Annotated in this window: 82 protein-coding genes; 75 read left to right on the top strand and 7 right to left on the bottom strand. The window is 52.1% G+C overall.

Features of this window, described 5'->3' with window-relative positions:
* The first annotated feature begins 85 nt into the window (after positions 1 to 85).
* From I2G61_RS01665 to I2G61_RS01520, 30 genes are all read left to right on the top strand, one after another.
* Positions 86 to 1,603: a recombinase family protein gene (locus I2G61_RS01665; protein ID WP_195547802.1), complete on the top strand. Its 1,518-nt coding sequence runs from the start codon at positions 86 to 88 to the stop codon at positions 1,601 to 1,603.
* A gap of 2 nt (positions 1,604 to 1,605) precedes the next feature.
* Positions 1,606 to 1,950 (top strand): single-stranded DNA-binding protein, encoded by a 345-nt coding sequence (locus I2G61_RS01660; RefSeq protein ID WP_370544665.1) that lies wholly within the window; start codon positions 1,606 to 1,608, stop codon positions 1,948 to 1,950.
* An 80-nt stretch (positions 1,951 to 2,030) separates the two neighbouring features.
* Complete coding sequence (gene vanR / locus I2G61_RS01655) at positions 2,031 to 2,720, top strand: VanR-ABDEGLN family response regulator transcription factor (RefSeq protein WP_006060879.1); 690 nt, start codon at positions 2,031 to 2,033, stop codon at positions 2,718 to 2,720.
* Complete coding sequence (locus tag I2G61_RS01650) at positions 2,710 to 3,834, top strand: cell wall metabolism sensor histidine kinase WalK (protein ID WP_072683534.1); 1,125 nt, start codon at positions 2,710 to 2,712, stop codon at positions 3,832 to 3,834. Before vanR ends, I2G61_RS01650 begins: the two co-directional genes overlap by 11 nt.
* Positions 3,835 to 3,970: 136 nt before the next feature.
* Entirely contained in the window at positions 3,971 to 5,359 is a 1,389-nt protein-coding gene (ffh, locus tag I2G61_RS01645) for a signal recognition particle protein (RefSeq protein ID WP_072683533.1), read from the top strand.
* Positions 5,360 to 5,460: 101 nt separating this feature from the next.
* The gene (gene rpsP / locus I2G61_RS01640; RefSeq protein ID WP_006060882.1) at positions 5,461 to 5,733 is read left to right on the top strand and encodes a 30S ribosomal protein S16; all 273 of its coding nucleotides are present in this window, start codon (positions 5,461 to 5,463) and stop codon (positions 5,731 to 5,733) included.
* A 3-nt stretch (positions 5,734 to 5,736) separates the two neighbouring features.
* Positions 5,737 to 5,991 (top strand): KH domain-containing protein, encoded by a 255-nt coding sequence (locus tag I2G61_RS01635; RefSeq protein ID WP_006060883.1) that lies wholly within the window; start codon positions 5,737 to 5,739, stop codon positions 5,989 to 5,991.
* A 48-nt stretch (positions 5,992 to 6,039) separates the two neighbouring features.
* Positions 6,040 to 6,546 carry a ribosome maturation factor RimM gene (gene rimM, locus I2G61_RS01630; RefSeq protein ID WP_072683532.1) on the top strand — a complete coding sequence of 169 codons (507 nt, stop codon included), beginning with the start codon at positions 6,040 to 6,042 and terminating at the stop codon, positions 6,544 to 6,546.
* Complete coding sequence (trmD, locus tag I2G61_RS01625; protein ID WP_072683531.1) at positions 6,543 to 7,322, top strand: tRNA (guanosine(37)-N1)-methyltransferase TrmD; 780 nt, start codon at positions 6,543 to 6,545, stop codon at positions 7,320 to 7,322. The genes rimM and trmD overlap by 4 nt, the downstream gene beginning before the upstream one ends.
* Before the next feature lie 122 nt (positions 7,323 to 7,444).
* Positions 7,445 to 7,792 carry a 50S ribosomal protein L19 gene (gene rplS / locus I2G61_RS01620; protein ID WP_006060887.1) on the top strand — a complete coding sequence of 116 codons (348 nt, stop codon included), beginning with the start codon at positions 7,445 to 7,447 and terminating at the stop codon, positions 7,790 to 7,792.
* A gap of 65 nt (positions 7,793 to 7,857) precedes the next feature.
* Entirely contained in the window at positions 7,858 to 8,418 is a 561-nt protein-coding gene (gene lepB, locus I2G61_RS01615) for a signal peptidase I (RefSeq protein WP_072683530.1), read from the top strand.
* A 1-nt stretch (position 8,419) separates the two neighbouring features.
* Complete coding sequence (gene ylqF, locus I2G61_RS01610; protein WP_072683529.1) at positions 8,420 to 9,265, top strand: ribosome biogenesis GTPase YlqF; 846 nt, start codon at positions 8,420 to 8,422, stop codon at positions 9,263 to 9,265.
* The gene (locus I2G61_RS01605) at positions 9,262 to 9,885 is read left to right on the top strand and encodes a ribonuclease HII (RefSeq protein WP_072683528.1); all 624 of its coding nucleotides are present in this window, start codon (positions 9,262 to 9,264) and stop codon (positions 9,883 to 9,885) included. The genes ylqF and I2G61_RS01605 overlap by 4 nt, the downstream gene beginning before the upstream one ends.
* Positions 9,886 to 10,148: 263 nt before the next feature.
* A complete protein-coding gene (dprA, locus tag I2G61_RS01600; RefSeq protein ID WP_072683527.1) occupies positions 10,149 to 10,931 on the top strand; it encodes a DNA-processing protein DprA in 783 nt (260 codons plus the stop codon).
* An 81-nt stretch (positions 10,932 to 11,012) separates the two neighbouring features.
* Entirely contained in the window at positions 11,013 to 13,040 is a 2,028-nt protein-coding gene (gene topA, locus I2G61_RS01595) for a type I DNA topoisomerase (RefSeq protein WP_039865010.1), read from the top strand.
* A complete protein-coding gene (gene trmFO / locus I2G61_RS01590) occupies positions 13,030 to 14,340 on the top strand; it encodes a methylenetetrahydrofolate--tRNA-(uracil(54)-C(5))-methyltransferase (FADH(2)-oxidizing) TrmFO (protein ID WP_072683526.1) in 1,311 nt (436 codons plus the stop codon). Before topA ends, trmFO begins: the two co-directional genes overlap by 11 nt.
* On the top strand, positions 14,325 to 15,305 hold the full coding sequence (gene xerA / locus I2G61_RS01585) for a site-specific tyrosine recombinase/integron integrase (protein ID WP_083538424.1): 981 nt from the start codon (positions 14,325 to 14,327) through the stop codon (positions 15,303 to 15,305). The genes trmFO and xerA overlap by 16 nt, the downstream gene beginning before the upstream one ends.
* Before the next feature lie 182 nt (positions 15,306 to 15,487).
* Positions 15,488 to 16,429 carry a 30S ribosomal protein S2 gene (gene rpsB, locus I2G61_RS01580; protein WP_039865011.1) on the top strand — a complete coding sequence of 314 codons (942 nt, stop codon included), beginning with the start codon at positions 15,488 to 15,490 and terminating at the stop codon, positions 16,427 to 16,429.
* A 2-nt stretch (positions 16,430 to 16,431) separates the two neighbouring features.
* Positions 16,432 to 17,322: a translation elongation factor Ts gene (gene tsf / locus I2G61_RS01575; protein ID WP_072683525.1), complete on the top strand. Its 891-nt coding sequence runs from the start codon at positions 16,432 to 16,434 to the stop codon at positions 17,320 to 17,322.
* A gap of 172 nt (positions 17,323 to 17,494) precedes the next feature.
* Positions 17,495 to 19,105, top strand: a complete 1,611-nt coding sequence (locus I2G61_RS01570) for a carbohydrate-binding domain-containing protein (RefSeq protein WP_072683524.1) — start codon at positions 17,495 to 17,497, stop codon at positions 19,103 to 19,105.
* Between the two features lie 362 nt (positions 19,106 to 19,467).
* On the top strand, positions 19,468 to 20,169 hold the full coding sequence (gene pyrH / locus I2G61_RS01565; protein ID WP_006060154.1) for a UMP kinase: 702 nt from the start codon (positions 19,468 to 19,470) through the stop codon (positions 20,167 to 20,169).
* 18 nt (positions 20,170 to 20,187) lie between these two features.
* Positions 20,188 to 20,736 carry a ribosome recycling factor gene (frr, locus tag I2G61_RS01560; RefSeq protein WP_072683522.1) on the top strand — a complete coding sequence of 183 codons (549 nt, stop codon included), beginning with the start codon at positions 20,188 to 20,190 and terminating at the stop codon, positions 20,734 to 20,736.
* Between the two features lie 47 nt (positions 20,737 to 20,783).
* Positions 20,784 to 21,485 (top strand): isoprenyl transferase, encoded by a 702-nt coding sequence (locus tag I2G61_RS01555; protein WP_072683521.1) that lies wholly within the window; start codon positions 20,784 to 20,786, stop codon positions 21,483 to 21,485.
* A complete protein-coding gene (locus I2G61_RS01550; protein ID WP_072683520.1) occupies positions 21,482 to 22,246 on the top strand; it encodes a phosphatidate cytidylyltransferase in 765 nt (254 codons plus the stop codon). Before I2G61_RS01555 ends, I2G61_RS01550 begins: the two co-directional genes overlap by 4 nt.
* 1 nt (position 22,247) lies before the next feature.
* Positions 22,248 to 23,402, top strand: a complete 1,155-nt coding sequence (locus I2G61_RS01545; RefSeq protein ID WP_072683519.1) for a 1-deoxy-D-xylulose-5-phosphate reductoisomerase — start codon at positions 22,248 to 22,250, stop codon at positions 23,400 to 23,402.
* A 3-nt stretch (positions 23,403 to 23,405) separates the two neighbouring features.
* On the top strand, positions 23,406 to 24,452 hold the full coding sequence (gene rseP, locus I2G61_RS01540) for an RIP metalloprotease RseP (RefSeq protein WP_072683518.1): 1,047 nt from the start codon (positions 23,406 to 23,408) through the stop codon (positions 24,450 to 24,452).
* 55 nt (positions 24,453 to 24,507) lie between these two features.
* Positions 24,508 to 25,521, top strand: a complete 1,014-nt coding sequence (gene galE, locus I2G61_RS01535) for a UDP-glucose 4-epimerase GalE (RefSeq protein ID WP_072683517.1) — start codon at positions 24,508 to 24,510, stop codon at positions 25,519 to 25,521.
* A 220-nt stretch (positions 25,522 to 25,741) separates the two neighbouring features.
* Positions 25,742 to 27,769 (top strand): FAD-dependent oxidoreductase, encoded by a 2,028-nt coding sequence (locus I2G61_RS01530; protein WP_159432751.1) that lies wholly within the window; start codon positions 25,742 to 25,744, stop codon positions 27,767 to 27,769.
* Between the two features lie 49 nt (positions 27,770 to 27,818).
* Complete coding sequence (locus tag I2G61_RS01525; protein WP_072683515.1) at positions 27,819 to 28,721, top strand: LysR family transcriptional regulator; 903 nt, start codon at positions 27,819 to 27,821, stop codon at positions 28,719 to 28,721.
* A 369-nt stretch (positions 28,722 to 29,090) separates the two neighbouring features.
* The gene (locus I2G61_RS01520) at positions 29,091 to 30,356 is read left to right on the top strand and encodes a S41 family peptidase (protein WP_072683514.1); all 1,266 of its coding nucleotides are present in this window, start codon (positions 29,091 to 29,093) and stop codon (positions 30,354 to 30,356) included.
* Here the strand turns inward: I2G61_RS01520 and I2G61_RS01515 are convergent.
* Both I2G61_RS01515 and I2G61_RS01510 read right to left on the bottom strand, forming a co-directional pair.
* Positions 30,353 to 30,565 (bottom strand): hypothetical protein, encoded by a 213-nt coding sequence (locus I2G61_RS01515; protein ID WP_139248552.1) that lies wholly within the window; start codon positions 30,563 to 30,565, stop codon positions 30,353 to 30,355. The two genes, I2G61_RS01520 and I2G61_RS01515, sit on opposite strands and share 4 nt — an antisense overlap.
* A complete protein-coding gene (locus I2G61_RS01510; protein WP_195547801.1) occupies positions 30,528 to 32,405 on the bottom strand; it encodes an FAD-binding protein in 1,878 nt (625 codons plus the stop codon). The genes I2G61_RS01515 and I2G61_RS01510 overlap by 38 nt, the downstream gene beginning before the upstream one ends.
* 185 nt (positions 32,406 to 32,590) lie before the next feature.
* Here I2G61_RS01510 and I2G61_RS01505 point away from each other — a divergent pair, with 185 nt between their 5' ends.
* The 3 genes from I2G61_RS01505 to I2G61_RS01495 all read left to right on the top strand — a co-directional run bounded on the left by I2G61_RS01505 (position 32,591) and on the right by I2G61_RS01495 (position 38,296).
* Positions 32,591 to 33,949: an MATE family efflux transporter gene (locus I2G61_RS01505; RefSeq protein ID WP_072683512.1), complete on the top strand. Its 1,359-nt coding sequence runs from the start codon at positions 32,591 to 32,593 to the stop codon at positions 33,947 to 33,949.
* Positions 33,950 to 34,024: 75 nt separating this feature from the next.
* Positions 34,025 to 35,029, top strand: a complete 1,005-nt coding sequence (locus I2G61_RS01500) for a hypothetical protein (RefSeq protein ID WP_072683511.1) — start codon at positions 34,025 to 34,027, stop codon at positions 35,027 to 35,029.
* Positions 35,030 to 35,044: 15 nt separating this feature from the next.
* Positions 35,045 to 38,296, top strand: coding sequence for a glucosaminidase domain-containing protein (locus tag I2G61_RS01495; protein WP_072683510.1), 3,252 nt, complete (start codon positions 35,045 to 35,047; stop codon positions 38,294 to 38,296).
* A gap of 123 nt (positions 38,297 to 38,419) precedes the next feature.
* Here the strand turns inward: I2G61_RS01495 and I2G61_RS01490 are convergent, their stop codons facing one another.
* From I2G61_RS01490 to I2G61_RS01480, 3 genes are all read right to left on the bottom strand, one after another.
* Complete coding sequence (locus I2G61_RS01490; RefSeq protein WP_072683509.1) at positions 38,420 to 38,758, bottom strand: hypothetical protein; 339 nt, start codon at positions 38,756 to 38,758, stop codon at positions 38,420 to 38,422.
* Positions 38,759 to 38,933: 175 nt separating this feature from the next.
* Positions 38,934 to 39,566 carry a TetR/AcrR family transcriptional regulator gene (locus tag I2G61_RS01485; protein ID WP_072683508.1) on the bottom strand — a complete coding sequence of 211 codons (633 nt, stop codon included), beginning with the start codon at positions 39,564 to 39,566 and terminating at the stop codon, positions 38,934 to 38,936.
* Positions 39,567 to 39,747: 181 nt separating this feature from the next.
* Positions 39,748 to 41,904 carry a Tex family protein gene (locus tag I2G61_RS01480; protein WP_370544663.1) on the bottom strand — a complete coding sequence of 719 codons (2,157 nt, stop codon included), beginning with the start codon at positions 41,902 to 41,904 and terminating at the stop codon, positions 39,748 to 39,750.
* A gap of 155 nt (positions 41,905 to 42,059) precedes the next feature.
* Between I2G61_RS01480 and I2G61_RS01475 the strand changes: the two genes are divergently transcribed.
* The 12 genes from I2G61_RS01475 (at position 42,060) to deoC (ending at position 56,593) form a co-directional block, all read left to right on the top strand.
* On the top strand, positions 42,060 to 44,045 hold the full coding sequence (locus I2G61_RS01475; RefSeq protein WP_195547799.1) for a PASTA domain-containing protein: 1,986 nt from the start codon (positions 42,060 to 42,062) through the stop codon (positions 44,043 to 44,045).
* A gap of 282 nt (positions 44,046 to 44,327) precedes the next feature.
* The gene (locus I2G61_RS16710; protein ID WP_195547798.1) at positions 44,328 to 45,227 is read left to right on the top strand and encodes a GGDEF domain-containing protein; all 900 of its coding nucleotides are present in this window, start codon (positions 44,328 to 44,330) and stop codon (positions 45,225 to 45,227) included.
* A 46-nt stretch (positions 45,228 to 45,273) separates the two neighbouring features.
* Entirely contained in the window at positions 45,274 to 45,951 is a 678-nt protein-coding gene (locus tag I2G61_RS01465) for an N-acetyltransferase (protein ID WP_195547797.1), read from the top strand.
* A 76-nt stretch (positions 45,952 to 46,027) separates the two neighbouring features.
* Positions 46,028 to 46,576, top strand: coding sequence for a hypothetical protein (locus I2G61_RS01460; RefSeq protein WP_195547796.1), 549 nt, complete (start codon positions 46,028 to 46,030; stop codon positions 46,574 to 46,576).
* A 239-nt stretch (positions 46,577 to 46,815) separates the two neighbouring features.
* On the top strand, positions 46,816 to 47,196 hold the full coding sequence (locus I2G61_RS01455) for a BlaI/MecI/CopY family transcriptional regulator (RefSeq protein WP_072683502.1): 381 nt from the start codon (positions 46,816 to 46,818) through the stop codon (positions 47,194 to 47,196).
* Complete coding sequence (locus tag I2G61_RS01450; protein WP_072683501.1) at positions 47,193 to 49,778, top strand: M56 family metallopeptidase; 2,586 nt, start codon at positions 47,193 to 47,195, stop codon at positions 49,776 to 49,778. Before I2G61_RS01455 ends, I2G61_RS01450 begins: the two co-directional genes overlap by 4 nt.
* Before the next feature lie 313 nt (positions 49,779 to 50,091).
* Entirely contained in the window at positions 50,092 to 51,396 is a 1,305-nt protein-coding gene (locus I2G61_RS01445; protein ID WP_072683500.1) for a uracil-xanthine permease family protein, read from the top strand.
* 200 nt (positions 51,397 to 51,596) lie between these two features.
* Positions 51,597 to 52,310, top strand: coding sequence for a 16S rRNA (uracil(1498)-N(3))-methyltransferase (locus I2G61_RS01440; protein ID WP_072683499.1), 714 nt, complete (start codon positions 51,597 to 51,599; stop codon positions 52,308 to 52,310).
* Positions 52,311 to 53,078, top strand: coding sequence for a hypothetical protein (locus I2G61_RS01435; RefSeq protein WP_072683498.1), 768 nt, complete (start codon positions 52,311 to 52,313; stop codon positions 53,076 to 53,078).
* A gap of 95 nt (positions 53,079 to 53,173) precedes the next feature.
* Positions 53,174 to 54,475 carry a tRNA (N(6)-L-threonylcarbamoyladenosine(37)-C(2))-methylthiotransferase MtaB gene (gene mtaB, locus I2G61_RS01430; RefSeq protein ID WP_229100638.1) on the top strand — a complete coding sequence of 434 codons (1,302 nt, stop codon included), beginning with the start codon at positions 53,174 to 53,176 and terminating at the stop codon, positions 54,473 to 54,475.
* A complete protein-coding gene (locus tag I2G61_RS01425; RefSeq protein WP_072683496.1) occupies positions 54,472 to 55,947 on the top strand; it encodes a UDP-N-acetylmuramoyl-L-alanyl-D-glutamate--2,6-diaminopimelate ligase in 1,476 nt (491 codons plus the stop codon). The genes mtaB and I2G61_RS01425 overlap by 4 nt, the downstream gene beginning before the upstream one ends.
* Positions 55,925 to 56,593 carry a deoxyribose-phosphate aldolase gene (deoC, locus tag I2G61_RS01420; protein ID WP_139248550.1) on the top strand — a complete coding sequence of 223 codons (669 nt, stop codon included), beginning with the start codon at positions 55,925 to 55,927 and terminating at the stop codon, positions 56,591 to 56,593. The genes I2G61_RS01425 and deoC overlap by 23 nt, the downstream gene beginning before the upstream one ends.
* 206 nt (positions 56,594 to 56,799) lie before the next feature.
* Here the strand turns inward: deoC and I2G61_RS01415 are convergent, their stop codons facing one another.
* The gene (locus tag I2G61_RS01415; RefSeq protein WP_072683494.1) at positions 56,800 to 57,717 is read right to left on the bottom strand and encodes a DMT family transporter; all 918 of its coding nucleotides are present in this window, start codon (positions 57,715 to 57,717) and stop codon (positions 56,800 to 56,802) included.
* A 111-nt stretch (positions 57,718 to 57,828) separates the two neighbouring features.
* Between I2G61_RS01415 and I2G61_RS01410 the strand changes: the two genes are divergently transcribed.
* The 14 genes from I2G61_RS01410 to I2G61_RS01345 all read left to right on the top strand — a co-directional run bounded on the left by I2G61_RS01410 (position 57,829) and on the right by I2G61_RS01345 (position 70,439).
* Positions 57,829 to 58,482, top strand: coding sequence for a cyclic nucleotide-binding domain-containing protein (locus I2G61_RS01410; RefSeq protein ID WP_072683493.1), 654 nt, complete (start codon positions 57,829 to 57,831; stop codon positions 58,480 to 58,482).
* A 258-nt stretch (positions 58,483 to 58,740) separates the two neighbouring features.
* A complete protein-coding gene (gene rpsU / locus I2G61_RS01405) occupies positions 58,741 to 58,920 on the top strand; it encodes a 30S ribosomal protein S21 (RefSeq protein WP_020223152.1) in 180 nt (59 codons plus the stop codon).
* A 221-nt stretch (positions 58,921 to 59,141) separates the two neighbouring features.
* Complete coding sequence (locus I2G61_RS01400) at positions 59,142 to 60,107, top strand: hypothetical protein (RefSeq protein ID WP_139248548.1); 966 nt, start codon at positions 59,142 to 59,144, stop codon at positions 60,105 to 60,107.
* 126 nt (positions 60,108 to 60,233) lie between these two features.
* Entirely contained in the window at positions 60,234 to 60,431 is a 198-nt protein-coding gene (locus tag I2G61_RS01395) for a YabP/YqfC family sporulation protein (RefSeq protein WP_006060198.1), read from the top strand.
* Positions 60,421 to 61,371, top strand: a complete 951-nt coding sequence (locus tag I2G61_RS01390) for a sporulation protein YqfD (RefSeq protein WP_072683491.1) — start codon at positions 60,421 to 60,423, stop codon at positions 61,369 to 61,371. The genes I2G61_RS01395 and I2G61_RS01390 overlap by 11 nt, the downstream gene beginning before the upstream one ends.
* A gap of 17 nt (positions 61,372 to 61,388) precedes the next feature.
* On the top strand, positions 61,389 to 62,336 hold the full coding sequence (locus I2G61_RS01385) for a PhoH family protein (RefSeq protein ID WP_072683490.1): 948 nt from the start codon (positions 61,389 to 61,391) through the stop codon (positions 62,334 to 62,336).
* 3 nt (positions 62,337 to 62,339) lie between these two features.
* Positions 62,340 to 63,011 carry a response regulator transcription factor gene (locus I2G61_RS01380; protein WP_072683489.1) on the top strand — a complete coding sequence of 224 codons (672 nt, stop codon included), beginning with the start codon at positions 62,340 to 62,342 and terminating at the stop codon, positions 63,009 to 63,011.
* A 15-nt stretch (positions 63,012 to 63,026) separates the two neighbouring features.
* Complete coding sequence (locus I2G61_RS01375) at positions 63,027 to 64,340, top strand: ATP-binding protein (protein ID WP_195547795.1); 1,314 nt, start codon at positions 63,027 to 63,029, stop codon at positions 64,338 to 64,340.
* Between the two features lie 300 nt (positions 64,341 to 64,640).
* Positions 64,641 to 65,588, top strand: a complete 948-nt coding sequence (locus I2G61_RS01370) for a substrate-binding domain-containing protein (RefSeq protein WP_195547794.1) — start codon at positions 64,641 to 64,643, stop codon at positions 65,586 to 65,588.
* Between the two features lie 76 nt (positions 65,589 to 65,664).
* Entirely contained in the window at positions 65,665 to 66,606 is a 942-nt protein-coding gene (gene pstC / locus I2G61_RS01365; RefSeq protein WP_195547793.1) for a phosphate ABC transporter permease subunit PstC, read from the top strand.
* Positions 66,603 to 67,841, top strand: a complete 1,239-nt coding sequence (pstA, locus tag I2G61_RS01360) for a phosphate ABC transporter permease PstA (RefSeq protein WP_295770435.1) — start codon at positions 66,603 to 66,605, stop codon at positions 67,839 to 67,841. The genes pstC and pstA overlap by 4 nt, the downstream gene beginning before the upstream one ends.
* A 12-nt stretch (positions 67,842 to 67,853) precedes the next feature.
* The gene (gene pstB, locus I2G61_RS01355) at positions 67,854 to 68,609 is read left to right on the top strand and encodes a phosphate ABC transporter ATP-binding protein PstB (RefSeq protein WP_072683484.1); all 756 of its coding nucleotides are present in this window, start codon (positions 67,854 to 67,856) and stop codon (positions 68,607 to 68,609) included.
* 19 nt (positions 68,610 to 68,628) lie between these two features.
* Positions 68,629 to 69,270, top strand: a complete 642-nt coding sequence (gene phoU, locus I2G61_RS01350) for a phosphate signaling complex protein PhoU (protein ID WP_006060209.1) — start codon at positions 68,629 to 68,631, stop codon at positions 69,268 to 69,270.
* Between the two features lie 197 nt (positions 69,271 to 69,467).
* Positions 69,468 to 70,439, top strand: a complete 972-nt coding sequence (locus I2G61_RS01345; protein ID WP_195547792.1) for a hypothetical protein — start codon at positions 69,468 to 69,470, stop codon at positions 70,437 to 70,439.
* 138 nt (positions 70,440 to 70,577) lie between these two features.
* Here I2G61_RS01345 and I2G61_RS01340 read toward each other — a convergent pair whose 3' ends face one another.
* Positions 70,578 to 72,269, bottom strand: coding sequence for a Na/Pi cotransporter family protein (locus I2G61_RS01340; protein ID WP_117892616.1), 1,692 nt, complete (start codon positions 72,267 to 72,269; stop codon positions 70,578 to 70,580).
* Between the two features lie 234 nt (positions 72,270 to 72,503).
* On the opposite strand from I2G61_RS01340, the gene ybeY reads away from it, so the two are divergent.
* The 16 genes from ybeY (at position 72,504) to I2G61_RS01260 (ending at position 87,152) form a co-directional block, all read left to right on the top strand.
* Positions 72,504 to 72,965, top strand: a complete 462-nt coding sequence (gene ybeY / locus I2G61_RS01335) for an rRNA maturation RNase YbeY (protein ID WP_369802540.1) — start codon at positions 72,504 to 72,506, stop codon at positions 72,963 to 72,965.
* On the top strand, positions 72,966 to 73,313 hold the full coding sequence (locus I2G61_RS01330) for a diacylglycerol kinase (protein WP_072683479.1): 348 nt from the start codon (positions 72,966 to 72,968) through the stop codon (positions 73,311 to 73,313).
* Positions 73,314 to 73,329: 16 nt separating this feature from the next.
* Positions 73,330 to 73,725, top strand: coding sequence for a cytidine deaminase (gene cdd / locus I2G61_RS01325; RefSeq protein ID WP_006060215.1), 396 nt, complete (start codon positions 73,330 to 73,332; stop codon positions 73,723 to 73,725).
* Positions 73,722 to 74,618: a GTPase Era gene (era, locus tag I2G61_RS01320; protein WP_072683478.1), complete on the top strand. Its 897-nt coding sequence runs from the start codon at positions 73,722 to 73,724 to the stop codon at positions 74,616 to 74,618. Before cdd ends, era begins: the two co-directional genes overlap by 4 nt.
* On the top strand, positions 74,611 to 75,363 hold the full coding sequence (recO, locus tag I2G61_RS01315) for a DNA repair protein RecO (RefSeq protein ID WP_072683477.1): 753 nt from the start codon (positions 74,611 to 74,613) through the stop codon (positions 75,361 to 75,363). The genes era and recO overlap by 8 nt, the downstream gene beginning before the upstream one ends.
* A gap of 65 nt (positions 75,364 to 75,428) precedes the next feature.
* Positions 75,429 to 76,805, top strand: coding sequence for a glycine--tRNA ligase (locus tag I2G61_RS01310; RefSeq protein ID WP_072683476.1), 1,377 nt, complete (start codon positions 75,429 to 75,431; stop codon positions 76,803 to 76,805).
* Positions 76,806 to 76,841: 36 nt separating this feature from the next.
* Positions 76,842 to 78,611 carry a DNA primase gene (dnaG, locus tag I2G61_RS01305; protein WP_195547791.1) on the top strand — a complete coding sequence of 590 codons (1,770 nt, stop codon included), beginning with the start codon at positions 76,842 to 76,844 and terminating at the stop codon, positions 78,609 to 78,611.
* On the top strand, positions 78,589 to 79,815 hold the full coding sequence (gene rpoD / locus I2G61_RS01300) for an RNA polymerase sigma factor RpoD (protein ID WP_195397474.1): 1,227 nt from the start codon (positions 78,589 to 78,591) through the stop codon (positions 79,813 to 79,815). Before dnaG ends, rpoD begins: the two co-directional genes overlap by 23 nt.
* 5 nt (positions 79,816 to 79,820) lie before the next feature.
* Positions 79,821 to 80,486, top strand: coding sequence for a class I SAM-dependent methyltransferase (locus tag I2G61_RS01295; protein ID WP_195547790.1), 666 nt, complete (start codon positions 79,821 to 79,823; stop codon positions 80,484 to 80,486).
* A 297-nt stretch (positions 80,487 to 80,783) separates the two neighbouring features.
* Positions 80,784 to 81,488 (top strand): hypothetical protein, encoded by a 705-nt coding sequence (locus tag I2G61_RS01290; protein WP_195547789.1) that lies wholly within the window; start codon positions 80,784 to 80,786, stop codon positions 81,486 to 81,488.
* Positions 81,488 to 82,564, top strand: a complete 1,077-nt coding sequence (locus I2G61_RS01285; protein WP_195547788.1) for a hypothetical protein — start codon at positions 81,488 to 81,490, stop codon at positions 82,562 to 82,564. Before I2G61_RS01290 ends, I2G61_RS01285 begins: the two co-directional genes overlap by 1 nt.
* Positions 82,565 to 82,742: 178 nt before the next feature.
* Positions 82,743 to 84,023, top strand: coding sequence for a GHKL domain-containing protein (locus I2G61_RS01280; RefSeq protein WP_195547787.1), 1,281 nt, complete (start codon positions 82,743 to 82,745; stop codon positions 84,021 to 84,023).
* Between the two features lie 198 nt (positions 84,024 to 84,221).
* The gene (locus I2G61_RS01275) at positions 84,222 to 85,634 is read left to right on the top strand and encodes a hypothetical protein (RefSeq protein WP_195547786.1); all 1,413 of its coding nucleotides are present in this window, start codon (positions 84,222 to 84,224) and stop codon (positions 85,632 to 85,634) included.
* On the top strand, positions 85,631 to 86,155 hold the full coding sequence (locus tag I2G61_RS01270) for a LytTR family DNA-binding domain-containing protein (RefSeq protein ID WP_195397468.1): 525 nt from the start codon (positions 85,631 to 85,633) through the stop codon (positions 86,153 to 86,155). Before I2G61_RS01275 ends, I2G61_RS01270 begins: the two co-directional genes overlap by 4 nt.
* The gene (locus tag I2G61_RS01265; protein ID WP_195547785.1) at positions 86,152 to 86,532 is read left to right on the top strand and encodes a hypothetical protein; all 381 of its coding nucleotides are present in this window, start codon (positions 86,152 to 86,154) and stop codon (positions 86,530 to 86,532) included. The genes I2G61_RS01270 and I2G61_RS01265 overlap by 4 nt, the downstream gene beginning before the upstream one ends.
* 44 nt (positions 86,533 to 86,576) lie before the next feature.
* Positions 86,577 to 87,152 carry an ATP-binding protein gene (locus I2G61_RS01260; RefSeq protein ID WP_195547784.1) on the top strand — a complete coding sequence of 192 codons (576 nt, stop codon included), beginning with the start codon at positions 86,577 to 86,579 and terminating at the stop codon, positions 87,150 to 87,152.
* Positions 87,153 to 87,262: the final 110 nt, after the last annotated feature.

Raw genomic sequence — 87,262 nt, 5'->3', positions numbered from 1 at the left:
ACCGTGAACAATGTCAAAAAAGCCTTTCATAGAGCCTTATTTTAGTGTTCAGGGTTTGTTCACACTTGGAAAGAAGGGATAAAAAATGGAATATGCAATGTATTTGCGGAAATCAAGGGCAGACATGGAAGCGGAAGCCCTTGGAGAAATGGAAACATTGGCACGTCATGAAAAAATATTGACGGAACTTGCAAAACGACAAGGGTTGAAAATTGATAAAATTTACAAAGAAATTGTTTCGGGCGAGAGTATAGAAAACAGACCACAAATGAAACAATTATTGGAAGACGTTTATTCAAGAAAATATAAAGGTGTTTTGGTCGTTGAAGTTGAACGATTGGCGCGTGGTGATACCCGTGACCAAGGCGACGTCGCGGAAGCCTTTAAATATTCCAATACGAAAATAATCACACCAATCAAGACGTATGACCCAAACAATGAATATGACGAAGAATACTTCGAATTCGGTTTGTTTATGTCCCGACGTGAATATAAGACCATTAAACGAAGACTTGAACGGGGAAGGGAAATGTCTGTTCAGGAAGGAAATTTTGTTGGTGCAAATGCGCCTTATGGGTATGATATTTGGCGCAGAGGAAAGAAAGATATAACATTAAAACCAAATGAAGACGCAAAGATTGTCAAAATGATTTTCGAATGGTATGGAAACGATAATTTAGGAGCCGCAAAGATTGCTAACAAACTAGGGGAAATGGGAATCAAAAGCCCAAGGGGAAATAAAGAATGGGTTCACGCAACCATTATTGATTTGTTAAAAAATCAACATTATATTGGAAAAATAAGATGGAAGAACAGAGAAACGAAAAAAGAATTTGTTGACGGTAAAATGAAAAAAACCAACATCCGAAACAAAAACAATTTTAAACTGTACGATGGAAAACACGAAGCAATCATTGACGAAGAACTTTTTGAAAAAGTGCAAAACAGAATCGGGAAAAATTCAAGGGCGAAAATTTCGAAACCACTTCAAAATCCATTGGCTGGTTTATTATGTTGCAAATCTTGCGGTAAAAAAATGGTATATCAAGCATTTTCAACTAGACCGAATATGACCCCAAGATATGTTCATGGACATAGTGTTTTTTGCAAAATGAAATCTTCGCCGACAAATGAAGTTATTGACGCGCTTATCCTCGGATTGAAAGCACATATAAAAGATTTCGAAATCAAAATGACGAATGAATATGAAATTGAAAACAATAAAAAGCAACATGAAATGGTGGGAATTATAGAAAAGGAACTTGAAAAACTCAAAAAGAACCGTACAAGACTATTCGATTATCTTGAAGAAGGAATATATACCAAAGAAGAATTCGTTGAAAGAAAGTCTATTTTGACGGCTAACATCGAAGAATTAGAAAAACAGCTTGAAACGGAAAAAGCGAAAGAAGCCGAAGAAATAAACTATGAAGAAAAAATCATCACTTTGAATCAAGTGATTGAAAGTTTGAAAGATGATAGCGTTGACGCAAAACACAAGAATGACTTTCTCAAAGAAATAATCGACCACATAGATTATGAATGCGAAGATTTGGGAATAAACAAAGGCGGTAAAATTTACTTAGATATTTTTTTAAAGTAGACATCTATCATGATGGTGATTATAAAGAAATTCCCGAAATCCGGCTGACAGCGGCCGGCACAAAAATCGCGACGATGTTGCTGGAGGTCGACCGCGGATTCCGCAACAGCAATGGCGAGTATGATCAGGATGTTTTTAATGTTGTGCTGTGGCGGGGGATTGCGGAAACCTGCGCGGATTTACTGCGTCCCGGTTCGGTTGTCGCGGTGAAAGGCCGGCTGCAGGCGCACAATTACGAGCCGAAGGAGGGGCAGATGTATTACAACGCGGAGATCGTGGCGGAAAAGGTTTCGTTTATTTCAGTGAAACCGCTCAACAATCCGCCGTTAGCGGAAATGGCGGTGTGACGTTTATTTCTTTGTAAGAATTTGCAGATTGTTGGAAATCCGTTTATAAGCTATACTTGAAATCGAAATGAGGGATAATGATGAATGAGAAAATCCTGATCGTCGACGACGATGCGGAAATCGCTCAGCTGGTTTCAGTTTATCTGAAAAACGAAGGTTTTCAAACAACCGTGGAGTACAGCGGAACGGAAGCGTTGAAGTTAATTCGGGACCACAAATTTGACCTTGCGGTTCTTGACGTCATGCTTCCTGACTGCAGCGGATTTCATCTGTGTGAAGAAATCCGCAGCCATTATAATTATCCGGTCATCATGCTGACGGCCAAAGGCGAGGATATTGATAAGATTACGGGGCTGACAATCGGGGCTGACGATTACATCACCAAGCCGTTTAATCCGGTTGAAATGACAGCCCGCGTCAAAGCGCAGCTGCGCCGGTATATGCGCTATAATTCCCAGAAGCGGGACGATAATATCATTGATTTTCAGGGATTAATCTTAAATTGCAGCACGCATGAATGCACGCTGTATGGAGAAAAGCTGAATCTGACGCCGACGGAGTTTTCAATTCTTCAGATGTTGTGTGAGAATCGGGGCAAGGTCATCAGTTCGCAGGATTTGTTTGAAAGCATCTGGAAGGAAAAATACTTCGAGTCCAACAATACGGTGATGGTCCATATCCGGCGCATCCGCGAAAAGATGCACGAACAGCCGCGCAATCCGAAATTCATAAAGACGGTGTGGGGAATGGGGTATAAAATTGAAAAATAGCCTGCGACGATTTAAGATCCGGCTGTTTCTGGAGTTAAGCCTGCAGATTGTCGGCGCGATTCTGCTGCTTTTACTGGGACTGCGGCTGGTCGATGGAATTTTAAATGATTTTATTGCGAATTTTCTATTCTCACTGGACAGCGACCTGTATCGGTTCTGCGTACGCAACAAAGCGGCGCTGTTGTTTTTAATCGGTTCCGGCACGATTATGATCGTCATCTATTTTACGATCCGTAAGACTTCGAACTATCTGGAACAAATCATCACCTCGATCAACCAGGTTTTTAATAAAGATGAGAATTTGGTCGTGCTGCCGACGGATTTTAAGGAAATTGAGAATCAGCTGAATTCGATTAAATTTGAAACGCTGCGCAGCGAACAGGCGCAGCAGCAGGAACAACAGAAGCGCGATGATCTGGTCGTTTATCTGGCGCATGATTTAAAGACGCCGCTGACCTCGATTATCGGATATCTGTCGTTGTTGAACGATGAGAAAGAAATCAGCGAGGAACTGCGCGGGAAATACACGCAGATCGCTTTGGAGAAAAGCTATCGGCTGGAAAGTCTGATCAATGAATTCTTTGATATTACACGGTTTGCGCTGCAGAAACAGACGCTCAATAAAGAACCCGTGAATTTAAGCGTCATGCTGCAGCAGCTGACCGACGAGTTTTATCCGTTGTTTGAGGAGCGGCAGGTTCAGTGCAGGCTGCAGCTGAAAGAGGGCGTGATGATCGAGGCTGACGCCGACAAACTGGCGCGGGTATTTGATAACCTGCTGCGGAATGCATTGGCGTATTGCGACAGGAACAGCGATATCGAGATCACCATGCAGGAAAACGCCGGCGGGGTGGAGCTGATGTTCGCCAATATCGGACCGCAGCTGAGCGACGATCAGATCAGCCTGTTATTTGAGAAGTTCTACCGCGCGGATCCTTCGCGCAGCGCCGCTACCGGCGGCGCGGGATTGGGACTGGCGATCGCCCGGGATATCGTGGAGATGCACGGCGGCACGATCAACGCTGTCGGTCAGGGCAAGCGGATTGAATTCCATCTGCACTTTCGCGCTCTGCCTAAAAACACAGTCCGGAAAGTACCGCTGGATAAAGCTTGAAAAGGAGAAAAGGAGGCTGTGTTTGCGCCTTCTTTTTTTGATTTTGAGCAAAAACCGCTGAAACAGGTGCTTTGCCCCGGATTTCTTGGTATAATAAATCCCGGATAAGAAATTTGCAGGAAAGGAAGAAACAAGTATGGCATTTGAATCGTTGACAGAGCGGCTGAATAAAGCGTTTAAGAATATCAGCGGCCAGGGCAAACTGACTGAAAAAAACATGGACGACATGCTTCGGGAAGTCCGGCTGGCTTTGCTGGAAGCGGACGTCAATTACAAGATCGTCAAAGATTTTTTAGTAAAGGTTAAGGATAAAGCGGTAGGGCAGGAGGTCTATACCTCGCTGAATCCGTCGCAGATGGTCGTTAAGATCGTTCACGACGAACTGGTCGCACTTTTAGGTGAGAAGGAAGCGACGCTGAACTTTAAGGAATCCGGCATGACCGTCGTCATGATGGTCGGTCTGCAGGGAACCGGTAAAACCACGTCTGTCGGCAAGATTACTTCGCTGTTAAAACGAAAATATAATAAGCATCCGATGTTGATCGCGGCGGACGTCATTCGTCCGGCGGCGATTGAGCAGCTGCAGACGTTAGGCAAGGAAGTCGGGGCCGAAGTGTTCTCGCTGGGAACGGAAACCGACGCTGTGGAAACGGTCCGTCAGGGCCTGGCGCATGCGAAGGAAATCGGCGCGGATATTGTGTTGATCGATACGGCCGGCCGTCTGCACATCGACGAAGCGCTGATGGAAGAACTGGCGAAGATCAAGGAAATTGCCAAACCGGACGATATTCTGTTAACCGTCGACGCGATGACCGGTCAGGATATCATCAACGTCGCGCAGGCGTTCCATGAAAAGCTGGACGTCACCGGCTTAGTCGTCACCAAACTCGACGGCGATTCCCGCGGCGGCGGCGTCTTGTCCGTCCGTTCGATCACTCAGGTGCCGGTAAAATTTATCGGTTTGGGTGAAAAGATGGAAGATCTCGACGTCTTCTATCCAGACCGCATGGCCGACCGGATTCTCGGTATGGGCGACATCATGACCTTAGTCGAACAGGCCCAGGAAAAGATGGATCTGGAACAATCCGAAAAGAGCGCCCGCAAGATGATGGAAGGCACCTTTACGCTGGACGATATGCTTCAACAGGTCGAACAGGTTCAGAAGATGGGCTCTTTAGGCAGCATCATGAAGCTGATTCCGGGACTCAATCAGTTCGCTTCCCAGCTTGACGATGAAAAGACAACGAAGCAGATGAATCGTTCCAAAGCGATCATCCTGTCCATGACCAGGGAAGAACGTCAGGATCCGGGTATTCTGCGCGCCTCCCGCAAGAAAAGAATTGCGGCCGGCAGCGGCACGACCGTGCAGGAAGTCAACGCGCTGGTCAATCAGTTTGAGAAGACCCGCCAGATGATGAAGCAGATGGCGCAGATGCAAAAGGGCGGCAAGCTGAATATGAACGCTCTGATGGGGCAGAAGAAGGGCATGAACATCCCGCTGAACCCACGCCGCCGCAAGTGGTAAAAAGCAGAAATACAAGAAAATGAAGCCTGTAAAGGAAAAACACTTGACAGGCTTTCTTTTTATGATATGATGAGTAAGTAATTTTCAGGAGGTATAGAAAAATGGCTGTTAAACTGCGTTTAAAGAGAATGGGTGCTAAGAAGGCTCCGTTTTACAGAATAGTCGCTGCGGATTCCCGCTTCCCAAGAGACGGACGTTCCATCGAAACGATCGGATACTACAATCCGACAACGAATCCGGCTACCGTTAAGATTGATGCGGATCTGGCAATGAAGTGGCTGAGAAACGGCGCGCAGCCTTCCGATACAGTTCGCAATCTGTTGTCCGGCGAAGGTCTGATGAAGCGTTTGCACGAAGAAAAAAACGCGAAGTAAAGTATGGCAGAACTCGATCTGGAGAAAGTCTTACTGAACCTGGTCAAGCCGATGGTGGAAGACCCGGACAGTGTTTCAGTGAAGTCGCTGCCAAGTCTTAACGAAAACGAGATCCTGTTAGTGGTGTATGCCAAGAGCGAGGATATCGCCCGTTTGATCGGCCGCCAGGGAAGCATGGCTTCCGCGCTGCGGCAGCTGATGAACGTGCCGGCCCGGATCGAAAACCGCCGGATTTCGGTAAAATTTGAGTCGTATTAAGAAGGATGCCCTGCATCCTTTTTTCAAAGCAGAGAAGGGGGAAGCCGGATGAAGAAAATGATCATTGGCAAAATTGTCAACACCTTTGGTATCCGCGGAGAGTTGAAGGTGGTTCCGGATACGGATTTCATTGAAGAACGCTTTGCGCCGGGACAGACGTTGATCGTCTGCCTGCCGGAAGGTGAGGCAGAGGTCACGATCGCGTCGGTTAAGGAACATAAAGGTCTTTTGCTTGTGCTGCTGGAAGGCGTGACGAACATCAATCAGGTAGAACATTTCAAGGGCTGCGAACTGGCAGTTGATCAGGACGCCCTGCCGCCCTTAGCGGAGGGTGAATATTATTTCTTCCAGCTCAAGGGCTTAAAAGCGATTGATCCGCAGGGGAACGAATTGGGGACTGTCGTGCGGATGGAAGCCTCGGCGGCGCAGAATCTGATCCGATTGAAAAAACCGGACGGCAAGCAGGCGTTAATTCCGTACATCGACGTTTTTGTGAAGCAGGTTGATCTGCAGGCCAAAACGATCACGCTCGATCTGATCGAGGGACTGTTATGAAAATCACGATCCTGACGCTGTTCCCCGAAATGTTTGAGGGCTTTTTGACGACGTCGATCATCAAGAAAGCCCGCCTGAAGGGGCTGGCGGAAATTGAAGCGGTCGATATCCGCGAATTTACCGACGATAAGCACAACCGCGTCGACGAATATCCTTTCGGGGGCGGTCAGGGGATGATCATGAAATGCCAGCCGGTGCTCGATTGTCTGAAAAGCGTCCGGACGCCCCAAAGCCGGGTGCTGCTGATGGGACCGACCGGCCAGCAATTTAACCAGGCCAAGGCCCGCGAGTTGGTAAAACAGGATCACCTGATTCTTTTGTGCGGTCATTACGAGGGCTTCGATGCGCGGATCCGCGCGTATGTCGACGAGGAGATCAGTATCGGCGACTATGTGCTGACCGGCGGCGAACTGGCTTCCATGGTGATCACCGATGCGGTGACGCGCCTGGTGCCGGGCGTGATCACGGAAGAAAGTCATCTCGATGAATCGTTTGAGAACGGCCTGCTGGAATATCCGCAGTATACCCGGCCGGTGGATTATGAGGGTCACACCGTGCCGGAGGTGCTGCTTTCCGGCCATCATGAAAACATCCGCAAATTCCGGCTGAAGGAGTCGCTGCGGCTGACGCTCCAGGTGCGTCCGGACTTGTTGGAAAACCGGAGCTTCACCAAGGAAGAACGGAAGCTTCTGGATGAAGTGCTGGAAGAGGAAGAAGCGAAAGCGGAGGCATTTCTGCAATCAGAAAGTCCGGAAAATCAGGAGAATCTGGAATAAAAAGGATTGCTTTTTGACCTCGCGTATGTTATAATAATACAGCTTAATAGCGTCCATGTTCCGCTGATTCTGCTGAATGAATGAGCATCGGATAAAATCGAGATTTGAAAAGGAGAAAAAGTATGAATCTGAATTTAGTCAACGAAATCACAAAAGATCAGCTCCGTACCGACATTCCGGAATTCCGTCCGGGCTGCACAGTCAGAGTTGACGTCAAGATCAAAGAAGGCGACAAGTCCCGTATCCAGGCGTTCGAAGGTCTGGTCATCGCGAAGAAGGGCAGCGGCATCGCTGAAACCTTCACGGTTCGTAAAATGTCCAGCGGCGTCGGCGTTGAAAGAACATTCCCGCTGCATTCGCCAATCATCGACAAGATTACCGTCGTCCGTCGAGGCAAGGTCAGAAGAAGCAAGCTGTTCTATCTGCGCGGCCTGTCCGGCAAAGCGGCTCGTATCAAAGAAATTCGCTAGTCGAAGCCGGAGCTATCCGGCTTTTTCTTTTGTTGCGCCCCAAAGCGGCGCAGGGAGGAGTTGCCATGGAAGAAAACAAACAAGCGCCGATCAACTGGGGACGGGAGATTCTGGATTTCCTGAAGATGCTGCTGATCAGCATCGTCGTCGTGTTCCTGTGCACGCGGTTTTTAATCCGGCCGGTGCGGGTCGACGGCGATTCCATGTATCCGACGCTGCACAACAACGCGATCGGGTTTTCCAATATTCTGACTTACCGGATGCAGGGCTTAAAGCGTTTTGATATCGCGATCATCTATGTGCCGGAGAAGAAGGAATATCTTGTCAAGCGCGTGATCGGACTGCCGGGGGAAACGATCGAATACCGTCAGGATCAGCTGCTTGTCAACGGCGAAGCTGTGGCAGAAGATTTCTTCGATCAGGACTACAAGCGCAGCCAGAGCGCCAACGGCAGCTTCACCCAGGATTTTGGACCGGTGACGCTGGCGGATGACGAATACTTCATGCTCGGCGACAATCGTCCGTATTCCAGCGATTCCCGCTGGTACGGCCCGTTTAAGAAGGAACAGATCAAGGCGAAGGACGTTGTCGTGCTGTTCCCGTTTCAACAGATAGGAGTGCATTGATATGACCATTCAGTGGTTTCCCGGGCACATGACAAAAGCCAGACGGGAAATGCAGGAAAATTTAAAGCTGGTCGATTTAGTGATCGAGCTGCGCGACTGCCGGATTCCGCTGTCTTCCAAAAATCCGATGCTGGATGAAATCATCCAGATGAAACCCCGTTTGATCGTGCTGTCAAAAAAAGATAAAGGCGAAGCGGAAATCACCCAGCAGTGGATCGAGAAGCTGAAGGACGATACGACGCTGGTCATCGCCGCCGATCTGCTTCACGACTCGTTTGTGCCGAAGCTGACGCAGGCCTGCAAGGAAGTCATGAAGGAAAAAATCGAACGGATGATCCGCCGGGGAATCCGGCCGCGCGCCATCCGCGCGATGGTGGTCGGCGTGCCCAATGTCGGCAAATCCACGATGATCAACCGGCTCGCAGGCAAGAAGATCGCCCAGACCGCAGACCGGCCGGGCGTTACCCGTTCCCTGCAGTGGGTCAAGCTGAACAAGGATGTCGAGCTGCTTGATACCCCGGGTGTGCTGTGGCCGAAATTTGAAGATCCGACCGTCGGTTTTCATCTTGCGCTGACCGGCGCGATCCGCGATGAAATCTTACCGAAGGAGGAGGTCGTGGTCTATGCCCTGAAATGGCTCAGCGTCAACGAGCCTCAGCGGTTAAAGGAACGCTACGCGCTGGAGAACCTCGCCGCGGATCCCTATGCGCTTTTGACGCAGATCGCCGTTGCCCGCAAGCATTTGAATAAGCAGGGCGAGGCAGACCTCACGCGCACGATCGACATGGTGATCAACGAAATCCGCAACGATAAGCTGGGACCGATCAGCTGGGAGCGTCCGGCATGAATCATCAGGCTGGATTGGAATATGAGCGCAGCTTCTGGGATCAGGGCAAGCATGTCGTCGGCATCGACGAAGCGGGTCGGGGACCGATTGCCGGGCCGTTGGTCGTGGCGGGAGCCGTGTTCGACATCGGCTACGCGAATTCTGAAATCTACGATTCCAAAGCGCTGAGCGAGAAAAAACGGGAGAAGCTGTTTTCGCTGATCCTGCGGGAAGCCCGCTGCTACAAGATTAAAATCGTCACCCCGGAAGAAATCGACACGCTCAATATCTACCGCGCAACGCAGAAAGCGATGGAAGAAATCGCCTGTGAAATTAACGCGGAAGCCGTATTGACCGATGCGATGCCCCTGCTTCACTGCGCCAAGCCGACGCTGTCGATCATCAAAGGCGATCAGAAGAGCCTGTCAATCGCGGCCGGCAGTATTCTGGCGAAGGTTGTACGGGATCATATCATGCTGGGCTACGACCGCTTATATCCGGACTACGGCTTTGCCAGGCACAAGGGATATCCGACCAAAGCGCATCTGGAAGCGATGGAGAAATACGGCGTGCTGCCATTCTACCGCAAAAGCTACGGTCCGGTTGCCCGGATGAATCAGATGACGCTGGATTTGGATTGATCGTGATCATTTCCCGACCGTTGAGATAAGTGAGATTGAACAAGGAAAGAAAATGGTCTGCCTCTTACGGATCATTTTTTTGCTTTTGAGGATCGCGGGGATTCGAGGAGGGCGGACCGGAACTGCGGAATCCTTGGAACAGCCATTGGCCGATTTTTAACGTGATTTAGGCTTAACGGTAAAAAAAACGGGCTGTTGGTAAAAAAAACAGGATTTTTGGAAAATCCTGCGTATATCTTTTATAGAAGGGATTCGGTGAAGATATGCGGAAACAAATTTTAGGGCTGGCCCTGCGTTATCAGGGGGAATGGGAAAAGATCACGGAAGGACTGAAACGGGGAGAGAAACCACCCTGCCCAGCGATTGCCGTTCCGTATGTGACCTGGGCGGATGCGGAGTATCCGGCGCTGCTGCGGCAGCTGCGCTTTCCGCCCTGGATTCTGTTTTACCAGGGGAATCTGGCGCTAGCCGATCTGCCGGCGACGGGGATCGTCGGTTCACGGCGAGCCTGCCGCTATGGCTTAACGATGACGGAACGCTGCTGCGGGGCGTTAAAGGACGAGGTGATCGTCAGCGGGCTGGCGCTGGGGATCGACGGGGCAGCCCACCGGGCAGCCTTGCGGTTATGCCGGGGCACGATCGGAATCGCCGGCTGCGGACTGGACCGGCCCTATCCGGCGTATAACCGTGATTTATATACGGAACTGCCGAAAGCCAATCTGCTGCTGAGCGAATATCCGCCTCAGACGCCGCCGCTGAAGCATCACTTTCCTTGGCGCAACCGGCTGATCGCCGCGCTGAGCGACCGGATCGTCGTCATGCAGGCGGGATTTCACAGCGGCACGATGCTGACGGTCAACGAAGCGATCGAGCTGAACCGGGAGGTCTGGTGTTTGCCCTATCCCGCAATGAATAAGGAAGGCGAGGGCTGCAACCTGCTGATCAGTCAGGGCGCGGAAATTCTAATGGAGCCCTCCCAGCTGACGCGAACGCCGCAGGAACGGCGTCAAGCCTGTAAAAACCGTGTTAAAACCATGAAATTTTAAAAAGACATTTGTAATTTCCTTGAAGTTATGGCAATATAGGTTATTGGAACTGAGAAGGACTCAGTAGTAAGGAGGATGACGATGAAAAATTTAGTCATTGTCGAGTCGCCGTCAAAATCAAAAACAATCGAAAAATACTTGGGTAAGGATTACGAAGTAGTTTCCTCCAAGGGACATATCCGCGATCTGGCCATTAAAGGAAAGGATGGCCTGGGCGTCGACGTCAACGACAATTTCAAAGCAACTTACAGCATCAGCGATGATAAAAAAGAAACCGTCAAAGAATTGAAAGCCAAGGCGAAGAAAGCCGATCAAGTCTATCTGGCAACCGACCCCGACCGCGAAGGGGAAGCGATTTCCTGGCATTTAGCCAGCGAATTGAAGCTGGACGTCGACCAGGACAACCGCGTCGTGTTCAACGAAATCACCAAGGATGCGGTGCTGCAGGCGTTTGATCATCCGCGTAAAATTGATATGGACCTCGTCCATTCCCAGGAAACCCGTCGGATTCTCGACCGGATCATCGGCTTTAAGCTGTCCAAGCTGCTCAAATCCAAGATTCGCAGCAAGTCGGCCGGCCGCGTGCAGTCGGTCGCTTTAAAGCTGATCGTCGAGCGGGAAAAAGAAATCAAAGCGTTCGTGCCGGAAGAATACTGGACGCTGGACGCCAAGTTCAAAGAGGACGATAAGGAATTCAGCGCGGCGTTAGCCAAGATTCAGGGTAAGAAGGCGGAGATTAAAAATAAGGAACAGGCCGACGAGGCGCTGGCTGCCTGCCAGGGACCGATGACCGTGACCGCGTTAAAGAAGCAGGTCCGCAAAAAGGAAGCCAAGCCGCCGTTAATCACCTCGACGCTGCAGCAGGAAGCGTCCACCAAGCTGAGTTTTTCCGCCAAGAAGACGATGCAGGTCGCGCAGAAGCTGTACGAAGGCGTCGAACTGGAAGATCACAGCGAAGGTCTGATCACCTATATGCGTACCGATTCCACGCGGTTAAGCAACGTCTTTATTGAAGCCGCGCACGATTTTATTGTCGGTCGCTTTGGTAAGGAATACTGGGGCAAGTACAAGATTAAAAATGATGAAAATTCACAGGACGCGCATGAAGCGATCCGTCCGACAAATCTGGAAAATGAGCCGGACAAGGTGAAGAAATACTTAACGCCGGATCAGTACAAGCTCTACAAGCTGATTTATGCCCGCGCCGTGGCTTCGTTAATGGCGCCGAGCAAATCCAACACCGTCAGCGTTGTCCTGTCGATTAACGGCTACGACTTCAACGCCAGCGGCACGCAGTTGGCGTTCGACGGTTATTTAAAAATGGTTTCCGACTATGAGTCCAGCAAGGACGTGCTGCTTCCGGATCTCAGCGAGGGCCAGCAATGCACGCCGGTTTCGCTGCTGGGCAATCAGCACTTTACGGAACCGCCGCTGCGGTATTCCGAAGCCCGGCTGATCAAGGAGATGGAAGAGGAGGGCATCGGTCGTCCGTCGACCTATTCGATGATCATCGACACGATCCAGCAGCGCGGTTACGTCGAATTGAAGAAAGCCAGCGAATCAAGCAAGACGAAAGTCTTTTTCCCGACTGAACAGGGTGAGCTGACCTCGCAGAAGCTGGAAGAATTCTTCAACGAGATCATCAACGTCCGCTATACGGCGAACATGGAAACCGAGCTGGATGAAATCGCCGAGGGCGGGCGTGATCACGTGCAGTCGCTGAAGGAGTTCTACGACAAATTTGAACCGTTGGTCGACAATGCCTATCAAAATATGGAAAAGATGGAGCCGGAAAAAATCGGCGAGCTCTGTCCGGATTGCGGCGGCGAGTTAGTCATCCGCCAGGGCCGCTTCGGCAAGTTCATCAGCTGCCTGAACTATCCGCAATGCAAATACACGCGCAAAATCGAAGCGCCGGAAAAAGAAAAACCGGAGCCGACCGGCAAGATCTGTCCGGAATGCGGAGGCGAGCTGCTCAAGCGCAAAAGCCGCTATGGCAACTATTTCCTGGGCTGTTCCAATTTCCCGAAGTGCCGGCATATTGAAAATATCGAAGGCGAGAAGAAACCAACCTTCCGCCGGAAAGGGAAGAAAAAGGATGACGAGTAGGGTAACGGTCGTCGGCGCGGGGCTGGCGGGCTGCGAGGCGGCCTGGCAGCTGGCACAGCGGGGCATCGCGGTGACGTTAGTCGAAATGCGGCCGGAAAAAATGACGCCGGCGCACAAGACAGGCAAGTTTGCCGAGCTGGTCTGTTCCAACTCGCTGCGCTCCGACGCTCTGACCAACGCCGTCGGGGTGCTGAAAGCGGAAATGCGGCGGCTGGATTCCGTCATCATGAGCGTCGCAGATCAATACAAAGTGCCGGCCGGCAGCGCGCTGGCGGTCGACCGTGAAGCGTTTTCAGAAGCGGTGACGGAAAAAGTCAGCGGCCATCCGTTAATTGAAGTCGTTCATCGCGAGGTGACGGAAATTCCGGAAGGCCCGTGTATTATCGCCAGCGGCCCGCTGACCAGCGACGCGCTGAGCCGGCAGATTCAGGCGTTTTTCAATCAGGAATCCTTTTACTTTTACGATGCGGCCGCGCCGATCATCGACAAGGACAGCATCGACTTTACCCAAGCCTATTACAAATCCCGCTACGATAAGGGCGAGGCGGATTACATTAACTGTCCGATGGACAAAGCTCAGTTCGAGGCGTTTTACGACGCCTTAATCCACGCGGAAAGCGCGCCTGTCCACGAACATGAAAAAGAGATTTATTTTGAAGGCTGCATGCCGTTTGAGGAAATGGCGCGGCGCGGGGAAAAGACCTTGTTGTTCGGCCCGATGAAGCCGGTCGGTCTGGAACGTCCCGACGGCAGCCGGCCTTACGCCGTCGTGCAGCTGCGTCAGGACAACGCCGCCGCAAGCATGTATAACGTCGTCGGCTTCCAGACACATTTAAAATGGCCGGAACAGCGCCGCATCCTGCGGATGATTCCGGGCCTGGAAAACTGCGAGATCCTGCGCTATGGCGTCATGCACCGCAACAGCTATATCAATTCGCCGCTTTGCCTGCGGCCGACTTACCAGACCGTCAAGCGCGAAGATCTGTTTTTCGCGGGGCAGATGACCGGGGTGGAAGGGTATATCGAATCGGCGGCCAGCGGCTTAAATGCCGGCCTCCAATGCGCCCGGCTTGTGCTGGGGTTAACGCCGGAGCCGTTTCCGCAGACATGCATGATCGGCGCGATGGCGCATTACATCACGCATGCCGACCCGAAGCATTTCCAGCCGATGAACGCAAACTTCGGCATTCTGCCGTTAGTGCAGAAAGTGAAAAAGAGCGAACGCAAGGAAGCGTATGGCATCCAGGCGTTAAACGAGCTGGCGCAGTTTCAGCAGTCGCTGTCATGGAACACGAAGTAACGCCGGAAGAAGCCGCGAAAAAACAGCTGATGAGCGTGGCTGAGGAATTCGTTGAATTCATCGTGGCCCGCCGCAGCGGTTCCCCAGCCACCGCCGACAGCTACGGCCGTGATCTGGAACGCTTCGCAGCCTATCTGGCTGAAAAAAAGATTACGGATTTCGGTCAGGTCGACAAAGCGGTGATGTTTGATTATGTCACGCTTCTGCGCAGCGGCAAAATTACCCGCGGCAAGATCAGCGACAGCTCGTTTTCGCGGATGTTGTCGACGCTGCGGTCCTTTTATCACTATTTAATCCGGTACAAAGGCGTCAAGGTCAACCCGACGCGGGGGCTGCGTGCGCCTAAGCTTAACCGCACGATTCCGGAGTTTCTGACGTTTGATCAGATGATGACGCTGTTCGATTCGTTCGATCTGAACGATCCCGCGGCGCTGCGCAACCGCGCGATTCTGGAAACGATGTATGCCTGCGGGCTGCGCGTCAGCGAGGTGTGTTCGCTGACCCTGGCCGAGCTGGATCTCAATGAGCGGATCCTGACGGTGACCGGCAAGGGCGACAAGCAGCGGATCGTGCCGTTCTATAAACGTTTGAGAACACTGCTGATGCGGTATCTGCGGGATTCCCGGGCGCTGTATCTCAAGGAAGAGCACGGCTTTGTGTTTGTATCGCAGCGCGGGGCGCCGATCACGCCGCGGGCGGTGCAGCTGATTCTGGCCCAGGCTGGGCAGGATGCGGGACTGAACCAGCCGCTGCATCCGCACATGCTGCGGCATTCGTTCGCGACGCATCTGCTGGACAACGGCGTCGACCTGCGCACAGTCCAGGAACTGCTGGGGCACAGCTCGCTGTCAACGACGCAGATTTACACGCATGTGACCGTCGATCGGCTTAAGCAATCGGTTGACGCAGCGCATCCGCATTCACAATCCATTCTAAAAAATCGGAAAACTGTCAAAATTAGTTAAAATCAGGCTTAAACAGGGCACTTTTGGATTGCATCCAGGAGTGCCTTATGATATATTAATACATGGCATCCGCGAATAAAGGGTGCACTACACACATCATGGATTCACTGCTCCGTGCTTGAGCGATCAAGTTGCAGTGTTGGAAGTGATGGAGGATATAACGGAAAGTGAGGAAATTAAAAATGTCAGTTGTATCTATGCGTAAAATGCTCGAAAGCGGCGTTCATTTCGGACACCAGACCCGTCGTTGGGATCCGAAGATGAAACCGTATATCTACACGGCGAAAAACGGCGTCTACATCATCGACCTGGCGAAGACGCAGCAGAAGCTGGACGAAGCGTATGAAGCGATGAAGGCGATTGCGGAAAAGGGCGGCAAGGTTCTGTTTGTCGGCACAAAGAAGCAGGCTCAGAGCGTCGTTCTGGACGAAGCGCTGCGTTCTGGTTCCTTCTATGTCAACCAGCGTTGGCTGGGCGGCATCCTGACGAACTACCGCACGATTCAGAAGCGCATCAAGCGTCTGCTGGAAATTGAAGAAATGGAAGCTTCCGGTTCGATCAACGTCTATCCGAAGAAGGAAGTCGCTCAGATCCGCAAGGAAGCGGCTCGTCTGGAAAACTTCTTAGGCGGCATCAAAGAAATGAAGAAGCTGCCGGATGCGATCTTCGTTGTTGACCCGAAGGAAGAACACAACGCGGTTGCGGAAGCGAAGAAGCTGAACATTCCGGTCTTTGCGATGGTTGACACCAACTGCAATCCGGAAGAAGTCGATTTCCCGATTCCTTCCAACGACGACGCGATTCGTTCGGTAAAGCTGATCATCGGCGTACTGGCGGATGCGATCGTTGAAACCAAGGGCGGTCTGTTAAGCTATGCTTACCAGGAAGATCAGGAAGCCGAAGACATCACGATGAAGGAAGTCATCATCAACGTTGAACAGCAGGCGGAAGAAAACGAACGCCGCCGTCGTCAGAGAAACGAAGAACGCCGTCCGCGCAACAACCGCTACGGCGATAACAAGCGTTTCACACCAAGACGCGAAAACGCAGAAGCCGCCAAGGCTGCGGAAGCGGCTCCGGCTGCCGAAGCGAAACCGGCAGAGGCTGCGAAGGAGGCTGAATAATCATGGCAATTACCGCTGCATTAGTTAAAGAACTGCGCGAAAGAACCAGCGCAGGCATGATGGACTGCAAAAAAGCCCTGACCGAATGCGACGGCGACATGGAAGCGGCGATCACATGGCTGCGCGAAAAGGGAATCGCCAAAGCGGCGAAGAAGGCTGGCCGGATCGCGGCTGAAGGTCTGACCCGCGTCGTCACCGACGGCAACCGCGCGTGCCTGATCGAAGTGAACTCGGAAACGGACTTCGTCGCCAAGAACGAACAGTTCCTGGATCTGATCAATACCGCTGCCGACGTGATTCTGAAAGCGGCTCCGAAGACGTTGGAAGAAGCCTTAGCGCTGGATGTCAATGGGGCGACGCTGGAAAGCAAGTTCATCGACGCCACCGCGACGATCGGCGAAAAGATCACGCTGCGCCGCTTTGAAATCGTTGAAAAAGCAGACAACGACATTTTTGGAACGTATATGCACATGGGCGGCAAGATCAGCGCCTGCGTGGTCATGAAGAACAGCGATAATGCGGAAGTCGCCAAAGATATGGCGATGCAGGTCGCTTCGATGAGCCCGAGCTATGTTTCCCGCAACCACATGCCGGCAGACGTTGTTGAAAAGGAAAGAACCGTTCAGATGGAAATCATGAAGAACGATGAATCCCTGGCCAACAAGCCGGAAAAAGTGCTGCAGGGTATCGTTGAAGGCCGTCTGAGCAAGTCCTTGCAGGAAATGTGCCTGGTTGACCAGCCGTTCTTCAAGGATCCGAACCAGAAGGTTTCTCAGATCCTGAAGGCTGCGAACACGGAAGTCGAAAGCTTCGTTCGTTACGCTGTCGGCGAAGGTCTGGAAAAGCGCGAAGAAAACTTCGCAGAAGAAGTTGCCAAGCAGATCGGCAAATAAGTGAGTCTAAAAAGCGATTGAGCAATCAGTCGCTTTTTTTTGAAAAAGAAACTCTTCGTTCCCCGGATCCAATCAAAGCGGAATGATAAAATTCAGAGAAACACCTCCTGTTGTTCACGCAGCGTTCGTGTTCAAGGAATATACTATTTTCGTCTGAAAATGAGGTGAACCCATGAAACGAAATTATTTTGCGGCGCTGCTGGGCTTCAGTTTGATCCTAAGCGGATGCAGCGCCTTTCCCTCCGCTTCTTCAACAGAGACTCCGGTATCCCAAACAGAAGCGACGCTTATTCAGCTGAGCGACGATCAGATTCTCATCAACGCTCAGCCGGCTGATCAAACCGGTGCGGTGCAGCTTTCGCACGACATTGTCTATTATCAAGCCGGTCAGGGCGCTGATTATGGCGAAGGGGGTGCGGAAGATGAACACAGCGCGGAGGAAGCGCAGGCGCATACCGTAATCACGATCCGCGAACCGGGAACCTACCGCGTCAGCGGAAAACTCAGCGCCGGCCAGATCGCGATTGATTTAGGCGAGGACGCCAAAGACGATCCCAACGCCGTGGTCAATCTGATTCTTGATCAGGCTGAGATTACCTGTACCGTCGCCCCGGCGATCATTGTGTATAACGCCTATGAATGTGCTGGGGAAGAAGCGCTCAGCACGGTGGATACCCGAACGGCCGGCTTTAACCTGATTGTCGCGGATGGAACAGAGAACTATGTATCAGGTGCTTACGTTGCCAGAATCTATAAGGAAGGCACGACGAAAAAGCTGCATAAGTACGACGCCGCGATCGAATCCAAGGTTTCGCTGAACCTCAGCGGGGAAACCGCGGGCACCGGTATCCTGCGGGTCGAAGCAAGCAACGAAGGCATTGAGACTTCCATGCACATGACGATCAACAGCGGCAGCTGGATCATTCATTCCGCTGACGACAGTTTGAATGCCAATGAAGACGGTATTTCCGTGATCACGATCAACGGCGGAACTGTGCGGTGTGATGCCGGCGCTGGTCAGGAAGGCGACGGCATTGATTCCAACGGCTGGATTGTCATCAACGGCGGCACGGTCATCGCCGCGGCGAACCCGGTAAGCATGGACAGCGGCTTGGACTCTGACAACGGGATTTTGATTCATGGCGGCACGGTACTGGCCAGCGGGAATATGTTTGATGACGTGGATTCCGCGTCCACGCAGAATGTGATGGTATTCAGCTTCGCTCAGACGCAGAATGCCGGCGGGAAGCTTGTGCTTTCTGACAACGCGGGACAGCCGGTCGCCGGCTTGGCTGCCGCCAATGACTACACAGTGCTGGTCTATTCCAGTCCGCAGCTCAGCGAACAGGACTATACGCTGGCTCAGGCGGAAACCGTCGAAGGCGAAGACCTTGGCGGTCTGATCACTCCCGTTACCTCAGCGGTGGGGCTGACGGAGCTGAGCTATACCAAAACTGCGCTAAGCAGGGGCATGGGGATGCGCCCGCAGGGAGGTGAATTTCCGGAAGACGAAGGCCGAAAACCTGGTCAGCGTCAGGAAGGCGAAGGCCCGCAGGGCGAGATGCCGCAAGGAGAATTCCCGCAAGGAGAATCCCCGGCTGACGAAGCGGATCGGGAAGCCGGACCGCCGGCGGATCAGGAAGGTCCGATGGGCGGCAAACCGGAAGACGGCCGGGGGCCACAGAACCATGCCGACGATTCGTCCGGCGAGCTGAACGCCACGTTCACGGTTTCCTCCACGATCGCGATATTTTCCCAAATTCAGGCTTTGAAGGAAGAATAAGCCGGAGGCGGCGCATGCCGCCTTTTCGATCGTTCTATTTGAAAAAGCGCCGGTTGTTTTGCGAAAGAAACGAAAGACACAACAAATCTGAAAGATTGTCAACAAATTCTGCGTTCTGCTTTTCAAACTGCAGGAAATCGCCTACAATAAAGATAAGCAGGAAAAATAAAAATTTGCGCAGGGGTTTGAAAAAGGATGTAAAGCGCCGTTTTGCGACATACACTTTCTATGCGGGAGCGCGATTCCTTAAATTTGATGAACTTGGCGTCAGACTCTAGGAAAACACAGGCGAATATGATAAAATAACGACTGAAAAAGAAGCAATCACAGAATCAATTTCTGATGAAAAAGGAGAGATAACTATGTACAAGCGCATCCTGCTCAAACTCAGCGGAGAAGCTCTGTCCGGACAGGGAACCAATTTCGATCCCGAAATTCTGAAATCGCTGGCCAGCCAGATCAAGGAAATTCAGGATCTGGGTGTTGAAATTGCGATCGTCGTCGGCGGGGGCAACTTCATCCGCGGCAAAATGGCGGAAAAAATGGGGATTGAGCGTGTTCAGGCCGACTACATGGGCATGTTGGCAACAGTGATCAACGCGCTGGCGATTCAGAGTTCGCTGGAACAGATCGAAGTGCCGACGCGTGTGCAGACCGCGATTGAGATGAACAAGGTCGCCGAACCGTTTATTGCCCGCCGGGCGATCCGGCATCTGGAAAAGGGCCGCGTCGTGATTTTCGGCGCCGGCACTGGCAGTCCGTTCTTCTCGACCGATACGACTGCGGCGCTGCGGGCTTCCGAGATTAAAGCGGACGTTATTCTGATGGCGAAAAACGGCGTTGACGGCGTGTATTCCGCGGATCCGAAGCTGGATCCCAATGCGGTTAAATATGATCGCCTGACGTATATGGATCTGATTCAGAAGGGACTGGCGGTCATGGACACGACTGCGACCTCCATGTGCATGGACAACCACATCGACCTGATCGTCTTCAATATGAATCAGGAAGGCAACATCAAGCGCGCCGTCATGGGCGAAAGCATCGGCACAATCGTAGAATAAACAGGGAGGAATCATACGATGATGAAAGAAATACTGGATAACAGCCGTTCTAAAATGCAGAAAGCGATCGACACGTTCAGCGAACATCTGGAAACCATCCGCACCGGCCGCGCCAACGCCGGCATGCTTGCGGGGGTGGAAGCCGATTACTACGGCTGTCCGACGCCGATCAATCAGATCAGCTCGATCACCGTGGTTGAAGGCCGCCAGCTGGTCGTCAAGCCGTACGACTCGAGCTCGTTAAAAGCGATCGAACATGCGATCAACAAGTCGGATCTGGGATTAAATCCGCAGAACGATGGTTCTGTCATCCGCATTAACGTTCCAGCTCTGACGGAAGAAACCCGCAAGGAATTATGCAAGAAGGTTTCCAAGCTGTCGGAAGAAGCGAAGATCGCGGTCCGCAACCTGCGCCGGGATGCGAATGAAATCGCGAAGAAAGACGACACGCTGACGGAAGACGCAGAAAAAGAATGTCTTGAAAAGATTCAGAAGCTGACGGATGAAATGATTAAGAAAGTTGATTCCATCGCGGCTGAAAAAGAAAAAGAAATCATGACAGTGTAACGGCAAAGCTCACCTTGTAGTGAGCTTCTTTGATAAGGAGCAACGGTATGGAAGAAAAAATTAGACATGTAGCGATTATTATGGACGGCAACGGACGCTGGGCGAAAAAGCAGGGCAAGGTCCGCACGGCCGGTCATTACCAGGGCGTGGAAAATGTGCGCAACATCGCGATCGCTGCCAACGATCTGGGAGTGGAAGTGCTGACGGTGTTCGCCTTTTCGACGGAGAACTGGAAGCGCCCGGAGGAAGAAGTCAGCTATCTGATGAAGCTGCCGTCGGTCTTCTTTAAACGGTTCCTTAAGGAACTGATGGAAAAGAACATCCGGATCACGATGATCGGTGAAATGGATCAGATCCCGAAGGAGACCGCCAGGGTGCTCCAGGCGGCGATCGACGATACGAAGGCCAATACCGGCATGATCCTGAACTTCGCGATGAATTACGGCGGCCGGCGGGAAATTGTGTTAGCCGCCCAGGCGTATGCCCGCGACGTGCGCGACGGCAAGGCCAGCGATACGATCAGCGATGAGCAGTTCGGCCAGTATTTAATGGGCGCGCAGTTTCCGCCGCTGGATCTGTTGATCCGCACCAGTGGGGAATACCGGATTTCTAATTTCCTGCTTTGGGAAATTGCGTATGCCGAAATGATCTTTGTCGATGAAGCCTGGCCGGAATTCACGCCGGAGCTGCTCAAGCAATGTCTGGATCAGTTCAGGCAGCGTGACCGGCGGTTTGGAGGCGTCAAGTGAAACAGCGCATCCTGACGGCGGCGCTGATCATCGCGGTCGTTTTGCCGCCGTTAATTCTGGGCGGGGCGCTGATCGACCTGTTGATGTTGTTCTGTCTGGTCACGGGGGCGTATGAAATCACGCATTGTCTGAAGACACCGCGGAAAAATGGATTGATGATCGCAATGATCGCGGTCATGATCGGTTTGGCGTTAGTCGGCCCGGAGTGGCTGGGTGCCGGTCTGGCGCTGACGCTGGTGCTGCTGTTTGCGGCGTCCATTGCGGATCCGCAGCTGAATCTGAACGATATCACGCTGGTTTTCGCGATGCTGACGGTGTTCGTCATGGCTGTGCGCTCGATCATTTCGATTTATGACCGGAACTCGTGGCTGATGATGTATGTGATTCTGGCAACCTATCTGACCGATACCGGCGCTTACTTCTGCGGTTATTTCTTCGGCAAGCATAAGCTGATCGAACGGATTTCCCCAAAGAAGACGGTTGAAGGCGCGATCGGCGGCTGGCTGTGCGGGACGGCAGGAGCGTTTATCTTCGCCTGGGCGATGCTGCCGGAGCTGCCGTTGGGCTTGGCCCTGTTTGGAGCGGCGACGATGGCGGTTGTCGGACAGCTGGGCGATCTGGCGTTCAGCCTGATCAAGCGGCATGTCGGAATCAAGGACTTCGGTTCGTTCCTTCCCGGACACGGGGGGATTTTGGACCGGATCGACAGCTTACTGTTTAACTTATTGTATTTTACGCTGATTTTAGCGATGGTGGTGTAATATGAAACGTTGTTGTGTATTGGGCGTGACCGGCTCGATCGGTGTGCAGACGGTTGACGTCTGCACAGCGCATCCTGAAGCCTTTCAAATCACGTCGATCAGCGCGGGCCGCAACATCCCGCAGCTGAAAAAACTGATCGCGCAGCTGCCGCAGTTAAAGGCGGTCTGCGTGCAGGAGGAAGCGGATTGTCAGCGCCTGGCTCAGGAATATCCTGATCTGGAATGGGTCTGGGGAGAAACCGGGCTGCTGCGCTTAAGCGAACGCGACGATTACGACGTGCTGGTCAACGCGCTGGTCGGTTTTGTCGGCCTGAAGCCGACGCTGCAGGCGATTGAAGCCGGGCACGATATCGCGTTGGCGAATAAGGAAACGCTGGTCGTGGCCGGAGCCTTTGTCAACGCTGCCTGCCGTAAGCATCACGTGACGCTGCTGCCGATCGACAGCGAGCATTCCGCGATTTTCCAATGTCTGCAGGGCAGCCGCAGGGAACAGCTGAGCCGGCTGATCATCACGGCCTCCGGCGGCAGCTTCCGCGATAAGACGCGCGAAGAACTGCGGGGGGTGACGGTCGCTCAGGCGCTGGCGCATCCGAACTGGTCGATGGGCGCTAAAATTACGATCGACAGCGCGACGATGATGAATAAGGGGTTTGAGGTCATTGAAGCGCACTGGCTGTTCGACGTCGATTTTGATCATATCGACGTGCTGATTCATAAAGAAAGCGTGATCCATTCGCTGGTCGAATACCAGGATCACGCTGTGATCGCCCAGCTGGGCACGGCTGACATGCGGCTGCCGATTCAGTATGCCCTGAGCTACCCTGAACGGCTGGAGCTGTTCAACAGTCAGCCGCTGGATCTGGCCGCGGTCGGAACCCTGCATTTTGCCCCTGCCGATTTTGCCCGCTATCCGCTTTTGGGGTTAGCATATGAAGCAGGAAGAAAACAAGGAACGATGCCGGCGGTAATGAATGCCGCCAATGAGGAAGCCAACGCTGCATTCCGTGAGGGGAAAATTTCATTTTTAGACATTGAGGAGCTGGTGATCGACGCCTGCCGCACACTCGCTTTCACGGAAACACCATCCCTGGATGCGATTTTTGAGGCGGACCGCCAGGCCCGTGAATTTGTGAAATCACATCTGAAAGGAGCCTAAGCAATGGCAATTTTGTATTTTATCATCCTGCTTTCCGTCATTATCATCGTGCATGAATGCGGTCATCTGATCGCTGCGAAGTGTTTCCATGTTTATTGCGGAGAGTTTTCAATCGGTATGGGACCGAAGCTGTGGGCCTGGAAGGGCAAGGAAACGACTTTCACGCTGCGCGCGCTGCCAATCGGCGGTTACGTCGCGATGGCAGGCGAGGAAGGCAGCGAGTTTGAAGGCGTGCCGCACGAGCGGACGATCAAGGGCGTGTCGCATTGGAAGCAGATTGTCATCATGCTTGCGGGTGTGATCATGAACTTCGTGCTGGCCTGGCTGATCTTCGCTTCGATCATCCTGATCAACGGCAGCTACAACATCGCGCCCAAAGCGGTGGTCGGCGGCGTGGTCGAAGGATCGCCGGCGGAAGCCGCGGGCTTTGTCGAGGGCGATGTGATCACCAAGGTCGTGTTCGCTGACGGAACCGTCGTCAAGCCGTCCAACTTTTATGAGATCCTGACGTATTCGATGGACAATACCGAGCCGGTGACCTACACGCTGAAGCGCGGCGATGAAACGCTTGAAAAAACGGTGACGCCGGTGTATAACGAACAAGAACAATCGTGGCTGGTCGGAATCAAAATTCCGCCGGCGACGCAGGTCAAGACCACGCTGCTCAACAGCGGTTATTACGGCGCTCAGTATATGGGGCAGACCGTGAAAGAACTGGTCACCGCTCTGACCCGCTTAGTCAAGGGGATCGGCTTTGAAGACCTGTCCGGGCCGGTCGGAATTTATCAGGTGACTGAGCAGCAGGCCAGTCTGGGATTACAGAACTACATTCTGCTGATCGCGCTGTTGTCGCTGAACGTCGGCGTCTTCAATTTGCTGCCGCTGCCGATCTTAGACGGCGGACGGATTCTGCTGGTGATCGTTGAGATGATTATCGGCAAGCCGCTGAATCAAAAGCTGGAAGCCGGAATCACGGCGGTCGGCGTCGCGCTGGTGCTGCTTTTGATGGTCTACGTCACATGGCAGGATCTGATGCGGTTGTTTATCTGATAGCTTCATTTCCTCAAAGGCGAGGAAGGCATAGAAATAAACAGGAGGAACGAACATGAGTATTTTAGTCACAGGCGGCACCGGCTTCATCGGCAGCCACACAACGGTGGAACTGATCAACGCCGGCTACGACGTTGTCATCATCGACAACCTGGTCAATTCCTGCAAAGGCGTGATCGATCGGATTGAGAAGATCACAGGCAAGCGTCCGCGCTTTTATGAAAACGATCTGTTGGACAAAGCCGCGGTCGAAAAGGTATTTGAAGAAAATGAAATCGAAGCGGTCATTCATTTCGCCGGATTAAAAGCGGTGGGCGAATCGGTGACGATTCCGCTGACGTATTATCATAACAATCTGACCGGTACGCTGATTCTGTGCGAGGTCATGAAGGCGCATAACTGCAAGAAGATCGTATTCTCGTCCAGCGCTACGGTCTACGGCGATCCGCATAAGGTGCCGATCACAGAGGACTTCCCGCTGTCGACGACCAATCCGTACGGGTCGACGAAGCTGATGATCGAACGGATCTTAAGCGACGTGTTCGTTTCCGATACGGAATGGAGCATCATGCTGCTGCGCTACTTCAATCCGATCGGCGCGCATAAGAGCGGGCTGCTGGGAGAAACGCCAAACGGCATTCCGAACAATTTAGTGCCGTACATCGCCCAGGTCGCGACTGGCAAGCGTGAATTCCTGCGGGTCTGGGGCAATGATTACAATACGGTCGACGGAACCGGCGTGCGCGATTACATCCATGTCGTCGATCTGGCGCTGGGCCACATCAAAGCCGTGGAATACGTGCTGAAAAACAAGGGCGTGGAAGCGGTCAACCTGGGAACCGGCCACGGCTATTCCGTGCTGCAGGTCAAGGACGCCTTCGTCAAAGCGAGCGGCAAAGAAATTCCGTTCAAGATCATGCCGCGCCGGCCGGGGGATATCGCAACCTGTTACGCCGATACGACCAAGGCGAAGAAACTGCTGGGCTGGAGCGCCCAGTATGGCATTGATGAAATGTGTCAGGATTCCTGGTATTTCCAGCAGCAGAATCCGGACGGTATCACCGAATAACAAGACAGGAGCGAGGAAGCGGTCAAAACGACCGCTTTTTTTTGATAATTGGCGGTGAAGACGATCGGTAGGTCTGAAGGGAGGTCAGAAAAAATTCGGGAGGAATAAGGGGGAGCAGCGCCTGAGGATTGCCGGTTCATCAGAAAGTTTAAGAAATTGAACTTTTCGTTGATGGATAACATCATGTGAAAATGTTATCATGAAGACGGAGGGAAGGAAAATGAAAAAATTGATCATTAGTATTCTGTCTTTATTGATGGCCGTGTCGCTCACAGCGTGTTCGTCAGCCAAGGAAGAAACCTTTGAAGGCTCAGCGCAGGGATACGGCGGAACCGTGACTGCCAAGGTTACGTTCAAAGCCGACAAGATTATCGCGGTTGAAGTCAAGGCGCCGGATGAAACCGAAGGCGTCGGATCCCGGGCAGCCGAAGAACTGCCGGAGAAAATTGTTGCGGCCAACAGCGCGGACGTGGACGTTGTCGCCGGCGCGACGATGACATCCAAAGCGATCCAGTCTGCCGTGCGCCAGGCGGTAAACAAGAAAAACGGACAAACGGAAACGGCGGTTCATTTGAATGCCGGCACCTATTCCGCAGTTGTCACAGGTCACAATGGTGAAATGACAATTGAAACGACCGTTGATGAAACGTCGATCAAGGAAGTCAGGGTGATCGAGCACACAGAAACGTTTGGCATTGGCTATGGATCCGTGATGACGCCGGTTGAAGTCTTGTCGGAGCGGATCGTAAAACATCAGACAGTCAGCGTTGATAACGTCTCGGCGGCGACCGTGACGTCTTCCGCAATTAAGGCCGGCGTCCGGGACTGTCTCACTCAGGCCGGGGCTGAGGAAACGGCGTTCAGCGAACCGGCACCGATTGCGAATCCGACGGAAAGCGAATATACCGTAGATATCGCGGTCGTCGGCGGGGGAGCTGCGGGACTTACGGCAGCCAATACGGCGCTGGATGAAGGAAAATCGGTGCTCCTGGTTGAAAAAACGGGAATCACTGGAGGATCCACCGTGCAAAGCGGCGGCAATATTTTCGCTGCCGAGACAGCGGCGCAGAAGGCAAACGGCGTGGAAGACAGCGCTGAGGAGCTTTATCAGTTTTTAATGAGCTATGATGAGGACCATCTGTTGAATGAAAAGATGATTCATGACTATGCCTATGGTATCGGCAAGGACTTGGATTATCTGGCCGATAACGGCGTTGCCGTTACCTATGTGACCACCGCCCAGCCGACGCTGACGCCGAACCGCCTGCATTTGACAAGCCCGAAGAATGAAATTGCTTCCGGGATTGGCGGCGGGATTACCGTGCCGCTGACAAAGTCAATGCTGGAAAAGGGCGGAACTTTACTGCTGGAGACTCGCGCAGAAACACTTCTGACGAATGAACAGGGAGAAGTCATCGGCGTTCAGGCGGTGAATCAGGCGGGCGAAACCGTAACGGTGAAAGCCAAAGCGGTGATTCTGACAACTGGCGGCTATGGCTCAAACCCAGAGATGACAGCGCGGTTCGCGGCGTTTAATCCAATTTTCAACTCTGCCGCCAGCAGCACCGGCGATGGTCTGACGATGGCCGGCAAGGTCGGCGCACAGATCTTTGAGTCCGACGGCATGCAGCTGCAGTATGTCGACTTCAATACTGGTGAAACCGGCAGTACCGCCTCCGGACTGGTGGTCGATATGAAGGGAAACCGGCTGGCGAACGAACACAGTTATCAATCTGTTTCCGCAGAAGCCTTTAAGCGTGAAAACAATGCGGTGAATTACTATATCACAGCGACGCGGGACGGCGTCTGCGCGGAAAGCTATCCTACTGTCCAGTATGGCGTCACGCTGGAAAACGCGGTCAAAGCATCCAGCCTCGATGAGCTGGCAGCCTTGATCAAAGCCGATCCGGAAACGCTGAAAGCCACTGTCGCGCGCTATAACGAGTTATGCGAAAAAGGAACGGATGATGATTTTGGCAAGCCTTCCGACTATCTGATTCCAGTCGAAGGTGATACCTACTATGCCTTTGCCCGCTATCCGGTTGCGGCGGCGACCTTCGGAGGGTTGGTTATTGACGAAACCGGGCATGTCCTGAATCAGGAGAATCAGGCGATCTCCGGTCTGTACGCGGCAGGAGAAGTCGCGCTGACCGGCGTGTTTGCCAACGTGTATCCAAGCTGCGGTTTGGCGATCGGCAATTCAATTCACATGGCCCGCAACGCGGCAGCGGCCGCCTGCGGAGAATAACAGAAAACGGCGCTTTGCTTTCGCGCCGTTTTCTTGTTACAATGAAATCATGAATATTAATGAGCTGAAATATTTTATTAAGGTCGCGGATCAAGGAAGCTTATCCAGAGCGGCCAATGAATTGTATATCTCCTATCAAGGTCTGTCGAAGTCGATCAAGAACCTGGAAACGGAGCTGGATTGTCCCTTGTTTGAAAAGCTGGGGAGTGGTTACAAACTGACGGAATATGGCGACGAACTGTATCCTGCCGCAAAGCGGATCGTCAGCGAATGGGAGACGCTCCAGCTTTCCTTAAACCAGATCCAGCGCCGCCGCCATCAGTTTTATCACATCGGTGTGGCGATGGGCGTCGACACGCCGTTCGTCAATTTTCGCAGCCAGCTCGATCAGTTTCTGAGAAAGCATGGCAACGTCGTCATGATCGACGCCTGGGATTCCTATTGTGAGGAAAAGATTGAAAGCGGAGAACTGGATATCGCAATCACGTTCGGGCCGGTGGATGACGTGCGTTTCGACTGCACGGTGCTGCATCAGGGAACACTGGCGGCCCTGGTGCATCCGGAAAACGTTCTCTCAAATAGAAAAAGCCTGCGGATTCAGGATTTAGCGGATCAAAAGATCATCACCGTAAACCGTTACTTCCGAAATTATGATATTTTGATGCAGGCCTGTCAAAGCTGCGGCTTTAAGCCGAGAATTGTGTTGAATACCGTAAATTTAACCGCGACGCTGTTCGGTTATCAGGACAGGAAGGCGATCGGGATTTCCAACAATCTGTGTTATCCGACGGAGTCCATTGGAGAATACAAGGTGATTCCCGTGCTGGATCAGAAGACGACCTGTCAGATCAATCTTTTAATTCATCCCAGGCAGCGCAAAAATAAGGCGATTCAACAGCTGAAGCAAGAGCTGCTGCAATGCTTTTTCATCAATACCGACGTTAAGTGTTGATACCATCATTCTGGAAAAGGGCAGGGAATTGAAATGAGCTGGCCCGGCGCAATAGGGATAAGCGGAAAAAATGGTCAGATCAAGCTTGCGGTAAAGGTTGACGAGTTCAGAATTTCTCAGAACATTTTGAACTGAAAAACGGAGGTTATCGGCATTTTTTCCATAGAAGGCGGTCTTTTTGACCGTTTTCATTTTATGAAGAAACAGATTTGCAAGCTTTTTTAAATCCAAAGAGGAAAGAAACAAGGGGAGAGAAAAACAAGGGGAGAGAAAAACAAGGCGGTGTCGAGATGAATAATTTACCATAGTAAACCTTGTTGCCAAATGAGGACTATGGTACAATGATACCAGTGGCAAAGGAGGAGTTTTATGCCCCGATACGATCAGTTGTTTCAGGAAATTGTCCACACGATCAAAGAAGATTACGCCGGCTTTGCGATGTGCCGGGATCACCACGATCCACGTCCTTACGTCCATACCATCGGGACGGCGTTTATGAAAAAAGAATTGGATGCGGATTTGTTTTTCCGTCAGGTCAATCAATATCTTGCGGAAACCGGCGACCGCAACCTGCGTTTTTTGCGGCATCCCGGCCCGGATTACCAACCCTTTACCAACGGCTTTTTCACCCGACGCAAAGGCGAGGTACTAATGGTCAGCGAGGTGCATCAGGAAGATCAGCTGCAGCCAAAGGACGAGATTATCGCGATCAACGGCCAGCCGCTGTGTTTTTATACGGAAACATTGAAAAAGCGGGTGTTCTATTCTGATCAGAATGACCGTCAGATCTGGACGGGGTTTTTGAAAATGGCCGATCAGATTACGGTGCGCCGGAACGGACAGACCTGGGTTATGCCGCTGCGTCGTTTTGCCAGGACAGAAGTGCTGAAAACAAATACGATAGTCGTTGAAGAGGGGAGTGCGGTGCTTAAAATCGAGCGGATCGACGAAACCCTGGAACGACTGGTGGAAGAAAACAGAGAGCTGCTGACGAAGGCGGATTCGATCATTCTGGATCTCAGGCGCTGTGAGGAAGGGTGGGAATCGTCGATGTTCTGCCTGCTGCCGTATATTTTGGATCAACCGGTACCGGTGTGCGAGGTCATGGAAGGGCAGGGACTTCTGACCCATTATACCGGGAAAAATTGCCATCGCCGGATTGATCAGCTGAAGACGATGATGACGGACCCGGATCTGGCTCCCATCGCATCCGAAATGATCGAAGAACTGGAAGCGAAAGCGGATCTGGGCTGGGTTCTGGAAACAGAAGCTGATTGGGGCGCAGAGGAAGACGCGCTGATTCAGCCGGTTAAGCCGGAGCGCAGAACGGTGCTGATCACCGATCTGTTTACCGCCGGGGTCGCGGAAGAGCTGGCCGATCTGGCCTCCCGTTCATCACGCTGCACTCTCGTCGGAAGACAAAGCAGCGGCCGTTATCAAACCTGCAATCTGATCTCCGTCGTATTTGACGATTTGTTTCAGCTGGATTATCCGATCAGCCGCCGCCAAGCGTGGACAAGAGATCAGCCGGCGGGCGTGCCTTGCGATATTGAAATCGAATGGACGCCGCGGGAATGTGATGAAGATCTTCTGATGATCAAAGCCAAAGCGGCTGCCAAGGATACGGACAATTAAAAAAATTTTAAAACAGGAGAAAATTCAACAGGAGAAAATTGAACAGGAGAAGATAAATCAGGAGAAAATACAAAAGCCAGCGGCTGCGGCGGGATTCCCGTTTCACAGCTTCCGGCTTTTTTCTGTATAAAAAGACGCCGGAACCGTTCACGTTGTTCCGTCGTCCAGATTTTATTCCTCGCTGATGAACTGACCTGCCAGCCGGCCATGCGTCACCGCCATGCCAATCGAGTTGCCTGCGCATGGCGTGGAGTAGCCTAAGCCGTAGCGTCCGCCCAGGCAGTTGCCCGCGGCATACAGCCCTTTGATCTTCTTGCCGCTCATGTCCAGCACGTTCTGGCGTTTGTCGGTGACCAGACCGGACATCGTGACCATCATCGGCGTCGGCTTGTCGTTCTTCTCGCTCTTGACCGCGTAGAACGGGGCTTCGTCGACTGGAATCATGCAGGAGGCGTCTTTGCCGTAATCGGTGTCCTTGCCCGCGTAACAAAGCTGGTTATAGGCTTCGATCGAGGCCAGGAAGGTTTCTTTCGCCGCCCCGGCATAGCCCAAGTAGTCCGCCAGCTCCTCCAGCGTGTCCGCCTTGATGACGGTTGATTCCATACGTTCAGCGACGGTGCAGCCGCGGATGGTGCCGCCTTCCGGTCCGCTGACCAACGCATCCATATCGTTGATCAGATCAATGTAATACTGCGGCCGGCCGGCGTTCGGTCCGCCGTGCTCCAGCCCCGAAGCACAGACCGATTTCAGCCATTTCTTATCGGTAACTAAGCACAAGGTGCCCTCCGGCTGACGGGCGCAGGCGGTTTGCGCCGCGGAGAGGTTGCCTTCATTGGTAAAGCGCTCGCCCTCGCTGTTGAGCCACAGCATCGCGTTGCAGCCCCAAGGACCGCTCGGACCGCCGCCTAAAAGCATGCTTCCGCGCGGCGCCGGTTCGATCATGCCGCCGGCCCAGCAGCCCATCTTGACCGCTTCACCCTTGCGTCCGCCCATGAAGGAGAAGAAGTCCGGCTGTTCGCCGCCGGCCCGCTCAAAGCGTTCCATGTATTCGTTCAATAAGGCCCAGCACATATCCGCGTTGCCGGCATAATCGCCGCCGCACAGGATCGCGCCTTTGGTCGTATTGAATTTAATATAGCTGCCGTCGCTCGCTTTGCCCGCGACGCCGATGATGTCTTTCGCCTCGTTTTGAAGCAGGACGATGGCTTCCGTACCGTAGTACCACTCAGCCCCCAGCTGCTTTGCCTTGTCGATGCAGGCCTGGTTGATCAGCGGCAGCACCGAGTTTGCCGCGACGCCCTGGATCGGCTGGTCGTTGTACTGCCCCATAAACTGCGCTGTGGCCGCCCAGGTTTTGGTGCCCGGGGTCATCGGGTAATCGTAGCGCAGGCAGTCGTACATGTCGTTGCCGGCCTGAATTTTCTCATAATCCATGTTCGCCTGCATGATCAGCCAGCCCTCTGGCGTATTGTCATACGTGTAGGCCTTGGGATCAACGCCCATTTCCTTGGCGACTTCCAGCATGTGATCGAGGGTTGGGCCGGAATTGTGGACGTAAGACTTGACGATCGCCGGGAAGCAGCGGCCGCCGGAACGGGTGACGAATTCGTTGACGACTTCGCCCAGATCATAGGTGCCGAAGCCGATCTCCTGCTGGAGCTTGGAGTTGAACGCGCCGATATCTTCGCCATACCAGGTAAACAGGTCTTCCTCCATCCGCTCTAAGACTGCGACTTTCAATCCCGCTTCCGCAGCAGCTAAGGCCGCCTGTACGCCGGCGTGACCGCCGCCGACAACGACGACGTCGACATTGACTTCCTTAGCATAATCGCTGATGACCGGAGCTTCGCCGAGCCAGTCGCCCGGGCCTGAATAACCGGTGATCCGACCGGTTGGCGTGGACGGTGTGGCCGAGGCGTCCGGGGATGCGGTAGGGGTCGTGGATTCCGTGCTGCAGCCGGCTAACAGACCTGCGGCGGCGACGCCAAACGCACTGGCAGCGGCGCCTTTAATGAAATCACGACGGGAAATTCCTTTTTTGTAACTCATAAGTTCTCCTTCCTCATAATAATTTAATCAGATAAAATATTTACCATAGTAAAATAATTTATCTGTGAATATCTTATCACAATAGTTTATTGGAGTAAATTAGTATTCAAAAGTTTGTCCTGGAAGTTTCGACAAAGTTTGACTTTCTGAAGTGATTGCATGATAATTGATTCGGTGATGATATTATGACGATGAATAAAAATGCCGACAGGTCGCTGATTCTCGATTCCATGCCGGTAAAGCAGGCTTTAATCCGCCTGGCGGTTCCTTCCATCCTGGCCTCGATGGTCACAACAATCTATAATATCGCGGATACGTTTTTCATCGGTCAGCTGCACAACACGGCGATGATTGCGGCGACAACGGTCGCGATGCCGATCATGATGCTGACGCACGCGTTCGGCGAGTCGATCGGCGTCAGCGCCGGCAGCTATATTTCGCGGCAGCTGGGGGCGGGCCATCGGGATCAGGTCAGCCGGATTGTTCAGACGACGATGACGCTGGTCGTTTTGATCTCCATCGTGCTGCCCATTTTGTTTATTACTTTCCTAGGTCCGTTGTTGGGCATGTTCGGGGCGGAAGGTGATGTCACGATGTATGCGGCTCAGTATGTGACGATTTTACTGGTCTTTGCGTTTTCGCAGATCATCAAGCTGACGATTGTCCAGCTGTTAAGAGCGGAGGGCGACGTGAATTTTCCCATGGCCGCGATCTTTGCCGGGGTGGTGGCGAATCTGATCCTTGATCCGATTTTCATGTTCGACTGGGGCTTAAATTTAGGGATCGCCGGCGCGGCGTGGGCGACGGCTGCGGCCCAGTGTCTGTCGTTGGTCATGTTGATGGGGAGGTTGTTGTTTAAAGCGGAGGCTGTGCGCTGGAATCCGCGGGTATGGATGCTGGATAAGACGGCGGTGCAGGAGATTCTGAGCCTGGGGGTGGCAGTGTTTGCCCGGCAGGCGCTGCCGAGCGTCACTTACAGCTGTCTGGCAATGCAGGCCAGCGTGTATGGAACCGATTTTCTGGCAGGGATCGGCATCGCCAAGAAATGTCTGAATTTAGTCATGTTCGCGATCATCGGCTTTGCGCAGGGGTTCCAGCCGTTTGCGGCGTATAATTACGGCGCCGGCAACCGGCCGCGGCTGAAGCAGGCGCTGAAAAGCGCCTTGACGTGGGTAACGGTATACGGCTGTTTTGCGGCGGTCTTCTATATCACGCTGGCGCCGCAGATCGTGCAGATCTTCTCCCGCGAGGCGGCGGTCATCGAAATGGGCCGGATGATGCTTTATGGCTATGCGGTTTCGATGCCGGTGGTCGGAGCTTATAATATCGCGGCGGTGCTGCTGCAGGCGCTGGGAGAGAAGCGTTCTGCGTTCTTTCTGTCGATCGCCCGCCAGGGTTTGTTTTATATTCCGATCATTTGGATTCTGCCAACGCTGTTGGGCAAACTGGGTATTTTCATGGCTCAGCCCTGCGCCGATTATCTGACGATCCTGATGGTGATCTTCTTATGCCGGCATTTATTTGTCGATTTGATGAAAGGTTAATATTGGTAAGGAAAAACAGGTTTTAACGCGCCCCGGTTTATGGTAGAATACCTTTAGACTGGGGTAATGTTACTTATGAGAAAAACAAAGAATAAAACGACGATGCTGCTGGCCGGCGGCCTGGCTGTCGTCTTGATTCTCTTTGCCGCAGCGGCAATTTACTTCGGAATGATTGTGAAAGATCGTTCCGGATCGCAGCTGCCTGAAGAAACGGAAAAGCCGGTGATGGTCGAGCAAGGCGGTCAGGAAAAACCGCAGGAAACGCAGGGACTGGACGCCGTCGAGGTCGATCTGGTCAACGCGACGGTCTATCGCTTCGATGAACTGGACTTCCAGTTTGCGATCGCGAAGATCCGGGTGAAGGCGGAAGAACCGATTAATATTTCGCTTGAGCATTTCGCAACGTCCGAAGGCGTCAAGCTGAATGAAATCGACAGCTATCTCGATCAGCTGGATAAGAATGGTTTATATATCGGCAAGCAGAATGTCTGGTTTGAATTGGTGTCCAGGGAAAACAGCTACGTTGCCAATATCTTTGTGCCGATTAAGGATAAAACGGCGCAGTCGGCGGCGATTAACGTGGATTTCGGCGATAACGCGCCGATCCAGCTAAATCTGAAGGAAGCGACGGGCACCCGCGAGATGCTGGGGTACGTCGCGGAGGACGTGATCACCGATGGCAAGACATATCAGATGCTGGTCGGCGTCGCTTTCCAGATCGCCAGCGAGGAAATGTATCGGACCTTCGACGATGGCAGTGTGGAGACCGCGGGTCTGCCGTCAACGGCTGAAGTCTATGTGTTCCGCCTGGACGCGGTCAGCCTTTGGGGCGACGAACTGGTCGTTGAAGATGCGGTTTATCAGGTCGAGGGCAGCGGGAATACATTCCAGGCGCTTTCCTCGAATTTCCATTCAGAAAAATATGATAACATCCTGGGTAAAACGATCAAGGAAAAAGACAGCGGCGTTTTATTCTTCATTACGTATAATCCGGAGAAGGAACCGATCACTTATCAAGGCAAGCTGAAGCTGAAGATCAGGGGACAGGAAAACTGGATTGAAATTACCGTCAGTTTATAACAAAGGGGGAAGACGATGAAACAAATCTGGAAAATGGCTTTGGCTTTGGCAATGGCCGTCACGTTGGTTCAGGGTTATCCCTCGGCTAATGGAAAAATGGATGTGAAAGCAGATGAAACTTATCCGATGGGCTGCGGTAATTTCGAGGTCGCTTATGTTACGGATAACGGCGGTTTCAGCACGATTGGCTGCTATAATGACTTTACGCAGGCTAAAAATGAAATGTACGCGCACGGCAACGACGCCGTCGTTCGTCATAATTCCAGCAAATCACCGACAAAGATTATTGCGATGACCTCAGGCGTAGCGGCCAGCTATTCTTACCGGCGCGGGTATGCCGACGGCAGTTCGCGGCGGGCCTACGCCACGATGGATATTACGCAGTATCTGTCGACGACAACGAATGAAAAGACGACATACGTTACCAGCCACCGTGAAATGATCTATAAAGGAACTTATTCTTACAATACGGGCAATGGTTCCGGCCGGATCGCCGTGAATCTGACTGGCTTTGACGGGTATACCAATCTGGATCAGGTCGATCTGATTCCGACGAAATTCCTGACTAACAACATGCGGATTTTGTTAGGCGGCAACAACGACGGCAGTCCGTGGGAATCGCCGTTCTGGGTGCGGCCGCGGCAAAGCTATTATGAGGTCGTACAAAACGGGAATTATAAAGAACTGATCTATCACTGCTGGTCGTATTGGGCCAAGTCGGATACGCCGCAGGATTATTCACAGACAATCGGACCGGCTGAAAGCTGGATGAACGTCGGCGCAGTTTATTACACGAATGATATGCATGCTTTGTATACGGATCGGTATTTCCAGAATCCGGTGATGGTTGAAGGCAGTCCGGCGAAGTATTATAACTACTACGAATTTCTGCCGCTGCGCAGCCGTACGAAATTCAACGGCGATCAGCTCAACGGCTTCCTGAACAGCCGCGGTTATAACGAAGTGGCTTATGATTATGACCATCTTCAGAGCAATCAATCCAAGATGGTGAATTCCGGCTGGTTCTTTGTCAACGCGCAGGAAACCTACGGTGTCAACGCGCTTTTGGCCTTCTGTATGGGGCTTTTGGAATCCGGCTGGGGCCGTTCTTCCATTGCGATCAATAAAAACAATCTGTTCGGCTGGAATGCTGTGGATTCCAATCCAAGCGGCAGCGCTGATAAATATGACAATATCGAATCTGCGGTCACGCAGCACATGGCGGTGAATCTGCGCGGGTATCTGGATATTAACGACGCCCGATTCTTCGGTTCTCATCTGGGCAACAAGGGCAGCGGGTTTAACGTCAAATACGCGTCTGACCCATATTGGGGATTAAAAATTTCGGCACTGGCTTATCAGGTCGATAAATATGTTTCCGGCAACGATGGTTCGCTGACGGATTACGGCACCTATTCGTTAGGCGTTATCAACCAATATGACGCCGCGGTTAAGCGTTATGCCGACGCAAATTCACAGACGCTGTATACAACGCGCTATGGCGCAACCTATCAGAATGACTTCACCGTGATTCTGCAGTCGGAAAGCAATGGCTGGACGGGTTTTCCGACAACCAACGGCGTCCGCTCGGATGGAGCGTTAGTGCCGCATAAGGGCAATGGTTACGAAGCTTATAACTGGCAGAACAGCGTCGGTTATCTGCAAAGTTCAAAGATTTCCAAGCTGTCCGCCGGAATCTTTGACAACAGTCAGATCGGTAAAGTGCCGACCGGGGATGTGGTGCAAAAAGTAGCTGCGATGGCGTGGAAGGACAATCTGATTGCCTTGAACGGACAGGCCTACCGTCCGGGAATTTATGTTACAGATTCCAATAAAGTGACGCAGAAGCTGGTTGTTTATAACCAGTATTATGATACGAAAGAATTTGAATTGACAAGTACCGTCGCTGAGAAGGAACAGGTCAGCTTTAAAACGGAGGCACTGGACTTCACGACCCTGGCGGAAGGCAGTTACTTCTTTGAAATCCAAACGGAATACAGCGAGCTGAGCGATTACAACAACAGCTTCTATATCGGCGCGTTGGAGACGTTGCCGGAGACAAAGAAAGTGGGCAATAAGACTTTCAGCTTCAGCGTAAAGGACAATGTCCTGTTCATGTCAGTCATGTTGAGCGGCAGTGAAGAGGGCGGCGAGTCCGGCGATCATCTCAAGAGCACTGTACGCCAGGCACTGTCCAAATTTGAATATGCGGATGAGCATACACTGCTTATCGAAGGGACAGCGTTTATCAATGGTTATGATTTCAAGGAGGATTCCGAGGTTTCGCATCAATTACTTCTGACGAATCTGGAAACCGGTGAAGTTACAACGATTGAAGCGGTCACGTTGCTGGCGCCAAATCCGATCAACTTGTACGACGGATTTACTTACAGCAAGATTAATTTCAGCGCTTCCGTCGATCTGGCGGCGCTGACGCCGGGCAGCTATTCGGTTAAAATTCAGATCCGCAACGGCGAAGTGAAGATGTACGCGAATCTGACCAGTTTTGATTCCAATTTTCTGCCGGAAATGAAGACGTTGGGGGATTACCACGTGCAGATTGTCCAAAATCAGCTGTATAACTACCGGTATGAGATCAACATTGAAAAATCAGATCTGGATTATTCGCTGATTAACAAACCGACAAAGCGCAATTCGGCGTTTGATTACACGAAGCTTTCGCTGGAAGGCGGCCGTCTGAATCTCAACGGTATGGCCTGGATTTACAACGCACAGTTCAAAGCAGAATCACAAGCTTCTCATGCCTTGATCGCCGTCGATGAAAATGGCGTGTCTTATCCGTTGGAAGCGCAAAATCAGGCTTGCTCGGTTGACTATGCGGAGATGCTGGGATCGAAATTCAGTATGAAGAATGCCTGCTTTACCAGCGCTGCGGATTTAAGTCAGCTGCCGGAAGGAAATTACCGGCTGTATTTGGATATCAGTGCGGAAGGATATCGGGATATTTATGAAATGACGGACATTTACTCACGAGCGATTGAAACGGTTACTGTGGACGATCGCAGTTATGCTCTGTTTATTTCTCGGGTTCGCTATCGGATGGTGCTGAGCATCACACAGAATGGACCGAACACTGACGGCGGTGACGATAAAGGCGATACACCGCCAGCGAATGCCGTACAGGCGTCAGAGCTGCCGGTTGAAGATCAGCCGGTTGAAGCTCCGAGGCCAAGTTCGCTGGTTGTTCCAACCCCGAGCGCTACACCGGACGGGGAAAACAACGAAGACGAAACACCTGCTGAATAAATAAAAAAATGCAGAAACAGAGTAAAATCTGATTCTGCATTTTCATTTTATGAAGTCGGATGATAGCGATATCGCACGTCTTTCCAGGTTGATTATTGTCTTAGAGAAAAAATGACCGTCTGTTTATTCCCGTTTTTTGATTTTCTGGTAATGGTAACGGTTGGACAACAAGGCGACAGCGCCAAAGGCTGCTGTGCCGATACCCGTTAAGGTATAACCCAGAATCAGCTGGCTTGCACCGCCGAAAAGAAAAACTACGCTGGCAATACCGCCGATCATCGTTCCGATTTTATCCGCTGCCGGAGAAGGGGTGCGCAGCGCCTTTGATTTCTCGATCAAGGATTGGGTTATTACGGATGTTTTAGCCGTCGCTTTTTGTGTTCGCTCCATGGCGGTCTGAGTCAGATCGGTCGGCGAGGGGATGGAATTTCTGACTGTGTTCGGTGATTTTTCTTGATTCATAAATACCTCCTGATTTTTTGTTTTTTAAATGGACGATCGTGGTTTAGATGGAAGCGGAGAAGAGTGATTTCAAAGTATAAAACCGACCGTCGGTCTTTATTCTTGCTAAGAAACAGGCTGCCATTTTACAGCCTGTTTATAAGCTACTTGGATCGAATTTCACAGGGAAGTCAGATTACTGGACATAGGCTTGGATCAAATCAGCGATAAGCGAATCATCAATTAAATCTAAGCCTAGCTGAATCATCACCGATTGCAGATAGCGCAGCCGGATTTCAGTTTCTTCGCTGTTTCGATGAAATAAAACGGGATTGGCCCAGTAGTTCAGCAGCATTAAGAAGACTTCTGCACAAAGCTCAGGCTGCTGGACGTGCAGCGAACCATCATCGTTGCCTTCCCGGATGAGTCCGGCAACGATCGGCGCATCTTGTTGAACGCAGGTCTGAATTCCATTGACGACAAAATGCGGATCGAGCTGGGATGCTAAAGCCTGATCCAGCGCATGTGTTTCGGCATCCGCCGCCAGTTGTCCCAGGATCTTCTTCAGTTTTTCTTTGGCGTTTTTACCCGGCGTATCACGGATCAGTTCCTGAAACCGCTTGTTCACGTATTGAATTCGCCGCTGCATCACCGCGTTCAGGATCTGTTCTTTGGATTTGAAATGATGATAAAGTCCGCCCTTGGATAATCCGGTCGCGTCAAGAATGTCTTGAACGCTGGTTTGTTCATAGCCCTTTTCAACAAAAAGTCTGGCCGCGGTAACGATGATTTTTTCTAACGTTTGTTCCGGATGTTTATTTCTTGCCATAGCTTCTCCTTATAAACCGACGGTTGGTCTGTATATATCTTATCTGGGATTGTTAACCGCGTCAAGTTAAAGTCGTCGGGAATGAAAATTGTAGCTTTAATTTAATTTCATCTTTTTAAACATAAAAGAACTGTCCTGGACTTGTTTCTGAATTGGGAACCCGTCAAGACAGTTCTATTGATTAATGATGCGGATCAATCATGGTCAGCTGAACCCGGTGACGTTCTGCGTCGATCCCGTAAACCCAGACCTTGAGGATGTCGCCAATGGATACGACTTCGCTGGGGTGGGAGATCCGGCCCTGTACCATCTTGGAAACATGGACCAGACCATCCTCATGCAGACCGATATCAACGAAAGCGCCGAAATCAACGACGTTGCGGACGACGCCTTCCAACTCATCGCCCGGATGCAGATCTTCCAGCGTGAGGACGTCATGCCGCAGCATCGGTCCGTCGAATTGTTCACGGTAATCGCGCAGCGGCTGGGAGATCGCTTCAATCATGTCTTGAAGCGTATACACGTCCGTGTCCAGCTGTTCGGCGGTTTTTTCCAGATTTAACTGGCTCAGTTTTTCGCGGCATTCATCGCTGCCGAACTGGCTGATGCCTAACAGTTGGCATAAGCGGTGAGCGGCCTGGTAGCTTTCCGGATGGATCGGCGTTTGATCCAGCGGTTCCTCTCCATCGTGAATCCGCAGAAAGCCCGCCGCCTGCTGGAAAGACTTCGCGCCCAGCTTCGGCACTTCCAATAACTGCCGCCGGTTTTCAAAGCGGCCGTGTTCGTTGCGGTAGGCGACGATCGCGTTGGCGGAGGCTTTTGTCAGACCTGAAACATGACATAAAAGCTCGCTGGAAGCCGTATTGACGTCGACGCCGACGCGGTTGACGCTTTTTAAAATCGCAAAATCAAGCCGCTCATTTAAAGCCTTTGCGGGCAGATCGTGCTGATACTGACCTACACCGATACTTTTCGGATCAATTTTAATCAGTTCAGACAACGGGTCCAGAATTCGTCTTGCGATCGAAACGGCGGAGCGCTGCTCGACGTGCAGATCCGGAAATTCCTTCCGCGCTAATTCGCTGGCGGAATATACCGAAGCGCCAGCCTCGGAAACCAGTGTGTAATCGACGTTCAGGTTTTCTTTTTGAATGATCTCGGCAATGAAGCTTTCAGTTTCACGGCTGGCTGTACCGTTGCCGATCGCGATGACTTCGATTGGATATTCTTTCAGAATCGACAGAAGTTTAGCTTTGGCTTCAGCTTTTTTGTTTACCGGCGGATGTGGATAGAAAACGTCGATTTTCAGCATCTTACCCGTGGAATCAATGACAGCCAGCTTGCAGCCGGTCCTAAACGCCGGATCGACGCCGAGGATCATTTTGCCTTCCAGCGGCGGCTGCAGAAGCAGACGTTCAACGTTCATTGAGAAAATCTCAATCGACTGCGCCTGCGCTTTTTCGCTCAATTCCCCGCGGACTTCACGTTCAACGCTAGGGAATGCGAGCCGCTTTAAACCATCCTGCGCCGCTTCCTCAATCAGACTCTGACAGACGGTTGTGCGGTCATGCGTCACACCGCGGATCGCGTAATTGATCAGAAACGTCTGGTTGTAGTCCAGGGTTACCGTGATGACTTTTTCTTTCTCAGCCCGGTCGATTGCCATAACCCGATGATTTGCCAGCGTGCTGATCTTTTCTTTGTAATCGTAATACATCTTATAAACTTTGTTTTCGTCTTCGTGCTTTTTCTTTTCCTTACAGAGAATAAAGCCGTATTTTTCAATTTGTTCCTTGATCTTCCAGCGCAGCTTTGCCTGGTCGCTGATGCGCTCAGCCAGGATATCCTTCGCTCCCTGCAGCGCTTCTTCCACTGTCGGGACCTGATCGTTCAGATATTTTTCCGCCTGAAGAGTTGGATCGCCCGAACGCGGGCAGGAAGCAATCCAATCTGCCAGCGGCGTCAGCCCTTTGGCCGCGGCATCCGTCGCGCGAGTCTTGCGCTTTTGTTGATATGGCCGGTAAATATCGTCAACCTGCGAAAGCTTGGTGCAGGCTAAAACCTGCTGACGCAGTTCTTCGGTCAGCTTGCCTTGCGTTTCAATAATCCGCAGTACGTCTTCTTTCCGTTTTTCCAGATTGCTTAAATACTGGACCTGCTGCTGAATGAACAAAATTTGTTCTTCATCCAATCCTTTTGTCATTTCTTTGCGGTAACGCGCGATGAAAGGAACTGTGTTGCCTTCTTCCAAAAGCTTTAATGTATTTCGCACCTGGGCTGGCTCAATGTTGAGCGAAGCCGCCACCGGCTGAATCAGCTGTTCAGTTTCCATATTCATTCCTCCTCGTGATGATTTTTATCATAACACGAAAATCTTTTCATAGCTTCAAAAATTTGTAAGAATTCAGACCAGTAACTTCCAAAGAAAGTCTACAAACGCCGTTTTTTAGGGATTGGAAATATGATATACTTGTTAAAGTACAGGAGGGCAATATGAATATAGATTTTTCGAATAAAAAGACGATTGCGCTGCTCAGTGCCGTCGGTGTATTAGCTATCGCGACGATCGCAGCCGTAGTCGTTTTGTTGACGCTGCCTGGCAAAGCGATTCAGGTAGAAGATTTCTCAGGGAAGACCGTCGAAGAAATCAAAAAATGGGCGACTGAGAATAAGCTGGGTGACAGTCAGTTGGTAGTCGAGTACGAATACAGCGATACCATTGATAAGGACAAGCTGATTTCGCAGAGTATTGCCTCAGAACAGAAGCTGAACAAAGACAGCGTTCTGACGGTTGTCTTCTCGAAAGGTCCGGATCCGGATGTCGAAGTAACGCTGCCGGATTTTAAAGACATGACCGAAGAAGAAATTGAGAAATTCGTGGAAACGAATAAACTGTTGGATGTCACGTATGAATACGCTGTCGATGAAAAGATCGAGAAGGGAAAATTCATCAAGGTCAATGTGACCGATACCGTAATCAAGCGCAGTACGATGCTGGTGTTTACGATTTCCCAGGGAAAAGACGGAACGGGTGAACAGATCATCGTCCCGGATTTCAGCGATTATACCAAAGCGAAGATCACAAACTGGGCGAAAGCGAATAAAGTGACGATCAACTGGAAGGAAGAAGCCAGTGATAAGATTGCGAAAGACAAAGTGATTTCCCAGGATCCAAAGGCTGGGGAAACGATCAAGACCGGCGATAAGATCACGGTAACGATGTCGTTAGGGAAAACGGTAACGATGAAGTCGTTAGCGAAAATGAGCAAGGATGAAGCGAAGAAGTGGCTGAATGACAATGGTCTTGTCGGTGAGTTCAGCGAAGCGTACAGCGGCTCCATTGAATATGGCCATGTCATTTCCAACACGCCGGAAAAGGGCGACGTGAAACAGGGAAGCACGGTGAAAGTCAAGATTTCGCTGGGTAAGATCAAGCTGGAATCGTTTGTCGGCAAGAAGAAAGAAGATGCCGAAAGCTATAAAAAGAAGATCAATAACCTGGAAGGCAATCTTACCTTTACGTACAGCGAAGTAGAAAGCACAGAGCCTGTTGGAACAATCGTTTCTCAGGGGTATGACGGGGGAACTTATCTGGCTCCGGGAACAACGGTTAACTTCCAGATTTCCAAGGGAAAATCAATCACCGTTGAAAACAAAGCCGGTGTCAGTGAAGATGAATTCAAGAAATATATCAGCGGCTTGGGTTTAAGTCTGGGTACCCGTTCCACGGCGTATTCCGATAAGGCGGCCGGGACGATTCTTGAAAATGAAACCGGCAAGAAAGCCGCAGGATCTACGGTTTGGTACAAGGTATCGTTAGGTCAGTTCAGTCCGGTGGCCGGCGACTTTGAAAATAAATCGGTTGCGGAAGCCCGGAAGATTATTGAAAATGCCAATAATTCCGGGGCCGGCTGGAGTTTCTCAGAAGGTGCCAGCGAGTTTAACGACAGCGTTGCTTCCGGCAATACCTTCGGCTGTTCCATTTCGGGTAAAACGGTAACCTGTAAGGTTTCTAAAGGAAAAGGGATTACGGTTAAGAATTATGTTGGCGGTTCCGCGCCATGTTCCACAAACAGCTGTTCTGTCGACGGCGTAACGATTAAGCAGGTTTATCAGTCGGATTACAGCGATGTTCCTGCAGGACAGGTTGTCGATCAGTCGGTTGGCGCCGGTACTGTTGTTTCTTCGGGAACGGAAATTACATTGACTTTGTCGAAAGGACCGAAGCCGGTTACAACGGCGAAGGTTCCGGATGGGCCAAAAACAATTTATAATGGTGCCAGTTATGATGAAACAGTACAAAATATTAAATTTTCGTTCAATAATGCTGGTTTTTATAATTTGACCTTTATTAAAATTTCGGGCGAAATTGATAATCCAGATAAAATAAATGGTGTTCTTGAAGATGTTTCTGTAGCATTTGGTTCTGAGGTAGATATATCAACTGAAATAGTATTCAAGATTTATTCACCTAACTAAACATAGAAAATCAGGATGATGCGCGACAAAACGCTCATCCTTTTTCTTATTCCGAAGCAAAGGAAAATTAAGCGATAATTTTTAACTTTCACGATTAATTTAATGATATAATGAGAACCAAGAGGTATTATATTTTGGCCTTGTTGATAACTGAGGATTAAAAGCTGAATTTTAAGATCAGAAAAGGTTATTCGCATAAACGATGAGATTGAAATGAATAAATTGATTTACTGTGGGTGGAATGCTAAACACAGGAAGTTTCAAGGAAAGGAAGTAAATACGATGTTTGATTTGGAAAAAGCAGATCAGTTTATACAAAAACAAATTCAGACACATCCGTTATTTGAATTTTACCGGATTGTCGACGTGAATACGTATGAGGTTCATGAATGGAGAAAGTCACAGTTGGTCGCGAACGGCGAACATTGTTTTCAGGTGTGGAGTCGTAATTGTGCCTGCCGCAACTGTGTATCCCGTTTGGCTGTAGATGAAAACCGGCCGATAATCAAAATGGAGACAACGCAGGATAATCGGATTTTTCTGATTGAATCAGTGCCGCTAACTGAACTGGGTGATCATTACGCGCTGGAATTGATCCGTGAAGTTACAGATAATCTGTTGTTCACCGATCCTGATCATAAAAACAACGTCATGTTGACAGACATTATTTACAAAATGAACGAGCTCTCGACGCATGATTCCTATACGGGACTGTACAATAAGCGTTTTATGGAACATGAGCTGAACCGGGATATTTCCGAGTGGAAAGAAGAGAAGCCGCTGACGATCGCCTTGCTTGATATTGACCAGTTCAAGGCGGTCAACGATACGTACGGACATTTGACGGGCGACCGGGTTATTTTAGCTCTGTCGCAGGCATTGAAAACCTGTGCGGAGAGCCATGGCGGCTGGGCCTGCCGAGTTGGCGGCGACGAATTCCTGATTACGTTTAACGGTTTAAATCAAGAACAGGCGGCGCAGGTAATTCAGGCATTCCGTCAGGAAATGGCGCAGCTTCAATTCAGCGAAGCGGCGCGGGACTATCACATGTCGATCAGCGTAGGCATCGTAGAATACAAACCGGAAATTCAGGATTGGGAAACCTGGTTTACATTGGCTGATCAGGCAATGTATCAAAACAAGCAGAGCGCGGATCAGAATAATAAACTTGCCCATTCTTAGACTCTCCTTTACAATAAAAACATAGAGCGAGAAGGAGGGACGCAGGATGTTGACAAGGCAGGAATATCTTCAAAATCCATGCCGGGCTTCGGCGCTTCCCTATTGGAAACTTTGTGCTGGAAATCTGCCGGAAGGTGTTGAGGTCATTCACGAAAAAGAAGCTGGAAAAAGGATCGGAGACGTCAGCACTGCGATTGAACGCTATTTCCGGCTTTTTCATCATCTCGATACTTTGTCCATAGACTCTCATTCAGAAATTATGCTGCAGACGGCTTGGAAAGAAGTAAACGTATTCGCGGAAATCATCAATGCGTCATATCCGGATCTGCGGGTCAGCGAAGCGCAGCTGCTTCAATTACAGGCGCAGGCCTGTTTCAGCCCTGAGGGTTGGGTTGTAGCTCTTGATCGCCAGAGCGGCAAACCGCTGGCCTGCGGAATTGCGGCGTTGGATCGGCAGATGCAGGAAATCAGTCTGGAATGGATACAGGTTTTGCCCGGGAAGCGCGGCCGCGGGATCGGCAGAAGTTTAGTCATGCAGCTGTTGTCCAACATGAAGGACAGGGCACGCTTCGCCACAGTCAGCGGCAGGGCGGATGGCCCCTGCTCCCCAGAGCTGTTTTATCGAAAATGTGGTTTTACCGGTGATGATATTTGGATAGTCAGGCGGGAAACGCTGCAGGCGAAGCAGAAAGCGGGATCATCAGGAAGAGAATCAAAGAAGTAAATAAAAATCAACAAACAGGAATGACGAATATAGAGGTCAAAATCCGGGATGTCATAGAAAAAAGGGGGACTGAACGATGATAAAAAGAAAATGGCAGCGAAAGGGAACCGCGATAACTTTGATGTTTCTTTGCGCTCTGTCCCTCGTCAGCTGCGCTTCGATCCATTATTACTGGTATACGCAGCCGGAATCTTCCATAAAACTCAGCGTCAAAGCTGGAAAAGTCCAACGGATGCTTATTATTACCAATGTAAGTCCGTCGGAAGCTGTGAAGCTCAACGAGGAGAAGGCATGGCTGGAAGGGCTGGACGTCGGCGATTACTTTGAAATCGGAGAACATCCCGAAACGTTTTTTCTAGTCCATTATACGGATCCGGGAAAAGGCGGAGTGGTTTTCTATAACTTTAACTTTGCGGCTTCCGACTTTGATCCGAAAAAGGAAGACGTGATCGCTATTCTGGATCATTTTGGGTTAACTGAATCTCTAAATTGGAAAACCAGAACGATCAGCTTGAAAACGTTAACTTCTTCGCAGACATGCCATTTCCATGCGCTTTTTGAATCCGGCGACTTCCAACGGTTAAAAAAACCGGAATGGTTTGAGGAACGCTGGCAATCGAACTAAACTGCCATGCCCACGAATTTTGACAGGACGATCACGCTCTGTCAGAATTCGTTTTTTTTGTTGCTGCCTTGAACTGAAGCAAAAGACCAAATAAAGGGTGAAAACAAGAAAAGTTAGAAATTTTTCGAAGAATGAGAAAATAAGTTGGAAATTGAACAAAAGAGCTTGCAATTAATGACTACGAAGTGTAGTATGATAATTGACTACAAGATGTAATAAAAAGGGAGGGAGAAGAGAACATGGAACTGATGTCTGATTCTGAAAAGGAAATCATGAGATTGATCTGGGATCATGGGGGTACGATGACGATCAGTGAATTGCTGGACCAGATAGAACAAACTGACCATGATTGGAAACGCACGACAGTGCGGACCTTTATCTCCAGATTGATCGACAAAGGAATGCTGATCAGCCAGAAGGAAGGCCGGGGCGCGCTGTACGTTGCGCGCATCAGCGAGGAAGAATATTTAAAAACTCAGTCGGTTCAGTTTGTGAATCAGGTGTTTGGCGGAAATGTCAGTACGCTGCTGACGTCGCTGTTCGGGCAGCAATGCCTGGAATCCAAAGACATTGAAGAACTGGAAAAATTTTGGGAGCAGGGGAAGGAGAAATTGAAATGAACACCTTCATGATCGGTTTCCTTTCAGTTTCGGTTTCCGCGTTATGGATGGCCGGCATCGTTGTACTGCTGGAAAAGCTGCTGAAAAATCATTTGAGTTTCCGTTTTCGCTACGGACTCTGGCTGGTTGTGATTCTGCGGCTTTTAATTCCGGTATCGCCGGTAGCCGGGGTTGTCGGTACTTTGTTTTCTGAGGAAACCTGGAACCCGCAGCCGCAAGCTCAGCTTGCGGCAAGGACGCCGGAAACCATCAGGAATCCTGTTGCGGATCAACAAACAAAACATCCTGAACAGGAAGTCCAGAGTGATCCGGTTCAGGATATCCGATTCCTTCCAACACCGGAGCCTTCCCGATCAACCTGCCAGGTTGATCAGCCCGCCTGGCTGGACGATCTGATCCGATCAGCCTGGGTGCTGTGGTTAAGCGTTGCCGTGGTGCTGATGGTTCGTCGGATCACGAGCTATCAAGGATTTCTGCGGTTTATTAAAGCCGGCAGTTTTCCATCCAGCCCGAAGACCCGGCAATGTCTGGACGAGGTTCGCCAGAAAATGGGCATCCGCCGCCAGCTGCCAGTCTGGATTAACAAGCTGGCAGTATCGCCGATGCTGCCCGGTGTCTTTCATCCGATGATCATTCTGACTACGGAGGATTGCGGCCCTGAGGAAATGCAAATGATTCTGCGCCACGAACTCACGCATTATCAGCGCAAAGATATCTTTACAAAATGGCTGGTTCAGCTGGCGGTCTGCATTCACTGGTTTAATCCTGTTGTTCGCCTGATCGGCCGCCATATGGAAAGTCTGTGTGAGCTGGCCTGCGATGAACAGGTGCTGCGGTCTCTCTCGGCGCGGGAAAAACGCTGCTACGGCGACACGTTGATCCACACGTTAAAGGATAAGGGAACCTATGGCGATATCATCGTATCAATTACGTTGAATGAAAACTTGAGCTTGTTAAAAGAAAGGCTGAGTGCAATTATGGATGAACAAAAGTCAGGAACTGCACGGGCGTTGATCTCGATGGCTGCCGGGGCTGTATTGTTTGCCAGCGGTATTCTGTGCGGTTCTACGTTGAGCTGGAAAACGCCGACGCCGGCCGCGGCGCCGGTGATGACGGCCACGACCTCGACAAACCAGAGAACCTTCTATTTTTCCGGCAGCGTCTATACGCAGGGCTACATCGTGACGCTGAACTGGGCGGGAGCCGACCGGTCGGAGGAGGGCAGCGTGTATCAGGATTCGCTGATCAGCGTCGCCTTTGACGAAAGCATGAAAGCGGTCATGGACAATGAGGAACAGATGGAAGCCGTCCGTCAGGCGGTTTCCGAACAACATGCGCGGTTAGTCCGCAACAACAGCTCACTGGCTTCGCGTACGCCGCTTTTAACCTCGATCGAAGGTCCCTACACCGAATCTGCGGAGGAACTGGCTGTCCGCTTTCATAAGGAAAAGAAAATGTCGCAGTTCAGAGCCGTGGCTGCGAAGCTGAACGAGGAAGCGGCTGTAAACATGGCCCGCACCTTCTATGCATCGAAGGAAATGGATTATTTTGCGGTGCTGGCCGACGCGCTTCCGGAATCCGAAATTCTCAATTTGAGCCGGCAGGCTTATCAGAGTCGATATGAGGATGCGTTTGATCTGTTGGTACCGAAGCTGCCGCAGGATCAGATTGAGACGTTGGCGCAGCAGGCTTATGCGGATATGCGGCTTGATGATTTTGAAATCGCGCTGCTTTCCCTGCCGGCTCCGCAGCGGTCTGAATGGGCGGAGAAAGCCTATGCGGATAACCAGTTGGCGTATTTTATGGAAACGATCCGCGATTTGACAACCGATCAGCTCGGTGCGTGGGCCGACCGGGTTTATGCTGATCAGCGTCTTGAATTCTTTGAAGAGATTGCAAGTTCGCTGAATTCCAGGCAGCGGAAAGCTTTGGCAGAAAAGGCCTATGCCGATAACCGCGTCGAATATTTTAAAGAAGCTTTCTATGATTTGCCACAAGAGAGCGTCGCGGCGTATGCTCAGCGAGTGATCGACGATCAGCGTTGCCGGGATTATCTGTTTGTCTTTGACGGGGATCTGCCTGGCGAGCTGATGGATAAGCTGGCGATCCAGGCTTATGATGAAAAGCAGGATGAGCTGTTTGACCGAATTATCTGGGGCCTTTCCAAGGAAACCGCGAAGACGCTGCTTGAGCGGGCGTATGCCGACAATCGGACAGAAGTGCTTTACCGGCTCTATTCCAAAGTTGATAACGAAACCCTGAAGGCGCTGGTTGATCAAGCCTTTAACGATCATCGCACGGATGTGTTTATGAATTTGTGCAATGATTTGACCAGCGAACAAAAGGCAGAATATGCCAATCAGGCGTATGAGAATCAGAATCTGGATATTCTGTCAAACCTGATTTACGATCTTCCGCACGATCAGGTTCTTTCGCTGGCGCAGAAGGCCTACGATGATCAGCAAGTCCGTTATTTCGAGATGGTGGTCTGTGAATTGAATTCGGCGGATATCGCTAAATTCAGAACGCAGGCGAAAAAAGACGGTCGCGACGAGTTTTATTCTATGCTGGAAAATTATTGATTCAGAAGTTCGCCTTCTGACAAACTGACGATCAACTGCCGGTCAGGCTCTCTGCCGGGATTTCTGACTAGTCCGCCCTTGTTTGGCATCGCTGAATCCAGTTTGAAATTAAAGATGTTCGGGAATGTCAGAAAATTCATTTCAGGCTTTTTACCGGAAGTGGATGAAATCGCCGCTTAGTTATGTTATAATGAAAACCGCATAGGGCTTTTAAGCGGATCCAGAGAGATCGCAAGGCTGAACTACATTAAGGGGAAAGTCCTTTTGCACAAAATCAAAAGGGCTTTTTATTTAAGCCCGGAAAGGGGTATTTATGTCACAGCGAGTAGAAATGATCCTCGACGTCAACGAAAAACCAAAACCGACTCAATGGATTCTGTTAAGTTTCCAACATGTCTTTGCGATGTTTGGCGCCACCATCCTGGTCCCGGTGCTGACCGGCTTTCCGATTTCCGTCGCCTTGTTTGCTTCCGGCATCGGAACGATTATTTACAGCTGCATCACCCGGTTTCAGGTTCCGGTCTACTTAGGTTCTTCCTTTGCCTACATCAGCGCCGTCCAGATTGCGGTCGCCGCGATGAGCGGCGATGTCAGCGCAGCGCAGACCGGGTTAATCCTGATCGGTCTGGTCTATGTCGTCGTTTCGATTCTTGTCCGTTTCATCGGCAAGGACTGGATTGACAAGCTGCTTCCGCCGATTGTCATCGGCCCGATGATCGCCGTTATCGGTCTGGGCCTGGCGGCCAATGCGGTCGGCAACGCCGGCTTTGTGACCGGCGGGGATTGGAAAGTCATGCTGACAGCGGTCTTTACCTTTATTCTCACTGCTCTGATCTCCACGAAGGCAAAAGGCTTTTTCAAAATCATTCCATTCCTTTGCGGAATCTTGGGTGGGTATGTGTTTGCGCTGGCTTTAGGCATCGTGGACTTTGCGCCGCTGCAGGAAGTCCTGCAGTCGGGGCGGTTCTTATCGCTGCCGGAATTCATTCTGCCGATTGCTATTCCGGGGTTTAAGAGCTATCACCTGTATTTCGGACCGGAAACGTTCGCGATCCTGCCGGTGGCGCTGGTGACCATTTCCGAGCATATCGGCGATCATACCGTGCTGGGCAAGATCTGCGGCCGCAATTTCCTGAAGGAACCGGGCTTGGATAAGACGTTAATGGGCGATGGCATCGCGACGTCCATTTCGGCGCTGCTGGGCGGACCGGCGAATACGACCTATGGCGAAAATACGGGCGTCATCGGGATGACGAAGGTGTCCTCGGTGTACGTGACTGTCGGTGCGGCCTGCATCGCGATCGTGCTGAGCTGCGTCCCGATTGTATCGGCGTTCATCTCAACGATTCCCAACGCCGTATTAGGCGGAATGTCGATCATTCTGTACGGCGTCATTGCTTCCAACGGTCTGCGGGTTCTGATCGACAATCAGGTCGATTTTGGGCAGCAGCGCAATCTGATCATCGCTTCGGCCATGCTGGTCATCGGCTTGGGCGGCGCGGTTCTGCCGTTAGGCAAACTGGTCACCCTGTCGGGCACCGCGTTGTCGGCGACTGTGGGCATTGTGCTGAACCTGATCCTGCCGCGGGAGAAACAAACTGCGGAAAAATCAAAATAAATCTCAGATCTCACTCAGAAAGCAGCATGCCGCTGCTTTTTTTCTGACGGCGAAGAGGGATCAATTCCAAGTTTCGGATTGGTTCACAAGAGCTGGGTCGTTTCGTTGCTTTTTTAGCCCGGAACGGCTTTCCTGATTGCCAGGCGGGATTTTCATTCCCTTCCGGCCTGTTTTCTGGTAAAATAAAGCACGGTGATAACATGCAGCAGATATTTATACAACAGAAAACCCACGTCGGAAGCGTGATCGAACCGGATCCGCAGCAGCGCCATCATTTACAGCGTGTCCTGCGGATGAAGGAAGGGGAAACGCTGCGCGTGATCGACGCGGAAGGCACCGTTTTTTGCGGCGTGCTGGACGGCGCGGGTCAGATTCAGATCACAGAACTGCTGGACGAGGACCGCGAGCTTCCGGTAACGCTGACATTAGTCGCCGGTCTGATCAAAGGCGAGCGCTGGGACTGGCTGCTGCAGAAATGCACGGAGCTGGGCGTCAGCCGGATCGTTCCGTTTCAATCCAGCCGCACGGTCGTGAAGCTGGAACAGGATAAAATAGATAAAAAATTAGAGCGCTGGCAGAAGATTGTTCAGGAAGCCAGCCAACAATGCAAGCGTACGCAAAGGCCGCAGGTGTGCGCACCGATCGAATTGGCCGACGCCGGCGCGTGGCGGAGCGAGCAGAACTTCGTGGCGTATGAAGATGAAGCTTTGCACGGTGGTTTGCTGAGCGCTCAGCTGGAAAAGGGCCGCAGCGTGACGCTGGTGATCGGCCCGGAAGGCGGTTTCAGTCCGGCTGAGATTGAAAGGCTGCAGGCACAGGGCTATCGCTGCTGCTCGCTGGGCAAACGGATTCTGCGGGCGGAAACGGCGGCAGTGGCGGCGGTCTGTCTGGCTGGAGCCGTGCTGGAGGGTTAAATGATGAATCCGAAAATGATTAAAATTCTGCGCAAAGGCAACGATCGGGAATTTCTGAAACTGAATGAGGTCCGCAAGGAAACCGCGCGCATCAACGCCCGGCTGAAACCCTATCAGCTCGATCGTCCGGTAAAAACGGCGCGGGATGTGTATACGCTGAGCATTCTGGAAGAGGGCTTGAAAAACAAGCAGAAGATTGAGGAACTGTACGAACAGACGCGGACGGAAATGCTGGATATCTGGGAGATCATCGATTATCCCAAACGCAATGAATTTGTACGGCCAAAAATTCAGGCCGCGATTGCGGACATGAAGAAGTTTACGGTTGAGGACAAGCTGGTGATGATCCCATTCTTCGATCCGCTGATCAACGCGCTGTACGATCACGAAACCGCGGTGCTGGAACTGCCGCAGTTTTTCAAAATGGTCAAAAGCTTTGCGGATAAGATCGTTGATCCGTTAATCTATGGACGACTGCCCTACGACGCGGGCTTTGCCTCGCCGCAGGTGATTTTTCAGAATGAGCAGGGTTTCGCGGTTTACGAGGGCCGCGTGCACTGTCTGGAAGTTTTTGCGTTTGACGGCACGGAAACCGAGCTGCCGCTTTCGCTGGTCTGTACCGGCGAAAAGCTTGATCCCGCTCAGGGCGCGCCGCTGGCGGCCGCGGTGCTGAGTCAGGATCCGCTTCAGATCCGCGATGCGTGCTGCGCCAGCGGCTATATCCTGCCGAAACTGAAATCAAAAATCGCCCGCATTTCAAGGCCGTAAGGCCTTTTCCTTTGGCAGGGTGAGAATGACCGCTAAAAGACTACCTCCGGGGTTAAAAGTTTGGTATAATATCCATCATGGAAGGGGACGAATTCATGGCGAGTGTCGCAATTTCAACGTTGGGCTGCAAAGTCAACGCCTACGAGTCGGAAAGTACCGCTCAGGCGCTGCGGCAGCGTGGCTATCAGACGGTGGACTTCAAGGAGAAAGCCGACGTTTACATCATATTTACCTGTGCGGTGACCAATACCGCCGCCAGCAAGAGCCGGCAGAAAATCCATCAGGCCCGCAGGCAGAACCCGGACGCCCTGGTGTGCGCTGTGGGCTGTTACGTCCAGATTCAGGCGGAACAGATGTGTGAGCAGGAAAAGATCGACATTCTGGTCGGTTCCAGCGGCAAGGACAAATTGCCGCAGCTGATCGACGAAGCGCTGCGCCAGCGCCGCGAGCCGATTGTCGAGCTGCATGACGTGCGGACGTCCGCCGAGTTTGAAATGCTGCCGCTGGATGAATTTGAACATCAGACGCGCGCGTACTTAAAGGTGCAGGATGGATGCAACCAGTTCTGCGCTTACTGCATCATCCCGTATGCCCGCGGCCGGGAGCGCTCGCTGCCGTTGGACGAAGCGCTGAAGGAAGCGCGGCGGCTGGCGCAGAAGCATAAGGAAATTGTTCTGGCCGGGATACATACCGGCCGGTATGGGAAAGATAGAGACACCAGCCTGTGCGAATTGATCCGCGGGATGTGTCAGATTGAACCGCTGGAGCGAATCCGGATTTCGTCGATCGAGATTACAGAGATCACTGATGAGCTGCTGACGCTGATGGAAACGCAGCCGAAGATCGCCCGGCATCTGCATATTCCGCTGCAGGCGGGCTGCGACGCCACGCTGAAACGGATGGGCCGGCCGTATACGACGGCGCAGTTTCTGGCGCGGGTGGAAGAAATCCGCAGCCGGATTGACGGAATTTCGATCAGCACCGATCTGATCGTTGGTTTTCCGCAGGAAAGCGAGGCGGAATTTGCCGCAACGATGGCCTTTCTGAAGCAGATCCACTTCAGCTTCATCCACGTCTTCCCTTTCTCCCCGAAAACCGGAACCCCGGCGCAGCGGATGAGCGGTCAGGTTTCATCGGAGGTGAAGAAGCAGCGGGCCCATCAGGTTGGCGAATTCTCCCGCAACAGTTATTACGCGGTAAAAAGCAGCTGGATCGGTAAGGACGTCGACGTAATTATCGAAACCTGTGAAAACGGCGCTGCGTTCGGACACAGCAGCGAGTATCTGCCGGTGCAAATTGAAGGCGAGTTTGCCAGCGGACAACGGATTGTGGCCCGCTGTACACATATGATCGGGGATCAGCTGGCAGCGCAGGCACAAGGAGGTCAGGAAAAATGAAATTATCCGCATTGTTTGACAACGCTCCGGACATTGAAATTGAAAATCTGATGGTGGACAGCCGCGATGTGCTGCCCAATTCCATCTTCTTCTGTATTAAAGGGATGATCCATGATGGTCACCGCTACGTCAACGCGGCCGTGAAAAACGGCGCGGTCTGCGTCGTTCACAGCGAGGATATCAAGCGCAACAACGCGAATGTCGTTTACATCAAGGTGCGCGACGTCACCGCCGCACTCAATCAGGTCGCGGCCTGCTTCTATGGCTATCCGTCAAAGAAGATGGTGGTCTACGGCGTGACCGGTACTAATGGCAAGTCGTCAATCGCCTGCATGATCCGCAACCTGCTGGATCCGATCTATGCCTGCGGCTACATCGGTACCATTTCGATTGAGTATGGCGACACGAAGCTGCCGCCGTTACTGACGACCCCGGACATCGTGCCGCTGCAGCAGATTCTGCATGATATGGCGGAAGACGGGATGAAAGCCTGCGCGCTGGAGATCAGCAGCATCGGTCTGGAACAGCACCGCACGGACGGCGTGGACGTCGACATCGCGATTTTTACGAATCTGACGCATGATCATCTCGATTATCACGGGACGATGGAGAATTACTTTGAAGCGAAGAAACGCCTGTTCGACCAGCTGAAGCCGGATGGCACAGCGATTACCAACAAGGATGATCCTCACGGCATGGCGATCGTCGCCGATTGCCCCGCCCGTGTTGTGACCTATGGCGTGCTGGAAAAAGCGGATTATGAAGCGAAGGATATCCAGCTCAACGCGGACAAAACCATCTTTACCTTAGTTTATAATGGCCATGAATACCCGGTCCAGACCAATCTGGTTGCGATGTTCAATCTGTATAACCTGTTGGCGGTGATCGCCGCGCTGCATGAGGGCGGTTTGCCCATGGAACAGATTCTGGAACAGCTCAATACGATTCCGCAGATCGAAGGCCGGATGGAACGGATTGAAGAAGGCCAGCCGTTCAATATCATCGTTGACTTCGCGCATACTCCGGACGGCCTGGAACAGATCTTCAAGTTCGCGTCCGCGATCACGCCGAAGGAGAAACGAATCATTTCCGTGTTTGGCTCCGCGGGGAAGCGGGATACGAAGAAACGACCGGTTTTCGGTCAGCTTGCGGATAAATATTGCGACCTGATTATCTTAACCGAAGACGATCCGCGCGACGAGGATCCGATTCAGATCGCTGAAGAAATTGCTTCGGGTATTCAGAAGACCAACCGCATTATCATTGAAAGCCGCTATGACGCAATCCGTCAGGCGGTGGAAGTGGCCAATGTCGGAGATACGATCCTGATTTTAGGCAAGGGCGACGAAACCTTTATTTACCGGGAATTCGGCCGGGAACCGTGGATGAGCGATCCGGCGGCGGTCCGCGACGCCCTGCGCAAGTATTATTTTGAAACGGAGGAGGAAGATGAAGATGAAACCGTTGAATAAGTACATTGATCACACTCTGCTAAAACCTGCCAGTACCCGCAGCCAGCTGGAAAAGCTGTGTTCCGAAGCCCGCGAACATGATTTCGCGACCGTCTGCGTCAATCCCTGCTGGATTCCCTTCTGCAAGCAGCAGCTGGCAGGCAGCGACGTCAAGGTCTGCACCGTCATCGGCTTTCCGCTGGGCGCGATGACCAGCGAAGCCAAGGCGTTTGAATGCCGCGACGCGATTGAAAAAGGCGCGGATGAAATTGACATGGTCATCAACATCGGCGGCGTGAAGGACGGCGATCATGACGGCGTTGTCCGGGATATCAAAATGGTCCGGGAAGCGGCGGGCGCACATACGCTGAAAGTCATCATTGAAACCTGCCTGCTGAGCGATGAAGAAAAGGTCTTCGCCTGCAAGGCCTGCATGGAAGCCGGCGCGGATTTCGTAAAAACCTCGACAGGATTTTCTACCAGCGGCGCAACGGTGGAAGACGTGCGTCTGATGAAACAGACGGTCGGCGATGTCTGCCAGGTGAAAGCGGCCGGCGGCGTGCGCAGCTTTGATGATTTAAAGGCAATGATCGAAGCGGGAGCCGACCGGATCGGAACCTCCAGCGGCGTCGCGTTGCTGGCGGGCCAGGAAGCCGCGGGGTATTAACCGCTGCTCTTGGAATTCGTAAAAAAGAAAAATAAAAAACCGGCACTGCCGGTCAACGAAGAGGAAGCTGAAAACTTCCTCTTTTTGCATGCAAAGAAGATTTTAGAGGTGTCTGATTATATCATCCAGCATAAAATCTCGAGTTGTTCCATGAAATAAATCAATTTTTAACCTGTTTCTCTTTTAAGCCATTCTGGTATTCTTCTTCAATCCGTTTTGTTTCTGCCACACTTTCCTGACGCTTTTGTTCTTTTGCAAGGGTTAATGCGATCCGCGGCCATGTAGACAACAACGCCGAAAGCAATGACAAGCCCACCGTAAAGAGAGGCATCAGAACAGGAGAGCCCCTGCATACTGTCTAAGATAATTCCCGTAAATATCTGCGCAATAAAGACCAGTGAGGTCAGCAAAAATGAAGAGAGTTTGGGAACAATGATGTTAAATAACATCACAACCCCCACACCCAGGACTCCGCCAAAATAAATCCAGGGTTGAGACGTTCCGCTTAACGGTGCTCTTTGGACAAGATCACTCCATTTCACGGTGGCTGCGGCGAGCAGTATTGTAATAGGAAGTCCGATCAGATGGTTGATCAGCGCGCCCTGCAGCGCTCCTGTTTTTTCTGCCAGATATGCGTTGATGGTTCTGGATAAGACCACGGATATGCCTGCGGCACACGCAATTCCAATCGCAACGACTGCATTTTCATCATCCAACATCATGAAGATTCCGAGAACTGAAAGACACAGACTGATCAGTGCTGATTGTGGAAACGGTCTTTTCTTCATCCCCAACAAACCCAGTTTATCAATGAACAAGGAGGCAATTGTCTGCCCCAGCAATCCCAGTGCAACGACGCTGGTTATACTCATCGACTCTGCCGCAATACATTGAAATACAGTAGTGCAGACCCCGATCGCTCCGCCCAGATAAATCCATTTTGGATGATGCGTCCACAGTGGCTTTTTTCCTTTTTTCAAAAGGCAGAGAGATGCGGAAGCCGTGCCTGCGATATGAATCAATATGGATGCTGAGAATACGCCATATTGTTTCGATAATTCTCCGTTTATTGAAACCATAATGGCTAATAGTATACCGTTAACCAGCGCTAAAATCGGATACAATTCAGACCACCTCTTTACTTCGAGAATAACAAAATTCTGTTTATCCTGCATAGGACATAGGTCATAGTGCTTTCAAACGCATTCGTATATAATTGATTTGAGGTGATTGATATGGAGAATATACCCCTTACTAAAGCCCATGAAAATAAGCTCGCAGAATATGGCCTGGAAAATGTTCCGCTTCAATCTTGCGGCTGCCTGCGTTTTGCGCCCGGGGAAAATGTTTGTCAAGAAGGTGTTTCCATGCCATGGATCCTCATTGTGATCAGCGGCAGTGCGAAGGTTTGCCGGACAACGCCCGACGGAAAAAGCTTGATTTTGTGTTATTACATTTCTTCCGGTCTGATTGGTGATATTGAACTCATGATGAGACAGAAAAATGCCACAACGACGGTTAAAGCGATCACCGCCCTGGACTGTATCGCCGTGAATTATCCGACATGTGCTGACGAATTATCAGTAAATCTTCGATTTCTTAATTTTTTAGGCGGCGAACTGGCAGCCAAGTTGTCTAAAAGTTCAGATAATTATACATTATCAGCGCTATGTTCCGGCGAGCATCGTCTATGTACGTACATCCTGCAAAATTCGCATAAAAATGTATTTAGTGATATTCTTACTGATGTTTCTGCCTCAGTGGGGATGAGTTATCGGCATTTGTTCCGTATTTTAGGCAAGCTTTGCCGCGATGGAATTCTGGAGAAGAGAGAAAGTGGGTACTACATTCTGAATAACATTGAATTAAAGCGACGTTCCTCTTTTTAAAAGATCGAGCATGATTCATCCCGGCTTCTGTTTCATCGGGTTCTTTTGAGATTGGGCTCTTTTTTAACAGGATGAATAAAAAGTGGGATCTGTCCGAATGAAAGCGCTGTCAATTTCGCAGCTGTGCAGTGCAGTCTTCCTGTAAGAAATAACGAATGAAAATTCTTGAAAAACATTCCTCAAATCGTTCCGAAAAGGTTGCTTTTTTCGGATGGTTTGGTTATAATATATCTGCTTGCATCAGAAGGGAGGGTAAGTATGCCAAGAGTTGTCTTAAAAGAGAACGAAGTATTGGATGACGCATTACGTCGTTTCAAGCGTCAGGTTTCTCGCAACGGAACCCTTGCTGAGGCTCGCAAAAGAGAGTTTTATGTAAAACCAGGCGTCCGTCGTAAATTGAAGTCGGAGGCTGCAAGAAAGGCTAGACGTTCAAAATAAAGAAGCGCAAGCTTCTTTTTTCGTAGGATGAGCTTTTCTGGCTGAAATGAGGACAGGCGGATGATCGCTGAATCCTTGAATCCTCAGTAACGGCCAGCGAAGGATCAAAGGGAAATCCGAAAGCAGTAAATTAAAGAACAGACTGAAATCAAAGCGGATCGGAAAAAGCGATCAGCGCGATGATGCAGGAAAGCATCAGAATGAAGGAGGAGACGGTCACAATGCAAAGTTCAACACAAGCACTCCAGCAGTTTAAGCGGGCCTTAGCACAGGTTTATCAGCAGTGGCGGGATAAGCAATGGGAAATGATGAACATCAAATTGGAGCTGCCGCTGTTTGACGCGCCGGTATGCGCTTCGTTTTTACAGATGGGCGAGGAAACGGTGCTGGAAATCTGTGATGACGACTGGGATCAGCTGGTCGGCAATTCGCTGGCCCAGGAGGATTCCTACCACATGGCGGTTCAGGCGTCGCGGCGGATCATGTGGCGGCCGTTTTGCGCGGAGGAAGCGGAGGTTGCTTTATTTCAGCAGGATGGACTGCAGGTTTTTATCAACGATATTCACTGCGGTCTGCTGGAGGTGCGTCCTTCCTCCCGCTGGATTGAGGAAACCCGGCTGCTCGTTGAAGCGCTGAGCGAAATCCTGGCAGCGTACAACGGTCCGGAAACGACGGATGAACAATGGGTGGAAGCGGCACGATTAAGTGATCAGAGCTGGCGTTTAGTGCCGAAAGAGGGCGCTGTGCGGATCGAAGGTCCAGCCTGTATGATCGACGAAGCGGCAGCCGACAAGCTCAGTCAGCTCAAGCATACGCGGGAAACCGCGCAGCTGGATGTGGTCAGCCTGCTCGATCCGCTGGAAGCGGAACATGGCACTGCGGTGGCGTTTCGGATGTTGGTGCTGGTGTGCTCCAACCGGCATCAGACACATATTGAATTCAGTTTCCGCAAACGGGAAGATTTGTGCACAGCATTGGTAGAAGCCCTGCGTGAATTTATCCTGATCGCCGGGATTCCTGCCCGCCTGCAGGTCAACCACGGGCTGTATGAATTCATTCTGGCCGATCTGGCGCAGCGGCTGGGAATCCGGATCGTTCATGTGGAGAATCTGATTCTGACGGAACAGCTCAGCGAAGAACTGGCGGCCGCCCTGTCGCCGCTGACAACTCCCGAGTCAATGAATTAGCGCGCTTTCGCCTCGTTGTCATTTTGATCTGACAGGATCATAACGCCTCAGCGTCCCTTTGCGGACGCTTTTTTCATGTTTGCCTGTGCTGGCGCATAACCTACATCAGAGGAAGGAGTGTGCGCGATGATCACAGTCAGTGAAAAACAGGCCATGATCGAAGACTTCGAGCGGCTGATCCTCGTCAGCCCCGAACAAATTATCACCGAGTCCAAACAGGGCAGAATGATCGTCGAAGGCAGCGGCCTTCATATCCGGGTGTTCAGCGCCGACGAAATCATTCTTTCCGGGCAGATCAGGCGGGTGAAGTTCGATGCGGAATAGACTGCCTTTTCTGTTCGGCATGGACTGCTGGCGGCTGAAAATACCGCTGACGTTTTTTCTCAATCAATGTCTGCGCCAGGATATCGAGGTCATGGAACTCAAGCAGACCCCGGAAGGGCTGGTTTTCTGGACGCCGGTGACGAGCCGGCGGCGGATCACCGGTTTGTTTCAGGACGCGGAATGTTTGCGGACCAGCGGCGTCACCGGTTTTTTGCTGCACCAGTTCCAGCAGCCGCTGCGGTTGTTTTCTGTTGCGCTGGCGGCGGCGCTGTGGATGTTTTATTCCCATTGCATTGTTCAGGTCAGCGTAACCGGAACGGATCCAACCCTGCAGCGCCAGATCGAGCAGCAGCTGGCGGAGAACGGCTATGCCGCGCCGTTTTTCACCGCCGATCAGAATCTGGCGGAAACGATTGAATTTCTGATCAAGGAAAGCTTTGAGGACCGGTTGGGCTGGACTGAGGTCATTCGCACAGGCTCGCGGCTGCAGCTTCAGTTTACGGATAAGGAATACGTTGAAACTCCGCAGCTGACCAACGATCCGATTTATGCGCAGAAGGAAGGCATGGTTGTGCGTTTTGACGTTCAGCATGGGGAGAAAAAGGTAAAAATCAACCAGATCGTTCACCCCGGGGATCTGTTGATCGACAATGAACTGAAAGATGCCTTTGAGGTGCCTCAACCGCTCTATGTCAAGGGCAAGGTTTACGGCTACACCTGGTACACCGTGGAAAGCTCGCTGTCAGATGCACCGGATTTCCCGCTGCATGACGCGCTGGCGTTTTTTCGTCTGTTGATGGACTGCCGCAGTCAGATCGCTGAGCAGCTGCAGGAGGATGAGAAAATTATCAAAGAAAATGTTTTACTTTTTGACAGGAATGCGGGTACAATAACGATGAAGATCCACTATACGTTACTGGAGGATCTGACACGACCTTAAATTCGAGGAGGAAAACCATGACCTATGTCCTGTCGATGGAACATCTGAGCGCGTCGGAAGCGGCTGATTTGATCGGCTACCAGGACCGCAACCTGAACTGCTTATGCGAACTGTATGGGGCGGAGATTGTCTTCCGCGACAATCAGTTTACGATCCGCTGCCAGGATCCCGAAGCGGTGGCGGAGATTCTGCAGGAAATGCTGAAGATGATCCGGCGTTCCCAACAGATCAGCGAGCAGGAAATCCGATACTTAGTCCGCACGCAGCGCAAGCAGCAGGCGGTCGATCTGGGCGATCTGAAGTCCAAGGTGCTGGCCCGCACCCATAGCGGCAAGGCGATATCGCCGAAAACCGAGGGTCAACGCAGCTTTATCGAAGCGATGGAAAAGAAAACGATTGTCTTCGCGGTCGGCCCCGCCGGCACGGGCAAGACCTATTTAGCTGTGGCCTACGCCGTCAGTATGCTGAAGAAAGGTGAGATTCACCGGATCATTCTGACCCGGCCCGCAGTGGAAGCGGGGGAGAGCCTGGGATTTCTGCCCGGCGATCTGAAGGAAAAAGTCGATCCGTATTTACGCCCGCTGTATGACGCGCTGCATGATCTGATGGGTGCGGAAACGACAGAGAAGCTGATCGAAAAAGGCACGATTGAGATCGCACCGCTGGCTTATATGCGCGGGCGGACGCTGGATGATGCCGTGATTATTCTGGACGAAGCGCAGAACACGACGCCGGCCCAGATGAAAATGTTTTTAACCCGGCTGGGCTTTCAGTCGCGGATGATCATCACCGGCGATGTGACGCAGGTGGATCTGCCGAAATCCCAGCGCAGCGGTCTGATGGACGCCGTCGGCCTGTTGAAAGGAATTGAGGAAATCGGCGTACTGCAGCTGTCCAGCGACGATGTCGTACGGCATCCGCTGGTGCAGAAAATCATTGACCGCTATGGTGAAAAGGGGGAATAGAGCATGCCGCGGATTCTTTTAATTGAGGATGAGGACAGCATCCGCCACCTGATCAGCTACGATTTGAAAAACGCCGGGTTTGACGTCACCGGCTGCTCAGACGGCGCCAGCGCCCGGGAAAAGGGGCTGAACGAAAGCTTTGATATCATGATCATCGACTGGATGCTGCCGGAAATCAGCGGGATTGAGCTGGTGCGGCTGTTCCGCGGCAAAGGCATTGACAGCGTCATGATGATGCTGACGGCGAAGGATGAGGAAGAAGACATTCTGGAAGCCTTCGAGGCCGGCGTCGACGATTACATCACTAAACCATTTTCCCCGCGCGAGCTTCTGGCGCGGATTCAGGCCCATGTCAAACGGATCGTCAAGACAAGCCGGAGGGTGCTGGAAATGGGTGGTCTAACGATGGATCTGGGAAGCCGGGAAGTGTCGGTCAACGGTCAGCCGGTCAGCCTGACGAAAAAGGAATTTGAGCTGCTGGAATATCTGCTGCGCAATCCGCAGATCGTTTTATCCCGCGACAACATCCTCAACGAGATCTGGGATTTTGATTACGACGGGGATACCCGGATCGTTGACGTCCACATTTTCAAGCTGCGCAATAAACTGCAGGGCAGCGGCGTGAAGATTGCCTCCCTGCGCGGGGTCGGCTATAAACTTGAAGTTCAGGCATAAACGGCGGAGGCAGGCATGAAAACGAGTGAAGCTCTAATTCTGATCGTCACTGTCGCGGGTCTGGCGCTGTTCTGTGCCCAGGGCTTATTGGAAGCCTGGAGCGCCCTGGTCTTGCTCGGACTGGTCGCAATGGCGCTGCTGTGGCACAGTCAGGATACGCTGCGCGAAACGATGCGGACGAAAGAACAGACGTTAAAAACGCAGGTTCGCAGCTCGGCCAAGGATGCTTCGCTGAAGCAGCAGCAGATCATGACGATCCTGACGAATATTCCTTCTCCCTTAGCCATGATGGATTCCTATGGTCATCTGATTTTATACAATGAAGGATTCAGCCGGTTTCTGAGCGAAGAGGGTGAGGAAGAATTCACGTATCGCGACGAGCGGATTGCTCCTGAGGTGCAGTTGTTTCTGAAGGAAGCGTATTTGAGCGAGAATGCGATCGTGCGCAATCTGTGCTATAACCACGTCGACTTCCAATGCCTGTCCGTTCCGATTCAGGAGAACGGCCGGTTTACCGGATGTCTGTTGGTGTTTCAGGATATTACGCAGGCGATGGAAAAGGAACGGATGCAGAAACGCTTCATCGCCGATGCGTCGCATGAGCTGAAAACACCGATTGCGGCAATCAAAGGGATGATAGAAATTCTGAACCGGGATGATTTTGACGATCCCAAGACGATGAAGGATTTTCATATCCAGATTGAAAAGGAAACGAAGCGGCTGGAAATGATAGTCGCCGATCTGTTGAAGCTGTCGCGCTTATCTATGAGTACGCTGGCGCTGGAGCTGTCGCCCTGTGAGATCAGCGGGTTGTTTGACAGTCTGATTAAGGAGGCAGCGCCGCAGGCAAAAAGTCAGGGCGTGATCGTGGAGGCAGAGGATCAAACCCATGAAACGTTCTGGCTGGATGAACAGAAAATTCATCAGGCGCTGGCCAATTTATTGAACAATGCGCTGGCGCACAGCCAGCCTGAGCATATCCGCATGCAGGCGCGGCGCCAGGATCATTGGCTGGTGCTGACGGTCAGCGATGACGGCTGCGGGATTGACGCCAAACATCTGGATCGGATTTTTGAGCGCTTTTACCGGGTAGATAAATCCCGGTCCCGAGCCAGCGGGGGCAGCGGTTTGGGGCTGGCGATCGTCAAGGCGATCGTGAGCGCGCATCAGGGCGAGATTGAGGTTGACAGCGAGGTTGGCCGCGGAAGCCGCTTCGTCATCCGGCTGCCGGTTCGTTCTGACGCGGCGGATCACCCTTCGCCTGCGGAACATTCCTCACGCCCTCCAGAACCTTCGCCGCAGAATACAAACGCCGGCGCTTCAAGCTGAAAGCCAGCCAGAAAGATCGTCCTCAGTCAGGGATTCCCTGGCTTTTTTTTGTGCTTGTTTTTCGTTGGGAGCGGTGGATGGGAAAAAAAGGAATGTCCTGACAGGAAGCCTCCGTTTTTCAGCCTTGATTCATGATTTGGCAGCCAGCCTGCCGGCTGAAAGATGTTTTTCCATGTGGGGGAACAGAGAAAGGACAATGCTTTGGGTAATTTATTTTTTAACCGTTTCTTAACGCAAGCTTCATTTTCTGTTAATCGTAGCGCGGTAAACTGGGAACTGTTCAAGAAAGGGATGAATGAAATGAAGAAATTATTTGTATTCGTACTGACAGCGCTGCTTGTCGCTGGCTGCAGCACAGCACCCAAGACAGATCCAACAGAGGGAGGAACAGCTACGCCGTCAGCGTCCGCAGCCATCAACGTCTATACCCGCGACGCGACTTCCGGTACGCGGGAAGCGTTTGAAAAAGCTGGAGATTTTGCGGAACAGCTGACGTCCTCCGCGATTGAAGTTTCCAGCAACGGCGATATGGCGACCAAGGTCGGAGCGGATGAAAACGGCATCGGTTATGTGTCGCTGTCCACGGATTTTGCGGCCAACGGCGTGAAGCCGCTGAACTTTGAAGGCGTGGCGCCGAGCGAAGCGACGGTTCTGGACGGAACCTATGGGATGCAGCGTCCGTTTGCCTTCACAACCCGGGCTGCCGGCGATTATGAAAGTGCGGAGAAAGAACAGCTGATCGCGGCGTTCTTAGACTTCCTGCAGAATTCCACAGAAGGCATGCTGGTGGTGGAAAAGGCCGGCGGCGTTGTCGATAAGAGCCAGGGGAAAGCCTGGGCGGAACTGGCGGCGAATCATCCGATCGTCAACGAAGACAACTCGGCGATCACAATCGCGACCTGCGGTTCGACATCCGTGGAGAAAACGCTGAAAGCTGCGCTGGAAGCGTTCCAGCCGTTGGCGGGTAACTTCCAGTTCACGATGAACCAGACCGGTTCGGGCGACGGCTACAAGCGCGTCCTCGGTTCAGAAAAAGACGGTGCTAACCGCGCGGATATCGGCTTTGCTTCGCGGGCTTTCAAAAGCGGCGAGGAAGACACATCGGCGGCGATGGCCTCAGGCCAGTATTGCATTGATGCGGTGGTGACGATTGTCAATGAAGCGAATACGGCCGTTGCCAATCTGACGCAGGCTCAGGTTCACGATATCTTTACCGGCACGGTGACGTCCTGGGATCAGATTCAGTAATTTGTAAACGGGATGCGACCGCTTCCCCGGCTAGTTTGCCGGCGGAGCGGTTTCGTTTCGAAGGAAGGATGAGGTTATGGAAAGCAATCTGAAAGCGAGAATCCGCCCCGGCCAGGCCCGGCGTAAGCAGAGAACGGACCGGACGGTCAGAGCCGTTTTCTTTCTGGCGGCGCTGATTTCCGGCAGCTGTATCGTGCTGATCACGCTGTTTATTCTGATGAAAGGAATCCAGCCGTTTTTACCTGGCTATGCCTATGGCTCCATATCGCTGAAAGATTTCCTGTTAGGAACGTTGTGGCGGCAGGATCAGGGCGTCTACGGCGTTGGATTTATCGTGATCAATACGCTGATCTCCGCTTTTGGAGCGCTGCTGCTGGCCTTTCCCATCGCGGTGCTGACGGCGCTGTTCATCGTCAAGATCGCACCCAAGCCGGTTAAACCATTGATGAAAACGGTGGTGGAATTGCTCGCGTCGATTCCCAGCGTCGTCTACGGCGTCTTTGCGGCCGGGGTGATTACGTCGCTGGTGAAAGGGCTGGCGTCGCTGGCGGGGGTCAGTACAGCCGGGGGCAGTTCGCTGCTTGCGGTGATCCTGTTATTGGCGATCATGATCTTCCCGACGATCACCTCGCTGGCGGTGACGGCCATCGAAGCGGTCGATCCGGATCTGGAGCTGGGTTCACTGGCTTTGGGAGCGAGTGCGACGCAGACCCATTTCAAAGTTGTCCTGGCCAGCGCCAAGTCAGGGATTTTCGCCGGAGCAATTCTGGGGCTGGGCCGGGCGTTTGGCGAAGCGACAGCGGTCGCGATGGTGGCCGGCAACAAGCTGTTCGGCCCGACGTTCAACCTGTTCGACATCACCCGCACGCTGACATCGACAATGCTGGCGGGATTGAAGGAAACAACCGGACTGGATTACGATATCCGGTTCTCCGTCGGTCTGGTGCTGATGGTCGTGATCCTTTTGTCGAATCTCAGTCTGAACTGGATGAAGAAGAAAGTGGGGAATGGACAGTGAAAACCAATCGAATGCCGCGTGTGATCAGCGATCGTTTTCTGCAGCTGCTGACAGTGCTGAGCGCAGCGCTGGCCGTTGTGGTGCTGACCAGTCTGTTCGTGTATATTTTCAGTCATGGTCTGTCCTTGATCAACGCGGATCTGCTGCGCAGCGATTACTGGTCCCTCAGCAAGATCGTGGCTTTGGATGAATCACGCAATCAGCCCGGGAGCTATCCGCGACCGGAAAAGCTCGGTGCTGAGGTGGCGTGGAGCGAAAAGTGGGGTGTGGGCTTTGTCGACCATCTTTCCCATGAAAAGAAACAGCTTGTTCTGATCGAAGCCGTGGCGGAGAATTCGCCGCTGACGTCGGCTGTGGATACCAGCGCCGGGGCGAACCAGGGGAAACCGGTCGCCATGAGCGCCGGGCTGCAGGTGGAAAAAATTGATTTTACCGACGCTTCCGGAACAGCGGACTTCACCGGTATGCTCGCTTCCGCAAGCGCTGCTGAAGTAGTGGAAACATTGGATCGGTCAGCGGCGAAGCTGACGTCAATGTTTATCAAGACACCGGGCGGGGGCATCCGCGGATCGCTGGTGAGCACCGCGTACTTAATTCTGGTATCGCTGCTGATCGCGCTGCCGATCGGCATTGCCAGTGCTGTCTATTTAAGTGAAATGGCTAAAAAAAACAAAGTGAACGCCGCGATCCGCACCGGGATTGAAACGCTGACCGGCGTCCCTTCGATCGTTTATGGTTTAATGGGCGTCAGCGTGTTGTTTCCGATCACCGCGGCCATGGGGGCAAAGACGACGAATATTCTGCTGGGCGCGCTGACGATGGCGATCATCCTTTTGCCGACGATCATCCGCTCGACTGAAGAAGCGCTGCGGGTTGTACCTCAGGGTCTGCGCGACGCGTCGTTGTCGTTAGGTGCAAGCCAGACTCAGACGATATTCAAGATCACGCTGCCCTGTGCGATGCCGGGTATTCTCAGCGGGATTCTGTTAAGCATCGGCCGGGTAGTCGGCGAATCGGCGGCGCTGATCTATACGATGGGCACCTTTATTAACGATCAGCCAGGCTTGTTGAAGCAAGGCACTTCACTGGCCGTTCACATCTGGTCGGTGATGTCGGGCGAGCAGCCTAACTTTGAACTGGCCTGCGCGATCTCAATCATCATTCTGATCTTTGTGCTGATCTTGAATCTGACGGTCAAGCTGCTTTCGCGGCGGCTGCAGAAAAGCTTCCGCTAGAAAGGAATCGTTATGGAAACTTGTTTTGAAGTAAAAGATTTGAATTTATATTATGGTGAAAAACAGGCGCTGAAACAGCTGAATCTGACGATCGGCAAGAACCGGGTCACCGCGCTGATCGGTCCTTCGGGGTGTGGCAAATCGACGTTTCTGCGGTGTCTGAACCGGATGAACGATCTGATTGAAAATTGCCGGATCAGCGGTGAAATCCGCCTGTTAGGCGAGAATATTTATGATTCAAAAACCAACGTCGTCCAGCTGCGCACGGAGGTCGGAATGGTGTTTCAGAAGCCAAACCCGTTTCCGATGTCGATCTATGACAACATCGCTTACGGTCCCCGTTGTCAGGGAATCCGCGATAAGAAAGTGCTGGACGGCGTTGTGGAACACTCGCTGAAATCGGCGGCGCTGTGGGAGGAGGTCAAGGACCGTCTGCACGACTCGGCGCTGGCGCTCTCGGGCGGTCAGCAGCAGCGGTTGTGCATCGCCCGGGCGATCGCGATGGAACCGGAGGTCATTCTGATGGATGAGCCGACCTCTGCGCTGGATCCGATTGCGACAGCGAAGATCGAAGAGCTGATCGAGCAGCTGAAGACAACCTATACGATCGTCATCGTAACGCACTCGATGCAGCAGGCTTCCCGGGTTTCCGATGATACGGCGTTCTTTCTGCTCGGTGAAATCGTAGAGGCCGACACGACCCGCAAGCTCTTTTCCAAACCGGCAGATCAGCGGACTGAGGATTATATCACCGGCCGGTTCGGCTAGGAATCAGGAGGAATAAGTTATGAAAATGGATGAATCGCTCGCCGCATTCCAGGCTTTGATCCTGCAGATGTACCGCAAGGTGAAAACGATGCACGAGCTGGCGCTGGACATTCTTCGAAGCGGCGATAAGGAGAAAGCGCTGCAGTTAATCTACATGGATGACTTCGTCAATCATCTGGAGGAGGAAATCAACGATCAGGCGCAGACGGTGCTGGCGCTGCTTTCCCCGGTGGCCACGGATCTGCGCAAAGTGATCGCCGGGATTAAAATCGCTTCGGATTTGGAACGGATCGGCGACTACGCCAAGAACATCGCAGACTACGTCATCAAAAAAGGCCCGGCGGAACCTCCGTTTGTCGGCGAACAGGCGGAAGCGATCGGGCGGTTGTTTCTGGCGATGCTGGACGCGGCGATGGACGCCTATCAGAAGGAGGATGTCGCGCAGGCGTATCGGATTCCGCAGCAGGACGAACAGATCAACGATCAGTTTGCCGAGCTGTCCGGACAGATTGAAACCGCCGTTATGCAGGGAATGCAGATGGAACATGTCGTGCCGTTAGTCGCGATGCTGCGCAACTTTGAACGAGCCGGCGATCATACTAAAAATATCTGCGAGCACCTGATCTATCAGGTAAAAGGGCAGCACATTGATTTCGGATGAAGGCCCGTAAGGAATCCCGGCCGCTAAAGCGCGGGATTTTTTTGCTTTCATCAAAAGATAACCCCGCGTCAAGTGGGATTTTGAGATCGTGTCTTACGGGGAACGGGCTTCCGGGTCTTCGCGGGAATTTCTTCGCAGAACATTGACATCCGCGGGTCGGGTTCGTTATACTGAGGGTAAACTCAAGAGGTGAAGACATGAAAAAACTCTTTCTGCTGGGACTGACGTTGGCGCTGATTGCGACGATTGAAGGGTTCCAGTCCAGTGCGCAAAAGCAGATGATGGCGGAAATGCCGCGTTTAAAATGGGCGTCGGCGGGATATGCGTCGGCTTGTTACGAAGTTCAGTTTACCGCGGGACAGCAGGCGCGTCAGCGCGAGCGGATCGCGGAACTGATCGCGGTCGGTCAGGAAAGCGAAGCCAGCGAGGAAGACCGGTTGAATGCCCGCAAGCTGGCGGTGATGGAGGTCAAGCCGGACGCTGAATCCGGGCTGAGCTTTTATTACGGCGGGATGAAAAATCCGCTGCATGATTTGTTTCCGGTTTCCGGAACGCCGCAGATCAGCTTCAACCAGGCGCGGCCGGTCTATTATACGGCTGACCGAAAGGATTTATCGGCGCCGCACATGACGATGATTCAAAGCGCGGACGTTCGGGTCGAACCGTTTTACAACAGCGTGGAACAGACCGGGACTACCGCAACGCTGTGGTTCTTTGCGGAACAGCCGTCGGATTGGATCGCCTTGATTTATCAGCTGCGTCAGGAATTTCCGGACATGACATTCATCAAGCAGCCGATCGCCGTGGACAGCACGGTTTCTGATACGTTGGCGAATCAGCGGTCAGGACAGCTTTTCGGAATTGCCGCCGGAATCACCCTGGCCGCGCTGGCGTTGACGCTGCACGAAGTGCGCCGGCAGAAAAAACAGACGCCTGCGGCTTCCGCCCTGAATATCCTGGGGCGCAGCTGCGGTATGACCGGTCTGATCGCGGTGCTTGAAATCCCGGTTCTGATCATCCTGATCAACCGGCTGCAGGGGGTAGCCTGGAATTACTACACGAATTTCCTGTATACCGATTTGTTTCATCTGTACGGCTGGATCGCGGCGGGCTTTGGATTTTGCGCCGCGGCCGGATGGCTGGCGGCACGCTCTGGCCGGCATTCATAGCCGGTGCATTGCGGGAAGCGCAGGATCTGAGCGGGTCTGGCCGTTATAAAAAGAAACTGGAAAGGTATGAAAAAAAGAAGCTGATTTTCCGGAACGATCCGGTCAAGGCAGCTTCTTTTGTTTGTTTTATCGACGGGATCAGTGATGCTCGAGCACCGGTGCTTCCTTGCTGGAGGAGGCTTCGATCGAACAGCGGGCGATGTTGCAGCAATGGTCGGCCATACGTTCCAGGTTTCCCAGAATATCGCAGTAGACGCTGCCGCCGACAGCCGTTGCGCATTCGTTGCGGGCCATCCGGTCGAAATGTTTCTGCCGGGCTTTGTATTCCAGCAAATCCATGTAATTCTCATCTTCCATCAACGCGGAATACTGCGCGTAGTCTTCATCGCGGTAAATTCCGATCGACGTGTTCAGCATGTGCTTGAACAGCTCAAACATTTCCAGCACGTCTTTTTTCGCACCGTCGCTGAAGTCGTTTTTATCTTCATGCACCATGTCGAAGAATTCGACGAGGTTGACCGACAGGTCGCCGATGCGCTCCAGATTTTTGATGACCTGCAGGTGCAGGTTGAAATCCTGCATATCCCGGTCGTTCAGGTTTTCCTTGGAAACGCTCATCAGGTAATTGGTGATCTTGGTGTCGATGGAATTGATCAGATCCTCGGTCTGATTGACGAGTTCCTTCTCATCGGAACCGCCGCGCGTATTCATGAAGTCGCGGGCTTTGTCGACCGCGGCATCGACGACTGTGCTCATTTTCAGAACGGCCTGTTTGGCAATGGCCAGCGCAGCGGTCGGCATCTGATGCGCGATCCCGGCGTCCATGTCGTCGAGGTTGATTTCAATCCGCTCCGGTTCGTTGCCCGGAATCAGCTTCTTGATGAAATTGCACATGACGTTCAGCAGCGGCAGATAAACGATGACGCCGACGATCTTAAATAAGATATGCACGACGGCGATCTGCATCATTGGCGGGATCAGCAGCAGATCGGAGATCCAGGTGATGAACTGAATGTAAAACGGCAGGAAGATCATGCCGATCGTCGCCGCGATCACGTTGAACAGCGTATGCAGACCGGCGGTTCGTTTCGCCGCCAGACTGCCGCCGATCGCCGCAAACACGCCGGTGACGGTCGTACCGATGCAGGCTCCGAAGACAAACGGCATCGCCGCGTTCAGGGTCATCGCCCCGGATTCATATAATTTCTGGACGACGCCGATCGTCGCGGCCGAGCCCTGGATCAGTCCGGTCAGCACCGTGCCGGCCAGTAAGCCCAGCAGCGGTTTTTCCGACATCACCTTGGCAAATTCGATGAAGGCTGGCAGATCCTTCAGCATTTTCAGCGAGTCGCCCATGATCTTCAGACCATAGAACATCAGACCGAAGCCGAGGATGATATCGCCGATGTAGCGGGTTTTCTTTTTCTTGCCAAACGAGATGATCATGCCGCCGATGAACACGAAGTACATTGCGAACTGCTCGACCTTCAAGCCGATCAGAAACGCCGTCATCGTCGTTCCGATGTTGGCGCCCACGACGACCCCGGCCGCCTGTTCCAGCTTCATTAATCCCGCGCGGACCAGACCGATGGTGATCGCGGTCGCGGCTGAGGAAGACTGCACGACGATGGTGACGACAATGCCGACCAGCACGGCCATTAATGGATTGGACGTATATTTGTCGATGTATTCCCGGAGCTTATGACCGGCGACATTTTTTAAGCCGTCGCCCATAAACTTGATGCCAAACAAAAACAGCGCAAATCCGCCGAGGATCATGTCCCACGAGATATCTCCCAGCGTGATCATTTCCGTCGCTACGATATTCATTTGTTTTTCTCTCTTTCCTGTTTCTTCTCTTTTCTTCTCTTGATTCACGTTTATTTTAACAGAATCATTACGAAGTTTTAACACAAATTTAACATTTCCAGACAAAATCTGACAAACTTGCGATTTCAGCGCTTCCCAACTTGTGAAAGAAAACGGGAAAAGCCGTTTGTTTTCGGTCGAAAAGAGGCAGAATATGCTATAATAGCAATGCAAAATCAAGAGGTGAAGATGATGATAACCTGTACGTTTGTCAACAAGACAAGGGAAAAGCAATGGAAAGAAAACTATCCGGATTTCCAGCGGATCGCCGAGCATGCGCTGGAGGTCTTAAACAAGCAGGGCGACTATACCATTTCAGTGATTTTCGTGAAGTCCCGCAAAATCCATGAGATCAACCGCGATTACCGGCAGGTCGACCGGCCGACGGACGTGATTTCGTTTGCGGCATGTGATGATCAGGATGAATTTGAGCTGATCGAGGAAGCGGAAGTCGAACTGGGCGATATTTTTATCAACGTGGAAGCCGCGATCAGTCAGGCCGAGGAATATGGCCATTCGCTGCGGCGGGAAATTTGTTTCCTGTTTACGCACGGGCTGCTGCACTGCTTCGGCTACGACCACATGCAGCCGGATGAGGAAAAGGTCATGTTCGATCTGCAGCATGAAATTCTGGATCCGCTGGTGCCGAGGGCGTAAATGCGCGCGCTGATCAAAAAATTCAAGCCGGCGCTGAACGGACTGATTCTGGCGGCGCAGGACCGCAGCGTGGCGATTCAGCTGGGCTTTGCGGTGCTGGCCGGACTGGCCGGGATGGGACTGGGCTTCGTCTTTTGGGAATGGGCGCTTGTGATTACGCTGGCGGCCCTGGTCATCACAGCGGAGATTTTGAACACCGCGATCGAGCGGCTGTGCGACTTTGTTCAGCCCAAGCAGGATGCCCGCATTAAAACGATAAAAGATCTGGCGGCGGGCGCTGTGCTGTGCGCATCCCTGGCGGCGCTGATCGTCGGGGGGATGATCGTCATCCGCCATCTAATAAGATAGAACAGGAGAAACAACGATGTACGAAAACTTAGTCAGCGAAGCCTTTGAGGCGATGAAATCCGCGTATGCACCGTATTCCAACTATCATGTCGGCGCCTGCGTGTTATGCAAGGACGGCCGCACCTTTCGCGGCGTGAACATTGAAAACGCATCCTACGGGGCGACGAACTGTGCCGAGCGCAGCGCGGTGTTCGGCGCGTATTCCTACGGTTACCGCAAGGCGGACATCGCGGCGATTGCGATCGTCAGCGACGGCGCCCGCATCGGAACGCCGTGCGGCATCTGCCGCCAGGTGCTCAGCGAATTGCTGGAAAGCGATACGCCGATCATCCTGTCCAACGGGAAAGAAACGATGGAAACAACGATAGCCGAGCTGCTTCCGATGAGCTTCGGCATGGAGGATCTGGCGTGAAGAGCGGCTTTGTCGCTTTGATCGGCCGGCCCAATGCCGGCAAAAGCACACTGCTGAACGCTCTGGTCCAGCAGAAGGTCGCGATCATTTCCCCCAAGCCGCAGACAACCCGCAATTCCATCCGGGCGATCCGCACCGATGCCGATTCGCAGATCATTTTCGTCGATACGCCGGGAATTCATAAGCCGAAGCATGAGCTGGGCACCCAGATGAATAAGGAAGCCTACTCCGCGGCGTCGGGCGTCGATTTGATCTACTACCTTGTCGACGGCTCAGTGCCGTTTGGCAGCGGCGATGAATTCGTTTTGAATACGCTGCGGCAGATGCATCTGCCGGTGTATCTGATTCTCAATAAAATTGATCTGCTGGAAAAAGAACAGCTGATCGATCTGTTGTTAGCGTGGCAGCGGCGGATGGATTTCAAAGAGATCATTCCGATCAGCGCGAAGACGCAGAACAATCTGGATCAGCTGATCGAAGTCACCAAGAATGATTTGACAGACGGCGTCCAGTATTATCCGGCTGACCAGATCTGCGACTATCCGGAACAGTTCATCATGGCGGAAATTATCCGGGAAAAGGTGCTGCTGCTGACGGAAGAAGAAGTGCCGCATTCCGTCGCGGTCGTGATTGAAAGAATCCGCAAGAACCGCGAGCATCTGATCATCAACGCGATGATTCTGGTCGAACGGGATTCCCAAAAGGGTATCATCATCGGCAAGCAGGGTCGGATGATCAAGCAGATCGGCACGCTGGCGCGGGAAGAACTGCAGGGGCTGTTGGGCGAACCGATTTTCCTTGAATTGTTTGTCCGGGTGGAAAAAGACTGGCGCAACAAGAAGGCCAAGCTGCAGCAGCTGGGGTATATCCAGACGGAGCTGGAGGATGAGTAAAGCCCGGATTGAGGCGGTGATCCTCAAGCAGCAGGACTATCGTGAAAACGACGCGCTGATTACGGTGCTGTCAAAGGACTATGGCAAGCTGGGCTTCGTATGCCGGGGCATCCGCAAGATGGCGAGCAAGAATGCCGTTTCGTGCATGCCGTTTGTGCTGTCGGAGCTGATGTTTGACTACAAGGAACAAGCCACGCTGTTTTCACTAAAGAGCGCGCGCGTTCTGGCGGCGCACCGGCATATCCGCGAAGATTTGGAAAAAATGACAATTGCCCAGGTGATGTGCGAGATTGCCGACAAGCTCCTGGAACAGGGAGAAAGCGATCTGGAAGCGGCTGGCGAAGTTTATGAGCTGCTGAGCGTCAGTCTGGACCGGCTGGACAGCGAGACCGACAGCTATCTGATTTTAGCGCAGTTTACCGCGCTGGCCTTAAAAACCGAAGGGATCGAGCCGGTCGTCGACGAGTGCGTGCTGTGCTCCAACACTCAGGTGCAGACGATTTCTGTTGAAGACGGCGGTTTTCTGTGCGCGGAGTGTGCGGCGATGGTGCATGCCCGGCCGATGGAGGTCGGAGCGCTGAAACGTTTCCGTCTGATCAACAAGGCGCAGCTCGTTCATTTTGCCCAGCTGCGGCCGTATGGCCCGTGGACAAAAAAAGACGCGGAATTGCTGGTCGAATTTTTAATGCTACACAGCGGTGTAAAGCTGGAAAGTTGGCGCTTTCTGGACCGTTTAGCCAATTGACGAAAAGCGCTGATTTGTACTATAATAAACTTTGTCTATAAAAATAAAGAAATGGGGAATTGATCATGGCAGTGAAACAATTTGACACGATCGTCGCGCACGCAAAAAACTCCGGTTTTGTGTTCCAGGGCTCCGAAATTTACGGCGGCTTGAGCAACACCTGGGATTTTGGTCCGCTCGGCGTTGAGCTTAAAGACAATATCAAACGGGCCTGGTGGAAGAAGTTCATTCAGTCCCATCCGAATAACGTCGGCATCCAGGCCGCAATCTTAATGAATCCGAAGGTTTGGGAGGCCAGCGGCCACTTGAAGGGCTTCTCGGATCCGCTGATGGACTGCCGTCACTGCAAGACCCGCCACCGCGCCGATCATCTGATCGAGGAGGCGACGGAAGGCAAGGTTGTGCCGGAGGGCTGGAGCAACGAAAAAATGATGGATTTCATCAAGGAAAACCACATCGCCTGCCCGAACTGCGGCAGTCATGACTTTACCGATATCCGTCAGTTCAACCTGATGTTTAAAACGTTCCAGGGAATTCTGGAAGACGCAAAGAGCACGATTTACCTGCGGCCGGAAACGGCCCAGGGCATGTTCGTCAACTTCAAGAACGTCCAGCGCTCCATGCGCCGCAAGCTGCCCTTTGGCATCGGCCAGATCGGCAAGAGCTTCCGCAACGAGATCACGCCGGGCAACTTCATTTTCCGTACCCGGGAATTCGAGCAGATGGAAATGGAATTCTTCTGCAAGCCGGGCGAGGATTTGCAGTGGTACGAATACTGGAAAAACTTCTGCATGAACTGGCTGACGAACCTGGGCCTGACTGCTGAAAGTCTGCGCTTCCGCGAGCATACGCCGGAGGAGCTGGCGTTCTATTCGAAGGGCACCAGCGATATTGAATATCTGTTCCCGTTCGGCTGGGGCGAGCTGTGGGGCATTGCCGACCGCACGGATTACGACTTGAAAACGCATCAGGAGCATTCCGGCGAATCGCTGGAATACCTTGATCCGCAGACCAATGAAAAATATCTGCCGTACTGCGTAGAACCGGCCGTCGGTGTGGAACGGCTGATGCTGGCGTTCTTATGCGACGCTTACGACGAGGAAGTTCTCAATGAAAAGGACACCCGCGTCGTGCTGCACCTGCATCCGGCGCTGGCTCCGGTCAAGGCCTGCATCCTGCCGCTGTCGAAGCAGCTTTCCGCTTCGGCGAAGGAAATCTATGCTCAGCTGGCTGACAGCTTTGTATGCGAATATGACGAAGCCGGCAGTATCGGCAAGCGTTACCGCCGTCAGGACGCTATCGGCACGCCGTTCTGCGTCACGATCGACTTCGATACCGAGAAGGACGGCTGCGTCACCGTGCGCGAACGCGACAGCATGGAGCAGGTGCGGCTGCCGATCAGCGAATTGCAGGCGCATATTGAAGCGTCGCTGAAGTTCTGATCAGAATCCGTTCGGTACGAACAGGGGGGATGACGAATGCGTCTGAGCGATGAAGAAATCACCGCGGTCAGAAACAGCGCGGATATCGCGGAAGTCATCGGCCACTATGTGCCGTTAGTCAAAAAAGGCCGTTCCATGGCCTGTGTCTGTCCCTTCCACGACGATCACGACCCGTCGCTTTCGATCTCCCAGGATAAGCAGATTTATAAATGCTTCGTCTGCGGAGCCGGCGGCAACGTGTTTACCTTCGTTCAGAATTATGAAAAAGTCAGTTTCCCGGAGGCCGTAGCGAAAGTTGCGGAAATCAGCGGCTACAAGCTTTCGTTTGATCCTTCTGCCTTAAAAGCGCCGGTCGATCCGAGGAAAGACGCATTATATAAGGTGTTGGCGGAAACGATCCGCTACACGCATTATCAGCTGGGAGCGCAGGCGGGAACGCCGGTGCGCGAGTATTTGGCCAACCGCGGGATCGACGAGGCGACGATCGAAAAGTTTGAGATCGGCTGGAACGGTCCGGGCGACGAGCTGCTGCGGTTTCTGCAGGCAAAAGGCTACAACGAGCAGGACATGGTCGCGGCGAATGTCGTCCGGCTGAACGAGAGCGGTCTGCACGATGTGTTCACCAGCCGGATCACGTTTCCGATCCACGACTCGCTCGGCAATCCGATCGGCTTTACGGCCCGCAGTATGGATCCCGAAGCGCAGAGCAAATATATCAACACGACCGAGACCGACGTCTATGTCAAAGGTCATACGGTCTTCAATTATCACCGCGCCAAACAGCCCTCCCGTCAGGAAGGGCGGGTGCTTTTATGCGAGGGTGTCACGGATGTGCTGGCCTTTTCCCGGGCGGGAATGGACAACGTCGTGGCGACGCTGGGCACGGCGTGCACCAAGGAACAGCTGCGCTTACTGCGGCAATGCTCGCTGCATCTGACATTTTGTTATGATGGCGATAAGGCCGGGCAGAACGCGACCTACAAGGCGGCGAAGCTGGCCCGCGAGGCCGGCTTTGAGGTCGGCATCGTCAGCAATCCGACCGGACTGGATCCGGATGAAATTTTGCGCCAGCACGGTGCGGAAGAACTTCGAGCAATGGTCCGCAAAGAGCTGACGTGGATGGAATTTGTCTTTCAGTATCTATCGACGCGTTATGATCTGGAAAACTATTCCGAAAAAAAAGAATTTGCGCTGAAGGTGGAAGACGAAATCAAACAGCTGAGTGATGAATTCGACCGTCAGAATTTTGCCCATCAGCTGGAGCAGCTGACCGGATTTCATCTCGATCTGGGCGCAGCCCCCGCTCCGAAACCGGACAATTCCGGTGCCGGCCGGGTAAAAACAGTTCCGATTCGTTTAAATCCGTCGCGAGATGGTAAGACTAATGCAGAACACCTGATTCTTGCGCTAATGCTTACCCGCCGCGAAGCGGTAGAAATGTTCAAAGAAAAACTCGGTTTTCTGCTGAATGAAGAAAATCAGCAGCTCGCGATGATGATTCTGGATTACAGCCGGTCTCATCCGCAGCTGCAGATTGCGGATTTCATCAGTACGATCGACGAGGAAACGCTGAGACAAAAGGTTCTGGATCTTTCAGAATGGGAGTGTCCACAATTTACGCCGGAGGTCATGGACGGAGCAATCCGCCGCCTGCAGCGGTGTATGCTGGAAGAAAGAATAAATGATCTGAAACAACAGATCCTGCGCATCAGCAATCCGGAAAGCCAGGCTGCCCTTCTCAATGAACGGATGCAGCTGCAGAGAGAATTAAGGGGGTACCTTGATGAAGAAAAACACCAAGACTAAGGAGACAAAAATGCCAGTTTACAAAACGTTGGACCAATTAAAGGAAGAATTCAAAAAGACCTATCTTGCGGATAAGGTCATTTATCAGAAGGATGTCATGGATGCCCTGGAACATCTCGATCTGACGGATAACGACATGGACGACCTGTACGAGTGGTTCGCCGCGGAAGGCATCGACATCAGCGAGGACGACGATATCGAAGAACTGGAAAACATCGAGATTCCGGAAGCGGGAGCGATGACTCAGGATATCGGCGACGATCTGGAATTCCTGGCGGAAGATGCCGGGGAAGATTTTGACGAGGAAGTCGAGGACGTGGAAGTCCCGATCGATCTCAGCGAAACCTACAGCAGCTCTCCTTATGTGCGGATCAACGATCCGGTGAAGATGTATCTGAAAGAAATCGGACGGGTACCGCTGCTGAATCCGGAAGATGAACCGGAAATCGCTCGCCGGATTCAGGCCGGGGATGAGGAAGCCAAGCGGATTCTGATTTCATCCAACCTGCGTCTGGTCGTTTCGATCGCGAAGAAATACGTCGGCCGCGGCATGTTGTTTCTGGATCTGATCCAGGAAGGCAACATGGGATTGGTCAAGGCGGTTGAGAAGTTCGACTACACCAAAGGTTTTAAATTTTCAACGTATGCGACATGGTGGATCCGCCAGGCGATCACCCGTGCGATTGCCGACCAGGCCCGGACAATCCGAATCCCGGTACATATGGTAGAAACGATTAACAAATTGACTCGTGTTCAGCGGCAGCTTGTGCAGGATCTGGGCCGGGAACCGACGGCTGAGGAAATCGCGGAAAAGATGGAAAACATTACGCCGGACAAGGTTCGCGAGATCCAGAAAATCGCGCTGGAGCCGGTTTCGCTGGAAACGCCGATCGGCGAGGAAGACGATTCCCACCTGGGTGATTTCATCGAGGATAAAGACGCGATGTCGCCGGATCAGTACGCCAACAATCAGCTGCTGAAGGATGAGATCAACAATGTCCTGCAGGGGCTGACGGAACGGGAGGAAAAGGTGCTGCGGCTGCGCTTCGGGCTGTATGACGGCCGGACACGCACTTTGGAAGAAGTCGGTAAGGAATTCAACGTTACGCGTGAACGTATCCGTCAGATTGAAGCCAAGGCGCTGCGCAAGCTGAAACATCCGACCCGCTCCAAGCGGCTGCGGGATTTCGTCGATAAGAACTAAGGGTTATGCTGAGCGTCCGACTTAAAGCGATTGCCGACTGCGTTCCGGAAGGGACGATCGTCGCCGATATCGGAACGGATCACGCCTTTCTGCCGGTGGAACTGATTGCCTCCGGAAAGATTGAAAGAGCGTATGCCTGCGATATCGGAACCGGACCGTTGGAGCATGCCCGCGCGACGGTGGCGGAAGCCGGGCTGCAGGCGCAGATTTCGTTGATTCTGACGCCGGGCCTGGAGAAAGTGCCGCAGGATGCACAGGTCGCCGTGATTGCCGGGATGGGCTGGATGACAGCCAGGGAAATTCTGGAAAACGATTTTGAACGGCTGGGACAGTTTCAGCGGATTCTTGTGCAGGTCAACCGCGAGGTGGCTTCACTGCGTCGCTGGATCATGGATCACGGGTTTGAAATTGTTGCGGAGAAGCTGGTGCACGACCGGCATTACTATCAGATCGTCGGTTTCCGCAAGGCATCTCAGCCGGTTGTTTATACCGAAGCCCAGCTGCAGTACGGCCCGTTTCTATTAGCGCGCCGGGAACCGGTCTTCATCGAATATTATCATTACCGCAAGACCAAGCTGGAACGGATTGCCCGTCAGATTGAGGATCCAATCAAGCGGGGAGAAATCCTGCGTCAGATCGAGGAAATAGATGCGGTGGTTTTAAATCGCTAAATCTGAACAGAAATAAGCAGAGAGAAGGGCCGCGAGGTCCTTCCCTTTTTCTATGGCTTGGAATTGGGATAGTGTTGCTTATCTGGGGCTGAGGCAGAGCAAACATCGTTTTTTACTTAAATAGGAAGAAAATTCGTAAATTATTGACAAATCTGGTCGGGTATGCAATCTGGACTTTGATTTCAAACTGCGCTACAATGAAAAAACAAGGTCAGTTTATTCGTTGACTGACGATCAATTTGTTGGGAAGGGAGCAGCCGACGGCATTGGGGGCGGTTGGCTGTGAAGGGGATAGTCATGAACAATAAAAAAACAATGCTTTATCTGGCCGGTTTTTTTGTAAGCCAGCTCGTTTTGGTCGTCGCGGTTTTCGGCGTGCGGAAAGAAATGGAGATCGTTCAGATTTTTATCATTCTCTCGCTGGCCATTGCGATCACGCTGGTCGGCGATTTCTGCATCTTCGGGATTATTCGCGGCGTCATGCGGTATAACGAAGAAGAACTGGAGCTGCGGCAGCTGACGGAACTTAACCGGCGAAATTATCAATTCTATCAGTTTGCCGTGATGCAGCAGCAGAATATCCGTTATTTTTATCATGACCTGTCGAATCATCTGATTACCCTGGAAATCCTAAAGGAACAGGGAAAGACGGAAGAACTCAATGCGTACGCCAATAAGCTGATGACGCAGTTTGATCGCCAGCTGCCGGCCTACAAGACCGGCAACGTCATGCTCGATATCTTAATCCAATATAATCAGATTCATGAGCCGGCCTGCCCGCTGACCGTCCGCGGGCCAGTTCCGGAACAGTTTGATTTTTCGGCGCTGCTGCGCGTAATGCAGAAGCTGGCGGAAATCTGCCCGGGGACACCAGTAACCTTGCGTTTTGAGCCGACGCTGCGCGTGGAAGTGCCGACGGCGGAATTGGCGCGGAAACAAAAGGAAATCGAAACGCTGCGGCAGGAAAACAAGACGCTGGAAATCATCGGGGTGATGGAATAATGCAGAACCCGATTTTATATTACCTGAATCATATTCCACTACTGATGACCTGGACGTATTGTTACAATGAAATCCTGCCGGTCCGCAAGAGCTACTGGCGCGATTATCTTGCGCTGGATCTGGGCATCACGCTGGCGGTGTTCTTTCTGTTAAGTCTGTACGCGATTCCCGGATCAGCGCAGGATCATTCAGTTGTCCGCATGACGGTGTCCGCATCGGTGATCGGCCTTGTGATCTACCTTGTGAAGCGTCCGGGCTTGAAAGCGACGTTGTTCGCCTTGTTTGCCCAACAGCTGCTTTCGATCACTGCGGAAATGGTGACGATGCTGATCACGCTGGTCGGCGTGCAGTTCAGCCGCGACGCGTATGAAAGTGCCTTCTACATGAACGTTTTTTCCTATCTACTGCTGGATGGGATGAGCTTGTTGTTTTTCAAAGCCGCGCTGAGCTTTGGAAAAAAACACAGGCGCTCGGTGGAAGGAGAATACTATACGATCGGCACGCTGCTTTTTACCTGCCAGTTTTTGTGGCTGTATATTTTGTCCTATAAGCTGATTTACGTCAAGGAAGCCAGTTCGGGATTGTTGGCGCAGGCGCTTGGATTTCTGATTGTTACCGACATTGTCGTCTTTTTCAGCGCTGTCCGGATCGTCCGGCAGAAGCGAAAAAAACAGGAACTGGACGCCCGCCGGCAGATGAATGCGGAACTGGCGGGACATCTGGAAAAATTATCGGAAAAACAGGATGGAATTGAGACGGTTTTCCATGAAATGCACGATCTAAACGCTCAGATTGAGAGTTTGCAGGTGATTCGGGGCCGGCTGCGAAAGCTGCGGGAAGATTTGTATTGTGAAAATCCGTATGCCAACGCTTTATTCAATTATTATCGCCAGCTCTGCGATCAGAAGCAGATCGCCGCGACCTTTGTGATTGAATCCAGTCTGAACGGGATTCTGGACGAGTACGATTTAAACACGCTGCTGTCCAACCTGCTGAAGAATGCGGTGGAAGCCGCAGAATTCAGCGAATCTCCGTTCATTGACTTTCAGGCGGGGAAAAAGCCGGGCTGCTGCTGATCCGCTGCCGCAACCGTGTTGCGGAAAACGTTACCAAACGGAACAAAAAAATCAGCGGACAGGGAACGGCGATCATGGAAGCCATTCTGCGCCGCTGCCATGGCGTGCACAGCTTCAGCCGGGATCACGATATCGTGACGGTACAGATCGCGCTGGAGAGTGGAAAGCGGGTGAAGGAATGCTGAACAACGAACCTTTTTTCTATTTCAATCATTTCATTCTATTTCTGATCTGGGCAGCTTTTCACTGCGCTTTTCTTAATCATCGGGAGCCGTTAAAAACACTGTTCCCCAAGCTGTATCTGGCGTTTATCATCAACTTTATTTTTAATTTTATTCTGTTTTCGGTCTTTGACGAGTTCTTTGCGGTTAACAGTCTGCGGACGCTGACGACGATCATTTTCATGCTTCTGGTCGTGAAAATTGTGGTAAAGGAATCGTGGATGAACACGGTGTTCGCCATGATCTTTCATACAGTGTGCATTCTGTTATCCGAGATGCTGGCCATTCTGGTCATGGTGGCGGCCAGCGGGTTTGATCAGGCAGCGTTTCAGGATGCTTCGTTTTTCGGTACGGCAGGCTTTCTGGTCATGGACGTCTGGAATGCGGTCTTTTTCGGTCTGGTTCTTTTCTTGAAACGCAAGGTGTTTCCGGCCGTTGACTGGCAGAAACAGGCGCGTTTGATTCCGCTGATCATCGTGCATGCGCTGTGGATTTATCTGCTTTCCTATAAATTGATCTACGCGTATCAGATCACAATGAACCTGACTTTATTTTTCATTGGATCCTGGCTGTGTCTGCAGGGATCGGCGTTCTTTTTGATCCGCAGTTTGTTAAAAATGAAGGCGGCGCGCGAGAATGCTGAGCAAAAACGGGAAGATAACGAACGCATTCAGACGCAGATTCTGGCGTTGTATGAAAAGCAGGACGTGATGGATGAGGTCTGGCAGACAGTCAAAGCGCAGCTTGGCCATGTTGATGTGGAACAACTCCGATCCGCACATCATCAGATCGGGGCGATCCGTAACCTGATCTATTGCGATAATCCGTCGGTCAATGCGATGTTGGCTTCGTTTGACAGACAATTTGCAAAACAGGCAGTGCCTTTTCATTACGCGATTGAAGCTTCATTGCTTTCCGGCGTCGATGATTTCGATATGAACACGCTGTTGTCCAACTTGCTGAAAAATGCTTTGGAAGCGGCCGAAGGCGCGCCGGAGCCGCAGATCAGCCTGACCATCACTCAGCAAAAGCAGATGTTGTTTATCCGCTGTGTGAATTCCTGCGGTCAGCCGCGGCAAAGAAAGAAGCAGATCCGCGGCAATGGGATGAAGATCATCACGCAGATCGCGGAAAAGTATCAAGGTCAGGCACAATGGGAGAAGGAAGCTTCGCGGATGATTGCCGAAGTGCTGCTGAACAAAATGCAGGCTGAGAATGAAGAGCTTTCTGCGGCGTAAGGCCGCTCACGGAGTCTGAATTCTGAAACGATGGCGAATGGACTGTTTAAAGCTGATCTGGAACAAGTGAGCTTGAGTGGAGCGGACGTCAGCGGGACATTCTGTCACTTATGTCTGGATATCTGCCGCTTACGCCGAATTTGTGGCGGGCTGTTTCCCTTTCGGGTACAATAACAAAGAAGAAAAGGAGGGAAACGGATGGCTGGAGTCGGAATGATACTGATGATTTCCTTTGCCTTGAGTGGTTTGGGATTGATTTTGTTTTTAACTTTTTCCCGACGTCAGCACTTGGGGATACAGGGCAAAGAAACGCCGCTGAACGGCAGCCCGCAGTCGATTGTCATGGCGGGTGCTGGTCTGGCGTTGTTGCTTTTCCAATGGGATTCGCCGATATCTGCGCTGCAATGGCTGATGTTCGCGGCGGCTGCCGCGGGTTTGATTCTGTTGGCGCACAGTCTGCGCCAGGGCTTGTTCGCCGGTTCGGCGTTGTTGTTATTTGCCGGTATGCTGATGAAGCTGATCTGGGATGACGAGGGGCTTCGTCAGCTGGGGCCGTTAGTCTTCCTGATCAGCTATGAATGCGCAGCGGCCGGGCTGATGATCCATTCTGCGGAGCCGGCGGTGCGGCAGCGGCTTAAAAACTTGATGCTGTGGCTGGCGCTGTTGTTTGGGATTGCGCTTGCAGGCCGCAATAACGCGCAGTGGCTGCCGCTGCAGTCCTTCTTGCAGCTGATCTGTGCCTATAAGATTTATTCCCGAGCTTTGGATTTTCGGGAACAATTTTATTTCGTGCAGAAGCAGCGGAGGATTCGGCAGTTAAAACCGATTCAGGCAGGCATGCTGGTCATGATCTCAGCGCTTTTGTTAGCGGGGGTGCAGGCGGGGCTGGTGCGGTCTGAAAGTAAAAATGCCCGGCCGCAGGTCTGGGTATACCGTACTGAAGACGAGCACCTCAGCAATCTGATCGTGATCGAGGGGGAAAAACTGAATTTGAATCTGGCCTATCCGGTCAGCGACGCTTATGCGGATACGCGAGTAAAGCTGCGGATCACGGAAACGGAAAGCGGCGAGATTGTCTATGAAAGCGAAGAAGCGTTGGATGATCAACGAACCGCACCCGATAGTTATTGGATCATCAGTGAACGGCCGGGAATCAATCTCAGTTCACGCCGGCCGGTCCCATGGACGATCACCTGGTCTGTTCTCAAGGAGGAAACGGTCCTTGAAACCCGAACGTTAAATTGCGATCCCCTGGCGCTTCCGGTCTTTGCGGGTGAGGGTCAGTATTTCCTCATCCGCAATCTGACAGCGGGCTATGGCTATTTCTCCTCCCCGGATGTGCAGGCGAGGAATACGCTGCAGATCAATCCGCTGCGGTTTCGGAATCTGGGGTATCAGATGACGATGTTTGACGCACAGGATCAGCCGGTCATTGAAAGCTCCAGCAACGGAACGATCCGCGCCAGCCTGACGTTAAGCCACAGTGCTTCGGGGTGGGGCATTAATTTTGAAGATGACGAAGTGGTCCGCGGTGAAATCACAATCTGGGTCAGCGACGCGAAGGGGAAAAAGTTCTATGAGGAAACGATAGAACTGGTGAAGCAGCCATGATCAAACTGATCTGTCGGCCCGAGCATGAGGCCCAGCTGCGGGAAACTCTGAAACCCTTTGAAGCGCTGGATCTGACGCTGGTCGAAAAAGGCGTTGACTACGATTCGATTGGAATTCTGTTTCAGATGGAGGATCTGGCGGAACTGACCGCCTTTCTCAATCATCATTTTCTGCAGGAAAAGCGGCAGACGCTGACGGGTCAGCATGATGGGCGGACTTATGTCGTCGCGCTGGCGGACGTGCTGTATATTGAAGGGCTGCAGCGGGAAACGTTCGCCTATACCGCCAGCCGATGTCTGCAGCTCAACCGCAAGCTGTATCAGCTGCAGGAGGAGCTGTATCCGCGTCAGTTTATCCGCATCAGCAAATCTTATCTTGTCAACCTCGCGAAGGTCGAACAAATTGCCCCGAGCTTTAACGGCCGGCTGACGCTGATGTTAAGCGGCGGCGTGCAGCTGGAGGTCAGCCGCAGCTATGCGCCGCATTTTCGCAAAGCGATTGGAATGGAGGGAAGACGATGATCGAACGATGGCTCTATCAAATTCTGATCGGGATGGCAATTCCTCTGACGGCCAGCTTCTTCAATCCCCGCGCTGCATCGCCGGACGGAATCTGGATTGTTCTGACCGGTCTGGCTTACGCGCTGTTTTTAGAAAGCTACCGTCTCTGGATTCAATCTCTGCACTGGGGAGCGCGGACTGCGGCCGCCGTCAGTCTGTTTCTGATCGCGCTGGTTGTTTTCAGTCATTTTACGTTAGAACGCTTTCTACTTTTAATCGCGCTGGGTGTGCCGATGATCCGGCTGACGCTTTCATTGCGCCGGTATTCGCAAGCGCTGGAGCAGTTTAAGCAGCAGCTGCAGGCAGAGAATGAGGATTCAAAAATCTCCGGAAGATAAGCGTATCCTTAAAACCACTATGGAAAAGGCAGGAGGATTAATTTATGGAAATAGAAACGATTTTATCGTGGCTTCATCAAAATGCAGATTCGCAAAAGTCCATCGTGGTCATGATGTGCGGCGTGGCCGGGGCCGGGAAGACGACGCTGGCGAAGCAGCTGGAAGCCGCGGGGTATCTGCGTTTGTCGATTGACGAGGAGGTCTGGCGGCAATATGGCCGGTATGGCGTGGATTATCCAGCTTCGGCGTATGCCGCGTATTCAGCTGCCGTTGAGGTACAGCTGCAAGATCAGCTGGTGAAAGCGATTCAAGAACATCGACCGGTGGTCATTGATTTTAGTTTCTGGAGCCGGAAGAAACGTGATGCTTACCGCCGGCGGATTACGGACGCGGGTGGTCAGGTTCGTTTAATTTATCTCAAGGCCAGTCCGGAATGTTTGTGCCGCCGTCTGCGTCTGCGATCGCTGCGCCGCGATGCCAATGCCGCGTTTGAAATCACAGACACGATTCTCAACGGGTATCTCCAGGACTTTGAAGCGCCGCGGGGAGAAGGGGAACTGGTGATCGATCAGGATCAGTCCGCAGATTTTCCTTGCGCTCAGAAGGTTGAGCAGGGATAATGCAGAGCGGAGATCTCAGACTTGAACCGCTGCGCCGCGAACCATAAAAAGGTTCTATAAATTTTGGTGTTGGTGGAAACCAACGCCTTTTTTTCTTGAGCATAAAAAAA

The organism is Holdemania sp. 1001095H_141210_F2 (assembly GCF_015558105.1).
In the GTDB taxonomy this organism is placed as follows: domain Bacteria; phylum Bacillota_I; class Bacilli_A; order Erysipelotrichales; family Erysipelotrichaceae; genus Holdemania.
Note: the sequence above shows the minus strand (reverse complement) of the source record. Positions and strands in the feature narration are given on the sequence as shown.

Coding starts and splice junctions, on each gene's coding strand:
- lepB (WP_072683530.1), top strand. CDS start 7,858: ATGGAAGAAAACAAACAAGCGCCGATCAACTGGGGACGGGAGATTCTG.
- I2G61_RS01485 (WP_072683508.1), bottom strand. CDS start 39,566: ATGGCAAGAAATAAACATCCGGAACAAACGTTAGAAAAAATCATCGTT.
- I2G61_RS01285 (WP_195547788.1), top strand. CDS start 81,488: ATGCAGAACCCGATTTTATATTACCTGAATCATATTCCACTACTGATG.
- rpsU (WP_020223152.1), top strand. CDS start 58,741: ATGCCAAGAGTTGTCTTAAAAGAGAACGAAGTATTGGATGACGCATTA.
- mtaB (WP_229100638.1), top strand. CDS start 53,174: ATGGCGAGTGTCGCAATTTCAACGTTGGGCTGCAAAGTCAACGCCTAC.
- I2G61_RS01380 (WP_072683489.1), top strand. CDS start 62,340: ATGCCGCGGATTCTTTTAATTGAGGATGAGGACAGCATCCGCCACCTG.
- rpoD (WP_195397474.1), top strand. CDS start 78,589: ATGAAGAAAAACACCAAGACTAAGGAGACAAAAATGCCAGTTTACAAA.
- I2G61_RS01520 (WP_072683514.1), top strand. CDS start 29,091: ATGCCCCGATACGATCAGTTGTTTCAGGAAATTGTCCACACGATCAAA.
- deoC (WP_139248550.1), top strand. CDS start 55,925: ATGAAGATGAAACCGTTGAATAAGTACATTGATCACACTCTGCTAAAA.
- I2G61_RS01525 (WP_072683515.1), top strand. CDS start 27,819: ATGAATATTAATGAGCTGAAATATTTTATTAAGGTCGCGGATCAAGGA.
- I2G61_RS01515 (WP_139248552.1), bottom strand. CDS start 30,565: ATGGCCGGCTGGCAGGTCAGTTCATCAGCGAGGAATAAAATCTGGACG.
- I2G61_RS01330 (WP_072683479.1), top strand. CDS start 72,966: ATGCGCGCGCTGATCAAAAAATTCAAGCCGGCGCTGAACGGACTGATT.
- I2G61_RS01440 (WP_072683499.1), top strand. CDS start 51,597: ATGCAGCAGATATTTATACAACAGAAAACCCACGTCGGAAGCGTGATC.
- I2G61_RS01605 (WP_072683528.1), top strand. CDS start 9,262: ATGAATCATCAGGCTGGATTGGAATATGAGCGCAGCTTCTGGGATCAG.
- I2G61_RS01295 (WP_195547790.1), top strand. CDS start 79,821: ATGCTGAGCGTCCGACTTAAAGCGATTGCCGACTGCGTTCCGGAAGGG.
- I2G61_RS01635 (WP_006060883.1), top strand. CDS start 5,737: ATGGCAGAACTCGATCTGGAGAAAGTCTTACTGAACCTGGTCAAGCCG.
- I2G61_RS01345 (WP_195547792.1), top strand. CDS start 69,468: ATGAAAAAACTCTTTCTGCTGGGACTGACGTTGGCGCTGATTGCGACG.
- I2G61_RS01270 (WP_195397468.1), top strand. CDS start 85,631: ATGATCAAACTGATCTGTCGGCCCGAGCATGAGGCCCAGCTGCGGGAA.
- rplS (WP_006060887.1), top strand. CDS start 7,445: ATGAATCTGAATTTAGTCAACGAAATCACAAAAGATCAGCTCCGTACC.
- I2G61_RS01490 (WP_072683509.1), bottom strand. CDS start 38,758: ATGAATCAAGAAAAATCACCGAACACAGTCAGAAATTCCATCCCCTCG.
- trmFO (WP_072683526.1), top strand. CDS start 13,030: ATGACGAGTAGGGTAACGGTCGTCGGCGCGGGGCTGGCGGGCTGCGAG.
- I2G61_RS01425 (WP_072683496.1), top strand. CDS start 54,472: ATGAAATTATCCGCATTGTTTGACAACGCTCCGGACATTGAAATTGAA.
- galE (WP_072683517.1), top strand. CDS start 24,508: ATGAGTATTTTAGTCACAGGCGGCACCGGCTTCATCGGCAGCCACACA.
- dprA (WP_072683527.1), top strand. CDS start 10,149: ATGCGGAAACAAATTTTAGGGCTGGCCCTGCGTTATCAGGGGGAATGG.
- ylqF (WP_072683529.1), top strand. CDS start 8,420: ATGACCATTCAGTGGTTTCCCGGGCACATGACAAAAGCCAGACGGGAA.
- I2G61_RS01265 (WP_195547785.1), top strand. CDS start 86,152: ATGATCGAACGATGGCTCTATCAAATTCTGATCGGGATGGCAATTCCT.
- I2G61_RS01465 (WP_195547797.1), top strand. CDS start 45,274: ATGTTGACAAGGCAGGAATATCTTCAAAATCCATGCCGGGCTTCGGCG.
- pyrH (WP_006060154.1), top strand. CDS start 19,468: ATGTACAAGCGCATCCTGCTCAAACTCAGCGGAGAAGCTCTGTCCGGA.
- I2G61_RS01475 (WP_195547799.1), top strand. CDS start 42,060: ATGAATATAGATTTTTCGAATAAAAAGACGATTGCGCTGCTCAGTGCC.
- I2G61_RS01375 (WP_195547795.1), top strand. CDS start 63,027: ATGAAAACGAGTGAAGCTCTAATTCTGATCGTCACTGTCGCGGGTCTG.
- I2G61_RS01280 (WP_195547787.1), top strand. CDS start 82,743: ATGCTGAACAACGAACCTTTTTTCTATTTCAATCATTTCATTCTATTT.
- I2G61_RS01370 (WP_195547794.1), top strand. CDS start 64,641: ATGAAGAAATTATTTGTATTCGTACTGACAGCGCTGCTTGTCGCTGGC.
- I2G61_RS01400 (WP_139248548.1), top strand. CDS start 59,142: ATGCAAAGTTCAACACAAGCACTCCAGCAGTTTAAGCGGGCCTTAGCA.
- rpsB (WP_039865011.1), top strand. CDS start 15,488: ATGTCAGTTGTATCTATGCGTAAAATGCTCGAAAGCGGCGTTCATTTC.
- I2G61_RS01290 (WP_195547789.1), top strand. CDS start 80,784: ATGAACAATAAAAAAACAATGCTTTATCTGGCCGGTTTTTTTGTAAGC.
- xerA (WP_083538424.1), top strand. CDS start 14,325: ATGGAACACGAAGTAACGCCGGAAGAAGCCGCGAAAAAACAGCTGATG.
- I2G61_RS01570 (WP_072683524.1), top strand. CDS start 17,495: ATGAAACGAAATTATTTTGCGGCGCTGCTGGGCTTCAGTTTGATCCTA.
- recO (WP_072683477.1), top strand. CDS start 74,611: ATGAGTAAAGCCCGGATTGAGGCGGTGATCCTCAAGCAGCAGGACTAT.
- I2G61_RS01500 (WP_072683511.1), top strand. CDS start 34,025: ATGAGAAAAACAAAGAATAAAACGACGATGCTGCTGGCCGGCGGCCTG.
- pstB (WP_072683484.1), top strand. CDS start 67,854: ATGGAAACTTGTTTTGAAGTAAAAGATTTGAATTTATATTATGGTGAA.
- I2G61_RS16710 (WP_195547798.1), top strand. CDS start 44,328: ATGTTTGATTTGGAAAAAGCAGATCAGTTTATACAAAAACAAATTCAG.
- I2G61_RS01395 (WP_006060198.1), top strand. CDS start 60,234: ATGATCACAGTCAGTGAAAAACAGGCCATGATCGAAGACTTCGAGCGG.
- phoU (WP_006060209.1), top strand. CDS start 68,629: ATGAAAATGGATGAATCGCTCGCCGCATTCCAGGCTTTGATCCTGCAG.
- trmD (WP_072683531.1), top strand. CDS start 6,543: ATGAAAATCACGATCCTGACGCTGTTCCCCGAAATGTTTGAGGGCTTT.
- I2G61_RS01410 (WP_072683493.1), top strand. CDS start 57,829: ATGGAGAATATACCCCTTACTAAAGCCCATGAAAATAAGCTCGCAGAA.
- I2G61_RS01505 (WP_072683512.1), top strand. CDS start 32,591: ATGACGATGAATAAAAATGCCGACAGGTCGCTGATTCTCGATTCCATG.
- I2G61_RS01310 (WP_072683476.1), top strand. CDS start 75,429: ATGGCAGTGAAACAATTTGACACGATCGTCGCGCACGCAAAAAACTCC.
- I2G61_RS01510 (WP_195547801.1), bottom strand. CDS start 32,405: ATGAGTTACAAAAAAGGAATTTCCCGTCGTGATTTCATTAAAGGCGCC.
- I2G61_RS01665 (WP_195547802.1), top strand. CDS start 86: ATGGAATATGCAATGTATTTGCGGAAATCAAGGGCAGACATGGAAGCG.
- I2G61_RS01495 (WP_072683510.1), top strand. CDS start 35,045: ATGAAACAAATCTGGAAAATGGCTTTGGCTTTGGCAATGGCCGTCACG.
- I2G61_RS01385 (WP_072683490.1), top strand. CDS start 61,389: ATGACCTATGTCCTGTCGATGGAACATCTGAGCGCGTCGGAAGCGGCT.
- I2G61_RS01480 (WP_370544663.1), bottom strand. CDS start 41,904: ATGAATATGGAAACTGAACAGCTGATTCAGCCGGTGGCGGCTTCGCTC.
- I2G61_RS01275 (WP_195547786.1), top strand. CDS start 84,222: ATGGCTGGAGTCGGAATGATACTGATGATTTCCTTTGCCTTGAGTGGT.
- I2G61_RS01530 (WP_159432751.1), top strand. CDS start 25,742: ATGAAAAAATTGATCATTAGTATTCTGTCTTTATTGATGGCCGTGTCG.
- cdd (WP_006060215.1), top strand. CDS start 73,330: ATGTACGAAAACTTAGTCAGCGAAGCCTTTGAGGCGATGAAATCCGCG.
- frr (WP_072683522.1), top strand. CDS start 20,188: ATGATGAAAGAAATACTGGATAACAGCCGTTCTAAAATGCAGAAAGCG.
- I2G61_RS01435 (WP_072683498.1), top strand. CDS start 52,311: ATGATGAATCCGAAAATGATTAAAATTCTGCGCAAAGGCAACGATCGG.
- rpsP (WP_006060882.1), top strand. CDS start 5,461: ATGGCTGTTAAACTGCGTTTAAAGAGAATGGGTGCTAAGAAGGCTCCG.
- rseP (WP_072683518.1), top strand. CDS start 23,406: ATGGCAATTTTGTATTTTATCATCCTGCTTTCCGTCATTATCATCGTG.
- I2G61_RS01555 (WP_072683521.1), top strand. CDS start 20,784: ATGGAAGAAAAAATTAGACATGTAGCGATTATTATGGACGGCAACGGA.
- tsf (WP_072683525.1), top strand. CDS start 16,432: ATGGCAATTACCGCTGCATTAGTTAAAGAACTGCGCGAAAGAACCAGC.
- ffh (WP_072683533.1), top strand. CDS start 3,971: ATGGCATTTGAATCGTTGACAGAGCGGCTGAATAAAGCGTTTAAGAAT.
- pstC (WP_195547793.1), top strand. CDS start 65,665: ATGGAAAGCAATCTGAAAGCGAGAATCCGCCCCGGCCAGGCCCGGCGT.
- I2G61_RS01545 (WP_072683519.1), top strand. CDS start 22,248: ATGAAACGTTGTTGTGTATTGGGCGTGACCGGCTCGATCGGTGTGCAG.
- I2G61_RS01340 (WP_117892616.1), bottom strand. CDS start 72,269: ATGAATATCGTAGCGACGGAAATGATCACGCTGGGAGATATCTCGTGG.
- I2G61_RS01445 (WP_072683500.1), top strand. CDS start 50,092: ATGTCACAGCGAGTAGAAATGATCCTCGACGTCAACGAAAAACCAAAA.
- I2G61_RS01460 (WP_195547796.1), top strand. CDS start 46,028: ATGATAAAAAGAAAATGGCAGCGAAAGGGAACCGCGATAACTTTGATG.
- I2G61_RS01455 (WP_072683502.1), top strand. CDS start 46,816: ATGGAACTGATGTCTGATTCTGAAAAGGAAATCATGAGATTGATCTGG.
- vanR (WP_006060879.1), top strand. CDS start 2,031: ATGAATGAGAAAATCCTGATCGTCGACGACGATGCGGAAATCGCTCAG.
- I2G61_RS01450 (WP_072683501.1), top strand. CDS start 47,193: ATGAACACCTTCATGATCGGTTTCCTTTCAGTTTCGGTTTCCGCGTTA.
- dnaG (WP_195547791.1), top strand. CDS start 76,842: ATGCGTCTGAGCGATGAAGAAATCACCGCGGTCAGAAACAGCGCGGAT.
- rimM (WP_072683532.1), top strand. CDS start 6,040: ATGAAGAAAATGATCATTGGCAAAATTGTCAACACCTTTGGTATCCGC.
- I2G61_RS01390 (WP_072683491.1), top strand. CDS start 60,421: ATGCGGAATAGACTGCCTTTTCTGTTCGGCATGGACTGCTGGCGGCTG.
- I2G61_RS01260 (WP_195547784.1), top strand. CDS start 86,577: ATGGAAATAGAAACGATTTTATCGTGGCTTCATCAAAATGCAGATTCG.
- topA (WP_039865010.1), top strand. CDS start 11,013: ATGAAAAATTTAGTCATTGTCGAGTCGCCGTCAAAATCAAAAACAATC.